This is a genomic window from Reyranella sp. (assembly GCF_004297405.1).
Taxonomy (GTDB): domain Bacteria; phylum Pseudomonadota; class Alphaproteobacteria; order Reyranellales; family Reyranellaceae; genus Reyranella.
On the sequence record NZ_SCVC01000030.1, the window covers coordinates 55046 to 164571 of the forward strand.

Below are 109526 nucleotides of genomic sequence, written 5' to 3' on the forward strand. Positions count from 1 at the left end.
CTGGCGGCATGCGTCCGCGCCGTGCTCGTCATGAAATGGCCGACGATGATGCGCTCGATCTGCTGCTCCATCTGCTGCCGTTCTTTTTCGATCGGCCACAGCTCGTTCGGCGTGACGCAGCCGCCGTTCGGATTCAACGCCATACACACTCTCCACGAACGCTACAGTTACCGTTCTCGCTCCAACCTCTCTCCGTCTCTCCTTCGTCTCTCCCTCGTCCTTAACCCTGAGCCTTGCGCAGCTCGTCGAGATAGTGATCGGCCATCCGTTCGGGCGTGAGCGTGCCCAGCACCGGCGGCAGGCCCGAATGGATGCTGTAGGGGTCGATCGGGTTGACGTGCGCGACAATGGTCGCGATGTGCAGCGCCTCCAGCTTCTTGATCGACGGGCCGTCGCGATCGACCTGACCGTCGACGAGGCCGGTCTCGGCCTGCTGGAACGCACGGATCGCGGCGTTGGTCAGCGGACCGACGATGCCGTCGACCGCCAGCGCCTCCATCCCGCGCAGGGCCCGCCACTCGTTCAGCAGGAACTGCACGTACCTGGCATCCCCCGGCTGGTTCTGCACCGCCTGCCCGACCGGCTTCGTCAGTCGCGTCATGGGGACCTCATGTCTCTTTGTCTCCCTTCCCCGGGACGATGCCGCCGCCCGCGGGCTGCTGCGCCGGCATGAACTTCAGGCCCACCAGGACGAGCCCCGCGATCAGGGCGGCAATGGCCAGCAGCACCTGATCCGTCAGCTCGACCTTCTTGTCCCCCACCCGCACTGTCCGGGTGAAGCAGATCTCGTAGAGGATCAGCCCGGGCTGGTCCTGGAACCACTTGAGTTCAGCTTTGTATTTACCGTCGACGAACGGCAGGCCGGCCACAAGCGTGAACGCACCGTGCGGGTCGTATTCGTGGCCCGGTGCGATGCGCAGGGAAAAATCCCGGACGAGCTGCATGAAGTCGTCGATCTTGCGACCGCCCTCGCGCCGGCCGTTCACCGACTTGGGCTTGATCTCGTAGAACTCGCTCGACGCGACGGGCTCGCGCTGGGTGACGATATCCGGCACGGCATACTTCCCGGCATCGAACCCGGCCTTCATCTTCGCGCGGTTGATGACGGTGCCGGGAGAGTTGTTGGACAGCCACTTGATGATCTTGTCCGGCCCGGTACCGTCGCCGGGATCGAGGAAGACGCTATGTGCGTTCTGCCGCGCCTTGCTCGTCATGAAATGGCCGACGATCAGGCGCTCGATGGCTCGTTCCGCCTGCTGCCGGTGCGCTTCGACCGACCACAGCTCGTTCGGCGTCAGGCAACCGCCGTTGGCATTGGTGTCCATGGCAGCTCCCCGGAAACGCGACAGTCGAACGCAACGGTCGGACGTGAGCAGGCAGGCACGGTATCGCCGTCGATCTGACGGCGGCGGAACGGCGGGGTCAACCTGCAGGAATGAAGGTCTCGGTTGCCGCTTTCGTTCAGCTCCCGACCCGGCCGAAGGTCATGAGAATGACGCTGGCGTCGGCCTCTCGCCCACCGATACTTGATCTCCACCACAGCGTGCATTCAACATTCGGCGGACGAGAGGTCCGATCGTGGCAGCCATCTTCATCAGCCATTCGAGCCGCGACAACGAGGCGGCCGGACAGATCAAGTCATGGCTCGACGCCGAAGGTTACGAGCAGGTCTTCCTCGATTTCGACAAGGAAACGGGTCTGGGCGCCGGCCGCGAATGGGAGCGGCAGCTCTACGAAGCGATCGACCGCTGCCATGCGGTGCTGCTGCTGGTGACGCCGGCATGGCTGGCGTCCAAATGGTGCTTTGTCGAGTTCACGCAGGCGCGTGCGCTGGGCAAGGTGATCTTTCCCATCGTGCTGACGGCGGATGATCGCAACCTGCTGGGCCCGCCGCTCAGCACCATCCAGGCGGAGCAATGGAACGATGCGGGGCGGGCTCATCTCGCGCATCGCCTCAAGGACGTGGCCGCCGAGATTGCCCGGGGGTATCGCTGGGACCCATCACGCGCGCCCTGGCCGGGCATCATGTCGTTCGCGGCCGAGGATGCGGCAGTGTTCTTCGGGCGCGACCCGGAGATCCGCGAAATCTGCGAACGGTTGGAGGCGCGGCGTGCGCAGGGCGGCGCGCGGCTGCTGCTCATCGTCGGCGCATCGGGCAGCGGCAAGTCGTCGGTCCTCAAGGCGGGCGTGTTGCGCTATCTCGCGAAGGATCGACGGCGCTTCGTGACGCTGCCGCCGTTCCGTCCGGGCCGCACGCCCATGGTGGCGTTCGCAAAGGTGCTGGCCGAGGCGCTGGGCAAGCCCGGCGAATACCGGGCGATACGCGCCGAGCTGGCCGGCGCCGATCCGGCGCTGGCCTTCGCTGAATTGACCGAAGCGCTGACGATCGGACCGGCGCGGGAAGCCACGATCCTCATCTCGATCGATCAGTTCGAGGAACTGTTCACCACGGCAAAGGCCACCGATCGGGCCGATTTCCTGCGCCTGCTGTCCGCCGTGACGGCGGTCGGGCCGGAGGCCGCGCTGCCCGTTCAGCTCGTGGCGACCGTGCGATCCGACCTGCTGGGCGAGATCCTGAAGTCCGATGGATTTGCGGCCGCGCACGACGTCTTCACGCTGGGCGGCCTTCCCGCCGATCGGGTGAAGAGCGTGATTGCGGGACCGGCGGAGGTTGCAGCCATTGGCCTGGAAGACGGGCTGGTCGAGCGCATCCTGGGCGATGTCGGGACCGCGCCCGAAGCGCTGCCGCTGCTGGCCTTCACCTTGCGCGAGCTGTACGAGCGCCACGGCCGCGACAGGAAATTGACCTTGCTGGAGTACGAGGAGCTCGGCGATCGCGAGCGGAACCTGAGGCCGCTGGAGAATGCGGTACGACGCACCGCGGAGGACACGCTGAAAGCGGCGGCGCCCGAGCCCGACGAAATGCTCGCCCTGCGCGAGGCCTTTGTCGGCCAGTTGGTGCGGGTCAACGACGAGGGAGTGCGGCTGCGCCGTCCCGCGCGCCAGAAGGACATTCCGGAACGGGCGCATAGGCTGGTGAAGCACCTCACCAATGCCCGCCTGCTGTCGAGCCGGTCCGAAGGCGACAGCAACGCCGTCGAGGTGGCTCACGAGGCGCTGTTCAAGGCATGGCCCCAACTGGCTTCCTGGCTGGACGAGGAGCAGGATTTTCTGATCGGCCGGCGCCAGATCGAGGACGCCGAGCGCCGGTGGGCCGGCACTCCCGACTCACTCAAGGACAAGGCCCTGCTTTCGGGCCTGCTGCTCGACAAAGCGCGCGAATGGAGCCTCGCCTACCCCGACCGACTCAAAAGCGTGCACGCGTTCGTCGCCGCATCGCTCCGTCAGGCGGAGCAGGAAGTGCTGCGCCTGAAAGATCTCTACCGACGCACCTTGCTGAACGAGACCCGGGCGCTGTCTGCCGTCGCCGACCTCGCCCTTACCGAGGATCGCCCCGCCGAAGCCGTGAAACTCGCGCTGGCGGCGTGGCCCCGAAACAGCTCCGACGAACGTCCGCAACTCGAGAAAGTGCTTCAGACCCTGTCGACTGCCATTAGCCGATACCGATGGGCACGCAGGATCGAGCGCTTCGACGACCCCGTCCGGGGCGCGCTGGTGTTGGCCAACGGCCGCGTGTTGTCGTGGTCCCAGAAGGATACGTTGCGGCTATGGGATGCGGCGACGCATGCGCCGGTTGGTCGGGCCATGTACCACGATGAGATTCGGGGCGCGCTGGAACTGACCAACGGCCGCCTGTTGTCATGGTCCTTCAACGATACGCTGCGCCAGTGGAATGCCGACACCGGGATGCAGATTGGTCCGACGATGCAACACGACGACAGGGTCGTCGGCGCGCTGGAGTTGGCCGACGGCCGGCTGTTGTCGTGGTCCGAAGACAAGACGCTCCGACTGTGGGATGCGGCCACGGGCAGACAGATCGGTCCCGCCATGTCCCACGACGACAAGGTCTGGGAGGCGCTGGTGCTGGCCGACGGCCGGCTGCTCTCATGGTCCGAAGACAAGACGCTCCGGCTGTGGGATGCGGGCACGGGCGCGCAGATCGGTCCTGCTCTGTGTCACGACGGCCCGGTCTCGGGTGTGCTGGTGCTGTCCGACGGCAGGCTGCTGTCGTGGTCCGAAGACAAGACTCTCCGACTGTGGGATGCGGCCACGGGAGCGCAGCTCGGCCCCGCCATGTCCCATGACGGCAAAGTTGGCGGCGCGCTGGAGCTGGCCGACGGGCGGCTGCTGTCGTGGTGTAGTGACGTGTGGAACTTCTTTGGCGGCGACGACAAGATCGTGCGGCTGTGGGATGCCAGAACATGCACGCAGATCGGTGCGGGGATGCGCCACGACAGTGCGGCCGAAGGCGTGGTGGTGATGGCCGGCAACCGGCTGCTGACATGGTCGGGCGACCGGACTCTGCGCCTGTGGGATCTGACGACACAGACGCAGATTGGCCCGATCATGCGCCACGACGACATTGTCAGAGGTGCGCTGGCCCTGCCCGACGGCCGGTTGTTGTCGTGGTCGCGTGACAGGACCTTGAGATTTTGGGATGCGAGTACGGGAGAGCAGGCTGGTCCTGTCCTGCGCCATGATCACGACGTCTGGGGCGCACTGGTCTTGCCCGATGGTCGTCTGCTGTCGTGGTCCGAAGACAAGACCGTGCGGTGGTGGGATGTGAGCGCGGGGGTGAAGTTTGGTCCCACCATGCGCCACGACGACAAGATCCGCGGGACGTTCGCATTGCCCGATGGCCGCCTGCTGTCGTGGTCCAATGACAAGACCTTGAGACTGTGGAACGCGGCGACGGGCGCGCAGATAGGTCCTGCAATGTGCCATGACGGCGCGGTCGACGACGTGCGGATGCTGGCCGACGGCCGTCTGCTGTCGTGGTCCAGGCAGGATCGGACCTTACGGCTCTGGGATGCGGCTACGGGCGCGCAAGTTGGCTCCGTCATGCATCACGACGCCATGGGGCAGGTGCTGGTACTGACCGACGGCCGCCTGCTTTCATCCTCCTGGGAGGAAGGTACGATGCGCCTGTGGAATCCCGACACGGGCGCGCAGGTCGGCCCCACCCTGCGCCACGACACCCGTCTGAGAGTGCTGGTCCTGGCCGACGGCCGCCTGCTTTCATTCTCCGCAGACGAGAGCACCCTGCGACTGTGGAACCCCGACACGGGCACGCAGGTCGGGCCCACGTTCCACCACCGTCACGTCTGGAACGCCCTCGAATTGTCCGGCGGCCGCCTGGTGTCGGGTTCCTCCGATGGAACCCTGTGCCTGTGGGATGTGTCGACCGGAGAGCAGATCGGTTCCACCATGAGCCACGACAATTGCGTGGATGGCATGCTCGAACTGGCCGACGGCCGGGTGCTGTCGTGGTCCAGAGACGACACACTGCGATTGTGGGACACCACGACAGGAGAACAGACCGGTCCCGCCATGAGTCATGACAGTTCCGTCGAGGGCGCGCTGATCCTGGCGGACGGTCGTCTGCTGTCGTGGTCCCAGGACAAGACCCTCAGGCTGTGGGACGCGGCCACAGGCGCGCAGATCGGTCCGGCCCTGCGCCACGACGCCTCGGTCTGGGGTGCGAAGGTGTTGGCCGGCGGCCGGCTGCTCTCGTGGTCCAATGACAATACGTTGAGGCTGTGGGATGCCGGCACGAACGCGCAGATTGGCCCCGCCCTGCGCCACGACGATGCGCCTGTAGGTGCGCTGGAGCTGGCGGATGGCCGCCTCCTCGTGCGGGTGGCGGATGATACGCTCGTGCAGTGGAAGGTCCTGCCTCCGGGGTCTCTGTTCGAAGTCGCCTATACGTTGCTTCCCGACCTCGATCTCGAAAGCGTCGCGGCGCGATATGGGCTGGGCTCGATCGAACAGATCTCGCGATCGCCCCAGGAGATCCCTTTGCCGGACTGGAACACGATCGAGCGGCTACCCCGGTGATCCTTCGTGGGTGAGGATCAGCCCCTTTGACGGCGATGGAATTCGCGCGAGACTGTTGCTTCCGAATAACTCGGAGAGAGCAATGCCCAAGCCAACCAGTCCGGGCGCATTGGAAGAGAGGCGCAAGCTGTTCGAGCTGCTTGATCGACTGGCGGCCGTGGACCGGCAGGCGGCCCCCAGGCACATGCCCCACGACGGCATCGCCTCTCAATGGCTCCGCGGCGATGCTGACACGCGGCGGAAGATCGAAGAAGAAGTCGACCGCTTGCCCAAGAAATCAAACTGACCCACTGCGATGAAGCGCATGGATCGGCTCGGGTCGCTGTTGAGCGGCCTTGCCATGGCGGTGCTGCTTGGGACTCTTCTCGGAATCCCGTTCTGGCTGCTCGGCCTGTTCCGCATCATCAGGATCAGCGGCTACTGGCGCACGATGAACCTCGTGCGACGCGGCCGCGTGCTGATCGTTGCAAACCATCCATCGCTCATCGAGACGTTTCTCATTCCGCTCGTGTTCTGGCCCTGGGCGATGTTCAGGCTCAGGATGTTTCCGTGGAGTCTTCCGGACAAGAATCTCTTCAAGGGATTCACGCCGGAGCATCATGAGCGGCTGCGCTGCATTCGGGTCGGCCGCGACGACACGCTGGAGTCGCGCAAACTGAACTGGTCCGCGATGAAAAGGGTGATGGAACTCTTCGAGAGAGAGCAGTGCTTCGTCGCACACCTCGAAGGCGGTCGAACCAGCAAGCAAGCCGAACACGTGTCGGTCGGGCCGAACAGGATGGGCAGGATCAAGAACGCCCAGGTCCTCAAGGCCGCCTGGAAAAAGGGCGCGTGGATACTGCCGCTGCACGTCGGGATGAAGGATGGCATGACGCGGGACCTGCCGGGATTCGGCCAGAGCCTGCGGCGCCTGCTCTTCAGTCCAAAATGCTGGCCGATCAGGCTCGAGTTTCGCCGCCCCTACAGGATCGTCGGACAAAGGTTCGACGAAGAAGCGGAGAAGAGACGTCTCGAGCTGGCGATCCTCACCCCCGCTCTGCCGGCATGACGACGCCTCAGACCCCGCCCGACGGATAGGCGTAGGGGTCCGGTGTTCCCGAGGCGAAGGCCGGCAGGACGGGCTGTTCGGGAAGGTGGACGACGGGTCCCTTGCCCAGCACCGACGCTTTGACCTGAGCCCCCAGGGCGGCGCGCGTCGTGCCGAAGCCCGCTTCGCGCACCAGGCAGGCATAGGCATCGGCGTTGTGCAGGCGCTGCTTCGAGCTGTTGGTGAGGTAGGCCGGTTCGTTGGCGTAGCCCAGATCGTCGAGCGTCCAGCCGCCGGCCATGTCGCCGATGAAATGCGCCAGCTCGTGCACCAGGATGTGCGAGCGAAAGTCGTCGTGCGACTGGTCGAACACGGGCGTCAGATAGATGCGGTCGAGATAGTCGGGCGAGACCTTGCCCGACAGATCGGCGCCCTGGATCTTGTCGTTCATCTTGTGCCGCTGCCAGGCGCCGCCGAGATAGGTATAGCCGGGATGGCCGGCGACCTTCGCGGGCGTGCGCCACAGCGAGACGAAGATTTCCGGCGCGGGCGCGATGCCGGGGATCGGCTTGCCGACGCGATTGACCAGGGTGATGCACATGCGCCGGATCATCGTCTCGACCCGCTGGGCCCCTGCCCGCGCCGCGGCGGCGTCCTTCTCGTGCAGCTTGAAGTGTTTGGCGATCAGCAGGAAGGCCAGGCGGTCCTCGTCCTCGCGCGCGACCTTGGGCGCGGGCAGCCGCTGGGCGTGGGCATTCGCGCGGGTCGCGATGCGCACGGCGCTGAGTGCGGCGCGATAGGCGGCGGGCAGCCAGACGGTCCTCACCATCCCGAGGCGGATGCCGGCCTGCATGATCGCCTGTTTATCTTCGAAGGTGAAATAAGGAGCGGCGGGTGGCTTTGGTGGCTTCGGCGCACCGACGGGTGTGGGACCGGCGGTGGCCATAACAGGCACTGCGGCCGCCAGCGACGAGCCCACCGCGCGGTTGAGCGCATGCAGCGTCCCCTTGTCGGGCTCGATCTTGCTGTCGCGCCAGGGAACCCAATGCTCCTGGAAGCGCAGGATGGCGTTCTGGGTCTTGGGTCCGGCGATGCCGTCTTCGGCGAGCGCTTCACCCGGCCCGCCCATCGCCGCGAGGACAGAATTCAGCGAGGACTGGATGGCAACGACGTCGTCGGTGCGGTTGGTGCCGTTGTAGCCCACGGATCCGTCGAGGATCACCGCCCCCGGCAAGCGGCATGGCATGCGGGACGGCCCGAGCCGCCCCCTCAGAACGCGCAATTGCATGGTCCTCTCCACTGACAGGCTGACGGGAGCGATGCGCTGCAGACCTACTGAGAATGCCAAGCCGATGCGCGCCGGACAACGGCGCGCCAACGGGCGCCGGTGGAGCGAATCGAGGGCGTACAACCGCCGGGATGTGGAAGAGAGGCGCGGAAGAGAGGTGCGCAAGGGGGAGAGGTCGGCAACGTCGTCGCGACGTTTCCCAAACGCCGCGACGACGCCCCCACCGGCGTTGTCTGTTCCTTCTAAGAGAACCCCACACACAACGCCGTTCCCAAGGCCGCGGAGCATGCCGATTGTGAAAGCAACCTGCAATTCGCGTCGCGTTGCGCCGCGAAAATTCACGAGATCGTCAAAGACTCGCGTCAGGTTGCGTACACACAGGCAGTGTGTCTTTAGGTCGACGCGTCAGCTCAAAGCGCGCCGGCCTCGACCGTCCTCGCCGCGATGCCTCACTTGAGCATCAGATAGAGCACCCCCCACACCAGAACGACGAAGATCGCGCCGACGACCAGCGGAAACAACGTTTCCGACGCATCGTCGGGCCGCGCCGGCCTTGGCGGCCTGCGTATCCCAAAATGCATTGAAGCCTCCCACACGCCCTTCCAACGTTTCAGCGTGGGAGAGGATGCGTTTCGTCGTGGAGATTCAGTCCAGCGCCTTCTTCTCGTAGACGTCGCGGATGCGCGTACCGTCCCAGACGTAGCTCAGGTGACGTTCCTGGCGGCAGTTCGACAGCACGCGCGGACGGAACACCGCCACGCATTCGCCGTCCTTGCCGTCCTTGCCACCCTTGTGGCGAACGCTTGCATAAACGATGCCATCGGAGCCGGCGGCACGCAGCGTGCGGCCAAGACGCTGGGACGCCGTGTAGTCCTCCGGGTGATAGAGCAGCGGCGCCGACGCCTGCTGTTTCCGCACATCGTGCAGGCGGCCGTCGAGGTCGGTCAGGTAGACGCGCATGTCGAGATGGATCGGCGCTTCGTTGGTGTCGCGCAGGAAGCGCTCGCGGTGATAGCGCGTCTCGGCGATCGCCGTGTCGAGCGAACGCGCGGCGTAGAAGGCGCCGTAGGTGCCGTCGCTGAAGCGGCTGCCCGCGGGATTGGGATGCGTGAACGCCGCCATGATAGCGCTGGCACCCGGCCCCGACACACGCTCTGCAACGGGAACCAGGCTGATGTCCCCCGCTTCGTCGCGCAGCCGCGGGTTGGTCAGCGACTCGATCTCGATGACGGCTTCCCAATCCGCCGGCTCCGCCACCCGCTCGAAGAGATTGATCGGCGGAAAGCGGCTCGGGATGATCCGCCACGACGGCGTCCAGACGATGCGTCGAAGCGGCGGTGCCTCGGCGGGCGTCACGCCCAGCCGCCGCGCTGCGCGTCGAGATACTGGCGCACGGTGTAGAGGTCGGCGACCTGGCCCGACAGCATGCGATCGAGCGCCGACCGGCCGCCAAACAGCGGGTTGGCGTTGGGCCGCCGGATCCAGCCATCGGCCGCCTGGTCGCTGGGCAGCAGGATCTGCAACGCCTTGTAGATGCCCAGCACGTAGGAGATGCGCTCCAGCGTGTCCCTGGGCAGGCTGACCTCCGGCTTCTTCTGCCAGTTGAAGAAGGTCGAGCGCGTCGTGAGGCCGAGCAAGGTCATCTGCTCCTCGACCGACAGCTCCCACAGCCCGGCGATACGAAAGAACGTCCGCAACGCCACCGGCGACAGCTTTCGCCGGTCGGGCTTGGGGGCGATGGTCGGGGTGACAATGGCCATGGAAGAAAGATAGTCCATTTTTGGACTGTTTCAAGTGTTTGATACGTATTTGCACCTCACAGGAATTGTCATGATGGCGAGCATGGTCGCCAGCGACTCCTTTGCCGAATTCCTGCGCGAGCAGCTTGCGCCGCTGGGCCGCGTCACGATGCGGCGCATGTTCGGCAAGACCGGCCTGTTCTGCGGCGGCGTGATGTTCGGGATGGTGACGGAGAACATGCTCTACTTCCGCGTCGACGCGGAGAACGAAGCGGCGTTCGAGGAAGCCCGCTCCTCGCCGCCGCTCAACTACGAGAAGGGGGGCAGCACCATCGACCTCTCCTTCTGGCGTGTGCCGGAGCGGCTGTTCGACGAACCCGACGAACTCCTCACGTGGGCCCGCGCCGCGCTGGCCGCCGCCCACAGGGTCGCAGCGAAGCGCAAGCCGAAGCCTCCTCCTGCGCGAAAAAGGCCTGTCGCGCGATGAAGGCCGCCGGGGGCGCGCCACTCCAGTGGCGCGATTCATAACCGCGCCACTGGAGTGGCGCGCCCCCAGCGCCAGTTGCCAGCGTGCCAGCAACGGGACAAGCTTGGTGCGAGGGCGTGAGTGTCAAACGGGTATCAGCTTCTGACGAGGGAGTTGGCCATGCGTTTGTGGCACTGGATCCTGGGACTCTTCCGCGGACGGACGACCGAGCCGACCGCTGCCGATCTTGATGCGCAGCGCCGCGCGCATCTCGATGCAAGGGCTGCCGATGCCGCCCGCACCGCCGACGCACGGCTGCCGCCGCACAACACGACCCTGCCCTACTAGACGCGCGCCGCAGCAGGGCCGATCGCCGACAGGCTAGCCTTTCATCTCGGCCGGCATTGCCGCCATGTCGACCGATACCGCTTCGAACACATGACCATCGGGATCTTCGAAGGTCCGGTTGTAGAGCCAGCCCATGTCCATGCGTTCGCGGATATCTGCCTTGCCGCCGGCAGCCGCCGCTGCCTCGGCGATGGCGTCGACTTCCTCCCGGCTATCGCGCGACAAGGCAAGCAGCACCTCGCTCGTCTTATGGGCGTCGGCGATCTTCTTCGGCGTGAACGTCGCGAAATAGTCGTTGGACAACAAGTGGAACGTGATGGTGTCGGACCACACCATGCTCGACGCCTGATGGTCGCTGAACTGCTCGTTCTTCTCGCACCCGATCGCCTCGTAGAAGCGCGTCGCGACGGCCAGGTCCTTCACCGGCAGATTTACATAGATCGTCTTCGGCATTGTCGTTCTCCGTTGGATATCTGGTTTGGATATCTGGCTTGTCTGGCTTGGGTTTCCCTTCCACCGCTCAGAAGACCGGCGAAAGTGGCTCGAGGCCGAAGGCGGCGCGGCCCGCATCCTCCATGGCGGAACGCTGCAGCGTGATCTGGGCAATGGCGGCACGGACATCGCGCAGGGCACGCCCGAAGGGTTGCGATTCGAACAGGGCGTGCCCCCCGGCAGCGCGGCAGCACAGGTCGACCGCCTCGGCGCTCGCTTCGGCCGCCTGCACGCAGGCGCGCCGCGCGCGCTCGCGCTGCGCCGGCTCGATCTCGCGCCCGGCCAGGATGCTGCACCAGATCGCTTCTATCGCGTCGTCCAGGTAAAGCTTGGCCGACTCGACGAGCGCCTCGGCCTTGGCCACGGCATAGTGCGCGTACGCTTGCTGCCGAAGCGGATTGCCGCCGGAAGCCCCGCCCTTTGCCCGGCCCTTCACCACCGCAAGCTGCTTCAGGCCCTCGGTTGCGCCGTGACCGATGCCGAGCGCGACGCTCGCGACGGCCGAGCCGAAGAACGCGCCGGGAAGCCGGAAGACCGGTGCGGGGTGCTTCGGTTTGTCGAGGAATACCCGGAAGGTCATGTCGGACGGCACGAAGAGATCGTCGACCTCGTACTCGGTGCTGCCGGTCCCCCGCAGGCCGTTCGCATGCCAGGTGTCGAGCACGTGGAACGCCTCGCGCGGAGCGAGCGCTTGACGTATCTCGGGCGGCGTCTCGTCCGTCCCGTCCTGCGCAGCAACGCGGAAGCCGAAGACCATCCAGCGCGCCTGGGCTGCTCCGCTTGCCCAGCCCCAATGACCGCTGACCCGGTAACCTCCGTCGACGATTTCGCCGTGTCCGAAAGGCGCATAGGCGCCGGCGATGCAGGAAGACACATCGGCGACCATCGGACGGCTTCGCTCGACCGGGAGATAGCCGACATAGAGTCCACTGCCCGCGCCGATGGCAAGGTTCCAGGCGGTCGATCCGTCGACGCGGGCGACCTTCTCGACGAGATCGAGATAGTCGAGCGGGTCGACGTCTCCGCCGCCGAGGTCGCGCGGCAGGATCAGACGGTAGACGTCGTGGCGCTGAAAGGCTTCTGCGAGCGCCGGCGGCAGTTGCCGCAGCCGGTCTCCCTCGACCTTGTGCCGTGCGGCGAGACCCGCAATGTCGGCAACTATCGCCGCCGGAGCCGACCTTGCCGCAGCCGCTTCGCTTCCGATCGCGCGGTCCATCCTCGATTGTGCTCTCACGGTCGTCCTCGAACAGGTTCGCAGGCGGTCGTTCTGCCGAAATGAAGACATGCGCGCGGCTCCCATTTGGGAGCCATGCGCGAGGCGTCAGTGCACAGGGTTCACGAACGCGCTCAGAAGGAGTTGGACAAGATTGGCTTGACGATGGGTTTCGGTCTTGGCGAGAGCACGTTTCAAATGTTCGCGCACCGTCCCGAGACCGATCCCGAGTTTGCCTGCGATTTGCGCGGGACTGCGCCCTTGCGCCAACAACGTGGCGACCTGCACTTCGCGCGGCGCCAGGCGATAGGTTTCGGCCAGAGCGCGCGTATTGATGTCGGGCGGACGGCCGGGCTCGATCAGGAACACGGCGACCTGGTTTGCGGCCCCTCCTGCCCCGTCGAACCTTGCGTCACTCAACGGCATCACGAAGGCGGTCAGCGGCGGGCGCAGAGAGGGGCGCGAAAGGGGCAACGTGGTCTGCATCGCCGATGTTGCGGACCGGACGATCGTGCCGGTCGTGTCGCTCTGGGTCAGCTTCGTGGTGATGGTTGCCGCGGCGGCGATGATGCGCCGAAGTGCCCGGGTCTCTGCCGGCAAGGCGGCAGCAACTCCGCGCGCGCCGAGACGGAATCCATCGGCCTCGGCAGCAATCGCCTCGGCGCGCGCATTGGCGAACTGCGGACGTGCAGATGCGTCGGTCAGGACGATGCCGATATCGAGACGATCCAGCATCGCGTAGGCGCCGCGCGTGCGCGACTCGCCTTCGTCGAACTGGTGGCGCACACGCAGGGCCGTGACGAGATGCGGCACCAACACCTGCAGCGTCTTGATGCTTTCGGAGTCGAAATCGTCGCTGCCCAGCCGCCGACCGACCGCGATGAAGCCACGATGGGTCGTCGCATAGTCCAGTGCTGCCGTCGCGCTATGGAACGTGCCTGTCGGGCGAACGGTCTCGTTGTAGAAATCGCTGCGCGCAAAGGCCGTATCGGACATCACGGCCGAGCTTCGCCGAGCGATGCCCGGCCCAGGCGTATCCATCCACGGCGCCAGCATGCCGGCCTCGCATGCCGGTGCGAACGCGGCATGGATTTCCGGTGCATGACCGCAGCCGGAGGCGGACTTGACGCGCCCGGTGCGCAAGTCCTGCTCGAGGAAAAGCGTACTGTCGCCGCCAACCATCGAGACCACTGCGGGCAACGACTTCTTCCACGCGTCCGGCTCGAGAACCGCGTCGTAGAGCTTGCGGATGGCCTCGAGAATGAAGTCGCCCCTGTCCATATGCTCACGCCTTCCTTGATGTTCGGGCCTTGATGTTCAGGCCTTGCAGTGAGGCAGTAGACCGATCTACATATTATGTAGACCAGTTCTCATAGTCGGTCAATTCTGATAGAAAGCCCTCATGGCGAACGTGACGAAAGACCGGATGTTGCAGGCCGCGACGAGGCTCCTGCAGACGCGCGGCTACTACGGGACGGGACTGAATGACGTCCTCGCCGAAAGCGGCGCTCCCCGCGGTTCACTCTATTTCCACTTTCCCGGCGGCAAGGGGCAGCTTGCCCTGGAAGCCACACGAGCCGCGGTCGATGAAGTCACGCTGGCGACCGCCGCAACCATCGCCGAGGCCGAAACGCCGGGCGCCGCGCTCAGAACCATTGCCGACCGTATCGCCGAACTCATGAGAACCACGGACTACGAGCGGAGCTGTCCGATCTCGCCGCTCGTCCATGATGGAGCAAACGACCTGCCGGCCCTTCTCGATCTGTGCCGCGAGGCGTTCGACACCTGGATGGGCCTTATGGCGGAGATGCTTCAAAAATCGGGCCTGCCGCCTCACCGCGCCAGGACACTTTCGTTGCTGGCCCAGACGGTGTTCCAGGGTGGCGCCATCGTCTCGAGGAGCCACCATGATGAGCGGATGCTTCTCGATGCGATCGACGAGGTCGCTCGGCTGATCGACCGGGAAGTCGCCAGCGCTTCGCGCTAGCCGCGGCCATCTCGACAGGACAATCGAGACTCTGGCAAAACCGGACGGAGCCGATTCAGCAGACAGGAGCGAAGGTGGCTTGGCGACCATCCTCTTCTTCTGCTGTGGCGCTGCTCGTTGCCGCCGCCGCCGCTTCCGTGACGCTTGCCGGTGAAGCGAGCGCCCAGAGTGCCAAGCAGGAGCGCCCGATTCCCGCCACGCCGGCGGAGAGCATCACGGCCATCGAGAGCGCCTTCACCCTGCCGAAGCCGCCGCCCCTCACCCTGTTTCCGCACTTCCGCGAGCAGATGAAGGACCAGCCTGACTTCCTGCGCGACTCGAAGTTCGACATCAATTTCCGCAGCTACTATCGCGACGAGGCGACCCGCGGACCGGCCGCCTCGCCCATCAAGGAAGCCTGGGCGGCGGGCGGCTCCGTCTCGTTCGAGACCGGCCGGCTGTTCGACGTGCTGTCGCTGGGCGCCGTGCTCTACACCTCGCTGCCGATCTACGCGCCGGCGGATCGCGGCAACACCGGGCTGCTGCTCGACAACCAGCAGGGCTATGCCGCGCTCGGCCAGCTCTACGCCCGCGCGCGCCTGTTCGAGAACCACTACGCCACCGTCGGCCGCTACTACTACGACACGCCGTTCATCGGGCCGCACGACAACCGCATGTCGCCCAACACCTTCTACGGCTACACGCTGACCGGCACGTTCGGCGACCCCGACAGCGGTCGGCCGGCCTTCCACTATGGCGGCGGCTGGATCGGCGCGATCAAGCCGCAGGACGCCATCGACTTCCAGGGCATGGCGCGCGCGGCCGGCGCCAACGCCGACTACGGCACGGCGGTGCTGGGCGGCCGGCTGACCTGGGGCAAGGCCTCGATCGGCGCCATCGAGTACTACACGCAGGACACCATCAACATCTTCTATAGCGAGGCCAAGTACGGGCTGAGCCCGGCGCCGGATGTCCACCTCCTCGGCGCCGTGCAGTTCGCGGCTCAGAACAGCGTCGGCCAGAACCTGCTGAATGGCGGCACCTATTTCGCCACCAACCAGCTCGGCGCCAAGGTCGAGCTGGGTTACGACACGGCGATCCTCACGCTGGGCTACTCCGCCGTGAATCCGGGCTTCGCCATCCAGACGCCGTGGAGCGCAAACCCGTTTTACACCGATGCGCAGATCCAGGACTTCCAGCGCGCCGGCGAACAGGCCGTGATGGTCGGCGCATCGTACGTCTTCAAGCATCTCGGCCTGCCCGGTGTGGCGGCGTCGGTCTTCTACTTCAACGGCTGGACCGCCGCCCCCGCCGCCGGCGCGCCGCTGGTCGAGACCGAATGGGACTTCACCCTCGAATGGCGGCCGGAGTGGAAGCCGCTGAACGGCCTCTGGTTCCGCGCCCGCTACGGCACCAACTCGGTCTGGCAAGGCGGCAACCTCAACACGACCGAGGAAGTGCGGCTGATCCTGAACTACAAGGTCAAGCTCTACTGAGAGCCACCCGCGTCATGGCCAGCCCTCGTCACGGCCAAACAGGGACGCCGTCCAGGCCTGCGGTTTCCGGCAGGCCGCAGATCAGGTTCGCATTCTGCACCGCCTGGCCCGCGGCTCCCTTGCCGAGATTGTCGACCACGCCCATCGCGATCACCAGGTTGCGCTCCGGATCGGCCGCATAGCTGACAAAGGCGAGGTTCGAGCCGGTCGCCCATTTGGTCTGCGGCGGCCTGTCGGTCACGCGGATGAAGGCCCGCCCGGCGTAGAAGCGCCGGGCCGCGTCCAGGCACTGCTCCGTGGTGGCGCGGCCGCGGCAATAGATGGTCGCGAGAACGCCGCGGGTCATCGGCACCAGGTGCGGCGTGAACACCAGCCCGGCCGCGCTGCCGCCGCTCAGCCGCTCGATCGTCTTCGCCATCTCGGGCATGTGGGTGTGCTTGAGCAGACCGTAGGGCACCAGGTTCTCGTTGCTCTCGGCGTAGCCGAACTTGCTGTCGGCGCCGCCGCGGCCGGCACCGGAGATGCCGGTCTTGGCATCGATCACGATGTTGCCGGGCTCGATCAGCCTGTCAGCCAGCAGCGGCGCCAGCGCGGTCAGCACCGAAGCGGGGAAGCAGCCGGGGTTGGCAACGCGAGTCTGGCGCTCGATCTCTGCCGGCCAGACATCGGCCAGGCCATAGGCCCAGCCCTCGACGTAGCGGTGGTCGCCGCCGATATCGACGATCTTCACGTCCCGAGGCACGCGCGCCAGCGCCTCGGCCGAAGCGCCGGTGGGCAGCGACGCGAACAGCACGTCGAGCTTCGGCAGGGTCGCAGGGTCCCACTTCTCGATCACCAGGTCGGCCAGCCTGGCCGGCACACCCGGGAAGCGGTCCACCAGACGGCTGCCGGCGCTGCCTTCGCCTGCGGCGTAGACCAGCTCGAAGGAAGGGTGGCTCGCGACCAGGCGCATCGCCTCGCCGCCGCCAAAACCGCTGATGCCGACAATGCCGACGCGAATGCTCATGATGGTGTCCTTCCGTGGATGAGGTGGGGTTTGGGCAAAAGAAAACCCCCGAAGCCGAGGGCTGCGGGGGTTCAGGAACGCGGGCCGGAGCCGCTCCGGCGGGTGGGACCTACGGTGAGGCCATCACCACACGGACGGACGCCGAACGACGCGCAGCCTGAAGAGCCGCCGCTTGGGTGCAGCGGCGTCGGCGTCGGTCGCAAAGGGTCCGGTTCCTGAGCATGTGCTTCGACACTGTCGCTGCCCTCATTGATCGTCAAGGGCGAATGTTTGCTAGTCTCGCGTCCATGGCACTGATCTTCAGAACGGCTTCGAGCGAGGGCGCAGGTTTCTTGGGGGAAGACTTGGGATGAACACACCGAAGTCGAGAAAGCCGAGGCGCTACATTGCACCGGGGTTAAACGCCGATCCTGCAGACGAGGAGGGAAACTACGAACCGTCCATCCTTCAGCCATTCCTGGCCGAAGTCATGGGCAACATACTCACGCTGTGGCCTCACATCGAAGGGCACATGATCATAATCTTCAGCGAACTGATCGGCGCCGAGGATGTTGGAAACGCCCGCCTCATGTTTCGGAGCATCATCAACCAAAAAGCTCGTATCAGCGTCATGAAGGCGATGCTGGAGAAATCTCCCGACCACATCGAAACGAGCGACTGGTACGATCGCATCATCGATGAGTTTGCCGCGCTTAACCGGATCCGAAACATCTATGCCCATGGCCTGTGGTACACGCATAAGCAGACGCAGCGCCTCTACCTTGACGAGGAGACGGACAACTACGAGTCCCGCGGCCCGAGACGCGAGGTAAAGGTGGCAGAACTGCAAGCGCTGGCCGAAAGAATGTCAGCATTCGTCGATGCGCTAGAGGCACATTTCACGGAGAAGGGCTACCCGTCCGTGTCAGAGCCATCCTCTCAAATACAGCCTCAGCAATCATCCGCAGACGGCCCCGAGGAGCGCAATCCGGAAGACTCTCCTCCAGAACGCGGCCCCCCTCCTCGATCATCTCGAGACTGACTTCAATTTCCGACCTGTCATGCTTGCCGTGCCGGTTGCACTGGCGGGTGTTTTGTTTGCTAGTCTCGCGTCCATGGCACTGATCTTCAGAACGGCGATGCTTTCGGAGGGCAAAGAGGTCGCGCGCATCATAGGCGACGCCTTCACGCCCTATGTCCGCGCTTTGGGGCGCGAGTGGCCTGCCGAAGGAACGCCCGAGTATGCCGAGAGGTGGAAGCACTTCGTGGCGGAAATCGAGCGCGGCGACGTCTACGTTGCAGTGGAGGGTGATCCGGAGGGCGAGCGCATCGTCGGTGCCGCGCGGACGAAGCCGCAGGAGGAAGACCTCTACATCGACCAGATCGCCGTCGATCCGGCGCAGCAGGGCACCGGCGTCGGGAGCTGGATGCTGCAGCGCATCGACGAGCTGGCGCGAGCGCGCGGCCTGGGCGGCCTGTCGCTCATCACCGCCGAGATGGCCGTGGCCAACATTCGCCTCTACGAACGGCACGGCTTCGAGATCGTGCGCCGCGGCCTGGTCGACCACGGGCTCGACCCGCATCCCCGGGTCTACATGGTGAAGTCGTTTCGGGTCGTGGCGTCTAGCGCGGAGTAACCTCCGCGTTGGCGAGAAGCGCCCTCACCTCCGCCGCCGTCAGGTCCGCGGGATCGCATCCCTCGTAAGGCAGCTCGATGGGATGGAACCGTGTCCCGGGCAGCGCGCGTAAAAGCTTGTCGCGGGCGCGGGCACCGGCGGCGTCGCGGTCGAACATCGGCAGGATGGTCCGCACGCCGCGCAGCCGCGCGATCTTCGCCGGCCCGAGCGACGCGGTGAGCGGGCAGACGACGTTGCGCCAGACCTCGTAGACGCGCGCGAGATCGAACACCGATTCGACCACGACCAGCGGCCGTTCGGGATCGGCCCACGACTCGCCCAGCCAGACCTCGGGGCTGCAGCGACCGTCGAGCGTGTACATGAGATAGCGCAGGGTGACGTGATCGTGGATCGTGCGGCCGTGCAGCCCGCGCAGGCGGCCGTGATGGTCGCGCACGGGAAAGCAGAGGCGCTGGCGCAGCGGATCGAAGCGCAGGTCGAGCGCGCGCGCCACCTCATAGGGAACGCGGCGCGCGGCGAGATAGGGATGCACTTCGCCGTCTGCATGAGCGGGCTCGAACTCCGCGAGCCAGGACTCGGGGAACACGAAATCCTCGCGCTGCCCCCACGTTCGTTCGTCGAGCGAAGGTGTATGGCCGGCCGCCGGGCTCCCTGTTGCCAGCAATGCCAGCGCCGCCTTGAAGTCCGGACGCCGCCCGCTCGCCCTCTGCCGCTCGAGATGCCGCATCTCATAGAGAAGATCGAACGCCGTCCCATGCCACTGACAACTGAAGCAGTTGCAAAGACCGTCCTGAAGCTTGAGCCCAAAACTCCCCCGCCCCGACCCGTCGCGATGTCGCCAAGGTCCCAACGGACACGCCCCCGTCACCCATCCCGCCCGACGCGTCTGCGGCATCGCGAGCCCGAGACAGCGCAGGAAGCTCGTTGCCGTGTCGAGATTCATGGTGGGCTTCACTTGTTCTGTCGTCCTGAGCGCAGCGAAGGACCTCATCGCCGCCAGCCACGCACACGGCAAACGCCATGAGATCCTTCGCTACGCTCAGGATGACAAGGACGTGCGCGCCGCTAGGAAGACGCTCCCGTCACACCCGCTTGTGCAGCGTGATCGCCCGCGTCTCGCTGCGTGAGATGTCGAGCACCTGCTCCTTCTGATCGCCGGTCAGATGACGGTCGATGTCGGCGAGGTTCACCCGAGCGATGCGCAGGAACGTCTCGCTGCCGAGCAGCGCCGCCAGCCGCGGCATGTCCTTGACCGCGCGCACCGTCCGCCCCTCCGCCTCGACCTCGACGAAGAAGTGCCGGCCGTTCTTCACCGCGAGATCGTCGGCCACCAGCTTGTCGCGCACGACGCCGAGCCGGCTCTCGAAGTCGCGGATCAGCCGGCGCGCGCTCTCGACATGCTCCTGCAGGAGCCCAAGCGCATCGATTTCCTTGGCGAGGGTATCAGTCGTCCGGGGCACCGTGATCCTCCTTGATCGTGTGCGATGTGACGATGCCCAACGCTACGCAACGCGGAGGAGATGGCAAATTAATTCGCCAATGAGATGCTTTGAACTGCGTTTAGCGTTGTACAGACGATGCCCTCTCCTTCCGACGCCTAGGCAGCCGGTAACTCAGGACGAGAGAACTTCCGTCTCCAATTCATGCCCTTTCCATTGCCTTCCGACTGGACTCTGCGTGTGGAATCGAAGGCATACTCAACGCGGCATACAGTGCATGAGATGGTTGGTGCTTGGAAAACATTTGTCAGAAATACCGATCCAGCGATAGGTGCCAGTCAATCTCGTGAGCTGCTTGGGGCCACCTCAGTTGCACCTAGTCATCTTTGGAGTGATTTCGGCGTCTAATGATGATCAATCAGGGAGGATATGAATGGCTAACGTCATGGGAGGCATAAGCGCCTTTACTGGACTGATTGGAATGGCGCGAGGTCTGAAGGACATCAATGACGCAGTCGTCCGTAACGAAGCAATTTACGAACTGACGGGGAAGCTTCTTGACGCCCAACAGGAGTACGCGGAGCAGATTGAGAAAGTAAGGGCGTTAGAAGCAAAATTGGCCAGCTACGAAAACTGGGAAAGTGAAAAAGAGCGTTACGAGCTGACGGAAGATGAGTACTCGAAAGTCATAACATATAGCCTTAAGGAAGGAGCGCAGCCGTCAGAGCCCTCGCATTCCATATGTCCAGACTGCTACCAGCAACGGAAGAAGTCGATAATCCAACCTGAGCGCCGAGTTGGAGGAACCGAGACACTTGTGTGTCGTGTCTGCGGGTGGGAAGCCTTCAAGTCTGGCTTTGCCACAAGCAGAAACGCGAACTCGCGAAGGTGATCAGAACGCAACAAGGGGCTCAAGGGTTGCTCTGCGAGGTGATACGCGAAGCGGTACTATTCGAGATTCTTGGTGCCGGGCAATCGTCATCAACCTGACTGTTGCCAATGTCTTTCACAGCTAGCGACGGCTCATACCTAGAATGCTTGGCCTCGCTATCGAAGGGCGCGGGTGTGCCAGACTCCTCGCCGACCATGAGGGCGGCTTGCAATACTATGGTCCAAGACTCATGCTCTTCAAGCAAGCGGGAGTGGTGGGGCCAGGAAATGTTCAACATAAAAACCTCGCGGGATTTCTACAAGAAACTGCTCGAAGATTTCGCCGATCTTCAAGACAACCCGACGTCGGCGCGTATTGCAATCAACTGCTCCATCACCGCTTATCACATGCATGAATGGATATGGGGCGATTGGCTTAAGAGCGACCATGGGACGTGGAGGATTCTTGGTATCCGCGACAAGGTGACTTTTATTAACTGGCTAGACAGCAGCGCACCCTACTTTCAACTCATGCAGGACATCTGCAACGGGAGTAAGCATTTCGACCGCAGGACCAGTCAACAGACGAAAGTCGCGGGCGCCTTCGATAGCGCCGCCTTCGATAGATCAGCGTTCGATACTCAGCGTCTCGAGATCGAAGTACAACAAGATGATCTCAAGGCTTGGATTGCAGCGGAGATCGTGATCGAGAGCGTTGTCCAATTCTGGAGAGACTTCCTCCTGAAGCATAGTCCGTTCAAGGACAACATGCCGACTGCCCGAGTGCATTTCACCGACTTCAAGTCTTAGATATACCTTCGCAAAGTATGGCAGGTGGGTGCCTCGCCAAACGAAGCTCGGAAGCGCCAAGCTTGTACGCCTGTTCGCTCTCCGTCGTTTCCGTAGATTCAATTCACTCCACCTCCAGCTCCTCCACCCGCTCCGTCACCTCCGAAAAGTCCGTCGTCCAGTCGAAGTTCCAGTTCACGGTGAACGAGCCGGTCTCGCCGTTGCGGCCCTTCAGGATCGAGACCTCGCGCTGCTTGATCGTCTCGGCGCTCTCGGGCTGCATCAGGCCCAGCGCCAGCGAGGAGAGCTGCAGGATCGCATCGGAGTAGCCGATATCGTCGCCGGTCTGCGGCTGCTTCTTCTGGTTGCCCGTCGAACTCTTAGGCGGCCGCGCGAACTGCCATGAGCACGCGGTCGGCGCGAGATCGCAGATATGCTGCTTGATCAACGACGCGTTCTCCGCCACGCGCTTGAAGCGGTCGCGCTCGGTGGGATGCGTGAGCAGATAGGCGCCGTCGATCACCACGAAGTCGGGCTTGAGCTGGCGGCAGAGCGCATGCAGGTCCGCGACCGACGCGGTGAGGTTGCCGTCTACGACATGGAACGGCACCGGGCTTTGCGCGCTCTCGACCAGCATGTGCTTCATCTGCTGATACTGCTTCGTCGTGAGCGCGGCATCGCGGATGCCCTTGAACGGCAGCTTCGCGTGGATGGCGAGCAGGCGCTGCACGATGGTGAGCGGCTTGATCTCCATCGAGACGAACAGCGGCACCTTGCCTTGCGCGGCCCAGGCATGCAGCGCCATCCACAGCATGAACCAGGTCTTGCCCGCCGCGGGACGCCCCGCCAGCCCGATCATGTCGCCGGTGCCGAGGCCGCCGGTCATCGCATCTAAGGTCGGCCAGCCGAGCTGCAGGCCCATCGTGCCGGCGTCCATCATCTTGGCCTTGAACGCCTGCATGATCAGGTCCTGCGCGCGGCGATAATCCAGCACCAGCGCGCCGCTGTTCTGCACCGACAGCGCCATCACCGCGTTGCCGAGACGGCTCAGCGCTTCGCGCGGGTTGGCGTTGCCGTTGCCGTTGATACCGGCGAGGTATTTGTGATGGACCTCGGCCAGCAGTGCCAGCAGGCTCTGCTGCAGATGGTTGTCGCGCGCGCGGTCGAGATAGAAGGCGGCGGGCTGCGTTTGCGCGGCGAGATCGAAGCCGGTGTCGGCCTTGACCAGCGCGAAGTCCGGCAGGGTGCCGTAGGTCTTCACGTGGCGGTCGAAGTAATTCCACAGCCGCTCCTCCTCGCCCGCGAAGAGATGCGCGACCGGCCCGTGCTTCAGAAGCGTCTCGACCGTGCCCTCGGCGATGACGGCCGCGAGATAGCGCTGCGCGGAGGAGAGCATCAGATGGCGACCTCGAGATAGTGGTTGCGCAGCAGGTCCGCGACGAAGCCGCCATATTCTCGGCCCGCGTCGGCGAGGCTCGGTGCGTGCAGCACGGTCTGCAGGCCCGACGCGCTCCAGCGCGATGTCAGCAGTGCTGTCATCTGCGCCACCCGCCAGGCCGGCGCCTCGCGCACCGTGGCGCGGTCGGGCACGAAGTCGGGAATCAGCAGACAGGTCGCGGCGATCGGCGCACCGTCAGCGACGGCTTCGAGTGCCTCGAGCAGCGGCACGACCCGCGCCCGCACGAAGTTGCGCGACAGACACCCCGCCAGCGCGCCGATGCGCTGCAACGGATCGAGCGCCGGCGCCTCGCCCGTCAGCAGCAGGCCGCAGCGTCCTTCGCCACGGTGATGATGGAACCGCGCCAGCCAATCACGTTCGGAAGCCGTGAGCGCCGGCAGTTTCTGCCACAGCAGATGCACCGGAATCCCCGCATCCCGCGCGATGCTCTCGCGGTTTGCGATCAACGCCGCATGCCGCTCCGGATCGAGCACGCCATGCGGCTTGAACCAGGGTTCGCCGCTCACGCCGCGATCCCTTCGAGCGCCAGCATCTCGCGGTAGGTCATGACGCGCCGGTCGGCGCACACTTCCCATCCTCCCCCGTCAACGGGGGAGGTGCCCGCGTCTGCGCGGGCGGAGGGGTCATCAGCGGCGTTTGACCCCTCCGACAGCGTCAGACGCTGCCACCTCCCCATTTGAATGGGGAGGCGAAGATGCTGAGAGTGCTCCCCCATCAGGCCTCGCGCCGCCTCGATGTGTTTCACGAGAAACCCGAGCTGCGGCACGTCGGGCGACTTGAACGCGCCGTGATGCTTTTCGGCGGCGCGCACGATCGCGGGCCAGTGCGCCAGGGCGAAGCGCACCACACGCTCCGCCTCGCCCACGCGCAGGGTGCGGACGAGGTGGCGGAACTGACCGCGCATCTTCTTCGTGATCGGCGCCGACGGCCGCGCTTCCCGCCACAGCGCTTCGAGGGCCGGGACCTTGATTTGGGTTGGCGTTGGGGCGGGTGCCGCGGCGGCCGGCGGGCCGCTCGCAATCTTAGTTACTTCAATAGGTTTCTGATTCGAGTTTCTTATGAGTTGGGCACTTTTGCCCAAACCGGTCTGGGCACTTTTGCCCTTACCGGTCTGGGCGATCGCCACGCGCGTGTCGTCCGACAGGCGCACGAACAGCACCTTCAGCCCGCGGAAGCGATGCTGCTCGCGCACGACCTGGCCGGCGGCGGCGGCCTTCTCGAGCAGGTACTTGAACTGCGTGTAGGAGACGGCGAGTTCGTCCGCCCACTGATTGTAGGTAAGCGCGACCCATTTGACGCCGCCGCGCACGATGCGCGTGAAGTTCGTCCAGTGATGCAGCCGGTACAGGAACCGGCCGACGCGATCGCCGCCCGCGACCTCGATGCAGCGGTTGAGTGTGATCATTTGTTCCTCGTCTGCTGGCGCCGCACATGGTCGCGCAAAAGCTGGTTCACGTGCAGCAGCAGCGCCGGCACAGCGCCGTTGTTCAGGAGGTTGGCGTCGACCTCGAAGCTCGCCTGTTCGGGATCGGGAGTGACGGCCTCGTCCTCGCGCACGATCCGCCAGACCAGCCCACCCATGGTGCGCACCATGTCGACCTCGTCGAAGCGGCTGCAATCCTCGGCAACGACAGGCCCCGCCTGCAGCATCGGCTCGACCGCGCCGCGCCAGCACTGCACCCAGAGGTCGGGTCCGATCGCCTCACGGCCCCAGCCCTGGGACAGCGACTGCAGTGCATGCCGCGGCGTCCGCCCCGCCAGCTCGCGCACCGGCCGTGTCTTGAGATCGCCCTCGAGGCAGCGTTTCACATAGTCCGGCGGCTGGCCTTGCGCGGCGATCAGCGCCCCCAGCATTGTCTTCAACGGATCGCCGAAGCGCAGGCGGCGGAAGCCGTGGCGCAGCACGAGATGATCCGCCACTGTCGATTTGCCGGATCCCGCGGATCCGGTCAGAGCCAGCACCAGCACGCCACCCTCCTTGGTGATTGCGTTGCGTTGCGTCGTGTTGTGTTGTGTCGTGCTTCCTCGACTAGCTACGCTTGCGGGCGGCAGCAAGTTTTTCACCTGGAATGACCGGGAGTTTCGATGATCGACGTCGCCTACGCCCAACGCATGGCGCGCTACAATCGCTGGCAGAACGAAAACCTCTACGGCGCGGCCGGCCGGCTCTCCGAAGAGGAACGACGGCGCGAACGCGGCGCCTTCTTCGGCTCGATCCACGCGACCTTCGCCCACCTCGTCTGGGCCGACACCCTCTGGATCAGCCGCTTCGAGCAGATGCCGGCGCCGCCCGCCGCGCTGGCCGACGGCCTCTCGGCCTATCCCACCTGGGACGCGCTACGGGCAGAGCGCGTCGCCTGCGACGCCGAGATCGTGCGCTGGGCCGATGCGCTCGGGCCCGGCTGGCTCGACGGCGACCTCGCCTATTTTTCCAGGAGCGTGCATCGGGAGGTCAGCGGGTTGCGCTGGATCTTCGTCACGCATTTCTTCAACCACCAGACCCATCATCGCGGGCAATGTCACTGTCTTCTCACGCAATGCGGGCTGGAACTGCAGGACACCGACCTGCCGATGATGCCAGAGTAGCCGATCAGGTCGACAGTAGAGTTCGCAGCGCGCGCACAACCCGAATACGAACCCGGGAGGTCCCATGGTCGTCTTCAGCGTCCTCTATCCCAGCAGTGACGGCGCGCGCTTCGACGCCGCCTACTACGACAACAGCCACATCCCGCTGGTCAAATCGGCCTTCGCGTCGACGGGCCTCAAGACGGTGCAGGTGATGCGCGGCGTCTCCGCTGGCGGCGGTGGACCGGCCCCCTACATCCTGATGGCCCATCTCACCTTCGAGAGCGCCGACGCCCTGAAGGCCAGCCTCACCGGCCCGCGCGCGCCCGAAGTGTTCGCCGATATCGCCAAGTTCACGGACGTCCAGCCGGTGACGCAGGTCAGCCAGCCGGTGGCGTGAAGCCGGGCGCGTAGCCCAAGGGTGCTCGTGCAATCGATTGCACGAGCCTGCGCCTCAATTCCCCAGATGCCCGAACCGGCTGCCGGGCGTGAGCCACGTCACGAAGGAGTTGCCGTCGACGGCCCAGCCGCCGAGGCCGCCACTGCCGCCCGCGCCGCCGTTGCTCGCCGCGGCGCCGGAGCTGCCGGTCTGCGCCCAGTCGCCGCCCGCGCCACCGCTGCCGCCCTGGATCCACACGACGCTGCCCTCTTCGCCGCCGATGGCATGCGCAACGCCCGCGCCGCCCGAGCCCGCGGCCGCGAAGGAGCCGCTGTTGCCCGGCACGCCCGGGATGTAGCCCGCATTGTTGATGCCGCCGCCGCCCGCGCCGCCGCCGCGACCGCCGCCGCCGCCCGATCCGCCGATGAAGGTGTTGGTGCCCCAGTCGATATAGTCGGCGCCGACGCCGCCACCACCGCCGCCGCCTGCGATCACGCCGTTGTTGACGACGTTCAGCGTGTTGCGCACGTACATCGCAAGCCCGCCGGTCTCGCCATTGCTGCCGGCTACCCCGTTGCCGCCCTGGCCGCCGCGGCCGCCGATGGTCCTGCCGCCATTGACCGTGAGTTTGATCACCGATCCCGCGGGCAAGCCGTGGCAGTAGAAGGCCGCGACGCCGGTCGAGGTCGAATAGAGGTTGGCATTGACGGTGACGTTGCCCACCACCGGATCGGCGCCGTTCCAGCCCAGCGACGTGGCCAACGTTGCCATGCTCGGGCTCGCCGTGTCGGTGCTGTAGGTGTGATTGAACCGGAAGGACTTGAAGTAGACCTTCTTCCACCCTCCGCCGTCATGGACCCAGATGCCCTTCACCGGCTTCCACGCGCCCGCGTCCTTGATGTGGATGTTCGTCGCCTGCTTCCAGGCGCCGCCATCCTTCAGCCAGGTCAGCTCGTTCGCCATGGCTACACCTGGTACCAGATGTCGCCGTTGTTTCCGCTCGACGGGGTGGAGGTCGAGACGGTGCGCGTGCCCTTGCCGTTGAGGCCGGGGGCGATCTTCGCATCGGTCACACTTCCATCCGCTAGCTTAGCCGTCGTCACAGCAAGATCCTGGAGCTTTGAAGTGGTGATGTTCCCATCCCAAATCTCACCCACGCCCACCGCATTCAGCGTCGCGAGACTTCCCAAGCCTAGGTTAGAGCGAACGCCCGCCGCCGTCGTTGCGCCGGTACCGCCGAAGGCGATGCCGAGCGCGGCGATGCCCGTGATGGTGCCGCCGGTGATCCACACCGCATTGAAGTTCTGCGTCGCCATCGAGCCGAGGCCAAGATTGCTGCGCGCCCCGGCGGCATCGGTCGCCTGCGTGCCGCCCCAGGCGATGGGCACGACATTCGCCGTCGCCACCACGCCGAGGCCGAGATTGGTGCGGGCGCCGGCCGCCGTGGTGGCGCTGGTGCCGCCGCCGGCGATCGAGATCGCCTGCGTATAGAACACGCCGTCCCACAGCTTCTCGAACAGGTAAGTCGAGGTATTGAACCGCATCGCGCCGTTCGGCAGGTTCGACGGCATACTGCCCGTGCCCAGCATCGTGATCGCCGCATTGTCGCGATCTTTGATCATCTGCATCACGTCGGTGTAGAGCGACGTGTTCACCGGATTGTTCCAGTCAGCCATTTCGGTCTCCTTATATTCACCTCCCCCGTCAGCGGGGAAGGTGCCGCGTCGTACGCGGCGGAGGGGTCATGTTGTGCACCGCCCTGACCCCTCCGCCCTCGTAAGACGAGGGCACCTCCCCATCTGAATGGGGAGGTGAGTTATCAGTATCCCCTCGCCGTCCAGCTCACCTGGCCGGTCAGGCGATTTCCCGCCGCGTCGAACAGCAGCACCTTGAAGCTCGTCGGATAGGGCGTGCCGGCGAAGTCGTAGATCGCGTAGCGCGCCGCGGTGCCGACGGGCGTCACCTGGATGGAGCTCACCGAGGCGAACGGCGTGTTGAAGGTCACCGTCGTACCTCCGGCGTCGCCCGCCACGGCCAGCGCCATTCCGGCATCCGTCTTTGTCTTGGAGGCGAGCTTCACCGACACCGCGTTGATCGCGCACACAGCACCGGCGCTGGTGAGGTTGAGCGTCACCCTCAGGTAGCGGAAGTTCGACACATATTGCTGCGCGCCGGTGCCGACCATCGTCCAGGCGACGCCGTCGAGGCTGCTCTCGAGCGTGATCGATAACGCCACCGCGCCGGAGAAGTCGGTCTTGTTCGGCGCGATCGTGACCAGTGTGCCCTGTACGATCGAGTCGTAGTCGAAGACCTCGACATAGCTTGCCGTGCTGGGCCCCGGATCGAGCCAGTCGAGATAGCCGGCGGCGATCTGGTCCGAGGGCTGGTCCCAGCCCTGGTCGGTGAAGTGCGTCGCCCAGGTCTCGCCCGTGTCGGCCGGTCCATAGAGCACGCCGGCCTGCACCGTCATGTTGGTGAGCACGCCGTCGAACGGCCCCGGCACGGCGTTCTGAATGCCCGTGCCCGCTCCCGAGTAGTACCAACCCGAACCGCCGAAATCGAACGGCAGCAGGTTCGTCAGAGAGCCCACTTGAACGATCTCGGCATCGGCCAGGAGAAGGCTCGCCCCGACGGCACCGCTGTCCCCTATCGGGTTCACATAGACCACGATGTCGGGAACCGCCCCCGAGGGGAACGTCGCCTGCACCTTGTAGAGCTGCCAGCTCGACGTCGGCGTGAAGTCGAAGGTCGCATATTCGGTGTTGGCGCCGTCGCGCAGATGCAGACGCACCGGGCCGGGCTCGGTCCAGGCCTTGGCCCAGATCTGGAAGCGAAACGTCTTGCCGGCGGTTACGGGACACAAGGCCGTCGTGCCGGCATACATGTCGCCGGCCGTGATGCGTGAGTAGACATGCCCGGTGCGGCCCGCGCCGAGGTCGGCGAAGTCCTCCGTGCGCAGCAGATAATCGGGCGGCTGGCTGACCACCGCCGTCACCGACATGGGTACGCCTTCGTTGCCGCCGCTGTCGACCGCCGCGACCCAATAGGTGTAGGTGCCCGACGCGCTTTCGAACACCGACGTGAAGGTGCCGGACTTGTCGCCAATCAGGGTTCCGCTGGCCCAGGTCGCGCCCTTCTTCACCACATACCGGTCAATGGGTAGCGCGGACGTCGCCTGTCCCCAGCGCAGCAGCACGTTGTTGTCGATCACCTGCGCGGTGAGGTTGGTGACGGAGGTCGCGGCCGATACGTTCAAGTCTGCTGAAGCGGGCGTGCTGTAGTTGCCCGCCTTGTCTTTGGCCGCGACCCAGAACCGGCGGCTACCTCCCCAGCGAACGGGCGCGGTGAACGTCGTGCCTTTTACGAAGGTCACGAAGGTGGCGGAACTCCAATCCGCACCGGTACGGACTTCGTATTCCTCGACTTGGAACCCATGGGCAGCAACACCGCCGGTCCAAGTGAGTTTGTAGAGATCAGCATCGAGCGCCACCTGGACTGTCGGTGTGGGAGGGGCAGCGACCACAACGTTGATGCCACTCGGCGTGGGGCTATAAATGCCCTGCGGCTTGGTAACCGCGGCGACCCAGTAGGTGTGCGTCCCGGCAGCGACGCCCTTCTCCGTGTAGCGAAGTTCGCGCGGAGTGCCGACTCTGGTAGAAGTGCCCCAGCTCGCGCCACGACGCACTTCGTAGTAGTCGACGTTGAGGTCTTCCACGGCGTCCCATTTGATCGCTACACCGTCGGGATCGAAGACGGGCTGCAGCCCCGTCACGTCGCTGGGCGGCACCGCTGTGGTGAGCGTGACTGGCTTGGCCTCCATCCACGCGCTGGTCTTGCCGTTCAGCGCCTTGGCGCGCACCCGGAAAACATAGACGCCTTCCTGGCTGTCCTGATACTCGATGCTGGTCATCGAGGTCGTGCCGATGGTCTGGTAGTCGAGGTCCTGCGGCCCCTTGACCTGCACCTCGTAGGCATAGACGCGGCCGTCGTCAGACTTCTCCCACGAGAGAAGCACGGCAGCGCGCACCGCCGAACCCACCTGATAGAGCCGCATCTTCGAGGTCGGGCCGGTCGGCGGCACGATCGGTCCGGTCGGCGTCACGTTGTAAGGCGGCGGCGAAACGACGATGCCCTTCTCGACACGATCGAACTTGGCGGGGTCGTGGAACACGCCCATCGCCTCGAAGGTTGCCGGTCCCACTTCGATGTTGGAGACCAGCAGGAACTGCCGCGCCTGCAGCGACGTGGACGTGATGACCCATACCGCGCCAGCCAACGGCTCCTCGTGCAGCGGCGTCGACCAGGTGAAGGTCGCGGTCTCGCCCGCCACGTTGGTCAAGGTGCGCTTCTGCAACGTGCCGTCGGGCATGGTGATGTGCAGCGTGTAGCTGAAGGCCGCCAGCACCGCGTAGGGTTGGTCGACCGTGACGCTGGTGTGCGTCGCAGAGATGATGCGGCCGCCGAAGATCTGCTGCGCATAGTTCTCGTCGGCGATGGAGACGATGTCGCCGGGGAACTTGTCGGCCAGCTCCAGCCCCGACCGGAAATGCACCGTCTCGGTCGCGGTGCGTTCGGTGTCGAGCACCCACTTGCCGGTGCGGATCGCCTGGCCGCGGCTGGTGCAGCCATAGGCCACGATGTCGATCTGGCGCACGCCGTAGAGCGACACGCCCTCGGGATCGTCGACCCATTCGACGGCGGGGCGATAGGCGTCGGCCGGATCGTTCCACACGACCTTGGCCGTGGTGTGCCGCGCCTTGAGCGAGGTGCCCTCGTACTTGAACTCGCCGCCCAGCACGTTCGCGTTCGTGAACAACGCCACCGGAGCCTTGGGCATGTCGGCCGTCGCGCGCACCGCGCCGGAGGACCAGAACGGCATGCCGCGGAAGATCGACGCCATGGTGTTGATGACGGCGTAGGCTTCCTGCCGACTGTTCAACAGCATGTTGCAGGTGTAGCGCGGCTCTTTCCCGCCAGCGCCGTCGTCGACGCCGACATAGGTGCCGGTCTCGTCGACCGCGTCGCAATACTGGCCGATGGTGTAGAGGTCCCACTTCCACGGATTCACCGCGGCGAGATCGAGGCCGAGCCCGTAGCGCGTATTGGTCAGCAGGTCATAGAAGCACCAGGCGGGATTGTCGGACCAGGCGGTGGTGAAGGTGCCGTTCCAGTCGCCTGTGTACTTGCGGGTGATCGGATCGTAGTTCGACGGGATCTTGATCAGCAGGCCCTTCACGTCATAGGAGCGCGCCGGCGCCTTGCCCGAGAACTGCGCCGTGTCGATCTGCACGCCGCAATAGGCGGTGTTGGGATGGGCCAGCTTGCCGTCGACCACTTCGGTGACGGAGGTGAGGTACAATGCATCTTGAATGTAGTTGGCAGTGTGGTCCTCGTTCTCTCGGAAGAACGTGATCAGCCACGGCGCGCCGCCAGCAGGCAGGGCCACGCGGTAGTCACGTTGATAGGTCGAGGTGCACTTGCCGTGGAAGCCGACATAGTGCGTCTCCACAGGCGTACCGCCGTGGGCAGTAACAAAAATGCGGAAATTGGACGTGTAGTTGTTCACGTCGCCGGTAACATTGTTCTGAATGTAGAGTGCGGGCGTCGTGATCTTGACGATGGCGGCGTTGGCCATCGGATTGTTGATGGTATGGGTGGCACCGGGGGTCAATCCGTTACCCTTCTTGATTTCGATGCCGTTACCACCACCCACCGCCACCGTGCTGCGGCTGGAGGGGAAGCCCGCCATGTACTTCTGCGTGCCGAAGGGAAATCCGTAGCGCGTGTCCCAGGCGACGCCTGTAAAGTTGAATGACCCGTCTGCATTTTTGAGCGGCGTATCGTCGAAGAAAATCGACTGGTCTTCGTTGACCAGCCCTTCGATAGGACCTTCGCACCACAGGTCGAGAAAGCGAGCGATGGACCGCGACTGCAGCGAGTTCGGCGCCTCGACCGGCGACCGCCCCACCGGCTCCTGCCCGCCGCCCTTGCCGCCTCCACTGCCGCCGCGCCCAAAGACGGTGTGGCTCTCGCTGATCGAACTCACAACTCGCCTCCTTCTACACCTCTCTTCGCCTCCTCCCCATTCAAATGGGGAGGTGCCCTCGTCTCACGAGGGCGGAGGGGTCAGATGCCTCACCACATGACCCCTCCGCCGCGTATGACGCGGCACCTCCCCATTTGAATGGGAAGGTGGCGTTTTGCCTTAAGCCTGATCAGCAGACAGCCTAGCCGCGGCGGGCGTTGAGTTATGCGGAGGCGGACATGGTGGCTCGGGAGTGGACCACTTTATTCGACCGTGTCTCAGTCGAGCGGTGGTAAAATCACCTAAGGCGATGGTTTAGGTGATGAAATATGAGTGACGATGCCAGTTCCGGAGCACCGAAGGATAAGACAGCTCAAACACCAAAATCTTATGAGCGGGTTACCTTTCCAGACGGAAGGCAACTTGTTCAGGTTTATGACCTGAGGCTTTCGATTCCAAAAGATACAGGCAAGCACTATCACGCAAAAATTACCTTCCGCGATGGACAGTCCGACGTGAAAGGCATTCTGCACAATCCCAAACGCCACCTGGCGAACGATGGATCGGGCTACATTGACTGTGTGTATATCCTAGTCGACCAAGGGAATATTCCCACAGTCACCCTCGACGCAATACAAAGCGTAAAAGTCCTCGAAGAGCTTTCTCAAGCAGAGTACGAGGCCGCTGTTAGCGAAATCAAGAAAATGACCAACCGGAAATAGCAGGATGACGATCCCACCCTGCCCAAAGACGGTGCACCGCTCTTCGCCTCCTCCCCATTCAGATGGGGAGGTGCCCTCGTCTTGCGAGGGCGGAGGGGTCGGACGCTTCACGGCATGACCCCTCCGCCGCGTATGACGCGGCACCTCCCCATTTGAATGGGGAGGTGGTGTTGTGCCAATGGCCCCAAACAGAACACAGGCGCGTGAAGAGGTGCCACCCAGAACAACCTTGAATCGTCATTCCGCCTTCACGAGAATCCCCGAAGCCGCAACCTTGGGACAGGTCCGGTCTCGATGAACCGCCAAGTCAAAGGGAAAGCGCAGACGACCAAGCTGGCGGAGCGAGCCTGCCAGGTTGGCGGCGCTGTCTGTGCCGCCAGCATCGCCTGTGCGCAAGCCCAGCTCCCCGACTGGACCTGGTTGTTCGTGGTGACGGCCGCTCTCGGCGCAGCGGCCTTCTGCAGTGGCGGACTGTTCCTGATCCTCGATGGCCTGCACGCCATTTCTAAGTCCAGCAAGAGAACGGAGATCATCAAACGCGGCTTCCTGCTCTCCCTCGTTGCGGTGCCGCTCGTCGCCATTGCTTTGGCCACGTTCTTTTGGTTTCCCCCGGCCGCCCGCCTGTTCAATCAGCCTGAGCGTCACGCGTCCGGCGAGACGGCGCCCTCGCCTCCTCCCTCGCCCCCGCCGTCACCCTCACCGGGCCAATCGACCGCAAGCAATCCTCCACCGGCGCCGCCCGCCGTCTCAATGCAGCCTGCAATTCCAGCGCAGCCTCCAATCGTGGCGCAGCCCGCGCCTCTTCCCGCCCCGACGGGGGGAACCTCAGCCGCGCCAACGACGACGCCTCCCGCGACGCCCCCCACGCCACCGCCGCGCGTTCAGGAGACCCCGATCGTCGAAGAGACCGAATTCGTCTCGCTCTATGGCAACACCCCGCGCACTCTGTGCGGGCAGCCCCGACTGAGCGCGCGACCGAGTTCAGTGGCCAAGCCGTCGCCGACCGGCTGGATCCTCTACAGCACCGACTATCTCTCCGGGTTTCAGGAGCAGCCGCTCGTCTATGGCGAGCCCATCCGGTTCGGCAACTGCACGCTGATCCTGGAGAGGATCGAACCGGAGCTGCCCAGGTTCGACTTCAAGGTCATCAACAGGGAATAGGAAATCGCCTTACAAGGGGAGACGGCAGATGGTGATCCGAACCTTCATCGGCATGCTCGTGGGCCTGGTCTCCGCCGCCGCGAATACGGCGCTTGCTTGCGAAAAGCTCGTCGACATCCCCGCGCCCCGGATCGAGGAACTGATGGACGTGATGAAGGACGCCAAGAGCAGCGAACTGAAACAGCTCCTCGCTTTCGAGGAACTGGCCTGCTCGAACCGGCCCGCTGTCCGCAAGTTCGCCGTCGATGCGGGTCTTGCCTCCAAGAGCAAGTCCCTGCGCAGCCAGTCGCTCGCCGCACGGCTGATGCAGCGCGATCAGATCCGGCTCGATCTCCTCGAAGAGGTCAAAGGCGACACCACGATGGAAAACTGGGTCCGCAGCAACGGCCGGAGCCTGGCCTATAAACTCTACGCCAAGGATGCGTCGCAGAACTGCATCTCCATCTCGGCGAGCTACAAGTGCCCCGGCACGGACATGATCGTGATCGACGGATTGAACGTCAGGATCATCGATCCGCGCCACTACCTGACCGGCACCTTCGCCCTCCAGCCGGACAATTCACTGCGCGGCACGATCCTGATCACCCGCGCCAGCCGGCCCGTCGCAGCAAAGATCGAACTCGAGAAGTGAACCGAGACAGCTCACAGCTCCCCTCCCGAGAAGGCCTGACGGGCCGTGGTGCCGGGGGCGCCGGCCTGGGTCGTGCTCTCGATCTGGTCGGTGGACACGCTCGCGGCCACCAGGGTCGAGCCGATGCGCATGCGGCCGTAGAGAATCGGGATCGGCCCGCCCTGCTCCGAGGTGTTGACCGCGCCGCCATAGATGAAGCTCGTCCGCGCCTCGGGCCGCTCGAAGTTGGTGTAGGCCGCCTGCGAGGCCTGCGGCGTCGGCGAGATAAGCTGCGACACACCGGACAGCGCCATCATCAGACCGACCGAGGCGATGTTGCCGTAGGTGATCGAGCCCAGGATCGCGCCGGCGCCGATTGCGGCGCTCATGCCGCCAGCACCCGCGGTCGCCGTCAAGGTGGCCGCCGGGACGCCATACATCGCCGCATCCAGCGCGATCATGGGAGCCAGGGAGGCGCCCGCCGTGAAGAACGCACCCGCGATCATCACCACGCCCAGCACGATCTTGCCGACCGTCTTGCCGGTGCTGCCGCCGCCTGCGCCCATCGCTGCGGGCATGATGTGGATGTCGTGCCGGCCAAGCGTCATCGGCAGTTCGGCAAGGTCGAGGTCGATGCCGCCGCGCCGCGTCGCGCCTTTGACGAAGGAATAGGCCGGCCCGCGGAAGAAATACTCCTTGAAGCCCGGCCGGATCGCTGACAGCGCCCAGATCGCTTCGGGCAACGTGTCGACCTCGAGCCGGTGGCGATAGCCGAAGCGGCGGCCCAGCACGCCGTAGAGATAGACCTGCCGCATCATTGGCCCGCCCCGTGTGCAATCGATTGCACGGCAGACGAAGTGGCGGTCGGCCGCATCCGCATCGTCCTGGCGTGATACTTCTGCTTCCACGGCCCCAGCACGTCCTTGCGCGAGAGGCGGTTGGTGAGGTGGTGCAACACCAGCCCATTGCCGACATAGATGCCGGTATGGTTCACCGTCGGCGCACCGACCTGGAACAGCAGCACGTCGCCGAACTGCAGCGGCTCGCCGTCGCTGAATTCGTCGAAGTCGAAGCGATGGAGATTGTCCTCGATCACGCGCTGGCCGTGGTTCCACCATTCGGGGTCGCGCGGCGTCAGCGGCAGGGCGAGTCCCCGCTCCTGCCGGTACCAGTCGCGCACCAGGGCGTAGCAATCGGCGATCCCGTGGCGGAACGGCCGCTGCTCGTAGGGCGCGACCGGCAGCATGTCGCCCCAGAAGAAGAGTTTTGGCCGGTGCACAGGGTCGAGCACGGCGATGCCCCACGGCACATCATCCGCCGCCGCCTGGGCCATGTCGGCTTTCGACGGACCGTCGAGCCCGTGCGGGTGGGAATGGACGATGGCGCGCAGCTCGCCCGACGACCGCGCTTCTGCCATGAAGCCGGCGTCGATCTCGAACGCGGTCGTGCGGTCCGCGGCGATGTTGGCGCAGGGGACGTAGCGCTCGCCGCCGTCTTTGCCCAGGATGACGCCGCACACTTCCTCAGGCGCGCCGTCGCGCGCGTGGTCGACGATGGCGTCGCGCAGCGCAGGAGAGATGTCGAGCATCAGCGAGTCCTCGATACGGCGGGAAAGCCCGAGAACGGCAGCTCGCTGTCGGCGCCATAGCGGGCCTTGCAGCCCGAGAGCTTGTGGCTGCAGACATCGAGATGGGCCGCATCGGTCGGCGCATCCTTGGCGGTGAACTTCGCAGTACCTGCATAGGGGCAGGTGCCGGGCACGAACTGGCCCGTGGTGGCGTCCCACTTGCGATAGGTCTCGGTGCAGGCGTCGCGGATGATCTGGCGGCGCGGCAGCATCACGCCCTGCTGGTCGAGCGCCGCCGAGAGATCGAACTCGATCATGCCCTTGGTCTGCGAGACCTTGCGATCGACGTGATAGATGTCGGGGATGTAGTGCGTGTCGGGATCGGCGTTGGGCTGGCCGTCGAGATATTTCTTCAGCGTCTTCCAGCGCGTGACCTTCGCGCCGAGCAGGTCGTTGTATTGCACGACGGCCGCCTGCAGGAGACCGAGCGCGTTGCCGACGGTGAGCTTGGGCCGGGGCAGCTGGCCGCGGCCCGCCCACTCGAAGCCCTCGGCCACGATGGGATGCGGCGCATAGGTGTTGCCCTTCCACATCGGCGCCGCGCCATCGACCAGGCCGGAGCACAGATACCAGATCTCCGTCCCGCCGATCGGCGCGGTGTCGATGTCGAACAGCACGACGATGTCGCCGGGCGTGAGCGACTGGCTGTCGGCCGCGAGCCGCGTGACGGCGAACAGCTCGTCGCCATGCGGCAGCACGCCGTGCGGCGCGGTGGATGACATGGGATGCCTCTCGGCAGGAGCGTTACGCGGCCGACCAGGGCAGCGGCAGCGGAACGATGGGTGGCGCGATGCGGTCCCCGATCATTTTGCCGAGCGCGCCCTTAAGGGTCGTGATGCGCTCGGTCCCGAGCTTGGTTTGCACCCACCCAATGACGGTTTCTTCGGTGAGTTCCTCGAACGGAGTGAATACCACGCTCTCCACGAGATCGACCTTCTCGGAGCCATAGACCGAGTCCTGCACGTCACCATCGGTACCGAACAACCGCCAGTGCACCGTCGATACGACGTTCTCGTATTCACCAACTTCCGGTCGGCATTCGATCTGCTCGACTTTCCACGTATAGGTAACAGACATGCGATGCGACCCTCCTTGGTCGGTTGTGTCTAGGCGTTCGCGATTGTCGTGACGGTGCCTGAACTGCCTCTCCACTTCAAAGCACCTCCGACAACAAAAAGATACCCCCCTGCGCCGGGGTTGACCCCAGGATCGCTCGTATTGGCCAGATACATCTGGCCAGAGTTCTCAACCTTAAACCAAAGCTGATTGGCTAGGTTCGTGATCGCGACGCCAATCCCTTGGATCGCTACGCCACCGGAGACACCTGAACCTGTGGTGAGTTCCACAATCGGGTTTGAGCCGTTCTTCCGAATACGAAGGCCGCCGTATGCCCAGGGCACGGAACTGAGATCTATAATGAAAGCTGATCCCGCTGCGGCGTCCAGACTACCATTCGCGACACGAACACCACCTGAACTGGCCTGGCTGTAAATAACGTCCAGCTTGTACGGTCCGGGCGCACCGCCGATGCCCAGGTTGCCTCCAACTAGGCGCATGAACTCCACTCCGGTATTGTTCCGCCAGAGATGCTGGTCGAAATCAGAATATCGGGTCACGACGCCACTACCTATTTCCTGATAGTGCGTCCCTGCATAGCTTACGATATGCCGAACATAACGCCCCCCCGCGCTCAGGCGGAGCTGTGCATGGGAAGTTGGATCAGTCGAGTCATTGTGGATCAGCGACATCAGAGTACCAGCGGAACTCGCCTGCACTGAAAATTGCCCTCGGTCGACAGCGTAAGAGCCACCGACTATCACTGCCCCGCCATAGGGCTGCAACAGCATCACCCCCTTTACATTATCTTTGTCGGCGACCTCCATCAGCATCGCGTTCGTATTAATCTGGGCGATCAACAGTCGCGTATGGTCCGTAAGACCTACGTTGTTGAAGGCCCCAAACAGCGCGATCTGATTGTACCCAGTGCCTACTGCCGATGAAAACACGTCCAACGAAGCACCCGGGGCCCGGCCGATGCCAAGTCCGACTGCAGTCAGTTGCATGCGCATAGCGCCACCAGTCGACCGCCACTGATGCGTGTCGAAATCGCTGTACCTGGTCGGGACATTCTGCCCGACCTCGAAATAGTATTGGCCGTTGTAGTCGACTATTTGGCTGACGATCCTGCCGCCAACATTCAACCTCACGCTGACCTGCTGGCCGGTAGTACCGTAATTGACAGCTCTAATGTGCGCGTAGCTGGGACTACCGATCACATCGAGTATGCAATTGTCCCCTGGCACGCCGCCAATACCAACTTCTTTGCCATACGGATTGAGAAGTAACTTCCATGGATTGGCGTCGCTATTCGTATGGTACGATTGGATGAAAGGATACTGATTGATCCCATCGCTAAATACACCCAGTCGCATGTAGCGGCTGGCACTGGCATTCCCGAACCTGGCGATTTTTTCGGTAGCACTGACTGTGGTGCCCAACACGTCAAGACGGGTGGAGGGATTTACACCGACGCCGAGCCCCAAGTTGTTGAGCTGCGCAGCCGCTGTTGACCCAATGCCCGTGTACCAGCTGTGATTGCCACCCGACCGATAGTCGACCGAGCCACTGGAAATGCCGATGCCACCGATCCAACCGTTGCCGTCATCGTAAAAACGGAACGTGCTGACGGTGCCGGGCACGGCATCGATGATGTTGGGCGCCAGCCTCAACGTCCGCGCCGTGAAGTCCAGCTTCCCCGCCACCGGATAGAGCATCAGCACGTCCTTCGTGCCCTCGGTGAAGTGCACGATCGCGCCGGTCGAGGACTCCTTGAACTCGAGCCGCGTCAACACCGGCTCGCCGCCGACGCCGGCGATCTTCCACGAGGAGTGCTCCCACTGGTTGGCGCTGCGGTTGACGACGATGGCGTCGCAGGTGTCGCCGTTGGTCATCACCGCGTCGAAGGTACGGAAGTTGAGCAAGGTCGACCGCGCCAGCACCTTCGCGCCGTTGCCCGTGCTGGTGGTGGTGTCCTTGACGCGAAGCTTGACGACGTGAGCCATTGCCTGCCCCTCCTTGGGCTGGATCTGCGGAATCCGGGATCACCCTCACCGGCTAAAGGTCGAACACCTGCTCGAAGGTCGCCTGCACGTTGCCGGTGGTGCCGCTGGTCTTCTCGCGCGACCAGCTCTCGCATTTGACCTGGAGCGGCGCCTCGCCCGGCGGCGTCCACAGGAACGGCAGGTAGCCCTTCTGCGCCTTCAGGAACGTGTTGATCGCCAGGCACTCGCTCCACTTGATGCCCTGCCACGCCACCGTCCACTTCTCGGCGATGGTGTTCAGCCCGTCGCCCACCCTCTGCTCGTAGCCGTTGCCGTAACCATTCTTCAGCACGCGCGGCGCATAGCTCACCGGCGTGCCGAAGGTGCAGTCGATAGCGGGAAACTGAACCGTCGTCGTCATTGCATCACTCCCGCGCTGAACGAGCCGCTGGGGTTGAGCAGCCCGCCCGGCCGCATCTGGTCCTGCAGGTTCTTGTTCACCATGGCGGTGACGATGGCGCCGAGCTCGCGCGCCTGCTCCATCATGTTGCCGCCGCGGCCGCCAGAAGCTTGACCGTCAGCGGGCGCTGCCATGTTGACGCTGATATTGGTCTGCACCGTCATCGCCCCGCGCCCGCCGCCGCCGCGCAGCTCGACCGGAATGCGCCCCGACGGCACCGGCACATAAGCTTCCGGCACCGATCCCTCGCCGAACATCGCGAGCTGCGGCGAGGTTGCGATGCCGCCACCCGAGTATTTGCGCAATGGCACCGGCCCCCGACTGGTCATGATGCCGCCGTCAGCGAACGGCAATAGCTTGGCCATCCAGGTGATCGCCTGGCTGAGCATGCTGCCCGTCGACGCGCCCGGCCCCTTGCTGCCGCCATCGAACATCCAGTCGACGACACCGTTCACCATCTTGTCGAAGATCGTGTTGGTGAGCTTCTCGATGATCTTGTCGAGCGCCGTGCGCGCCGCCTTACCGAAGGCCTCCCAGAATGTCGCGCCTTCCTTCAAGCCAGTGCGAACATCGTGCAGGAAGCTCTTGATGGCTTCCTTCGCGCCGGAAACAGTCTCCTTGATCCGTGCCGTGTGGGCTTCTGCCGCGATCCGTTCGTCCACTTCCTTATCAAGCCTATCGAGACCCGTCGCGTCGAGAACCACATTCTGGTTCTTCGCCTTCGCAATGTATTCTTCTCTATACTTGGCTCGCGTCGCATTCTCTGGCGTCATGAAGATCTGCGCGCGCGCGTTCTCCTGAGATGTACTGGTTTCCTTGCGTATGCTCCCCAAGAAGCCTTCGACCTTCGTTTGGGCTTCCGTCATGCCCTTGGCGAAGTCACCTACCGCCTTTGTAAGACCCGCCTGGTAGGCAATCGCCTCGTTTTCAGAGTCGTTGAGTTGTTCCCGCCCCTTCCAGACCCTGGTCGTCGCTTCCGCATTCTGGCCGAGCACCTTGGTCTCGCCCCGCTTCAACTCGTTGTACTTCTCCAGATGAGGGAAGAGGTTGTTGAGTATCGTATTGGTTTGCGTCGTCGTTCCAGCCAGACTCCCAGTACCCGCTGGAATGATGGTCGGTTCGATCGAAGGCTTTTCACCTGGTGTCGAGCGCTTCCCGAGCAAGGCTCCTACGTCACCAATGGGATCGCTGGCCCATATCTCCGCCTTCCTGGCAGCCCGGGCGTCATCATTCTCTTTCAGAATCTTGGCATACTGATTGTTGAGTTCGGCAATCCCATTACCCCGGGCGACCTCCTTCCAATTGACGAGCCCCGTGTTGTTTGCCGCCCTGATGAGCCAATTTATTCCATCCGCCGCCGCGAACAGGAGATCGTTGATGGCCTTAATGGCGATGTTGACGCCGCCATAGACCGCCGCGCCGATCATGTTGCCGAAGTTGTTCCAGAGGAACTTGATCTCCTCCCAGGCCGCCCGGAAGACGTTGATCAGAAGGTTGCCGGCTATCTTGGTGACATCGACGACGTCGATGCCAATCGCCTTCTCAATTTCGTCCCGAAAGTAGTAGACGGCCGTTACCGCACCTACCAGGGCTGTGGCAAGGAGCACGATCGGGTTCGCCATGAGCGCAACGCCAATGGCTTTCAAAGCCGCGACAGCGGCCGTGCCAATCGTCGCGAATCCGCTGGCGATACTGGCCATGATCGCCGGACCGAAGGCCGCCAGCAGTGTTGGCGCTACGACGGCCAGCACCGACAAAACGCCGTCCATGTTCTCCAGCAGGAAGGTCAACCCCTGGACAAGCAAGGTGACTCCGTCGACGGCAAGCGCCGTGGCACCGAACAATGCCGCGCCCAGCGTCGCGACGAAGTTCAGGAAGGCGGGATTGTCGATCGCCTTGCTCAGTTCTTCGAGCGACTTGCGCACCCAGTCGAGGCCGCTGCTCGACTTGAGAGCGGTGTCCAACTGTTCCTGGATCTTCTTGTACTCGTCCGTTTTGGCGATGATCTCCTGAAAGGCATACGTCGCCACGCCCTTCACGGCGGCCCAGGCAAGCTCCCACGCCTTGGTAGCGTCGCGGCTGGTCACCAGCGACGAGTTCAACGTCGCCAGCCCGGCAGCAGCGCTAAGCGTGACTTGATTGAAGGACGACGCGCTGGTGGTCGTGGACTGCAGGGCCGTCCCGAACATCGCCGCGCCCTGGACACCGCCATTCAGGGCAGAGCCTACGGCAGCGAAACCCGAGCTGACCTTCTGGCTTGTCTGATTGAAGGTCGACGCACTCGTGGCGGTGAGCTGCAGGGCGGCGCCAAACGCCTTCACGTTTGTGGTCCCTGCGGTCAGCGCCGCGAAGCCCGCCCCGACGCTCCTGCTGATGTTGCCGAAAGCCGTGACAGTCGCGCTGACCGTCTTAAGAGCGGTATTGAGCGACGAGACCTTCTGCGCCGCATCATTGGCCGATGCGCCGAGGTCGCGGAATGCCGCCATCGCCTGCTGGAGCACCGCCGACGCCTCGTCCCGCATGCGAACGACGACTAACAGTTCCTGGTCAGCCACGGCCCCACCCCTCCTTGGGTTCCGCGCCACGGCGGCGCGTCGTCAGCTCTTCTTCTCCATCTGCTCCACGCGGCACTCGTTCACGGTGCCGTGGATCAGGCGCATGATCGCGAGGTACTTCACCGCCTGGCTCATCACCCCGCCCTCGTCGGCCAGCACGCCCTCGGCATACATGCCGTAGAGCGACATCAGCTCGCCGAACAGCGCCGGATCGTCCTTCACCGGCCGGCGCGGGCAGGCCCAGCTCTCCGCACCGTCCACCTCCATCGGGACCAGGGACCGGTCGGTCCACGATCCGTCGGGCCGTTGCTTGGCGTCGCAACCCCACTCCTTCTGCTGCCGCACCGTGCAGGTCGCACAGTTGCGTTCCGGCAGCAGGTAGAGCGCGATCACGCCGCGTCGGATTTTCCCGCGTCGTCGGCGCTCACCGTGTTGATGGTCTTGATCTCGCGCGCCAGCCAGCCGGTCAGTTCGGCGTCGATCAGCGCCAGGCAGTCGTCGGCCACCACCTGGTACTTCTTGCCCATCACGACCTTCTCTGCCGTCGCGAAGGCGACGTCGTTGCCGCGCGCATCGGCGAACTTCTCCCAGCCCTTCAGGCCGAAGCGGACATATTCGAGGTTGGCTTCGTTCAGCTTCACCTGCGCCACGGCGCGGCCATTGTCCTCGCCGTCGGTGAAGGTGAGGCTGCGGTCGTTGACATAGGCCGCGACGAAGGCGTCGATCGCGCCGATGGTGAACTTGGTGGCGTCGGGCGTGCCGTAGGCCTCGTCCAGTTTGGACTCGATGGTCTTCACGGCGGACAGAGTGAGTGCCTTGATGGCCATTCTGCTTCTCCTCCTCGAGATGCTGTTGGCAGGGTGATCCCTGCCGGCAGCCTAAGGAGCAGAGACGAGTGGACTACAGCCGGTCGCAAGCTTGGGTCGTCGCTGCGTCCAAGGCTCGGGACAGGTCAGGGGCGGATTGCTTGTCGGCGATCAGCGGCGTGACCTTCGCCGGTGCATGACGCCGTGCAACCGATTGCGCCGCTTCGCGCGTCAGCTTGGCGCCGAGAAGCTCGCCGTTCTCTTTCTGGATGATGAAGACTTTGACTTCGTACATCGGCCTCCAGTCCCGCATCCTGCCGCACGCCGGCTGACGCGGGGGACCGCACACGCGGGCGTTGAGGCACCGCGCCACCATGGTTATCGGCCGGCGTCTTCTAGCGAGGAACCAACGGCGGCGACAGCGGCGACGTGGCAGTGGCGTCGAGACCATCGGCGTATGCCAGAGCTTCGTCGATCGTGTCGAACAGGCGCTCCCCTACGACCATCTTACCCAAGGCATCGTTCTTCTCGATCTTGTATTTCTTGACGAGGAAGATCCTGTAGGCGTCGCTCGTCAGGTCCCGGCTGCCGGGTCGCGCGCCCATCGCAGCGGGGGACATATTGACAGCCATCGCCGCCCTCTGGTTGGCCGCATCGGTGTCAGCCAGCACGTAGCCCTGCCCAATCAGCTTCTGCATGTGATAGGCGTTGAACTGGAAGGCCCAGACCACCCCGGCGACCGCCATTAAGAATATGCCCAGCATGGGTAGCACAATGCTGATCACCACCACGACGCCGAGGTACACCAGGAAGATCAGATACTCTCCCCGGAACAAGGCCGGGAACGGACCGAAAAACAGAGTGGTCCAGGAAAAGCCGGCATAGCCGGTCTTCTCGAGCCCCGTATCCTTGTGTCTTAGTTTTACTGGCGTCGCCATTTCATTCCCCACCCAAAAGGTGGGGATCCTAGTTTCACACTACCTGTGCGTGCAAGTGGATCGCTCAAAGAAAAGGCCGTGCAATCGATTGCGCCGCCCCGCGCATCAGCTTGGCGCCGAGCAGCTCGCCGTTCGCTTTCTGTGATACGAACGGCACGCTGTACCTGTGGCAAGATGCGGCCACATTGTCTCGGCTACCGGCCGAGGTCGTTGATCGAGAACGTGTCGCTTCCCGCGGGAGATAGGCCGCGGCAGACATCGGCGACCGAGTCGACGGACCTTCGCAGATTGGTCCACCCGACCGGGGTAACCTCCGTTGCCGCCATGGGTGCGACGCTGCCATCCTTACCGACCACGTACAGATCGAGGACCACCCGCACGTTGGGGCCCTCTTGGGAGACGGTATAGAGGGCGCGGTTGCCGTTCTTGTCGGCGATAATCTGCCCGGATACATCCGACGCGGCGATCTGGAATTGGCTGCGAACCAGATTTTGCGTCATCCGCCGCTGCATACATTCGATGTTCACGCCATGGCTTACGGTGTCGAGCTTGGCGGCGGGTGCGCCGGGAGCGGCGACCGAAGCAGGACGGGCTGCGCAGGCCGCCATCAACAAGCCCAACGCGACGCCGGTAGCAATACGTACGATCATCTGCCTTCCATTTCGTTGAGATCGCATGAGTCTATAAAACGACCGGCATTGCAGCCGCATTCGGCGCTTTGCGCATCCCGGGTAACGCGCTTACCGTGCGCGGCCGGCGCCACGGCATTCGCCCTTCACGGTATCGGCTTGGAGGAGACAACATGGTCCATACGCGACGCCGCCACACGCTCGGGATAATTGCCGCGCTCTTTGCCTCCGGTGCCGCGTCCAGCGTGCTTCCCGCCGCCGCGCAGACCACGGGCCAGGCCACTTCCTTCCCGTCGCGGCCGATCCGGCTGATCGTGCCGCATGCGCCGGGCGGCAACTCCGACACGTTCGGCCGCATCCTGGCGCAGAAGCTCGGCGACCGGATCGGCCAGCAGGTCGTGGTGGAGAACCGGCCGGGCGCCGGCGGCACCTTGGGCAGCGCGATGGTCTCCAAGTCGCCGCCCGACGGCTACACGCTGGTGGTGGCCGACAACGGCACGCATGCCATCGCGCCCACGCTCTACGGCGCGAAGCTCTCCTACGACGTCTTCAAGGACTTCACGCCGATCACCTTGGCGGCCACCTTTCCGACCGTGATCATGATCCACCCGTCGGTGCTCGCACAGAACGTCAAGGAGTTCGTGGCGCTGGCCAAGAGCCAGCCGGGCAAGCTCACCTATTCGTCGGCCGGCACGGGCAACGGCTCGCACCTCACCGTCGAGCTGTTCCGCGCGGCCGCGGGTGGCCTCGACATGGTGCACGTTCCCTACAAGGGCGGCGCGCCGGCGGTGCAGGCATTGCTGGCCGGCGAGGTGCAACTGTCGTCGGTCAGCGTCAACACCGCGCTGCCGCATATCCAGGCCGGCAAGGTGCGGGCGCTGGGCATGGCCTCGATGAAGCGCTCGCCGGCGCTGCCCGACGTGCCGACCTTCGCCGAGAACGGCATCCCGTTCGAAGCCGACAGCTGGCTCGCCATCATGGGCCCGCCCGGCATTCCGGCCGACGTCGCGACGAAGCTCAACCAGGAGATCGCCGCCACCCTGAGCCAGCCCGAGACGCAGGAACGCCTGGCCAAGATCGGCCTGGTCGTGGTGGCTTCACCGCAAAGCGGCCTCACCGACGTGCTGAAACGCGATGTCGCCAAATGGGGCAAGGCCGTGAAGGATTCCGGCGCCGTCGCCGACTAGCTTGTCTTGAGCTGGGCGCGCGCCGCTCCAGCGGCGCGATCATGCTCATGAATCGCGCCAGCGGGATGACTTCACCCCTCAGCCTCACCCTGAGGGTGATCGGGAATCGGAGCGTGCGGGCACGCCGACATGCTGTAACGCCACGGCGGCAAGGATGGCGAGCATCGCGACGCCAACCGCACTTGCGACGGACGCCAGGTTGAAGCCTGCGATGAACGCCGCCTGTGCCTGCTCGACCAGGTCCGCTGGAAGCCTCGACGCGATCGAGGAGACCGCCCACAGACTGTCGTTCACGGCCTCGCGTGTTTCCCGGCTGAGGTTTTCCGGCAAGCTGGCGACCATCAGGTGGCGATAGACAGCGGCAGAGAGGCTTCCAAGGACGGCGATACCGAGCGATACGCCGAGATCCTGCACCGTCTCCGACATCGCTGAGGCCGATCCCGCCTTTTCGGCCGGCGCGGAGCCAACAACGAGATCGGTACCGAGCGCGGCGATGGTGCCGAGGCCGAGATAGGCCAGCGAGAAGCCGGCAACGACCGTGACAAGGCCATCGGTGCCGCTGCCGAGTTGGCTGAGCATGACATAGCCGGCCGCAGACAGGCCGAGGGCCAGGGCAACGACGAAACCGGGCCGGATGCGCCTGGCGACGAGCGGCGCACCGACGCCGGCAACCACCATCCCCAGCGCAGGTGGCCCCATCCACAGGCCGGCGACAATGGGAGAGAAGCCGACAACCAGTTGCAGATATTGCGTGACCAGAAGCATGGTCCCGCCAACGGCGATCAATCCGAAGAGCAGCACGATCAGCGCGACGGAAAAGGCCCTGTTCCCGAACAGGCTCACGTCAAGGAGCGGATCGGAAAGTCTCCTCTGCCGTCGGACGAACAACGCGCCGAACACAAGGCCCACGACAATTGCGCCGATGGCGCCCGGAGCGAAGCCATCCTTGGCGATCTGCTTGACGCCGTAGACGGCGGGCAGCATCGCCGCGAGCGACAGGGCGACGCTGGAAAGATCGAGCCGTCCTGCGTTCGGCGCGCGGTATTCGGGCAGCAGAATCGGTGCGAGCAGAAGCAGCAGGACGACGACGGGTGCAGCGATCAGGAAGGCCGCGCCCCACCAGAAGTGCTCCAGCAGCGCGCCTCCGACAACGGGGCCCAGGGCCATGCCGAGCGCAAACATTGTCGTCCATATGCCGAATCCGAGCGCGCGCTGGCGCGGATCGGCAAACAGATTGCTTATGAGCGCGAGGGTCGATGGCATCAGCGTTGCCGCCGAGATCCCGAGCGCCGCCCGTGCCGCGATGAGCGTCACGGCACTGGTCGAGAAGGCCGCGATCACCGAGGCAATCGCGAAAGCGGTCGCGCCGATCATCAGCAGCTTGCGACGGCCGATGCGATCGCCGAGCGTGCCCATGGTGATGAGAAAGCCCGCGATCATGAATCCGTAGGCGTCCATGATCCAGAGCGCCTGCGTGCTCGTCGGCTGCAGGTCTGCCGCCAGTGCCGGCAGTGCCAGGTGCAGCAAGGTGAGGTCCAGGCCGAGAAGGATCGTCGGCAGAGCTAGCAACGCCAGACCCGCCCATTCGCGTGCGCCGGCTCGGGGGAAAGACAGGGCTGTTTCGGTTGCTACGTAGGTTTGGCCGAGCTCGGCTTCGCAATGGGATGTCATGCTGCCTCCTTGTCAGAGGCCCACAAGCACGACAGGATTAAACTGTTACAAGATTGCAAATTATCCTGTTACTGGAAGCAATACCCTGCCCTCTCGAACCCTCGCGCGCACGCGAAGCGACCTCTCCGATTTCCTGGTGCGCCAGAGAGCGAAGCTCTCGCCCGCCACCGTAGGCCTGCCAACCAATGGCGGCCGTCGCACGCCGGGGCTGCGACGCGAGGAAGTCGCCCAGCTCGCAGGCGTCGGTCTCACCTGGTACACCTGGTTCGAGCAGGGTCGCGACATTCAGGTCTCGGAGAGCTTTCTGCTCAAGATCTCGAAAGCCCTGAAACTGGACGACTCCGACTGCAGCCGTCTGTTCCTGCTGGCGCACCGTCGCCCCCCGCCACCCGAAGCCTATCAGTGGCCCACCGTCACCCCGTTCATCCAGCAGTTGCTGGACGATCTCGTCACGCGTCCGGCCTATGTGCTCAACCTGCGGTGGGATGTGATCGCCTGGAATGCGGCGGCCGACTGCCTGTTCGACTTCTCGAGCCGCGACCTGTCAGATCGCAACCTCATGCGCTTGGTTTTCGCGGATCCCGGGATGCGTCCCCGTCTGCCGCGATGGCAGGAGGAAGCGCCGAGACTGCTCGCACAGTTTCGCAGCGATCTGGCGTCCGCACCCGACGACCCCGCCATGCTCACCTTGATCGACGAGTTGAAAAGATTGTCCCCGGACTTTCGCCGCTGGATCGAGCAGCCGAGCATGGACAGCTACAGCCGAGGCATCGGAGTCGTGCTCGATGACCGGGGCACGCGCCTGAACTTCGCCCATGAGATGCTGCTCGTCGACGAGCACCGGCATCTGAGGATGATCGTCTACTTCCAAAAGTGACGGCAAGGACGCGCGACCACAGTCGCGCGTCCCTCCCTGCACCGTCCTCAACACGCGTAGAACATGATCTCGTCGTCGCCGTTCAGGCGGTTGAACTGCAATGCGGCGTCGAGGGCCTGCAGGCCGTTGCGGTCCTTGTAGGTGAGGCCGGTGTACTGGACGCACGGCGCGTGGATGTACCAGCTATTGCCGGGTGTCGTGCCGACCCGCATGCCGAAGGGCATCAGGCGGGCGTTGGCGAGCTTGGTCCAGAAGTCCTGGCTGGCGACCAGCGTCGCTTCGGGGTCGATGCCGCCGGAGCTGCCGCGATCGGTGATGCGGAGCCCGGTGTAGCCGTTGGCGGCATTGATCGAAGTGCGCGGGTCGATCTTGTTGGCGATGTCGTAGCTGAACGTGTCGACCACGCACGGGTTGTTGAGCGGGCCGGCGATGCCGAAGCCGTCGACATGCAGGCGGCCCAGCTCGACCTGCTGCGGTAAGGTCGACTCGAAGACCGGACTCACTGGAAAGGCCGCGTCCGTCGGCGTGCTGTAGATGCCGGTGAACTCGAACTCCACCGTCGCGCGCCCGCCGGCCTGTGCGTTCACCTTGAAGGTGCCGTAGCAGCCCGTCGCCTCGTGCAGCACGCCGTCCTTGTAGAGGCGCAGTGCGATGCTCTCCTGCTGGTTCTCGACGGACGTCGGCTGATACTTGATGCCGGCCGGGAAGACCGTGACGATCCACTTCTGGCCCGCGATCAGCGCGCCGCTCCAGGTCGGCGTCACTGTGGCGCCGGAGAGGCCGCCGGTCGTCAGGGTGGCCGCCGTGCCCGAGATCATGTCGACGCCCGCCTGCGCCGCCGTGCCGTCATCGGCGGTGATCGTCATCTCGGCCGTGCCCGAGAGGCCGCCGGTCGTGACGTCGATCAGCAAGGTCTTGGGCTCGGTGATGCCCGAGAGGCTGCCGCCGGTCGTCCAGGCGACAGTGGGAGCGCCGCCGACATTGCCGATCGGCAGGAACGCGCCCCACCAGGCCGACGCCTTGTTCTCGGCGACCAGCGAGCAGGCGCGCAGCAGACGGCCCAGCCGGCTTTCGGAGCCGACCGTGCCGCTGCCGCGCAGCTCGTGCGTGAAGGAGAGCTTGGAGATCTTGCGACCGATCATGTCGGGCGTCGGCGAGAGGTCGGCGCGATAGAGTGGCCGGTCGATGTTCTGGAGATCGAGCTTGTAGTCGGCGTTCTCGATCAGGATCGGGCTGGTCGAGTCGTTGAACGCTGGCAGCGTGCCATAGGCCGGCTCGATGCCGGCGTAGAGCATGGTCTTGCGGGTGAGAATGCTCATGGAAGCCCCTCCTTGGGCCAAAGGGAATCGTTGGGTGGTTAGACAGCAACCGTGGACGCGACGCCGCCGGTGGCGTCGCCCAGCGCGTTGAGCTTGGTGGCGAGTTCCTTCACGGCGTTGGCGATCTTCTGCATCACCGCGCCGGCATCGGCCGCCTTGACGATGGCATTGGCCGCCGTCGTATCCGCGCCCGACGCCGCCGTGCCGGTGCCTTCGGGAATGTCGGCGAAGGCGAGGCTATAGGCGGGCTTGCCGCCGGAGAGATCGACGATCTCCGCCGCCCCACAGGCGACGGCGAGCTTGTTCGTGTGCAGCACGAGCTGGGCCAGCGCGTTCCTGAGCCGCGCCAGCACGAGGTTGGCGCCGGTGGCCGAGGCCATCGCGGTGCCGACGCCGGTGTAGGAGACGTCGATGGCGGCGATGGTGCCGTCGGCCGTGGTGCCGACGATGTTGTCGACCAGCACTCCCCCCAGCGCCGGGACCCGCGCGTTCAGGAGATTGATCTGCGCGATCAGCTCCTTCAGCGCGTCGGTGGCGTTGGCGAAGCCCGCTTCAAGCTCGGCCTTCTGCGCGGCGTCGCTGCTGCCGAGCGCGGCCGGCGTGAAGCTGCCGATGGCCTCGATCGTGCCGTTGGCGGTCTGGCCGCCGGAATTGTCGACAAGATCGGTCACGGTCGACGCGGCGATGCGGGCCAGCGACTGCGCCAAGCCGCGCATCGCGGGCGTCAGCCCGTTGCCGTCGACGCGAAAGATCTGGCTGCCCGCCGCATACTGCGCCCGGGAAATCCTGACGGTCATTGGAGCACCTCATTGTGCGGGATGCGGATGCATCCCTCCATGCCCGCCCTGAACTGACACCGCCCTCCTCGCCCCGGTATCGCCTCCTGTCAGCGTGGTTCGGCGCTGCGCCAATGACGAATACTACTTATACGTGTTTTACAACAGCGTATGCTCGTCTATAGTTTGCGCAAAGGGTCGTTCAACACCCTGGTTTGGAGGAATAGTGATGTCGAGGCTCTTTCCGAAACTGATGCTGGTTGTGGGCATCGGCATGATCGGGTTGGCCTGCCTAGGCGACTACAGTCCCGCAGATGCTCGATCGCGGGATGGCTATACCACGGTGACGGTGACGAACCGCGGCCAGAACGGATATCCCGACCACGTCGTTAGGCAGCGGGTCCGCTGCTGGAGCCAGTACTACGACGGCTACCGTCAACGAACCGCACGGTGCTGACACGGGCTTTGCTTTGGCCGTAGGGACCCGTACAAAGCGCTCCGGTCAAACATCGAGAGAACTCAAGAATGCCGTCCGTCATTGCCGCGATCCTGGAGTCGCGGACGTTTCTCGTGCTTGCAAGGGTGGAACTCACCTTCGTCTTCTGGTCATCGGGTCTTGCCAAGCTGTTCGGGTTCGACGGCGCCACCCTCGAAATGGAAAAGTTCCACCTGCAACCAAGCTGGCTGTTCGCTGTCGCGACCGTGATCGTGCTGCTCGGCGGCTCGCTGGCGATCATCCTGAACCGTGGCGTCTGGCTCGGCACCGGCGCACTCGCCGTCTTCACGCTCCTCACCATCCCCATCGCCCATGCGTTCTGGAACAAGACCGGCGATGACGCCTTCCAGCACATGGTGATCTCCTTCGAGCATGTGTCGATGGTCGGCGGGCTGGCGCTGGCGGCGATCCTCTCGAAGAGGATGCGCACCAAGTCCTAGCGCGCTTTCGTCCGGGGTGAGCTATGGGGTGGCATGTCCACCCCAGCTCCCCTCACCGTCGGCGAGGTCGCCCAGCGCAGCGGGATCGCCGTCTCGACGGTGCATTTCTACGAGAAGAAGAAGCTCATCGCCGGCTGGCGCACGGCCGGCAACCAGCGGCGCTATCACCGCGCCGTGCTGCGCCGCATCGCCATCATCCGCATCGCCCAGCGTGCGGGCATTCCGCTCTCGGTGATCCACGACGCGCTCGCCGACCTCCCGCACGACCACGCGCCGACCGTGCGCGACTGGCGGCGCTTCACCAACGCCTGGAAAGGCATACTCGAGGAACGCATCACCGGCCTGATGCAGTTGCGCGACCAGATCGCGAGCTGCATCGGCTGCGGCTGCCTGTCGCTGAAAGAATGTCCGCTACGGAATCCCGACGACGCGCTGGGCAGGCAGGGTCCGGGGCCGCGACGTTTGGTGCCAGCGCCCAAGGCTTTACCTCGACCATGGTTGAGGTCCTACAAGGCACACCGCAACACCAAGCGGGGGTAAAGAGTGCCAAGCGTATTTGCAGCGATCCTGGAGTCACGCGCCTTCCTCTTTCTGGCGCGGGTGCTGCTCACCTTCGTCTTCTGGACCGCAGGCCTCGGCAAGCTGATCGGGTTTGATGCAAATGCCACCGAGATGGAGACGTTCGGCCTCTACCCGGGCTGGCTGGTGAATGCCGCGGTGCTCACCTTGCAACTCGGCGGCTCGGCGATGATCATCCTGAACCGCGGCACCTGGCTCGCCGCCGGCGCGCTCGCGGTCTTCACCGTCCTCACCATCCCGATCGCCCATCCCTTCTGGGCCAGGACCGGCGCCGAAGCCTTCCGCGACCTGACCGTCGCACTGGAGCACGTGTCGCTGATCGGCGGGCTGGCGCTGGCGGCGATACTCGGGGCACGCCTTCGGTGATGCCCTTCCTCCCCCGTCAACGGGGGAGGTGCCTCGTCATACGAGGCGGAGGGGTCATGACCCCTCCGTCGCCGCAGACGGCGCCACCTCCCCATCTGAATGGGGAGGAAAAGCCCAGCGTTAGACGATCCGCCGCGGATCCTTGATCGAGTGGCGGTATTTCATCGTGTAGAGGATCACGCCCGCGACATGGCGCTGGTTCTCGTCCTCGACATCGGAATCGTTGCTGGTCTCCACGAGGTCGATCACCAGACCGCCCAGGGTCGGGTCCTCGGCCAGGCGGCGCTGGACGGCGCCAAAGTAGGCGTTCATCTCGCTGCTGGGCTGTGCACTCGATTGCACGACCAGCTTGATCTCCAGCGCCACCGTCAGGCTGCACTCGCGCACCATGTGGAGGTCGCGCTTGGTCTCGCGGCCGTCGAAGATGCCGAGCGAGCGCTGCTTGCGATAGGCCCAGTCCCGGAGCGGCGCCCGCACCACCAGATCCCAGGCGAAGCCATAGTCGCCTACGGGCTGCGTGCGGATCACCTGCTCGAGCGCCGCCAGCGCGCGTTCGCGCACGGTCAGTTGGTTGGGAACGAACTCAGCCACCGCTCATCTCCTTCAGGATCGCTTTGAGGGCGCGTTCGAGGAAGTAGTCTCCCTCGCTCTCCAGCGTGCGCAGCATCTCCAGCCGTGTCCGTCCCCGCCGCGCCTGCAGCACGAACGGAATCCGCGTGCGACCCGGCCGCCGCGCCGTCACGAGCACGCGCCCCTTGATCTCGCCCAGGCTGCTGCCCGTGACCTCGACGCTGGCGCCCGAGCCTGCCGTCACCGCTTTGAGATGGGAGTCGAGTTCGCGCCGCAGCGCGCCCGGCACTCTTTGCCAACCGTCGGTGAGCGCCTTGGCCGCCGCCTCGAAGCCCGCCGCCGCGTCCGTGTAATGCCGGCCGCGGAACGAGACTTCGATGCCCATCAGAGGATGACGCCGGCGCGCGGCGTCTCGGCCCACGGCATGTAGCGCGTGTGGCGGCCGAGGATGCGCACCAACTGGCCTTCCAGCAGACGCGCGTCGGCGGTCGACCGGTTCTGCACGAACATGGGATGCGCGCTCAACGCCACACGGGCATGGAGTCGCGCCGCAAGCGCCAACCACCCCGGCACGGCGTCGAAATGCTGGCCATCGGTCGCGGTGAAGCCCGCGGTGTAGGACACGCGGAACCACCAGGGCCGGAAGCCGCGCAACTCGTCGTCGCCCGCGATCGACACGACGCCCTTCTCGGGATCGACGGTCGCGCGGGCCGTGAGGTCGATCTCGCTCGTGCCAAACTCCGCCGGCAGCCGCGCGGCTTTCACCGTCGGTGTCCCGGTGAGGAAGCCCCGCGAGAGGCCGAGCCGCACGAGATGGCCGGCGGGATACTGGCTCATCTCCACGGCGAAATCGTCGCGTGCCGTCACCCGCTCCAACGTGGTGCGGAGACGGCTCGCGATATCGTCGGTCGCGGCATCGAGCGCGGCCAGGATGGCGTTGTCGCTATCCTGACCGGCCTCGACGCCCAGCGCTTCCTGTACGGAAAGCAGGCTGGCGAGCTTCATGATGTGCTCCGACGGTCAGACCGTCCCGATGTTCGTGTACTTCACGATGGCGTCGGTCTCCTCGACCTGCACGGCGACGCGGGCGGTGAGGACGACGATGTAGACGCGCTCGCTGATGTTCTTGTCGAACTCCAGGCTGATCTGGCGCTGGATGCCGAAGATCAGGTTCAGCGGATTGGTGAACAGGCCCAGCGTCTCGGGCATGAGCTGCACCGACTTCATCGGCACGCCATAGGGCGAGAGCAGCCCGCTGGTCTGGACCTGCAGGTCGCCCAGCACGCCGACCCTGTTGGCCAGCGTATCGCGATACTCGGTCTCCTGGTTCACCGACACGAAGTGGCGCATCGCCGCCTTGTTGCGGAGATACTGGACCGGCATGTCGGTCATGCCCTTCTTGAACATCTCCTTGGCGATGGCGGCGTTGGCCCAGTTCACGACATGGCCCGAGCCCGCGAGCTTCAGCCAGCCGTCGAACATCGAGAGATAGGCCTGGTCGTCGGCGTCGCCCGGATTGGTGTAGGCCGTGTCGCCCAGCAGGCACAGCTCCTCGAGATCGAGGGCCGCACGCTCGGCAATGAGCGTCACCAGTGTCTCCTGCAGGCCGCTCGACCACGGGCTGTTCGACGGCTCGTTGCCGGCCGCGACCGCGCGCTCGATATTGTCCTCCAGCACGTCGTAGGGCAGCCGGATCTCGGCCATCACCTCCTGCGTGGAGAGCATGATGTGCTCGGTGCCGGGCTTGGCGCGCTGCGCTGGCGTCAGCGCCACGCCGGACTGCGCCTTGCGCAGGATGCGGTTGGCGAAGCCGATCTTGTTGATCTTGCGCTGCGGGGCCGCCATCTCGACGACGCGCGCCTCCTTGATCAAGGTCGGCTCCTTGATGAGCTTGCGGATGAAGGCCGCGCCCTGCTCGGGCATCAGCAGGCCGCCATTGGCCGCGAGGTCGGCGAGCGCGAGGTCGGCTTTCTGCAGCAGGATCTGGTTGCTGGACATAGTTATGACGCCCCTCCTTGGGCAGTTGTCGAGTACGGGAGTCGAAAGCAGGTCAGGGCTTGATCAGGCCCGTATCGAGCAGCCGGGGAATCCCCGCGCCCGCCCCTTTGGCGAGACGCACCGGCTGATCGCGATTGGCCTCGCCCAGCACGACACTGGAGACGACCGCATCGGTCTTCTGCACCTTGGCGACGAGCTGGCCGACGGTTTCGGCCAGGGCGCGCTGTCCTTCCTCCAGGCGCGCGAGTGCCGCCAGGACGGGATCCTTCGACTCCTTGGGCGGCGCTTCAGGCTTTGGTGCAGAGGACGGCGCGGGTTTCGCCTCCTCGTCGCTCTTGCGGAAGAGCTTCACGAAATCGAGCATGCGGCTTGTGTCTTCCTTGGTGAGACGGAACGGGATGCGGTTGGCACCGCGCTTGACCAGCGAGACGAAGCGCACGTCGACGTCGCTGAGTTCGTTGACCTTCACGTCACGACGCATGGAGGAACCCTTCGACATAGGAGAAACGATGGCTGTGGTCCGCACTCTCGTCGGTCAGCGTGCCGCGCGTGATTGTGTGGCGATGGCCCTGCACGGTGTCGGTCTCGCCGCCGAGGAAATTGCCATCGCTGTCGAAGCGCACGGTGAACTGATGGGCGTGGTTCTCGATTCGATCAGTGAGGCCCGACAGCTCTTCGGGAATCTCGACCTCGACGGTCACCTCCTCGCGAAAGCCCGCGCCATCGAGGGAAAAGCCATTCAGCTCACCCTTCTTGATGGCGATCCATAGCGCCGGGTCGGGTACCTTCACACCGATCACCCACGCGCCCGGGATGAACGTCGGGTCGCCCTCGCGCGCGATGAAGGTCTCGACGATATAGGAGCCGTTGGGATGGAGATCGTGGTTGGTGTCGATCTTCGCCAGCCGGCCCTTCTCCATGAAGAGATAGGCAGCCTTGGCGATCTCCTCCGCCGACATGCGATCGCCCTGCGCATCCGTGACGTTCGGGGCAAAGACTTCCCCGAAGACGATCTGCTGCTCGGCGTCCTGCTTCTTGATCGCGATTTCGATGGGAGACATGCGAGCGACGTTAGCCGCCGCAAGCCGGGCGGCTATGGCCGCGCCCGGCCCTGGTTCTGTTTACGAGCCGTGTGCTCTCTTCTGTCGTCCTGAGCGTAAGCGAAGGACCTCATCACCGCTTGCAACCGACATGAGATCCTTCGCTGCGCTCAGGATGACAAGAGAGAGGTAACTAGACCGAAGCGTTCAACCGCTGCCGCCGAACCGCGGCGCGGGCTTCGAGAGCTGCCGCGTCCGCCCCGTCGTCCTCGGTCGCGAAGCCGTCGAAGATCGGAGCCAGCGCCTCGATCTCATTGGCCGAGAAATCGAGGTCGAGATCCTTCACCTCGATCTTCTTGAAGGGGAACGGCACCGTCTCCTCGTGCACGCGCGTCATCGCCTCGATATAGGCGCCGAAGCCCGGCAGGTGCGGCAGCACGCGATATTCCTCCGGCTTGTCGGGCACCGGCTCACCATGGCGCACGATCAGCTCGTTCTTCACGGTGGCGTAGAGGCGAAACTCCTCGTCGAGATACTTCACGATCTTCGACAGGCGATAGCTCACGGCGCCGGGCAACGGCTTGTCACGCAGGCGGGCGATGGCCTCGTGCGCGGCGACGATCTGGATGACGGTCAGACTGGTCAATCAACCCTCCTTGGTTGTGTGGAGGGTGAATAGCACCGGCCGGCGCGAAGGCAATTATTTGTTCTGCAGCGCGTTGGTCATCGCCTCGCTGCGACGGTTGTTGCTCGAGGTCGAGCCGAAATAGTAGCTCAGCACCTGCGTGGTGTTGGCCGCGAGATAACCCACCACCGACGAGATCAGCGCGATCGACGCGGGCTCGTCGGCCGGCAGCTTCTTGTTGAAGACGTAGTAGACCCCGGCCATGAACATGCCGAGCACGACGGCCGCCAGGACGTTGATGCCAATGTGCGCCCACGGACTCGGCCGCGCGCGCGTATCCGGCCGCAACGCCGCGAAGGTGAAACCCAGCGCGCGCTGCTGCTCGACGATGGCGCTCTCGACCAGCCGCAGCCTGCGCATCAGCTCCGGCGTCTGCTCCTTCAGGATCATCTCGACGATCTCGTCCGGCCGCGCATCGTCGCGCTCCAGCAGGACCTTCCCCGCCACCCCCGCCGCCAGCCCCTTCAACGGCCCTTCCAGCGCACAGGCAAAGGTCGGCGCCACGACCGCAACGATCGGCTTCCAGTCCATGGCGCGAACTTAGGACTCGGCGCGGCGATGCTCAGCGGCACGGCGCGACGGCGGCGCGCTCACGATCAGAGGGCGGCGCCGGTTGTGTTTCTGATATGCCAAAATACTGATGTCCCCGCCTTCGTGGGAGCGGTACGGAGTCATCGTCAATCCGCCGACGAGAATTCAACGGGGGAGGCAGCGATGGTGCAGGACTCACACCGGAGTCATGAGAGCGACCTTCTGCGCATTGGCGACGATCTGCTACCGGACATCGACGAAGAACTCGACCGCGAGCTTCGCAAAGGCGTCACCAAGCGCGTGATGATCCTGCGCGGTACCGAGGGGCCCGCCGCCGGCCGCAAGCCCTATGCCCAGACCAAGGCCCGCATCACCTTCTCCAACGAACGCGACCTGCGCCAGTGCGTGCGGCTGCTGCGCTGGTCGGACGAAAGGCTGCGGCTGCGGCCCGAACTGCTCGTGCTGTGGGAGTGGAGCTCGTCGTTCCGCGAAGGCATGACGATCTCCTTCGGCGTGAACTGGTACGACAAGGCGTTCTTCGAGACGCGCAAGGACGTCTTCAAGAATCCCGAGCATCGCGGCTACTACGCCATGTTCGGTGCCTCCGCCGACGATTTCGAACTCGAGCACGTCGTCCTCGGGAAGTAGCGCGCTTCCCCTGTCACTTCCCCTTCAAACACGTCTCGTCGAACACGTCATTATGCGCGTTCGTCTGGTTGAAGAACGGGCGCCAGGTGCGGCGGCTTTCGGGAGAGCGCTTGGCGTCGTCGACCTGCGCGTCGGTCATCTCCAGCCGCGAGAAGCGCGCGCAGGGATCAGGGCTCAGCACCATCACGGGCGCGGGGGCGCATGCGCTCGAAAGCAGTGTCGTCGTCGTCGCCAGCAGCGCGACGCGCCGCCTGGTTGCGCAGCCTGATGCCTTCATGGGTCTTCTCCGCCGCCTTCTCCATCGCCCGGGTAGAGACGTCGTTGCGGCCGGCGGATTTGCCTTCGGCATAGGTCCACCACAGCGCCGCCACGACGATCGCCAGCGCCAATGCGACGGCGGCGAGCTTCAGTCCCAGCAGCGCGCTCATGCCGGGATCGGCGTGCAGTGAAAGGCCAGCGCGTAGAGCAGCAGGTGCAGCCAGGTCTTCACCCGGCAGAGCCGGCTCACGATTCGGCTCGTGCAATCGATTGCACGGGACGTAACTGCACAGGTGTATCCGAACACCGGAATTGCAGCTCGAGCTCGGCCGCCTTGTTGAGCTGATCGACGACGCTCTCGGGATCGATACCCGGCAGGCCCGCCGCCAGCGACAGCGCCGCGATCTGCTGCGTCACATCCTTGATGGCGATGGGGTTGGAGCGGAACACGTAGCCCGCACCGCCCAGTTCCGGCAGCAGCTTGCGCGTGACGATCTCGTCGAACAGCCGCCGCTCGGGCCCGAACACCTGGCTCTCCGCCGCGAGATAGCTCGCATAGGCCGTCGCGAAGTTGAAGTCGGCCGACTTGCCGAGGAACAGCGGTGAGAAGCGAAACGCCCGCAGCACCCGCTCCGCGCATTTGTCGTCGTAGCGCTCGAACATCGAATCGCCCGCGCGCTCATGGCCGAAGCGCTCGACCGTGACCTTCACCGTGCCCGGCTTGTCGAGCATGCCGTCGGTCGCGGGGACTTCGAGGATGGCGGCGCGCGATTTCTGGCCCGGCGCGAACTGACGCTCCAGCGCCTGCCGCGCCTCGCCCGCCACGATGCCGCCCTGCACGATGATCAGCGCCGGCGGCAGGCCGCCCGACTGCAGATAAGTGAGGTTGTTCTCCTCCGCCGCGCGCGAGCCGACGACCGAGGGAATCTGCCCCTCCCAGCGCGGCACGCCATAGGGGCTGTTGGGGTCCTGCCCCACCTGGAAGTAAAGCAGCTCGGTGGCGCGCGCCGGCACCGACACGGGCCGGTCGGCGCTCTCCCACTGGCCGGTGTGCTTGTCGAGCTGGCGCGAGGCGCCGAACTCCTTGAAGAATAGGAGCTGCCCGGCCATGAGCTGCACGAAGCGCCGCTCGCGCACCATCACGTTGACGGACATCTCCGCGCCGCCCCGCGACACAGTCTTGGCGACCGGCGCCGGCGCATCGAGCTTGCAGAGGCGGATGGTGCGGGCCGGCGTGTTGCGCAGGAACACGACCTCACCCGCGGCATTGCGCATGATCTCCAGCGCGCCGTAGCCCACCCGCTCCATGTCGCGTTCGAGGTCGCGGCGCATGGTGATGAAGCTCGTGCCGGGGAACGGCTCGCGGAAGAACGCTTCGAGCTTCTGCGCGACCGGATCGTCCTGCTCGTCGGGCTCGTCGGCGCGCTTGGTCTCGCGCTCGATGCGATGCCCGGTGCCCGCGACATTGACCACCATGGCGTCGATGCAGGCGCCCAGGACGTTGTTCTCCTGCGTCAATCGCTCCAGCGATCGCGGATCGTAGGGCGGCCGCAGCACATGGCCCGCCGCCCCGTCGGTGCCGGCCATATAGAAGGCGTTGAACTCGTCCTCGACCTGCAGCGCATTCGACGCCATCGCAGGCGCAGCGGCGGGAGCAAGCGAGGTGACACGCATCTCGGGCTGTTTGATCTTCATGCCGCGAGCCTATGGACCGCCCGCGCGCCCTCGCCATCACCACCCGCCTCGCCGGCTCGTTCCTGCGCCATGCCGGGGGCGCGCGAGTCCACTCGCGCGATTCATGATCATGACCGCGCCACTGGAGTGGCGCGCCCCCAGCGTCACCCCTTCATCTTCACCATCGAGCCCATGTCGGGGCCGTATTCGTGGTCGAAGGTTAAGCGGAGTTGCGGGCGCCAGCCGCACATCGTCTCGATCGGCAGGTTGCCGGCGACCTCTACGATGCGGCGACCGATCTCCTCGGCGCGGTCCTCGGGGCAGTAGCCCAGCACGGCGTCGTGGATCATGGCGCAGGGTCGGGCGTCGGGAATTTGCCGGTCGATCTCGCTCAAGGCCCAGCAGGTGAGATCGGACAGCGTCGACTGCACCGGCGCGTTGATCGCCTGGCGCTCGGCGCGGCTTGCGACCTGGCGGTCAGACGAGCGGATCCACGGCAGATGCCGCACCCGACCGAAGGGATTGGCGACAGCGCCGTCGCGTCGCGCCCGCTTGCGCGCCGTCTCGTGCCAGTCGAGCAGGCCGGGATAGGTCGCGAAGAAGCGGTCGATCATCCCCTGCGCCTGCGTCTCGCTGAGCACCATCTTGAAGGTCTGCCAGGCGTAGCGCACGAAGCCCTTGGCCTGCATGCCGTAGAGCAGGCCAAAGTTCGCGGCCTTGGCCTTGAAGCGGCCCAGCTCGAAGCGCTCCATCTTCTCGCGGTCCTGAACGTCGGCGGCCAGCGCCATGAAGGCGTCGGTCGGCATGTCCATCATCGAGGCGCCGGTGACGGCGTGGAGATCGAGCCCGGCGCGATAGGCGGCCAGCATGTTGGCCTCGTCGGCAAGGCAGGCCGCGATCTTGAGTTCGCCTTGCGCGGCGTCGGTCGACCAGATCGCCATGCCGGGCGGCGCGACGAAACAGCGGCGGAGTTTCTTGGCCCACGTCCCGCGCTTCGGCACGGTCTGTATGGCCGGATCGCGCGCCGAGGTGCGGCCGGTGACGGTGCCGCTGTCGGCCGTGTCGCCATCATCCGCGCGGCCGGCAAAGAGCATGTAGCTCGGGTGAAAGCGGCCGTCGGCGTGCAGGTGCTTCAGGAAGCCCTTCACGTAGGCCGACAGCATCTTGGCCGCCGCACTGCGCGCTTCGAGCACCTCGACCATCGCCGCCGCCTCGGGCACGTCGTGGAACATGGCGAGATGGGCCTTGGCGGTCGAGGGCTCACCCTGGCGAGGCGTCACCATGCGCGGCTTCAGGTGCAGGCCGGCGGTGCCGAAGAAGAAGTCGCGCAGCATTGCAGGCCGGACGGAGAGGTTATCGGCGTACTTCATGCGCAGCCGGCCCGGTAGCAGCGCCAGCACCTGGCGGTCGAGATCGGCCAGCGCGCCGCCGCGCCCGTCCTCGCCTTCGAGCTCGACCCGCAGCGCCTCGAAACGCTCGCGCGAGGCCAGCACGCCGTGTCGTTCGAGGCGGCCGAAGGCGAGCGACGCGGGATGCAGCAGGCTCACGTAGAAGTGCGCCAGTGCCGGCGATGCCAGCAGTTCGTGACGAATGGCGGCGGCCGACTGGAAGACGGCATCGACGGCGCGGCCCAGTCGGTACAATAACGGATCGTGAGAAGTGCCCTCCTCGATCTCCGTGTAGAGGCGCGTGTAGGTGGCGAGGCTGTTGGAGCGGTTCTCGTCGAGCAGCGAGCCCGTGAGCAGAGGATCGAAGGCGAAGTTGGTGCAGTCGATGCCCAGCCGCGCCGCGAGCCAACCCATGTCGGCCTTGAAGTTGGCGCCGCGCAGCCTGATCCGCGGCGAGGTCAGCAAGGTGCGCAGGCTCTCGACGACAGGGTCCGGCAGCTCGTGAGCGAGATCGAGACAGTCCGCCGCGCCTGCTGCCATGCTGAAGCCGATCGCGAGGACAGTGCCGCCGTCACCAGCGCAATCGGCGGCGACCTCGACCGGCCGGCCTGTGTCCGCGAACGTGCAATCGATTGCACGGATGAGGTCGTCGAAATCCTCGACCCAACGATAATCGCCCGTCATCCCCCCGACGAGTAGCCACACCCGGCGTCCACCGCCAGAGCCTCTCCTCCCCATTCAAATGGGGAGGTGCCCCGGAGGGGCGGAGGGGTCAGAGCATCGAGAGATACATGACCCCTCCGCCCGCGCAGACACGGGCACCTCCCCCGATGACGGGGGAGGCTGAATCGTGGCGCTCATCAAAGCCGGTCGAACAGCCAGGCGAGGCCGGCGTCCATCATCGCGACCTGGGGCGCGACGGCGGTGAGGCGGAAGCGGCCGAGCGGCAGCGGCGCTTCGCGGCGCACGACGCCGAAGCGGCGCGCATGCAGGGCAGCAAACCGGCGGGGCAACGCGGTGATCAGGTCGGTTTCGGCCACGACCGCCAGCGCGAACATGAAGTTGGGCACGGTGAGCGCGATCCGCCGCGCGCGGCCCTGTTCGGCCAGCACACGATCGACGAAGCCATAGGGATCGCCGGTGAGCGAGACCACGAGATGCCGCATCGCGCAGTAGCGATCCAGGGTCGGCGCGCGGGCGAACGGATGGCCGGCGCGCATCGCCAGCACGAAATCCTCCTCGAACAGCACGCGCCCGTGGAAGCGCGGCGGAAACTGGTCCGTCGGCACGATCGCGATATCCATCGCGCGCGCTTCGAGCTCGGCCAGCGCGCCCCGCCAGGCGCGATCGGGCGACGTCTCGCCCTGCGTCGGCAGGAGCTGGCGCACGCCGATGTCGATGCCGGGCGCTTCCTTGCCGAGCCGAGCGAGCAGCGGCGGCAGGAACACCGCCGACACGCCATCGGGCGCGCCGACCGTGAAGCGGCGCGTCGAGGTCGCGGGCTCGAACGGCGCGGCGGTCGCCACGACGCTCCGCACCCGCGCGAGAATGTCGGCGATCGGCGCGGCCAGCTCCAGCGCGCGCGCCGTCGGCACGACGCCCTTGGGCGTCTTGAGGAACAGCGGATCGTTGAGCAGCCGCCGCAGCCGGCCGAGCCCGTGGCTGACCGCCGACGAGGAGAGGTTCAGCCGCTCCGCCGCGCGCCCGACATGTCCCTCCTCGCGCACGATCTCGAACAGGACCAGCAGGTTGAGGTCGGCGCGGGACAGGTCTGCGCCGGAGTGGTCAATTCTGCTCAGCATATTGGTGAAATCATATCACTTCATTCAGGAGGCATACAGGTGCCATCTCCCGGTCGTGACAATTCACCAACCCTGGAGTCCCGCATGTCCGCCCTGCACCCGTCGGGTTTCGCCGCCGCCGCGGCCGAGGCCTTCATCGACATGGAGGTGGGCGACCTCATCGAGCGATCCCTGGAGTCGAACGCCGCCCTGATGCGCGGCGACATTCAGCGCTATCTCGCCACGGTCGCCCTCACCGACGACTTCACCCTGATGTCGCCGTTCGGCGGCGCGCCGACGCATGGCGCGGAGATCACGCCGGAGCGGATGGCGGCGATGGGGCGGTTCTTCCGCAACGGCACCCTGGAGCAAGAGGTGGTGCAGTCCTACGGCTCGGCCGACATGGTGGTGCTGGCGATCATCGAACGCGCCCGCGTCGAGGTCGGCGGCCTGCCGGCGCAGGACTGGTCGCTGCGCGTCACCCTGGTCTATCGCCGCGACGGCCACCGCACTGGGGGCGACTGGCGGCTCGCCCATCGCCACGCCGACCCGCTCGTCACGGGCATCAGCCTCGAGCAGGCCGCCGCGTTGGCGCGATGATCATCGCCTCTCCTCCCCATTTGAATGGGGAGGAGAAAGACTGCCCTTCGCCGTCACTCACTCAGGCACCGTGCCACGACAGGCCCAGGCGACGGCCGCCATGGAACGTGGACCGTCGGGACGGTTGGCGAGGTAGGCGCGGCGCACGTGCTCTCTCAGAATGTCGCGCTTCTCAGGGGGCAGCTTGACGACATACTGGCCATGGGGTCCTTCGCCGCTGGCAAAGGGCGTCCAGTAGTCCTCGAAGGATTGGAACTCCATGTGGGTCAGCAAGCTCGTCTGCTCGACATCGCGCAAGCCGAGATCCCGCCACAGCGTCTCCATCTCGCCGGGCCCGTTGAGAGGACGGAAGAGTGGCCGCTCCAGCGCGGGATCGAGGACACCCGCGATGTCCCAGAGGATTCGCGCGAAGGGTTGGCCGCCATAAGCGTCCCACACCGCGGCGGCGATCGTGCCGCCGGGGCGGACGACGCGGCACATTTCCTCGACTGCCTTGCGCGCGTCGGGAATGAAGTGCAGAACCAGCAACGAGAAGGCCCGGTCGAACGACGCATCCGGGTATGGCAGGGCACGCGCGTCGCCCACGTCGAAAGCAAAACGCGGATCGGTGTTCCGCGCGCGAGCGGCTGCGACATAGGACTCGGTCAGATCGATCCCGGTGGCCGATGCGACGTTGGCGAAGTCTGGCAGCGCGAAGATCAGACTGCCGGTGCCGCACCCCATGTCGAGCACGCGATCGCCGTCGCTGAGACCACCGAACCTGATCAGCGAAGGCGCCAGCCGGCGGCTCCAGCGACCCATGAGCTGTTCGTAACGGTCTGCGTCCTGGAAACCGCTTGCAGCGGGCATGACAGGTTCATTCACCGTTCGCCCCCTAACGCTTCATGCGTCATCGCCCGGCATCGCCTTTCCGGATCAATCTTGCGTCAGCCGGACGGACACGGCCGTCTTTCTGCTTGCCACCCTGGAGAATTCGACGGATGACTAGGCAGGAGAAAGGCAGAAGCGGTTTCGTGGCTGCCCGACTTAGGTGTCCAATTTCGGACAGTAGAGGGTTGCAGTAAAGCGTAAGCGTCACGTTAGACACCGATGAGCAGATGCCTCTCTGGACTTACTTCCATGTGGCCTGCATTGCCTACTCTCGACTTCACTAAAGGATACACGTCATGGCTTCAGGCACAGTTAAGTGGTTCAACGCGACCAAGGGTTTCGGTTTCATTCAGCCGGACAACGGCGGCAAGGATGTCTTCGTCCATATCAGCGCCGTCGAGCGCGCGGGACTGAACGGCCTCAATGAAGGCCAGAAGATCACCTACGAAGTCGCCAGCGAGCGCGGCAAGGAAGCCGCCGTCAACCTCAAGGCCTGATCTCGTTGAACACAGGAAGGACGATTCACTCGTCCTTCCTCGATTGAGACCGCATCGACCTGGGCATCATTTCGACCAGGCGGCGGCTCCTCATTGCCTCACCTCCCCATTCCGATGGGGAGGTGTCAGGGCGAGGCACCCCCTCAACTCGCACATCCTGAGCTCGACCTGAAGTCGATGCGCCGAGGCAATCGGAGCGGTCGACCAGGAAACTTTCGCATGATAGTTTCCTAGTCAACTAAGGAACTGCCATGCCTTCGCCTTTGCCCGTCTCGGACCTCACTGCACATCTCGGCTTCTGGCTGCGCACCGTGTCCAACCACGTCTCGCATGCCTTTGCCAGCAGGCTTGCCGTCATGGGAGTGACCGTTGCCGAATGGGTGATGCTGCGCGCGTTGTACGGCAAGGATCCGATTCCGCCGAGTCGCGTCGCCGACGAAATGGGCATGACGCGCGGCGCGATCACGAAGTTGGCCGATCGGTTGATCGACAAATCGCTGATCGTCCGCAAGGCCGACAGCGATGATGGCCGCGCTCAGACGCTCGCGCTGACGCCGCGGGGAAGCAGTTTGGTCCCGAAGCTGGCCGCGCTGGCCGATCAGAACGACGCAGAATTCTTCGGCGCCCTGAGCAGAGCCGAACGGGACACGCTGGAAGGGCTCCTGAAGCGGTTGGTCGAGCATGGTGGGATGGCGGCCCTGCCGATCGACTGAACCCGATCAACTGAACTCAACGCAACTCACGCAGAGGATAAAGCCGCATGGACGATCACAAGAAAGCTGTCGCCAAGACCTGCCTCGACGGCGCGGAAAACAACACGATGACCTTTCCCCAGATCGTCACGACGTTGATGCAGACGGGCTTCGAAGGTTACGCGATCGACTTCCGGCGCGCGCTCGCGACCTTCTACATGCCAGATGGCGACCTCGTCGACGTGCCGACGCACAGGATCGACGATCCCGTCGCCCCGTCCTTTGATGCGGGGCGCATCCAGGCTGCCATCAGGGAAGCGCAGCAACTGGTGCCCGGCTATACCTATCTGGGCTTCTGCAAGAAGGCCGCCTCGGCCGGCTGTGCGGGTTACATCGTGTCGTTTTCCGGCCGTCGAGCGCTATACATTGGCCGGACCGCCGAGACTCACGTGGAGCAATTTCCGGACTAGGGCGGCCACGCTTGCCGCCGACGTGGCGACTCCTCATTGCCTCTCCTCCCCATTCAAATGGGGAGGAAGTGACCGCAATCAGATTGCGAATGATTATCAATATTGCTAAGGGGAGCCAAGGCTGCCGCCGCTACGCCGAGACCAGTCACGACGGGCAGCTTGCAGGACGACGACTCCAGATTGAGGCTCTATCTCGCGCACCGGGCGGCGCTCGTGGAGTATGCGACGCCGATCGTCGGTGATCGCATGCGCGCCGAGGACGTGGTGCAGGAAGCCTATATGCGATTCGCGCCGCGCCCGGATGATGTGCGGGTCGAGCAGCCGGCGGCCTATCTCTATCGCATCGTCCGCAACCTCGCCTATGACCTGCGCCGCCGCCTGTCGGCCGACAAGCGTCGTGACGAGGCCCATCTCGTCCTCTCCGAGACGCTGCCGCCCGCGGTGTCGCCGGAAGAAGAAGCCTTGCAGCGTGACGAGCTGCGCCGCGCCGAGGCCGCCCTCGCCGAGCTGCCCGACAATGTCCGGCGGGCCTTCGAGATGAACCGCATCGGCGGCTACACCTTGCAGGAGACCGCCGACCATCTTGGCGTGCCGCTGTCGACGGCGGCGCGCTGGGCGCAGACCGCGCTCATGCATGTCGCCCGCCGCCTGCAACGGCCGTCCTCCACGCAGACCCCGAACCGGTGAGCGGCGCGATGACGAATCTCCGGAAAATTTTCGCCGCTCCTTCGTCTTCCGTGTATGGCGGGAGCGCTCCGATGTCCGGCGACGACGACATGATTCCCGATCGCGTGCTGGAAGCCGCCTCCGCCTGGGCGTTCCGTCTGCAGGACGCACCCGACGATGCCGGGCTGCGGGCCGAGCTGGCAGACTGGCTGGCCGAAAGCGACGTCCATGCGGAAGCGTGGGCGCTGACGCAACGGGCCTGGCAGGTAACGGGACAGGCGCGCGCGGCCTTTGCGCATGAATGGCCCACTGCGTCATCGACGCGATCTGTCGTTTCTCGACCCACCGTTTCTCACGGGCAATCCAACGTAACGCCCCTGCGCCGCCGCCGCTTCGGCGTGCGGGTGACCGCGCTCGCCATCGCGGCCTGTCTGTTGCTGGTCTTTGCGCTCCCCGTCCTGAGGGTGCAGTTGAACGCCAGCCATGCGACGTCGGTCGCGGAGATGCGCGAGGTCTCGCTCGAGGACGGCTCGCGCGTCACCCTCGCCGCCAGCAGCGCCATCTCCGTCTCCTTCGCCGCGGGCGCGCGCGAGGTGACCCTGCTCGAAGGCGCCGCCTACTTCGAGGTCGCGCCCGACCGCGCGCGGCCCTTCACGGTTCGCGCGGGCCCTGTCAGCACCACCGTCACCGGCACGGCGTTCGATGTCGCGATGACCGACCGCACCGTCTCCGTCGCCGTGGCGAGCGGGTCGGTGAGAGTCGCACGTACCGACAATCTCTCGTCGTCGCTGGCCGATCTCGGCGCCCAGCAAGGCGTCGTCGTCGATCGCAGCAGTGGAACCGTCGTCGAGACGGCGCTGCAGCCCGGTACCGTCGCGGCGTGGCGCAAGGGCCGGCTCATCGTCGAGAATGCGCTGCTGACCGATGTCGTGGCGGCCCTCGACCGCTCGCATGCCGGCTCCATCGTCGTCGCCAGCGAGTCGCTGCGCGGAAAACGCGTGACCGGCGTCTACGATCTTGCCGATCCGGCCGGCGCGCTGCGCGTTCTGTCCGCGCCCTATGGCGGCGTCGTGCGCGCGTTCACGCCCTATCTGCTGGTGCTGTCCGTCGACTGACGCGCCTTCGAAAAATTTAGTGAGAAGTTCGGCGCGCCGCTTCGTCTCTGGTCGGTAAGCGAATGGTGATCATTCGCAGGAAGCCGCTCGGGGGAGTAGCGTATGGTATCGAGTCGCCGGAAGTCGCGTTGGCCTGTCTCGTTGATGGTGCTGACGACGAGTACCTGTCTGGGCACAGGTCTTGCCGGTGTTGCGGTGGCTCAGGAGACGGGAACGCCCTCGCCGCCCGTGCTTGCGCAGGCGCAGGAGTCGATGGTCTTCGACATTCCCGCGCAACCGCTCGCTGGCGCCGTGACGACGTTCGGCCGCCAGTCCGGCTATCAGGTCTCCGTCGATCAGGCGACGCTCGCCAATCTGCGCTCCGCCGCGGTGTCCGGCCGCATGACGCCGGAAGACGCGCTGCGCCAGATGCTGGCGGGCACGGGCGTCACCTGGCGCTTCGCCGGTGGCCGCAGCATCTATCTCACCAAGCTGCCCGATGGTCAGCGGGACGGCCAGCAAAGCGGCGCGCTGCAGCTCGATCCGGTGCAGGTGCAGGGCTATCCGGTGCCGCAGCAGGCGATGATCGACAACCTGCCGCCAGCTTACGCCGGCGGACAGGTTGCGACCGGCGGACAGTTGGGCCTGCTCGGCAATCGCGACGTGATGGACACGCCGTTCAACCAGAGCAACTACACGTCGAAGAAGGCGCAGGAGCAGCAGGCCAAGACCGTGCAGGACGTGCTGATCGACGATCCGTCGGTCCGCACCATTCGCGCCGACACCAGCCCCGGCACCGACGGCATGCGCATCCGCGGCTTTCCCGTCGATAATTCCGCCGTCGCCTATGGCGGGCTGTACGGCGTGCTGCCGACCTACAGCATCATGGCCGAGGTGGCGGAGCGCGTGGAAGTGCTCAAGGGGCCGAGCGCCATGCTGAACGGCATGGCGCCGACCAGCGAGATCGGCGGCACCATCAACATCGTGCCCAAGCGCGCGCCCGACCAGGGGCTGACGCAGTTCACGGCGAACTATGTTTCCGGCGCGCAGTTCGGCGGCCATGTCGACGTCGCGCGGCGCTTCGGCCCCGACAAGCAGTTCGGCGTGCGCGCCAACGGCGTCTACCGGAACGGCCAGACCGACGTGCGCTGGAACACCGACGAACGCGCGCTCGCTTTGCTCGGCCTCGATTTCCGCGGCGAGCGGGTGCGTTTCTCGACCGACTTCGGCTACCAGCACCGCTATATCGGCGGCGTCGCGGGCTATATCTGGCTGACCGCCGGCACGCCGCTGCCGTGGGCGCCCAACGTCAGGAGCAATCCCGCGGGCCAGCCCTGGGCCTATTCGCGGAACAAGGATCTGTTCGGCACCTTCCGCGGCGAGCTCGACATCACCGACAACATCACCGCCTACGTGTCGCTCGGCGCACATGACCAGCGCGTCGAAGGCCTGATCCAGTCGTCGGCGAACCTGATCCGCGGCGCCAATGGCGGCGCCAACGGCCAGATGAACAACAGCAGCGACTACGGCATCTACCGCACGGCCGAAGCGGGCCTGCGAGCCACCGCCCGCACCGGCCCGATCGACCACCAGCTCTCCTTCACCGCCACGACCTACAATGCCGAGTTCGGCTCGGCCTTCGTCGTCGGCACGCCGTTCGCCACCAACATCTACAATCCCACCATCATCGCGCGCCCCAACATCGCCACGCCGGCGGCCAACAAGACCTCGACGTCGGACATGACGAGCATTGGTTTTGCCGACACGCTGTCCGCCGCCGACAAGCGCATCCAGTTGACCGTCGGCGGCCGCCTGCAGCGCGTCGCCGCCGCCAACTTCGATCCGATCACCGGCCTGCAGGACTCGACCTACGACCAGAGCGCGTTCAGCCCCTCTGTCGCGCTGGTGTTCAAGCCCTGGCAGAACGTCTCGATCTACGGCAACTGGATCCAGGGCCTGCAGCAAGGCGTCATCGTCGGGCCGCAGTACCAGAATTCCGGCCAGATCTTCGCGCCCTACAAGTCGACGCAGTTCGAGGTTGGCGTGAAGGCCGACTGGGGCGGCAAGTTCACCACGACAGTGAGCGCCTTCCAGATCGCGCGGCCCAGCACCATCGCGGTGCCCGGCGCCACCCTGCCGACCCTGACGCTCGACGGCGAGCAGGTGAACCAGGGGCTGGAGTTCAACGTCTTCGGCGAGCCGATCGAGGGCGTGCGCCTGCTCGGCGGCATGATGTTCCTCAATCCCGTGCTCACCAAGACGCAGGGCGGCGCGACCGATGGCTGGATCGCGCCCTTCTCACCCACCTTCCAGTTCAATCTCGCGGGCGAATGGGACCTGCCCTGGGTGCCGGGCCTGACGGTGAACGGCCGCGCCATCTACACCGGCGCGCAATATGTCGACACGACCTGGCCGCGCCGCATGCTGCCGGACTGGACGCGCTTCGACCTCGGCGTCCGCTACGCCTTCGAGAATCCCGGCGCCAAGGGCAAGCTTCTGGTCGCGCGCTTCAACGTCGAGAACGTGGCTGACGCCAACTATTGGGCCAGCGGCAACAACGCCTTCACCCTCTCCCTCGGCGCCCCGCGCACCTTCCGCCTCTCCCTGACCGCGGATTTCTGAGCGGCACCGCGCTGTTTGCAATAGTCGACGGATCCCGGCATAGTGCGATTGAGAACCGTTCGCATTTACTCAGGATCCGCCGTGGCGCCACACGAAACGGCTCTCTCCGTCTACATCAAACACCGGGCCGACCTTCTGAACTATGCGAGCCGAATCGTGCGCGATCGCGCGAGCGCCGAAGATGTCGTCCAGGAGGTGTGGCTGAAATTCTCTGCCAGATGGGAACAAGGCGAAGAGATCCACCAGCCGCTGAGCTACCTCTACATGATTGTCCGCAACCTGGCGCTGAACTGGGTCAAGCGGACGGCCCTGCAGGACAAGGTCATCGATCGAGGGTCGTCGGCCGAGAGCGTGCCGCACGACGTCCCCTCGCCCGAGCGGATCCTCTACTTCAGGGACGAGATGCGCGTGATGGCCGATGCGATTGCCGAACTGCCGGAGCGCACGCGGATCGCGTTCCAGATGTACAAGCTCGAAGGGCGCCCCCTCCACGAGATCGCCGCCCGGCTAGACATCTCGGTTCCCCGGGCGCACCAGCTCGTGAAGGAAGCGGGCCTGCATGCAGCCCGACGCCTCCTGGGCGATGAGCGTGCGTCGGATAAAGCGTTCGGCAAACCTTAAAGAACCAATACTCCCTCGCTCTAAGAATCGAGGGGCGAACAACTTCGATCCTGCCTCAGCTTCCGCAGGGACAACAGGACAAGCCTTGAAACGATCCGACGACCCAGAGGACTCTCCAAGATCGCAGGCCATGGACTGGCTGCTGCGGCTCGAGGCGAATCCGGACGACAAGGCGTTGCGTGCGGAACTCGATGCATGGCTCGGCCATCGCGAGGCGAATGCCGAAGCGTTCGGCGACATGAAGCGTGTCTGGTCGAGCCTCGATGCACTGGCGGATCGTCCCGACGACGGCCTGGGGGCCGCCTTGCCGCGTGCCGGGCAGGCCGTCCACCGCATCGCGCCTTTCCCTGACCGTCGGGCCCGCGGCAGCAGGCTGCGGCGTTCGGGGACGATCCTCGCCGCGGCGATCGCCGCCTGCATCGCCATCGTCTTCTTCCCCGCTCTCCAGATGCGGCTCGCGGCCGACCTCACCACGGGAGTCGCCGAGGTCCGGACCATGACCCTGGAGGACGGCAGCGTCGCCCTCCTCGATGCGCGCAGTGCGGTGGCCATCGACTACACGCCGACCCGGCGCGAGATCGTATTGCTGGCAGGTAACGCTTTCTTCGATGTGGTCTCGTCGGCCGATCGGCCGTTCGTCGTGCGGGCGGCCGACGTGACGGTGACGGTCACAGGCACCGGCTTCGCGGTGCAGACGACCCCCGATCAGGTTTCCGTATCGGTACAATCCGGAACGGTTCGCGTTGCCACGCGCCAGGGAGAGACGTCACCTGTCGTTCTCACGCGCGGCCAGCGGCTCACGATCGACCGGCACTCCCGACGCGAAACGAGAAGCGAGGTTGCCCCGGACGAGGTGGCCTCGTGGCGTGCGGGCCGGCTGGTCGTTCACGACGCCCGCCTGGGCAGCGTCGTCGAAGAGATCGGCCGCTACTACGGAGGCATGATCGTCTTCAGGGATCGCGCCCTGGAGGACCAGTTGGTGACGGGCGTCTTCGATCTGCGGCGCCCCGTGGAGGCGCTTGCCGCGGCGATCGATACACAGGGCGGCAAGATCCACACGATCACGCCGTACGTCCTGTTCATCTCGGCCAAGTGACGCGGCGATCTCCGCTTTCGCGCGCCACCAACTTTTTTCGGAACCTTCCTTAATCGGCCGGCCGGCCGCTTGTCGTTTCAATAGATGCGGATGCTTCGTCCGCGTCGGCATCTCCGTGAACCCGTCGGCACGGATCGACGGGGGATTTGTCGTGGCGAGCAGCGTTGAGCGTGCGGGAGCAGGCAGGGTCTTTCTTTTCACGGTACTCGTCGGAAGTGCCGCCGCACTGACCGCCACGGGACCGCACGATGCGGCGGCACAGGCACCGTCGATCGGCCAGGCCGTGCAGCAGGCCCAAGTCGGCGGCATGTCGATCGGTTTCAATATTCCCGCGCAACCCTTGGCGCAGGCCCTGACCCTGTTCGGTCGCCAGTCCGGCCTGCAGATCGCGGTGAACGCCGCCGCCATCGCAGGCAAGTCGACGGGCGGCGTGACGGGCGTGATGAGCGCCGAAAGCGCTCTGCAGCAGCTCCTGGCCGGCAGCGGCGTCACCTATCGCTTCACCTCTCCAACTTCCGTGACCGTTGCAGCGCCTGGGCCCGATGCGTCCGGCGCGCTGCAGCTCGACCCGGTGCAGGTGCAGGGCGCCTTTCCGGTGCCGCCGCAGGCGATGATCGACAACCTGCCGCCGCCCTATGCCGGCGGACAGGTGGCAACCGGCGGCCAGCTTGGCCTGCTCGGCAATCGGAGTGTGATGGACACGCCCTTCAATCAGACGAACTACACCGCCAAGAAAGCGCAGGATCAGCAGGCGAAGACCGTCAAGGATCTACTGATCGACGATCCATCGGTACGAAGCATGCGATCCGACAATACTGTCGGTGGCGACCAGGTATCGATCCGAGGATTTCCGGTGGATTCCGTCGGATTCTCCTACGGCGGTCTTTACGGAATCCTGCCGAGCAGTTCGCCCATGGTGGAGCTCGCGGAACGGGTCGAAGTGTTGAAAGGACCGAGCGCGATGCTGAATGGCATGCCCCCGAACGGATATATCGGTGGCACCATCAACATCGTGCCCAAACGGGCGCCGGATGAGCCCCTCACCCAAGCCACAGCCAACTACATCTCCGCCGGCCAGGTTGGCGGACATATCGATTTCGCCCGCCGTTTCGGCGCGGACAACGAAATAGGCGTTCGCTTCAATGGAGTGTTCAGAGCGGGTCAAACCGAGTTGCAATACAATTCCGATCAACGAGCTTTGGCCGTCCTGGGATTGGACTTCCGGGGCGAAGGTGTGCGTCTCTCGGCCGATCTGGGCTATCAGAATCAATATGTCGTTGGAACGGTGCCTTACCTGGATCTGGCGGCTGGCGTGCCGCTTCCCTGGGCGCCAAATGCTCGCAACAATCCAACGGCGCAGCCGTGGGGCTACAACCAGCGCAAAGACCTTTTCGGTGTCGCCAGGGCAGAAGTGGACTTGGCTGAGAACGTAACGGCGTATGCCGCACTCGGAGCGCACGACAATCGCTATTTGGCTCTGTTTTCCAACTCCACGACCATCACCAGTGTCGACGGAACTGCGACGGCCGGACCGCCTTTAAATCTCAGTAATTATACGACCTACTTCACTGCCGATGCTGGCGTACGAGCACTCGTTCGTACCGGTCCGATCGACCATCAACTTGCTCTTACCGCCACGACGTATTCGCAGACGGGGGGGCTTGGCTTCGCCTTCGACGCGCCATTCGCGACCAACATTTACGCTCCGACACAGATTGCCCGGCCCAACATTGCGACACCCTCATCGAACAAGACTTCGAACCAAACGCTATCGAGCATCGGATTTGCCGACACTCTCTCCGCTGCCGACAAACGGATACAGCTGACGGTGGGAGTTCGATTGCAGCAGGTTCAGGCGACAAACTTCAACATCACTAGCGGCGCGGCGACCTCTTTTTATGATCAGAGCGCGTTGAGCCCATCGGTCGCCCTCGTGTTCAAGCCCTGGCAGAACGTGTCGATCTACGGCAACTTCATCCAGGGTCTGCAACAAGGCGCAATCGCCGATGCGACTTACGCAAATGTGGGAGAGGTATTTCCGCCATTCAAGTCAACGCAGTTCGAAGCTGGGGTAAAGGTCGACTGGGGGAAGTTCACGACTACCGCAAGCGTCTTTCAGATTTCGCAGCCAAGCTTGATTGCAGTTCCGGGTCCGCTGCTTCCCACGCTCACGATGGCCGGCGAGCAGCGTAACCAAGGCCTTGAGCTTAATTTCTTCGGCGAGCCGACTGAGGGCGTGCGGTTGCTCGGCGGCCTGATGTTGCTTAGTCCCGTTCTTGCCAAGACCCCTGGCGGGACAACCGACGGGTGGATTGCTCCGTTTTCACCGACTGTACAAATGAATATCGCCGGCGAGTGGGACCTGCCATTCGTTCCGGGCCTAACTGTGAACGGTCGCGTGGTCTACACGGGTTCGCAGTACATCGACACGACTTGGCCGCGACGCAGTTTGCCGGAGTGGACGCGATTCGATTTGGGGCTGCGCTATGCCTTCGAGAATCCGGGGGCGAAGGGCAAGTCGCTGGTGGCACGCCTCAACGTCGAGAATGTTCTCGACGCCAATTACTGGGCAGGTGGCAGTCCCTCCGCGCTGTACCTCGGATTACCCCGCACCTTCCGCCTCTCCCTGACAGCGGATTTCTAGGGCTCGTTGCCTCCCCTCCCCATTCAAAGGGGGAGGAGAAAGAAGGAGCCGCGCCGGGCTTTGGCCATTACAGTCGAGCCATGACGATTGGGAGGATGCCCATGCGTCTCTGGTTGGCGGTCCTTGCTGCGCTGGTTGCAGGGTTCCCCCTCTTCGCGCCGATCGCCGCGCCGAGTACCGCGCAGGCGCGCGATCCGCAGGCGAAACCCTGGCCGACCGAGTCCTGGTCGGTGTCGACGCCCGAAGAGCAAGGCATGGACTCGGCGCGCCTGGCCCGGCTGGTCGAAACGATCGGCACCTACAGGCAGGACAGTTTCCTGATCGTCCGGAACGGGCGGATCGTCGCCGACGCCTACTACGCGCCCTTCGCGCCGGGCATCAGCCACGATCAGCGGTCGATCACCAAGAGCGTCGTCGGCACCTTGACGGCGATCCAGCTCCACAAGGGCATGCTCGACAGCGTCGACCAGCGGGTGATGGATCTGTTCTCCGACAGGAAGATCGAGAATGTCGACGACTGGAAGAAGGCGATGACGATCCAGAGCCTTCTCGACATGACGTCCGGCATGGACTGGAGGGAGAAGCACTACACGCCGGACGAAACGCTGATGCAGATGTTCCGCAGTCCCAACCGCACCGCCTTCGTGCTCGACCGGCCGATGGCGCGCGAGCCCGGCACCACGTTCAACTACGGCGGCGGCAACCCCTACCTGCTCTCCGCGCTGATCAACCAGAAGTCCGGCAAGAGCGCGCAGGACTTCGCGATGAAGGAGCTGTTCGGACCACTCGGTATCAAAAGCGCGAGATGGGGCAACAACGATGTGAACGGCGTCACGGACGGTCAGTCCGGTCTTTTCCTCTCGCCGCACGACATGGCGCGGTTCGGCTACCTCTATCTGCGCAACGGCCAGTGGGAGGGAAAGCAGATCATCCCGTCGGCGTGGGTCGAGCGCGCGAAGGAAGGAAAGGTCGTCACGCCGGGGGGCTTTCACTACGCGAATCTGTGGTGGTCGCTCCCCGGGAGAGGCGCCTTCATGGCGCGCGGCCGTCATTCCCAGCTCATCGTCGTCATTCCGAGGCTCGATGTCGTGGCGGTGATGACCGGCGTGATGCTGGATGGCGAATACTATCCTATCGCCTCGCTGATCGACGACATAACCAGCGCGGTCAAATCCGACGAGCCGCTGTCGGCCAATCCCGCAGGCTTGGCGCTGCTGACCGGTGCGATCCATCAGGCGACAGTCGCGAAGCCCGGCCCCGCCGCTGGTGTGGCTCCCGGTTCGTCCGACCTGGCGAAGACGGTTTCGGGCAAGGTCTATCGCCTGGCCGACAATGTGCTGCGCATGAAGAGCATCCGGCTCAATTTCTTCGACCAGCCGGACCCGACATGGGAGGTCATGCTGCACGCCGACCCGCCGACCGACCGCCTCGCCGGCGTGTTCGGCACCGACGGCTTCTATCGCACGAACCCTCCCGCTCCGTCCGGAACAAGCGTCATCCGCGGACGCTGGCTCGACGACCGCACCTTCGAGATGGACAGCCGCACCCTGGGCCGCGGCGAGACCCAGACCTGGACGCTGACGTTCGATGACGGCACGGGGGGCGACAAGCCCGGCGACACGGTGAAGATCAAGTTCGAGAACACCGATGGCGCCAAGATCGAGATTGGCGGCGCCGCGAGCGACTAGAGCCGTGCCTGCGGCCCACCCTCGAAGGGTGGGAACGAGCACCGCGCCTACTCGCTGTGAGAGAGCTGTCGCAATGGTGTGCCGATGCGTAGTATCCCACCCGACATAACGGGGTGCTGCGCAGATGACGGCCACGACTTCCGAACAAACCCAGCGGAGCGGAACAGGCGCTTTTCTCGGCGGCATGGGGATCGGAACGCTTGGCGGCCTGATCGGGCTGGGCGGCGCCGAGTTTCGACTCCCGCTTCTCATCGGCATGTTCCGGTTTGGGCCGTTGGAAGCGGTCATCGTGAACAAGGCGATGAGTCTCATCGTCGTGGCCTCGGCGCTGCCGTTCCGTACCAGCACCACATCGGTCGGAACCATTGCCGATCACTGGACGATCATCGTCAACCTGCTCGCCGGCAGCCTGCTGGGCGCCTGGGTCGGCGCATCGTGGGCAACCACGCTCCGATCCGAAACGCTCTACAGGGTGATTGCCATCCTGCTGGTCGCCATCGCCGTGGTGCTGCTGGTCGGCCATAGCGCAGAAGGCGGCCGAGCGGTGTTTACGGGGCCGGTCCAGATGGTCGCCGGGGTGGTCGCAGGCTTCGCCATAGGCGTGGTTGCTTCGTTGCTCGGTGTTGCTGGCGGCGAGCTGCTGATACCGACCCTGATCCTATTGTTCGGCGTGGACGTGAAACTCGCCGGCAGCCTGTCGCTGGCGGTCAGCCTCCCCACCATGCTGGTCGGCTTCGCGCGTTACAGTCGCGACAGCACCTTTGCGGTGCTGCTGCGGAATAGAGCGTTCGTCATCATCATGGCGGCCGGGTCCATCGTCGGCAGCTTCATCGGGGCCATGCTCTTGGGGATCGTGCCGGGCTACATCCTGCTGCCCGCTTTGGCGGTGATCCTGCTGATCTCCGCCGTGAAGGTCTGGAAGCATAAGTAAAGCAATCGAGCGGTTGGATCGCTCGGGCCTGAATTCTACTCGGCCGGAACGGTCGAGCGCGCGGCGCGCACGGAGCGCAGCTCGCCTGCGGCCTGCCGCAGCACGATCCACGATCCCTGAAGCGCAAGGCCCGCCATGATCGCCGCAACAACGGCGTCCGGCCATCCTGCGCCGGTTCCAAAGACACCAGCCGCCGCGAGCAGGACCGCAAGATTGCCGATGACATCGTTACGCGTGCAGATCCACGCCGAACGCATGTTGGCGTCGCCCGTGCGATAGGCCCAGAGAAGCGCGAACGAAGCGCCGTTGGCGATGAGCGCCGTCAGTCCGACAGCACCCATGGTGACGGCCTGCGGCAGCGTTCCATGCCAGACATGCCAGGCGGTGATGCCCAATACCCACAACCCGAAAACGCCCATCGTCGCACCCTTGGCGAGCGCCGCCGAGGCGCGATAGCGAAGCGCCATCCCTACGACGAAGAGGGATATCCCGTAGTTCGCCGCATCGCCGAGAAAGTCGAGTGCATCGGCCTGCAGGGAGGCTGAACCAGCCATCACGCCCGCGCCGATCTCGACGGCAAACATCACGGCATTGATGGCGAGGACAGCCCAAAGGACGCGGCGATAGGCCGGTCCGCCATCGTCAGGTTCACAATGCTGGCAACAGTTCGCGCTCATCGGCATCGCTCCTTGCCGGTGAGCATACCGCAAGGGAGTAGAGGCCGCGAGCGCCCCTCGTTTGAGAACGCCCCTTGGTCCACCTCAGATCGCCGCGCGCAGCAGGTGCCTCAATGCTGACGGTGATGCCGATGCTGCACCGGATTTGGCGACGCGGCGAAAGCCTGCCACCCTCCCGGGAGTGTCGGCCGAACCGGGTGAGCGTGCATGTCGGGCCAGATCATCATCACCGCCTTTGAACGGTCGCCCGATGGCGGCCAGGGGCTGGCGCGCGACACGCGGGTCCGCTGGGCGCTCGAAGAAGCGGGCCAGCCTTACGAGGTTCGTCTCGTGTCGTTCAAGGCGATGAAGGAGCCCGCGCATCTCGCCCTTCATCCCTTCGGCCAGATCCCGACCTATGAGGAAGGCAGCCTCGCTTTGTTCGAGACGGGAGCGATCGTCTTCCATATTGCGGAGCGCCATGCCGGTCTGTTGCCGGACGATGCCAGTGCGCGGGCGCGCGCGATCACCTGGATGTTTGCTGCGGTCAACACGGTGGAGCCGCCGATCCTCGAACTCGCGAATGCCAGGCTTCTGGAGGGCAACAAGCCCTGGAGCAAGGAGCGCCTGCCTCTGGTCGAGGGTCGCGTGCGCGACCGGTTGAAGCAACTTTCCGCGCACCTCGGCACGGCCGACTGGCTCGATGGGGCGTTCAGCGCGGCCGACCTGATGATGGTGTCCGTGCTGCTCCGGCTGCGATCATCGGGCCTTCTCGACGAGCACCAGACCCTTGCCGCCTACGTCGCCCGCGGCGAAGCCCGGCCCGCCTACAAGCGCGCCTTCGCCGATCAACTGGCCGTGAACAAGCCACCGGCCGGCTAGGCATAGGCACTACCTGCCCGGCGCGCCATAAATCGTCTAGGCTCGCCCCATGCCTCCAGCCGACACGTCTCCGGTTGATGCAATCCAACCGCCGCAACCCACACGCTGGGGGCTGGCGACCAAGCTGTTCGCCATCCTGATCCTGCTCGGCGCGATTGCCGTACTGGTCACCGGTGTGCTGGGCTACATGCGCGCCCGCGATGCCCTGCAGGAGTCGATCTACAACCAGCTCACGGCGACCCGCAAAGGCAAGGTGCGCCAGGTCGAGACCTACTTCCGCACCATCCGCAACGAGCTGAGCCAGCTTGCCACCTCGAAGATGGTGGTCGATGCCGCTCGGGATTTCCGCTCGAGCTTCGACGAGCTCGACCGAGCCGACGCCCCCGTCGAACTGCGCCGCAAGGTCGAGGACTGGTACGGTGCCGAGTTCCTGCCCGAGATGCGCCGTGTCCTCGGCAAGGAACCGAACATCAACGACTACCTGCCGGTCGGTCCCGCCGCCACCTATCTCCAGTATCACTACATCGTTGCCAATCCCTATCCGGCCATCCGGCGCAGGCTGCTGGACGATGCCGGCGACGGCAGCGTCTACAGCCGCCACCACGCGCTCTTTCACCCGCTGCTGCGCGGCGCGGCCACGTCGTTCGGCTTCTTCGACTTCCTGCTGGCCGATCCCAAGTCCGGCCGGATCGTCTATTCGGTCGAGAAGGAAGTGGATTTCGGCGCGGACCTGCGCGCCGGCATCTACCGGCGGTCCAACCTCGCTGCCGCCGTTGCCCGCTGCGGCGCCGTTCCCGACAGGTCGGCCATCTGCTTCGAGGACTTCGCTTCCTATGCGCCCTCCGGCGGCGCACCCATCGCCTTCATGGCGGCGCCGATCATCGACCAGAGCGTGGTCATCGGCGTGGCGATCGCCCAATTGTCGATCGACGCGATCGACGCTGTCGTGACCGGCGAGCGACGCTGGCGGCAGGACGGGTTCGGCCTCACCGGCGAGGCCTACCTCGTCGGGTCGGACTTTCTCGCGCGCTCCGGCACGCGAGGCTTCTACGAGAATCGCGAACGCTACTTCGCCGAGCTGAAGCAGGCCGGCGAAACCGACGAGGATATCGACGCCATCCGCCGCTACGACACGCCGGTGATGCATCAGCACGTCGCGACCGACGCCGTCCGGGCCGCCCTCGCCGGCATCGAGGGTGTGGGCGAGGTGCTCGGCTATCGCGGCACCCCGACGCTCGCCTCCTGGGGACCGCTGGCCATTCCCGGCTTCAAGTGGGCGCTGGTCGCCAAGATCGACGTGGCCGAGGCGTTCGCGCCCATCTACCGGCTGCAGCGCGACCTGATGATCGTGGGCGCGATCGCGCTGCTGGTCGTGATCGTGACCGGCGCCTGGCTGTCGCGGTCGCTGCTCGGGCCGTTGCACGAACTCACCGAGGGCGTGGCGCGCTTCGCCGCCGGCGACTACAGCGCCCGGGTGGCGGTGCGCACGCGCGACGAGATCGGCCGGCTGTGCGCGGCCTTCAACGGCATGGTCGACGAGCTGCGCGGCAAGAACGTCGTCATCGAGAACAAGAACCGCGAGAACGAGGAGCTGCTGCTGAACGTCCTGCCGGCGCCGATCGCCAACCGCCTGCGCGGCGGCGAACAGCGCATCGCCGACGGTTTCGCCGAGGTCACGGTGGTCTTCGCCGACCTGGTGGGCTTCACCGAAATGTCGTCACACATGCCGCCGGGCGACGTCGTCAGCCTGCTGAACGGCCTGTTCACCCGCTTCGACGAGGCCGCCCAGGAACTCGGCATCGAGAAGATCAAGACGGTGGGCGATGCCTACATGGCGGTCTGCGGCATGCCGGTGCAGGTGCCCGACCATGCCGCGCGCATGGTGCGCATGGCGATCCGCATGGTCCATATCACCCGCGAGCATGCGATGGAGTACAAGGTCTCGATGAAGCTGCGTGTCGGCATCAACAGCGGGCCGGTGGTGGCCGGCGTCATCGGCAAGAGCAAGTACATCTACGACCTGTGGGGCGACACGGTGAACCTGGCGAGCCGCATGGAATCGGGCGGCCTGCCCGACATGATCCAGGTCACGCGTCCGGTCTACGAGAAGCTCAAGGACGAGTTCGTCTTCGAACCGCGCGGCATGATCGAGGTCAAGGGCAAGGGCAGCGTCGAAGCGTGGCTGCTGAAGCTGTAGAAGCTGAGCCCACTACCGTGCATTCAATGGAGACCAAGCGATGAAGCCGTCGAAACTGCCGATGACGGGAAGCTGCCGCTGTGGCCAGGTGAAATTCGAGATCAGCGCGCCGCCGCTGATGACAGCGGCGTGCCATTGCACGGGCTGCCAGCGCATGAGCAGCAGCGCCTTCTCGCTGACGGCCATGGTTCCGGCTGACGCCTTTGCCGTGGTCCAGGGCGAGCTGGTGATCGGCGGCCTGCGCGGGCCGCAACTGCACCATCACTTCTGCCCGAGCTGCATGAGCTGGATGTTCACGCGCATCGAGGGCATCGACGCCTTCCTCAATGTCCGCCCCACCCTCCTCGACGATCCGGGCTGGTTCTCGCCGTTCATCGAAACGATGACGAAGGAGAAACTTCCCTGGGCGGAAACGCCGGCGCGGCATCGCTTCGAGGGCTTCCCCGCGATGGAAGACCTGCCGCGCCTGATCGCCGAGTTCGCGGCGGCCGGCTGAGTCCCGGCTCAACCGCCGAGCTGGCGGGTCACGTCCTCCGTCGACACCACGTCGGCGAAGGTGAGCATCATCGCGTTGAGGGTGCTGTTGTGCTCGTAGTCGGTATGCGTCGCCGTGCCGTCCGACACGAACAGCACCTTGTAGTTCATCATCATGGCGTCGCGCGCCGTCGACTCGCAGCAGATGTTGGTGGCGCAGCCCGTGATGATCACGGTGTCGATGCCCTTCGCCTGCAGCCTGGCGTGCAGGTCAGAGGAGCCCTCGACGAAGGTGCCGAACCGGAACTTGTTGATGTGCATGTCGCCGGGTTCGACCTGGATGTCGGGGTGCAGCGCATGACCCGGCTTGCCCACCATGAAGGTCGCGTACATCCCTTCCCGCTTGTCGGGCGTCCAGAAGGCGTCGAACCAGTTGGACCAGCTCTTCTTGCTCTCCTCGCTGATCGAGTTCTGGATGAAGACGTTGAGGGCGCCGGCCTTGCGGCAGGCGGCGCTGATGCGATTGATGTTGGGAATCACTTCGACCGCGGGTGCGATCTCCGCCGGCGCGCCGGGCGTCATGAACCCGGTCTGCATGTCGATCACGAGATGCGCGGTCCGCTTCGGGTCGATGGTCTCGAACAGCCGCAGGCGGCCGCGCCTCTGTAGCGCAATCTTCACGATATCGTCGTCGAGCTTCACCTTGTGCACGGCCGCTACTCCCGATGTCCTGTCCCGATCTTCTGCGAGCGGCGGCACGTTCGCGTGGGCCGAGGTTGGGTGCAAGCCCGACGTGCACCTGGACCTGCGCTCGTGTCTTCGACTTCCGCAAAGCAGGTTGTGAGACGGTGCCTATGACAAGAGCATGAAGCTGGCGCGGTACTGCGCGGGCGAGATGCCCATACGTTCGGTGAAGACGAGTCGCATGCGGTCGGCGGTGCCGAAACCGCAGTCGTAGGCCACGGCTTTCAGCGGCCGGTCGGTTCCTTCGAGCAGGCGCCGCGCGGCGTCGATGCGGGCGCGCTCGACGAATTCGTGCGGCGTGATACCGGTCTGCAGCAGGAACTGCCGGCCGAAGTTGCGCGTGCTCATGCCGGCCGCCTTCGCCAACGTCGTCAAAGTGTGGCGGGTGCCGACATCGGCCATCACCGCGGCCTGCGCCCGCGCGATCGGCGAGCCGTCGTCGGCCGGCGCGGTCAGATAAGGACTGAACTGCGACTGGCCGCCCTGGCGCTGTGCCACCACCACCAGGCGCTTGGCGACGGCGATGGAGACCTGCGGGCCGTGCCGCTCGCCGACCAGCGACAGGCCGAGATCGATGCCGGCAGTAACGCCCGCCGAGGTCACCAATCGCCCTTCACGAATGTAGATGCGGTCGTGCAGCACCTCGGCGGCGGGAAAGCGCGCGGCGAGCTGCGCGGCGTTCTGCCAGTGCGTCGTCACCTTGTGGCCGTCGAGCAGGCCGGCATGGCCGAGCGCAAAGGCCCCGGTGCAGATCGAGCCGTACAGCTCGGCGCGATCGGGCGCGGTGCGCAGCCAGCGCGTGAGGGCCGCATCGGGCTCGGCGGTCGGCAGTCCGGGCCCGCCAGCCACGAGCAGGATATCGAACCGGCCCCCTATGTTGGCAGAGTCCGCCTCGGCAAAGCTCAGGTCGGCGGCGATCTTCATGCCGTTCGAGGCGCGCAGCGGTTCGCGTGTCGCGCCGATCAGGGTCGTTTCGTAGCGGTTGCCGGCCGCGATGAAGGCGTTGGCCTCGGCGAAGACGTCGACCGGGCCCGCCACGTCGAGGGCCTGAACGCCCTCATGAATCACGATCGCCACGCGCTGTATCGCCATGCTGGCGTCACTCTAGACGAGGCTGGCGCGATTTGAAGGGTGGTTGGCGCGTTCCGGCGGAGCAGCGTCGTTGAGGGCCATCGCTGCACTCCCCAAAACAGGAGCAGCGAACATTGCCCATAGAGGAGCCCTGAAAATGTCCGAGATCATCGCCGGTATCCGTGTCCCCGACAGCGCCATGGCCAAGGCCGCGACCCAGCTCGTGCGCGATACCGAAGACGACCTGCTCTACAACCACAGCCGTCGCGTCTTCTTCTGGGGCGCGCTGACCGGCGAGCGGCGCGGGCTGAAATACGACTCCGAGCTGCTCTACATGGGCGCCATGTTCCACGACATGGGCCTCACCGAACACTATTCGAGCCCCGACCTGCGCTTCGAGGTCGACGGCGCCAACGCGGCGCGCGACTTCCTGAAGAGCTACGGCGTGCCCGAGCGCGACATCGAGGATGTGTGGACGGCGATTGCGCTGCACACGACGCCCGGCGTGCCGGAGCATATGCGCCCGACCATCGCGCTGGTGACGGCCGGCGTCGAGATGGACGTGCTCGGCATCGCCTACGACGACTTCTCGCACGAACACCGCCACGATGTCTGCGCCTGCCATCCGCGCGAGGCGAACTTCAAGGAAGGCATCATCGATCACTTCGCCCAGGGCATCATCAAAAAGCCACTGACGACGTTCGGTAATGTCAAAGCGGATGTGCTCGCGCTGAAGGATCCGACCTATCGCCGCCTGAACTTCTGCAGCATCATCCTCGGGTCGACGTGGCCCGGATAGCGGCCCACCCACAGGCGACACAAGGAAGACGGCCATGACTTCCTCCCGACGTGACCGTAAGAGCAACGACCGCGCCCCTGCCCGCCCTTCGGCCAAGGACGCCGCTCCGGGCGAGCGCGAGAGCCGCGCCAAGCGCCTCGACCGTTCGCTCGAAGTCGCCCTGGAGGACAGCTTCCCCTGCAGCGATCCGCTCTCGTCGCTGCGCTTCGACTGAAAAGGGCGGTACTTCGATGAACACGGCGGATGAACTCAGGGACATCCTACAGCGCAAGGCCGCGGCTCTCCTGCAACGGTCTGCGCCGAAGCTGTTGGAACTGCTCGAGGAGAACTTCGTCTATGTGACGGCCTCGGGGCGCCGGCTTCGTCGCGACGACTATGTCGAGCACGGCACCGGCCCCCACGGGCTCCGCTTTCAAAGCCAGGAGATCGACGGGTTCGAGGTCGCGGATTTCGGCGACACCGCCATCGCGACGATGATCCTGCACGATCGCTTCGAGGCCGACGGCCACGCCGTCTCCGAGACCTATCGGTCGTTCTGCGTGTTTCGCCGGCACGGCACGGGGTGGCTGTGGGCGGGCGGACAGACCTGCGTGGCCGGCAAATAGCCTGTCAAGCGAGCAAGATTCACCCGTCGCACGAGGAAGACCACCATGACTTCCGCCTGCCGCGACCCTAAGTGCAAGGCAATGGCCTGCCTCGCCGAAATTGGGTAGAGCGCAGGTCCTTCCTATCCGAGTGCAAGAGGATCCCGCCCATGAGCGCTGAAAAGACCTACACGCCGCCGGCCGTCTGGCAATGGAACAAGGAGAATGGCGGGCGCTTCGCCAACATCAACCGGCCCATCGCGGGATCGACGCACGAGGCGGAACTGCCCGTGGGCAAGCATCCGCTGCAGCTCTATTCGCTGGGCACGCCGAACGGCCAGAAGGTCACGGTTATGCTGGAGGAGCTGCTGGCCGCCGGCCATAGCGGCGCGGAATACGACGCCTGGCTGATCGAGATCGGCAAGGGCCAGCAGTTCGGCAGCGGCTTCGTTGGCGCCAATCCCAACTCCAAGATTCCGGCGCTGGTCGACCGCAGCGGCAAGAAGCCCCGCCGCGTGTTCGAGTCGGGTTCGATCCTGCTCTATCTCGCGGAGAAGTTCGGCGCGTTCCTGCCCAAGGACATCGACAAGCGCACCGAAGCGCTCAACTGGCTGTTCTGGCAGATGGGCAGCGCGCCCTATCTCGGCGGCGGCTTCGGCCACTTCTACGCCTATGCGCCGTTCAAGAGCGAATACGCCATCGACCGCTTCGCGATGGAGACCAAGCGGCAGATGGACGTGCTCGACAAGCACCTCGCCGACAACGAGTTCTTCGCCGGCGACGAATACTCGATCGCCGACATGGCGATCTGGCCGTGGTACGGCGCGCTGGCCAAGGGCAAGATCTACAACGACGCCGGCACCTTCCTGCAGGTCCAGGAGTACAAGCACGTGAACCGCTGGACCGACGCGATCGCCGCGCGGCCGGCCGTGAAGCGTGGCCGTCTCGTCAACCGCCTCCAGGGCAACGACCCCGGCCAGCTCCGCGAACGCCACGACGCCAGCGACTTCGACAAGGCCGTGGCACCGAAGGCCGCGGACTAGTTAGGCTGGGGGCGCGCCACTCCAGTGGCGCGGTCATGAATCGCGCCACTGGAGTGGCGCGCCCCCGGCGATTCGTCAGCAACGCCTTCCCCTCGTCTTGGGGAGCGCTCCTCAGGATGAGGCTTTAGGAGCTGCCTCTCTTACGAGACCTGTTTCACGCCGGGTGGCTGCCATGTGCCCTCGCCCGCCGGCAGGATCGACGGTGGCGCAGACTTCGGCCAGTACAGGCGCATCACGAGATAGATCCTGTCGTTCGGCGCCGGAAGCCAGTTGGCTTCCTTGTCGGCGCCGGGGCTGTCCTTCTGAATGTACAGCGTCAGAGAGCCGTCCGCGTCCTTCTTCATCGCCGACAGCATCGGCGAGTTGATGAGGTAGCGATTGATCGGGTTCTTCACCAGGAGCTGGCTCTTGCCGTCGTACATCGTCACGGACCAGAACGCATTCACCGGCGGCAACTGGCCGGGAGCGAAGGTGATGGTGTACTTGTGCTTGCTGCCGTCGAGCGGCTCGCCGGTCGCGTCGGTCCGGGCATAGGGATACATGGCTTCAACGGCATCGTTGCCATAGAGGCCGCCCTTGGCAGCCCCGGCCCGCATCAACCAGTCGCCGTTGAAGAAGGCCTCGTCACCGAAGAACGCACCGACGCTCCAGCCGTTGATGCTCTTGTTTCCATTGGCCAGCCATTTGTCGACCTTGTCGTCACCCTGCTTCATGGCCCCCAGGATTGCCGCCTTGTGTTCGGGCGACAGATCCTTGAACGCGAAGGTCTTGCCGGGGCCGATGCCGATCTTCGCGAGTTTCGCGCGAACCGCCTTGTCCCTCGCCGTCTCGGGGACGAACTGCAGGGCCGCGTCGAGATACTGGAAGAAGTTGTTCTTGATCCCGGCCGTGGTGGCGGGAAGGAACTCGATCTTGGGCGCGGCAGCCGGGGCGGGTTGCTTGAGGAAAGCGGAAAGCGGCTGCGCCTTGTAGCCGGCCTGAACTTTCTCGACGTTCGGCATGTCGCCAGGGTTGAAGAGCTGGGTGCGGAAAGCCGCGAACGTGAACGGCGTCGTCGATCGGAAGACCTTCTTCAGTCCGGTCGACGCCGCGGGCGTTTCGCCCTTCCAGTCGGGGCCGACCACCAGATAGTCGCCCGGCTCGGTCCCCGTGGCGCGCGTGCCGATATAGCCGAAATTGTAGGTGTTGCCGTCGATCAACTGAACCGAGTAGTAGCGGTCCCTTGCGATCGCCGGCACCGAGATGACCATCGGCTCGGCGCGCAGGTCCAGCCAGAGGATCGAGTAAGGGGTGTCGCTGTTCGGCGTGATGATTGCCGTGTCCGCCGGGGTGGCGACATGGTGCATGTTGTTGATTTGGTTAAACGGCGCCTTGAACTGCCCCGAGTTCCTGTCGACGGCGAACTCCTGCATGACGGCATAGTTCATCACGAGCGGCAGGCCGTAGATGAAGCCTTCCTCGGCGATGTCCTTGGCCTCCTGCAGGCTGGGCCAGCCGGCCTTGTTCTGCGCAAGGGCCGGGATGGACTTCGCCGTCGTGGCGGCGAATGCGGCCATCGCCGCCGAACAAAGCAGGTCGCGTTTGGTAAGCATCTTAACAACTTCCTTTCAGGGCGCGGCTTGTGGTCGAGCGCGCGCAGACAACAAAAGAGAGGGCTCCCGCCCCGTCACCGAGGTTGCGTCACCGACGTTGTGTCACCGGCGTGGGGGTATCGAGGCGGGCGGGTTGCGTTTCTTGGCGCCGGTGACGATCAGGAGCTGGCGCGGCGCCTCGATCATCAGGCGACAGGCCTTGGTGGTCATGTGGTCGCCGATCTGCAGGAACACGCCTTCGTCCACCTTGGTCTTCTTCTGGTCGTCGACCTCGAAGGCGGCGCCGTCGCGTGCACGCGACACGCGGACATTCCCCTCCGACACGATTTCCCTCAGAAAATACTGGTCCTTGTCGACGTAGAAGTCTTCGCCTTGCTTCAAGGTGAGTACCAGAGCCATCGATCGCCCCTCCCTGGGCTCGTGTCGGGCGGGCAAAATACGCAGGCGGGTGCTGGCACCGCAATCGATTTCGGGGTGCAGGTGTTGCGAGTTCGTGACGCCGCCGGTGCGCCGCGATATCGTGCCGGAGGTCCTGGGGCGGCTTGGGGGTGATGTGTTGGCGCTCGTGCGCAACAATGTCCGTACGGCGGGCACCGGCCCCGCGGCGATGATGTTCGCCCATGGATTTGGCTGCGACCAGAACATGTGGCGGCACGTGGCGCCCGCCTTCGAGGTCAGGTTCCGCACGATCCTCTTCGACCATGTCGGCGCGGGCGGATCGGACCTGAAAGCCTACGATCCCGAGAAATACGCCACGCTCGCGGGCTATGCCGACGACGTGGTCGAGATCGGCCGCGAGCTCGGCCTCCGGGATGCGGTCTTCGTCGGCCATTCCGTCAGCGCGATGATCGGGCTGCTGGCGTCCCTGAAGGCGCCCGGCATGTTCCGCAGCCTCGTCATGGTCGGGCCGTCGCCCCGCTACATCGACGACGACGGCTATGTCGGCGGCTTCACCAAACAGCAGATCGGCGAGCTGCTGGATTTCCTCGGCGACAACCACATGGGCTGGTCGGCCGCGATGGCCCCCATGATCATGGGTAATCCCGACCGGCCGGAACTCGGCCAGGAGCTCACCAACAGCTTCTGCCGTACCGACCCCGACATCGCGAAGGAGTTTGCCCGGGTCACGTTCAACTCCGATAACCGGGCCGACCTCGGGAAGGTCACGCTCCCGACGCTCATCCTCCAGTGCAGCGAGGATATCATCGCCCCGACCGCGGTCGGCGAGTACATTCACAGGCAAATGCCGAACAGCCAACTCGTGATCCTGAAGGCGACGGGCCACTGCCCGAACCTCAGTGCCCCCGGCGAAGTCATCGCGGCGATGCGCGCCTTTGTCTGATCCCTTGTCCGATCCCGGCCCCATGGAAGAGGATCTGCAAGACCTCTACGAAAACGCGCCCTGCGGGTATCTCTCGCTGCGTGCCGACGGGCGGATCGTCAAGGCCAACCAGACGTTCTGCCGCTGGACGGGTTACGCGCCGGCCGAGCTGATCGGCAAGCGGCTGCACGACTTCCTCAACATCGCGGGCCGCATCTTCTACGAAACCCACTTCGCCCCTCTGCTGCGCATGCAGGGCTTCTTCAACGAGGTCGCGCTCGATCTCGTCAGGAAGGACGGCGGAACCTTTCCCGCGCTGATCAACGCGACGGAGCGAACCGATGCCGAAGGAAAGCCTCAATTCATCCGGCTGACGGTCTTCAACGCGACGGACCGGCGCCGCTATGAGCGCGAGCTGCTGAAGGCGCGCGACGAGCTGAAGACGCTGGCGGCGACGCTCGAGAAGCGCGTTGCCGAGGCCGCGGCGAAACAGTTGCGCAGCGACAGCGCACTCAGCACGCAGCGCGAGGATGCCGAGCTTCGCGAACAGTTCATCGCCGTGCTGGGGCACGACCTGCGCAATCCCCTGGCATCCATCTCCTCGGGGTTGCACCTGATCCAGAGGTCGAAGCTGGACGAGCAGGCCGAGGAGATCATCATCCTGATGCAGAAGAGCATCGTGCGGATGGCGGGCCTAGTCACCAATCTTCTCGACTTCGCGCGGGGCCGGCTGGGTGGCGGCATCACGCTGACGCTCTCCGCCCTGCCGCTCGAACCCGTGCTGCGGCAGGTAGTCGACGAACTGCAGAGCATTCATCCGGACAGGATCATCAAGACGGACTTCGCCTTGACCAAACCCATCACGGCCGATCCGATGCGGATCGGGCAGCTCTTCTCCAATCTGCTGGGCAACGCACTGACCTATGGCACCGAAGGCAAGCCCGTGACTGTGATCGCGAAGACGGAAGAACAGTTCGAGCTGGCCGTCTGCAACGCAGGAACACCGATCGAAGCGGCGGCGATGGAGCGGCTGTTCCAGCCCTTCTCGCGAGGCGAAGTGCGGCCGAGCCAGGAAGGTCTGGGGCTCGGCCTCTACATCGCGTCGGAAATCGCCAAGGCGCATGGCGGCACGATCGACGTCACCTCGACGCCCGAACTGACCTGCTTCACCCTGAGGATGCCGCTGCAGCGCTGAACCGTTCGGATCGGCGCGTTAGGTGTTGGACTTCACTTGCGGGATGGGTAGTGGGTCAGTTTGATTTGACCGGGCAGCTACCAGCAGTTTGACGATGGTGTTTTGCACACCCGCTGATGCGGAAGATCGTCCGGATGGAAACACTCTCGACCATCGTTGTAAGTGCTTGGTTGCGGGAAGCTTGTTCATTCCCGACTACCTGACCGGTTTGTTCAATTTTCTGCTTGCACCAGCTGGCCGCAAGCATATGCTTGCAAAATGATATGCAAGCAGGAGCCATCATGTCCGATGAGGAGAAAGACCAGAGCAAGGTTGTAGGGGCCTTGGCCCGGGCGCAGTCGCTTAGTCAACAGGAGCGAAGCGCGATTGCCCGCAAAGCTGCGTTGTCACGCCATCGCAAGGATATGCCGAAGGCGATCGCGGAAGGCATCTTGCGGATTGGCAATCTGGCAATTCCCTGCGCTGTGCTTGACGACGCCAAGAACACTCGCGTCCTCAGCCAGAACGGCTTTTTAAAGGCGATCGGACGACACCCGTTCGCATCTGGAGGCAGCGGATCAGCGATCGACGATACCGCGCCATTTTTTCGGGCAAAAAACCTAAAAGACTTTATTTCTAAGGATTTAGAGCGATCGTCGACTCCGATCCAATACTTGCCGAAAAACCCTACCTCCGGCGCTGCTGGCGTTGGCTACGGCTATCGAGCAACACTCTTGCCAGATGTTTGCTGGGTCTATCAGGACGCCATGACCGCGGGGCGTCTCTTAAAGAGTCAGATACATGTCGGCCAAGCTGCCAGAGCCTTTCTAAAGGCTCTCACGAATCACGCGATCGACGATCTTATCGATCAGGCGACGGGATTTGACGATGTTCGCAAATACAATGCGGTCATCAAGCTTCTCGAACAGCAGGTGTCCGACGAAAAATTGACGTATGCTAGAATGTTCAACACGGACTTCTATCGGATGCTTTACCGGCTAAACGGCTGGCCGTTCGATCCCGAAACTACCGCCCGACCAGCCGTGCTGGGGCACTGGATGAACAACTTCTACGATCGAATGACACCGGGCATCCGGAAAGCCTTACATCAAAGAGTTAAGCGCAACTCTCGCGGACGCCCGACGGAAAAATTAACTCAGTATCTAACAGACGATGAAGGAAAGAAGCGGCTTCGCGAGCTAACGGAGGGCATCATGGCGATTGGCCGCCTCTCGTCCGGCAAAGTCGACTTCTGGGAAAAGATGGACATCGCATATCCAAAGTTCGGCGCTGTCCCGCTCTTGCCGTTCGATGGGGGGCTGCCAAAACTCCGCCCGCCTCAGAACTCTATTTCCAGCGAATCTGAGTAGCTTTTCGAGCAATCTCTGCCCTACGCTCGCCATGAGTCGCGCCGCTTTTTCTTGCCGGAGCAACGGCGGCGGGGTTCTTCCCGTCGTCCGGCCGGGTGTCCTTCCTCCCGCGGCAATGTCGCCAATGAGCTTGGCAAGGGAGAGGGAATCGTGGGGGCGGTTCAGAGCTTGGTCACATCCATTGATCGACCTGCCCGGGCGCTAGTTTCCGCGCATCCAGTTCTGCTTCAGATAACCGACTGACAGCCTCTACAAGAACGTCCGAAGTGTCGATTTGGTCATACTTTCTGACAGCTTTCTCGGCTTCGATAGGGTCAGAACACGCAGCATGGAACAGCCGCTGAGATGTTCCCCCGCCGTTTACCTTCATCGTTACTCGAACGGTCCATCCACCAGACATACTTACCTCCCAAACCTCCTCCATTGTGGGCCGTCTCTGCGTTAGTTGAAAGCATGGTCAACGGCTAAGAAGTTCAACTGAGCCGCTACTCTGCAGCAAGCGACGTCGCCCTTCGAACATGGGTCAGTCCTTGTAGACCTCGACCGTCTGCATCATGCCCATCTCCTCGTGGTTCATCATGTGACAGTGCAGCATGAAGATGCCGGTGTAGTCGAGGAAGCGCGAGCGGAACACCGTGCTGCCGCCGGCGCGCGTCACCACCACCGTATCGCGCCAGGTGAGGTCATCCGGTCGCTTGCCGTCGATCTCCGTCACCTGGAACGGGTTGATGTGGATGTGGAACACATGGTCGTCGTGTTGGTGGATGTTACGGATCGTCCACTCCTCCACGGCGCCCAGCTTCACCCGCTGGTCGATGCGCGTAGGGTCGAAGGTCTTGCCGTCGATGAGCGTGGTGAATTCCTGCCAGTGCGCGCCGGGGTCGTTGCCCGGCGGATCGCCCGCGCCCGAGAAGACGAGCGTACGTCGGCCGGTGATCTCCTCGTCGCGGATCGTCTCGAACGGCGGCTTGGAGGGCAGCGCGGCCGGCAGCTTCATCGCCATCGGCTCGCCCGAGACGACGACCCGCGCCAGCGGGCCGCTGGGCGACGGATGACCCTGGTTGTACGGCATGGCGTTAAGCTCGTAGGTACCCGCGGCACCCGCCTGCACCAGCACGTCGGCGCGCTGGCCCGGCGCCATCAGGAGCTGCTTCTTCTCCTGCATCGACGTGAGCGGGATGCCGTCGTAGGCGATGACGTTCAGCCGGTGCCCGGCCAGCTCCATCAGGATGTTGTCCTGATACTGCGAGCCGACCACGCGCCAGCGCTGCACTTCGCCCGGCCGCATGTCGATAGTCGGGCGGCGCTGGCCGTTGATCGCGAGGAAGCGGGTCGCGTCCTCGGGAAAGAGCGTGCTGCCGAAATCCTCGATCATGCCGAAGGCGTCGAACACGACCTGCGACAGCAGCATGACCCTCTCGCGCGCCGCGGCGATCTCGGGCACTTCGGCGAAATCGCCCTCGACGACGATGGCGCCGACCATGCCGCTCGCCACCTGAACGTCGGCCGAGCCGTGATGATGCGGATGGTACCAGTAGGTGCCGCGCGTATGGTCCTTGGGCAGCGCGATCTCGACGTCGTAGGACTTGCCCGGCAGCATGGTGCGCATGACGTTGTCGGCAATGCCGCTCGGGCTGCAATGCGCGCCGTGGAAATGGAAGTTCGTGTTGTTGAACTGGTGCGGCCGCGTGATGTCCCTGGGCATCAAGTCGCGGTTGGGCGGCAGGTCGTTGTCCAGCCGGACCTTCAGCGTCTCGCCGGGCTTCATGCGCAGGGTCGGCGCCAGCCCGCCCTCGTAGCTGCGCAGATAGAGCCGCCGGGCGCCGATGTTGCGCCAGGTGTAGGCACAGCGAATGCTGGTGTTGAGCACGCCGTTCTGAGAACGACGAGCTTCCGGCTCGATCAGCGGCTGGTCGAGCGGCGGCGGGGCCGTGCTCGCGGCCACGCCGATTTCGGCCATATGGGCGTGGCCAGCATGGACGGCGGGCGATGCCGGCGCGACGGGCGCGGGAGCCCCCGGCGTTACGTGGCCGGCGTGACCCGCATGAGGGCCGCCCGGTTGTGCACCGCTGGTCTGCGCCAATGCCGTGCCGCCGCCGAGCGCGACGGTACCCAAAGCAAGGCCAGCCTGAAGCACGCCACGACGCGACGCCTGCGAACCCGGCGTGCGGCCGGTGCCGGTGATTTCCGATTTCTTGGTCATAGCCCCCAACTCTCCAGTCCCGCCCGTCCCGGTTGCACCGGTCGAACGAGACTGCCCACACCCCCGTACTGCCGAGAACATAGCGGCCCGGACGGAAAACGGCCAGCGTCGAGGCGCGGCCGCTCAGGGAAAGAGGCCTAAGGGGATAGGCTCAGCGAGACAGGCTTAGAGAGACAGACTCAGGAGCGCACCGGCCCCTGGTACTGCAGCGACACGCCCTGCATCTGCATCGTGGCGTTGCGGCCGGCTTCGAGATTGTTGTCGGTCGTGACGTCCTTCACGAAAAGGAACACCGCCACCACGAGGATGCCGCAGGCCAGCAACATCCCGAGTCCAGATCCACCGTTCATCGCCGTCCCTTTCGTTTGCTTCTTGTCGTTCTTCCTTAGCACAGGAATGGCCGGCGTGGCGCCCGATACCGGCAGCCAGCCCACCAGGCGCGCGGCCATCGTCTCGACGTCCGCCGCGTTCCAGTCGCCTTCGGGCAGCATTGCGATCGTGACGGCGAAGGCCCGCGCCGCGGTCTCCTGCGGCAGGCTCGCCAGCCGCGCGGCCTCGCGCCAGGGATCGTAGCCCAGCCGAGTCAGGGCGCTGAACACCGACAGCGGCACGCCCTCCTTCTCTTCGCCGACAGTCGCGAAGAGGAACGCGTTGTAGGGCGAATGGCCGAGTGTGTATTCCGGTCGCAAGGTCATAGGAGACCTCCCGCAAGCCCCGCCTAGAAGCCCATGCCGCCCATGCCACCGCCGCCCGGCATCGCGGACATGCCGTTGTCGGTCTTGGGCACGTCGACCACCATCGCTTCGGTGGTGATCAGCAGCCCCGCCACCGACACCGCGCCTTGCAGCGCCGCGCGCACGACCTTGGTGGGATCGATGACGCCCGCCTTGATCATGTTCACGTAATCGCCCTTCTGGGCGTCGAAGCCGTAGGCATGGTCCTTCTGGTCGAGCATGCGGCCCGCGACCACCGCGCCGTCGAAGCCGGCATTCGCCGCGATCTGACGCACCGGCGCCTGCAGCGCACGGCGCACGATGTCGATGCCGACCTGCTGGTCGTGGTTGCCGCCGCGCTTTCCTTCCAGCACGCGCGTGGCGTAGAGCAGCGCGGCACCGCCGCCGGCCACCACGCCCTCCTCGACCGCGGCCTTGGTCGCGTGCATGGCGTCCTCGACCCTGTCCTTCTTCTCCTTGACCTCGATCTCGGTGGCGCCGCCCACCTTGATGATGGCGACGCCGCCCGCGAGCTTGGCCAGCCGCTCCTGCAGCTTCTCGCGATCGTAGTCGGAGCTGGTCTCCTCGATCTGCGCCTTGATCTGGCCGACCCTGCTCTCGATGTCCTTCTTCTTGCCGGCGCCGTCGATGATCGTGGTGTTGTCCTTGTCGATGTGGATCTTCTTGGCGGTGCCCAGCATGTCGAGGGTCACGTTCTCGAGCTTGATGCCGAGATCCTCGCTGATCTCGCGGCCCGCGGTCAGGATCGCGATGTCTTCCAGCATGGCCTTGCGGCGATCGCCGAAGCCTGGCGCCTTCACGGCCGCGACCTTCAGCCCGCCGCGCAGCTTGTTCACCACCAGGGTGGCCAGCGCCTCGCCCTCGATCTCCTCCGCGATGATCAGGAGCGGCCGGGCCGTCTGGACCACCAGTTCGAGCAGCGGCAGCAGCGGCTGCAGGCCCGACAGCTTCTTTTCGTGGATCAGGATGTAGGGGTCGTCGAGTTCGACGATCATCTTCTCGGGGTTGGTGATGAAGTATGGCGAGAGATAGCCGCGGTCGAACTGCATGCCCTCGACGACCGACAGTTCGGTATCGAGGCTCTTGGCCTCCTCCACGGTGATCACGCCGCTGGTGCCGACCTTGTCCATCGCCTTGGCAATCATGGCGCCGATCGCCTTGTCGCCGTTGGCCGAGACGGTGCCGACCTGGGCGATCTCCTCGTTGGTCGAGACCTTGCGCGAGCGCGCCTTCAGCTCGTCGGCGACCAGGTCGGCCGCGAGATCGATGCCGCGCTTGAGGTCCATCGGGTTCATGCCCGCGGCCACCGACTTGGCGCCTTCGCGGACGATCGCCTGGGCCAGCACGGTCGCAGTCGTGGTGCCGTCGCCGGCCGAATCGGACGTGCGCGTCGCCACCTCGCGCAGGAGCTGGGCGCCCATGTTCTCGAACTTGTCGGAAAGCTCGATTTCCTTCGCGACGGTGACGCCGTCCTTGGTGATGCGCGGCGCGCCGAACGACCTGTCGAGCACGACGTTGCGGCCCTTCGGCCCGAGCGTCACCTTGACCGAATCGGCCAGGACATCGACGCCGCGGATCATGCGGGTGCGGGCATCGCCGCCGAAGCGTACTTCCTTCGCTGACATGGTCGTGTTCCTTATTGGACTGAAAGACGGGGAAGCAGGAGCCGGGAGGCTGGACGCCGGAAGCGACAGACAGGCCGATCCAGCCAGTGTTTACGCCGTCGACTTCCTGACGATGGCGGGGCCCGGTCTACCGATAGAGACTTGGTGTGCCGCGGGCAACTAACAAGCGATATCTGGGGGAATCGGGGGCTGGGAAGCGGGTTAGTAGGCCCCGAGACGCCCGAGGACAGGCGCGGCCCCCTTCTCGCCTCACCCTGAGGAGCGCCCATCGGCGCATTCACATGCGCCTTAAGCGGTGCGTCTCGAAGGGTCGGCCTCAGGCACGGTGCTCGTGCAATCGATTGCACGGCCAGGCGCCACCGGGCTTGCGAGTACGATCTTCAACGCCTAGCTATCCGCCGGTACCAGCTGCATCGGGCCGGAGATGTTGAAGCAATTCGGTCACGAGATCTGGACCTCGGAGGGAGCCGACGTCGTTGTCGCCGGCTTTCATTATCCCACGCGGATGGCGGTCATAAGATTGTCAGGCGGCCGCCTCTTCGTCTGGTCGCCGATACGGCTCACGGACAGTCTGCGGGCAGAGGTCGAGGCGCTCGGTACGGTGCAGCACATCGTTGCACCCAATTCGCTTCACCACCTGTTTCTTCCCGAATGGAAGCGCGCCTGCCCCGCCGCCAAGGTCCACGCTGCGCCGGGACTGCGCAAGAAGCGCAGGGACATTGCCTTCGATGCCGACCTGGGAAATACGCCGAGCGCGGAGTGGATCGGCGAGATCGACCAGGTCCTGATGCAGGGCAATCTCATCACGACAGAGGCGGTGTTCTTCCACGCCAGGAGCGGCACCGTGCTCTTTACGGACCTGCTCCAGCAGTTTCCCGCCACCTCGTTCTCCGGTTGGCGTGCCCTCGTGGCGAAGCTCGACCTCATGGTCGGCCCCGAGCCGGCGGTGCCGCGCAAGTTTCGCGTCGCCTTCATCGACCGCCGCGCCGCGCGCCACTCCCTCGAACGCATCTTCGCGTGGCCCGCCGAGACGGTGCTGATGGCGCACGGCACGCCCGTCGAAAAGAATGCCCGCGCTTTCCTGCGCCGTGCGTTTGCCTGGCTGGCTCGCTGACGCCGCCGATTGCACGGTCCTTAACGCCCGAAGACCTCGCGCAAAACGGCACGCTCTTCTTCCCAGGCGGCATGGGCCGCAGCCTCGTTGTATTCGCTGCGGTAGCCGTAGGTCGTTTCCGGCTTGTCGCGCAGGCGGGCGCTGGTGAACGCGTGATGCGCGCCGGGATAGACCACGAGCCGCAGCGGCGCACCCTCGCCGCTCCGCCCGGCCATCATGTCCCGGCAGGCTCGCGCCGGCGTCGCTTCGTCGAGGTCGCCGATCAGGATGACGGCGGGCACCGACACGGCGCCATAGGAGGCGACGCAATACGGAAAGTAGGCGATGGCGGCGCGGAACTTCCGGTCGAACTGCGTTTCGATGCCGCCCAGTTTGACCGCCCCGAGGGCCGTATCGGCGCCCTGCGAATATCCCGCAACGGCAATTCTGTCGGGGTCGATGAACGGAAGGCCGGCGAGATATATCAAGGCGCCATAGGCATCCATGATCCGGTCCGCCGGAACGCCGGATTCGGTGGCGCAGCGCTGCGTGACGCCGCGTGGGCCGAAGCTGTCGACGACCAGCAGCGCATAGCCGAGAGCGACATAGGCCGCGCCAGCAGCATCCGCGACCGCGCGAGATGGCGGGCCAGCACATCCATGCAACGAAACCACGGCAGGAAAGGGCCCCGTGCCGGCCGGTCGATAAAGCTCGCCGGTCAATTCGACGGCGGGTGACGCGGCGGCAAGCGGCTGCCCGCGCTCGCGCGCCAGCCGCTCCTGCAACGGCGTCGGCGGAGTCGTCGCGACGGGAAACCGGACCGTCTCTGCGGCTGCATCTGCCGCCGCGACGATGGCAAGGAGCAAGGCCATGCCGATGGCGGCGATGAAGGCCGATAGCGACGTGCTGGTGGCCCTTCTCATGCTCGCCTCTCCCGCCGCCAGCTTGCCCCCTTCGCCCCTTCGGGGCACCTCCCTATTTGAATGGGAAGGAGTCTTCACCTCCCGTCATTGGGGGAGGTGCCCGCGTCTGCGCGGGCGGAGGCCATGCCAATTGAACGGCGAGGCCGAAGATGTCGGAATCGCGCCGACCCGCCCGTCTTCCAGACAGACACACTAAGGAGAACGACGATGACGGTCACGATCACCGCCTTCGAAGCGTCGCCGGATCGCGGCCGCGGGCTGGCGCGGGACATGCGCGTGCGCTGGACGCTCGAAGAGGTGGGCCAGCCCTACGAGGTTCGTCTCGTCTCGTTCAGGACGATGAAGGAGCCGGCGCACCTAGCGCTGCAGCCCTTCGGCCAGATCCCGACCTACGAGGACGGCGACCTCGCGCTGTTCGAGTCCGGCGCCATCGTGCTCCAGATCGCGGAGCGCCATCCCGGCCTGCTGCCGGCCGATGCCAATGGCCGGGCGCGCGCCATCACCTGGATGTTCGCCGCCATGAGTACGGTGGAGCCGCCCATCGTCGAGCGCGAGATGGCCAGCTACGTGGAGCGCGACAAGGACTGGTTCGAGGCGCGCCGGCCGATCCTGGAGGAGCGCATCCGCACCCGGCTGGATCAGCTCTCGCGACGGCTGGGCGATGCCGACTGGCTCGACGGTGACTTCAGCGCCGGCGACCTGCTCATGGTGACGGTGCTGCGCCGGCTGGAAAGTTCGGGCCTGCTCGACGGCACGCCCAACCTCCCCGCCTACATCGCCCGCGGCCAAGGCCGCCCCGCCTACCAACGCGCCTTCGCGGCTCAGTTGGCAGTCTTTGAGGCGGCATCGAAGAGGTGACGAAGTCCGGTATGAAACTCGCCCAGCTAGCGTGCTCGCGCTATTAGGTGACGCCCGCCGCCTCGGACTTCGCCTGGACGCGGCAATGTTACTCGCGAGGCGCGTGCTCTCTCCTCCCCACCTTGAGAAGAGAGCGCAGCGACGGGGCAGCTTCAATCCAAATAGAAGACTGCTCGACTGCCCTATTGTTCATACAGCGTGGCGACGGGAAGAGCTGCAATCTCAAACAAAGTCTTTCGGTGTAACGCTCGCATTTAAGCTGGCATTGATATTCGCGTTAAGGTTGAACCGATTTAGCATCTTTGTGATCAGACCCTCACGGGGCCGAAACCTGATCAAGGTTCTTGTTGTCCGACCCATCTCGGTAATCTCAACCCCATGTTCACCATCTAGAACGTAGCCACGTTCACCGAGTTGATCGAGCAATTCAGGAAGCTGGGTGGTCGCAGGCACCAGTTCAGTGGAGCCTAGGGGATGTCCCATTGCTGGTGCGTCTCTCACAATATCCACGATCTGCGAAGGCGAATTGACACCTTTCTCCGCTAACCCCAAAGCGAGCTGATCGGGTGATGGAAAGAAATACTGGTAGATATTCAGCTCCTGCAGACGCCGTTGTGCATCGTCGATACGCTTGCCGCTGAAAAACAGCTCCCAATCATTCTCCTCAAATTCGTACAATGGCACCGCGCAAACGCCATGCTGTCGATCGACTTCAATCGTATCGAACCGCCGCAATGCTTCTAGAGAAACAGGTGTGCCTACTGTGTCCTTGAACGCGGTGATAATTCGGTTCCAGTCAAGAAATCTCGCCTGCTGAAGCACATCCGTAAGTTGAACCAACGCAGGAATCGGCGCATGCGCCAACGCCATCAATGGATTTCTCAAGTGGGTCTGTGTTGCGATCTCCAAGGCTTTTGTCTGGCTCTCCGAGTCCATCTGGTTGAAATCGGTCAAACGTTGCATGAGCGCAGAGATGTTGACAGTTGCCTCAGCGGATGGCGGAAAGAATCCTCTTACGATTGCTCCAAGATCGACGGTAACGGGGCGGCAGATTAAGACATTGACGTCCGGCATAGTCGCTTGCACATCGCCCTGCATGAGGGCAGCTATCCGCGCATTCTGCTCCGCTGAAAAGATAATCACGCGTTTATTCTTGTCGTCGACAGCGATGGCGAGCGCAGGATGTTCGAGACCGGTTGCTCCTTTGATGGTTTCGAGGTCGCGCAATTCGGCGCCGATGGCTCGGCTGAAGGTCGCCCAAAGACGTCGATTGTCAGTCTTGTTCAGCGGCGAGGTCTTGGGCATTGCGCTCATCTGCGGCCACCTCCAGTTTGTAGTTGTTGTTTTTGCGCTTGCTACATGCTCGGCCTAACAGACAGGCGGTGCGTCACCTTGCTTCCAGTGAAACTGAGTGACGCACCGTTCGGTCAGGCCCGCAGCAAAGCAAGAGCGTTACGGATCGCGGGAAGGCCACCATCAGTTCGATGCTGCGTATTGCAGACGGGATTCCAGCGGCCGATGAGATCCCGTTCTTCGGTCTCGCGCAGCCATTGGTTGGGCTGGCGATGCGCCATCACATGAGTTGCCCCGAAAGCAAGCGCTAGCGGCCACTTTTCATGATTAGTACACAGTCGCTGACGTAGATTGTCAGTGATACCGATATAGAGGGGCGCCCAAAAACCAGGACGCGCTTCTCGGACAAACATATAGTTTCCGGGCTCGGAATAGATAGGCCGGTTTGCAGCGTCGACAATAAACCAGTAAGAGTAGGTGAGGCTGGACCAGCCCGGCCAAACGATGTCTGCCATGTGGTTCTCCTATTGCATGGCGATGGACTGACGCCCGGCATGGCTAGATGCTGGGCGTCACTATTTTCCATCCACAATAAGTGGTGAGTCGAGTGCTATTTTTGTTCTCGGCGGTGGAAATGCGGCCCAAGATATCGAGGGCTCAGTTTCGAGCCTCTTCGACAGCGGTGGCATCGAAGAATAATACTATTTATCAGTGAGTTAGCTCTGGCCGCGCTTCTGACTTACCTCGAAGGTGAGCCGCTGCTGTTGTGATCGCGCGCCTGACGTGGCGCCCTAGCTATCCCCTATGCCGTCCCTGCCCCGCCGCTCGCGCCGTCTCTGACTTCACGTCCTTCTGGTCGATCTTTTGTGCAATCGATTGCAGGATGGCGGCCATGGATTCGCCGTGGCGGGCCCAGGTGTCGCGTCGATAGGTGAGGCCGTAGATCACGCCGGCCATGGCGTCGGCGCAGTCCTTGGAGAAGCCGGCGGGGTGGTCGATGCGGCCGGTCTTGGGATCGCGTTCGAGGCGGATCAGTTCGGTGCGCGCGTGTTCGTGGCGTGGGGCGGCGACCCGGCCATCGTAGAGCGCGGTCTTGGCGACGTCGTAGGCCGTGGAGTCGGCGTCCATGGATTGCGTGCCGGTGACGAAGCCCTGCTGGCGCAGGAGCTGGATGCTGTCGCGCGATTGATAGGTGTCGAAGCTGATCCACTTCAGGTTCATGCCGCTTTCGCGCAGGGCATAGAACAGGCGGCGTAGGCTCTCGAACTCGATCTCGCCGTTGCGTGGCGGCTTCACCTCTAGCACGAGGTCGAAGTTGATCTTCGGCAGGCGCTCGATCGTGCTGCCGGAGCGCGACACGTCGACGAAGCGCTCGACATAGCCGATGGCGACGCCCGCGCTGTCGCCGCTGACGGCAAGATCGACATGCGCCAGCCGCGGCTCCTGCGGCTGCGCGATGTGCTCGCGATGGATCGCGGGCCGCGTCGTCACGAAATCCGTACGCTCCAGCGACAGCACCGACGGCCGTGCGCCGAACGCGGCGGCCACCGCCTCGGTGTTGATGAGGTAGGGGTTCATCGCCAGGGTCGAGCAGCCCGCGATGTCGCGGATCGCCGACAGGAGATCGTGCTCGAATTCCGATTTGAACTCGTGCGGGATGCGGCGGATCAGGTGTGCGTCCTCGGGCGGTACGGACGCGCCCTCCTCTTCATTCAGGATGCGCGGCCGGCGCGTGGCGTCGCCGAGGAACAGGCTCCAGCGCGCCGCGCCATAGGTGCCGGCGGGTTTGATGTCGTAGACCGTCCTGTCATAGACGAAGATCGAGCTGCGGCCGCGCTGGTCGCGCTCGCGCCGCGCCTCCTCGATCTTGCGGTCGGTGAACTCGCCCGGATAGCGCTTGGACGAGACGAGATAGATCATGCCCGGCAGGCGCTGGTGTTTCAGGAAGCGCGATTTCCGCCGCCGCACGATGCCGTTGTACATCTCCAGCGCCTGGTCGAAGACGCCGCCATCGGCCGACTGCGCCGAGTCCTCGACGATGCGCATGAAATTTACCTCGTCCAACACCGCGTTCATCACGTTGGCGCCGATGGCGGCGTGGACGTTGCCGGTCAGCGAGCGCGCGACGATGCGGCGGGGAAAGACCATCTCGGCCTCGCGCGCGGCATCGAGCGGGAAGACTTCGCGGAAATAGGGCGAGGCCGCGATCATGTTGCGGAAGCGCGTGTAGTCGTTGTCCCGAGCGGTGCGGGCGTTCAGCGACTGGAACACGCTCAGGATCTCCGACGCGGGATCGAGGCCGTAGTCGCGGTGCGGGTCCTTCAGCACGGACAGCAGATAGTGCTGCCACGCCATGCCTAAAAGCGCCGCCGTGGTCTTGCCCGAGCCGATGCCGCCGGTCAGCACGCTCTCGACATAGGTGCCGTCGTTCATCTCGACGAGGGCTTCCATCACCGCCGGATAGACGATGCCGCGGCGGCCGAGATATTTGCGGCTCTCGACGAAGGTGCGGAGATCGACCGGCAGCAGGCGGTAGCGGTGCGCGTCAGGCATGAGGCCGGCGAAGTGCGTGGCGGCGGCGATCAGATAGGCGCCGCGTTCCTCGCGCGGCAGCACCGCCGCATGATCCAGCACCGTGCGGCCCGACACCGGCACCTTGGCGATGAGATCGTAGGCGGCGTCGATGTTTCGGCGCTCCTCCCCATTCAGATGGGGAGGTGTCAGCGTCTGCGCTGACGGAGGGGTCATGACCCCTCCGCCTCGTCAGACGAGGCACCTCCCCCGGTGACGGGGGAGGAGGATGAGTGCGCCACCCCCTCCAGCAGCCGGTCCTTGGAGAAGCGGGCGGCCTCCTCTTCGGTGAACTCGAACACCGCGCGGTTGCCCATCAGGTCCTGCACCATGCCGGTGACCCTCCGCGGCATGCGCTGGATGAGGCCGGTTTCGAGATAGAGCCGGGCCAGCCGCTCCAGCGCCTCGCCGTAAGCAGCGGCGAGTCGCGTCACCGCCGGCAGCGGCAGCGGCGCCTCCTTCTCGGCGGCCAGCCCGCGCCGGAAGCGGGCGCGATGTTCGAGGGCGAGGTCTTCCAGTTCCTCGATGAGGTCGAGCTTGCGGCGCACCGAGGTGACGCCGCGCTCCTTGGCGGCCATCAGCACCTCGCGCATCCGCTCGGGCAGGATGAAGGCCGTGCGATAGCGCTGGAACCATCTCTCGATCCGCAGGATCGCCGTGCCGGGAAACATCGGCGGATCGGTCGCCTGCACCTTTTGCGCGACCGCGCGCGGGCCGAGCCCCGCAAAGAGCAGACGATGGATCTCATCGACGTTCTCGGGCGTGGTGAGCGCCGTCCACTCCGGCGGCCTGCGAGATCCGGCCTTAGACATGCAACGCGGCCAGGAAGCGGCGGTGGTAGCCGGCGACCAGCTCGGCGCGGTCGCGGCCGTTGATGATCTGGCGCGCGCCCACGGGATCGTCCTTGGTGACGCCGAAGAAATCCTCCAGCGACAGGCCGGTGAAATCGCCGAAGCCCGACTCGGCGTCGAGCATGCCCTCGAACAGGATCGCGGTGGCGACGTCGAGCTGCAGCGCCGCGTCGGGCTTTGCCACGAGATCGAGCCCGAAGCGCGGCATGCCCAGGAGGTCGGTCATGCGCTGGTAGTTGCGCCGGCCGGTGAGCTGCACGAAGCCGCGGCCGCAGAAGCGCGCGCCGTCGCCGGGCTTGAGGTTGCCGAGATGACGCGCCGTGCCCGGCCGCTCGCCGGCGATGTCGTAGAGCCGGAAGAAATAGCGCTCGTCGCCCCATTCGCGGATCGGCTGCATCGAGCGCGCGACCTCGTGATAGACGGTGGCCAGCATGTAGGCGAGATGGCGCGGGTCGTGGTGCAGGCCGGGAGGCCGGCGCACCTCCCACTCGTCGAGGATCGCCTCGATGCCGTCGACCTGGCCCTGATAGAGCGTGCCGCCGAACAACGAGACGCGCACGGCGGCGAAGAACTTGTTGCGATCGATTTTCATCGACCGCAGCCTTTGCGACTTCACAATCGCGCGATACCGGCGACGGCCCCCATGGCGGCGGCGTGCAACCGCGGGTAACGTAAGGCTTCTGTAAGCATCCGTGCAGAAAATGCAGGGGCTTGAACGCAGCGCTTGGGGACGTGGGGGTATTCTTGGGACAAGAAGGGAAGCGGACCGGCGGCGATGAGAGGCCGCCGGCCGATAGCGTTTTGCCGAAAGCGAAGAAGCCCTACGCGCCGCCAGTGCTGATCGAATGGGGTTCCCTGCGCGACATCACCCAGTCGGTTGGGTGGTCGGGCCGCAGCGACGGCGGCAAGGGCAAGCAGCCGCGCCGCACGCGCTGACGGCACGCTGACGGGCGGCAGAGGCTCCAGTCAGCCGCCTCCAGTTCGCGGCCTCGTCATGCTACCAACGCGCATGGCCCGGGCCCAGCAGACCATCGCGCAAACCGTCGTCGACTTTCGCATCGTCATCGAGCAGCCGGTCATCGGCGTCGCCCACAGCCTTCAGTCGAAGGATGGAGAGCCGCTCGATCCGAAACAGTCGCGCGGCGGCGAACCGCTCGTCTTTGATTTCCCCGTCCGCATCGCCCCTGGTCCCAAATTCTCCGGCGATCAGGTTCGTCGCGAAGGTCCGGAACGTCGATTTGTCTATATTCGGATCGGCCAGTTGGCCGGCGATGCGTCCTCGCCGTGGTCCCGACGGATGAAGATCGACATCCACGACATCGGGAACGACCTGCTGAATCGAGCCGCAAAGAGCGGTGGCGTTATCGAAACACGGGTCGCCGGCACCGGCGCGGACGGCACGCCCACTTGCGCGACGGTGCGCGGCGGGCGGAGGGTCGTCGCGCGTTGAGCCCCTACACCGGCAGCGCCGAAGCCGGTTTCAGGATCTGGCTCGGCACTTCGGTCCTCACATTCTGCACGCCCTTGATGCGGCTGAGATGCTCCGACTGGAAACGGCGATAATCCTCGATGTCGGCCGCCACCACGCGAACCAGCGCATCGTACTCGCCCAGTATCAGGTGGCACTCGACGACCTGCGGCAGCTTTGCCACTTCCTTGGCGAAGTGGGCGATCGTGTCCTCGTCCTGGGTCTTGAGCCCGATGCGCGCGAACAGAGTCAGGCCCTTGCCGACCTTCGCCGGATTCACCACCGCGACGTAGCGGTCGATCACGCCCGCCTCCTCGAGCAGCCGCACACGGCGAAGGCACGGCGACGGCGAGAGGCCGACCTTCTTGGCCAGCTCGGTGTTCTGGATGCGCCCGTCCCGTTGCAGCACGCGCAGGATGCGGCGGTCGATCTCGTCCAGGGTCATTGGCATTCCCTTCCAGGAAAGGTCTAGCTTTGTGATTTAAATGCCAATTCTCCCGCAAAGACCGGCATGAACGCAATCAAAATGCTCGCGGTGTGGAATACCGTCCGGCGCATGACCATCGAACTGGAGACATCGCTCGGCGGCGCGCGGAGGGATGACTGGCGCTCGGAGTTCCGGCGCGGCGTCGCCGCCTGCATTCCCATCCTGCTGGGCGTCGTGCCCGGTGCGCTGGTGCTGGGCGCGCAGGCGGCGCAAAAGGGCCTCGCCCTCGGCGAGGTGCCGCTGATGACCGGGCTGAACTTCGCCGGCGGTTCGGAGTTTGCCGCGATCCAGCTCTGGACCTCGCCGCCGCACATCGCCCTGATCGGCTTCATCACCTTCCTGGTGAACAGCCGCCATCTCCTGATGGGCGCCGCACTCGCGCCCTATCTCCAGCACCTGCCCAAGCGCAAGGTGTTCCCCGCGCTGTTCCTGATGTGCGACGAGAGCTGGGCGCTCAGCCTCGCCGATGCGCGGCGGCGCGCGGCGCGAGGTAAAAGCGCGAGCGAAGATCCGGCGTTCAGCCTGCCCTACTTCATCGGCTGCGGCCTCTGCCTCTATCTCGCCTGGGTCGCCTTCACGACTCTGGGCGCCGTGCTGGGGCCGTTGCTGGGTGACGCCGAAGCCTATGGCTTCAACCTCGCCTTCCCGGCGATCTTTTTGGTGCTGTTGCGCGGCATGTGGACGGGCTTCCGCGCGGCGCGGCCGTGGCTGGTCGCCCTCGTCGTCGCCGCCCTCACCTATCTCTTCGTGCCCGGCGCCTGGTATGTCGCGGCCGGCGCACTGTCCGGCCTCGCCGCCGCCTGGGTGCTGGCGGGTGACGCCTCATCCTCGAACCGTCCATGATCGAGCCAACCGTCCTGCTCACCATCCTGCTGATGGCGGGCGTCACCTATCTCACGCGGATCGGCGGCTATCTCGTGCTGCGCAATCGCACGCTCAGTCCGCGTGCAATGGCGGTGGTCGAGGCCGCACCGGGCTGCGTGCTGATCTCCGTCATCGCCCCCAGCTTCGTCGCCGACAACCCGGCCGACCTCGCCGCGCTGCTGATCACGCTGCTCGCGGCCACGCGCCTCTCCATGCTGCCCACGGTGCTGATCGGCATCGCCTCCTCCGGCCTGCTGCGTTACCTGCTACAATCTGGGATATAGTCAGCACAGCAGAGTCGCGTTCCAGCGTTGCCGAGTTCACCCGCCAAGCAGACCTGAGGGGGAGACGCTCGATGAATTGGGACAGTGTGCAGTTGGACGCCAAGGCGAAGGGCCATCTGGTCTTCGCGATGGACCAGGCGCAGACCTCGGTCCTCACCCAGCCCGGCCCGTGGGGCAGCGCCTACGACGGTTACTGTATCGGCCTCGCCGCGTGCTGGATCGCCTATCGCTATCAGGGCCTGAACTTCCCTTTCACCGGCCAGGTTTGCGACAACCCACCCTGGCACGCGACGATGTCGCAGAACCTGTCCGACGCCATGAAGCGCGTCGAATGGACGGATGGCTGGAAGGCGGCCACCAGCGGCTTCGCCTGCACGGTCTCGACCGCCCTCGTCGCCTCGCGCGACCGCGGGCCCAGCGCCAACTTCTTCTGGTCGATCATGTCGAAAGCCTATGGCTGCTACGGCATCTCGCTGCGCGGCGCGAGCGGCGCCCACGCCATCGCGCTCTGCCACGACCGCCAGAACCGCTATCACCTGTTCGACGCCAACTACTTCCACATCTCGATGGCCAGCGAGAGCACCTTCAAGACCTACGTCACCGCCTATCTCGACAAGACGAAGTACAAGACGACCTACAATACCAAGACCGGCATCGTCGGCATCCGCCCGCCGCACAGTTGAGCGTCGTTGAGCGTCACCGCCCAGGTCTCAAAGTTGACACGACGTTCGGCTGTGCGATCGGGCGTAAACTTCCTGAATCAGCAAATCCGGCAACGGACAGCGGAGCGAACTCGCACAGGGGGCCGCAATGGCATCAATCAACGAGGTAGCCACCCAGTTCTTCGAAGCCTGCGAGGCCGGCAAGGGATGGGAGGCGTGCCAGGCCTTCTGCAAGCCGGACGCCACCTTCTCCTCGCAGGCCGAGCCGCTGGCCGATCTGCGGACGCTGCAGGAATACGCCACGTGGATGAAGGGGCTGATGGGGATGATGCCCGATGGCCGCTACGATCTGAAATCGTTCGCGACCGACAGCAAGCGCAACAACGTCACCGCCTATGCCGTGTTCTCCGGCACGCACACCGGCCAGGGCGGGCCGCCGCCGACCGGCAAGAAGACGAGCAGCGACTACGTCTACTCGATGGACTTCGACGGCGACAAAATCCGTCACATGACCAAGATCTGGAACGCCGGCTGGGCGATGAAGGAACTCGGCTGGGCGTAGGGTTCCGACGAGGGCGTGTTCTCGTAGACAGGCTCACCCCTGGGCCATGATCGCCATAACGCGCTTCATCAGAGCAGGATCGTCGCGATAGACGCTGCGCGGCTTCAACAGGCTCTGGACCTCGGCCGTCAACCGATGAACGGCCGGGTCTTCTGCAGCGAGCCGGGTCAGGGCCATGCTGAACGCGAGCCTCGTCTCGAAATCCGCCGGACGTTCTCCCCGCGTCTCGGGATGAACGAAGTCGAAGGTGGCCACCGACCATGGCGTCTCGATGAGCGCCGGCATCTCGGCGAAGAAGACATGCGCCAGCGTGGCGATGGGATCGCCCTTGTCTGTCGGCGTTTCGAGCAATCGCCTGAGGAGGCAAGCCTCCAGAGCGGCAACGCTCATGCCCTGGCCATAGACGGGATTGAAGCGGCAGATGGCGTCCGCGATCGGCAGAAGCCCGCGCGGAAATGTTTCGAGGCGCTCGAAATGACGCCGCACGCTCTCGGGAGCGCCGTAGCGCGCGACGCTGCCCAGACGCTTCGCGTGCTTGATCGCGTTGTACATTGTCGGTGTCCGCAGCCCGCGCATGAAGGCCAGATAGCCTTCGGTGTCGCCGGGCGGCTGATCGCCGTGACGGCCGCCGAGGCCCGCCATCCAGCGGTTGCCCTCGAGTGGAAACAGAAGACCGCCCCGTGCGCCCTGGGGGCCCGGGCCGCCGAAGGTCATGACGCCTTTCCAATCGGTCGGCGCATCGTCGGGAATGGCGAAGACACAGGTGGCGTAGCCGAAGTCGACGCCGATGGCGGTCTCCTCCGGCAGCGGCCGGCCGGTCGCTTTCAAAAGGGCAAGCGTGAGTGCGCCGCGCCCGGAAGCGTCGACGACGAGATCGGCCTCGAGCGTTTCCGTCGAGCCGGCGCCGTTCTCAAGACGCACACTCGTAACCGTCGCGCCCTCCGGCGTCGCCAGCAATTCCCGAACGCGGCAGCGCTGGCGGAGCGTGACGTTCGCGAGGCTTTCGACGCGCCGTCGCACCGCACGCTCGATGGCAGGCCGCGACAGAGCGTATGTGCGCCAGCCCAGATCGCGTTGCGGGAACGGATCGTAGCCCGGGCGCTCCATGCGAACATCGAGACCGGCGATCAACGATACAGCGCCGGCGCGCACGAGGTCCTGCTCGAAGCCGGGAAACAGTTCGCTCAGCGCGCGCTGGCCGCTGACCAGCAGTCCATGGGGATGCGGCCCCTGCGGAATCCCCGGCCGGTCCACGGGCTCCGCGGGCAGTACGTCCCGCTCCACCACGACCACCTGCTCGAAGTGCGGAGCGATCGCGCCTGCGGCCGCGAGCCCGCCCATGCCGGCGCCGACCACGACGGCCTGCCTGCCGATTGAAGAAGGCGCCATCGCTTCCTCCCCCGTTTGTAGCGAAGACCTTACGTGAGCCGCGATTGTGTGTAACGGTGGCTCAAGCGGTTCCGAAGACTTTTGGCGTGGAGATTTTGTGGCATGGCGAAGCTCGTCTTCGGAATGAACCTGTCGCTGGATGGCTATATCGACCACGAGCGCTTGGCGCCGCCGGATGCCCCGCTCTATCGTCACTGGATCGAGCATGTGCGCGATCTGGCGGGCAGCGTGTACGGACGCCGCATGTACGAAGCCATGCGCTACTGGGATGAGGACCGCCCCGAGTG

General features: G+C 64.9%; 119 protein-coding genes (2 of these 119 running past the window's edge). 53 read left to right on the forward strand and 66 right to left on the reverse strand.

Annotation, left to right across the window (positions count from 1 at the left end):
* The 3 genes from EPO50_RS17785 to EPO50_RS17795 form a co-directional block, all read right to left on the reverse strand.
* Positions 1-143, reverse strand: the 5' portion of a protein-coding gene (locus EPO50_RS17785) for a hypothetical protein (RefSeq protein WP_296346340.1). The gene continues 568 nt to the left of window position 1, outside the view; the window shows 143 of its 711 coding nt (coding positions 1-143); it begins with the start codon at positions 141-143; its stop codon lies beyond the left edge, outside the window.
* 77 nt (positions 144-220) lie between these two features.
* Positions 221-601 carry a peptidoglycan-binding protein gene (locus EPO50_RS17790; protein ID WP_296346341.1) on the reverse strand — a complete coding sequence of 127 codons (381 nt, stop codon included), beginning with the start codon at positions 599-601 and terminating at the stop codon, positions 221-223.
* 7 nt (positions 602-608) lie between these two features.
* A complete protein-coding gene (locus tag EPO50_RS17795) occupies positions 609-1325 on the reverse strand; it encodes a hypothetical protein (protein ID WP_296346342.1) in 717 nt (238 codons plus the stop codon).
* 253 nt (positions 1326-1578) lie between these two features.
* Between EPO50_RS17795 and EPO50_RS17800 the strand changes: the two genes are divergently transcribed.
* The 3 genes from EPO50_RS17800 to EPO50_RS17810 all read left to right on the forward strand — a co-directional run bounded on the left by EPO50_RS17800 (position 1579) and on the right by EPO50_RS17810 (position 7006).
* Complete coding sequence (locus EPO50_RS17800) at positions 1579-5958, forward strand: TIR domain-containing protein (RefSeq protein ID WP_296346343.1); 4380 nt, start codon at positions 1579-1581, stop codon at positions 5956-5958.
* 82 nt (positions 5959-6040) lie between these two features.
* A complete protein-coding gene (locus EPO50_RS17805) occupies positions 6041-6244 on the forward strand; it encodes a hypothetical protein (protein ID WP_296346344.1) in 204 nt (67 codons plus the stop codon).
* A 54-nt stretch (positions 6245-6298) separates the two neighbouring features.
* The gene (locus EPO50_RS17810) at positions 6299-7006 is read left to right on the forward strand and encodes a 1-acyl-sn-glycerol-3-phosphate acyltransferase (RefSeq protein ID WP_296346345.1); all 708 of its coding nucleotides are present in this window, start codon (positions 6299-6301) and stop codon (positions 7004-7006) included.
* 7 nt (positions 7007-7013) lie between these two features.
* On the opposite strand, the gene EPO50_RS17815 is transcribed toward EPO50_RS17810, so the two are convergent.
* The 4 genes from EPO50_RS17815 to EPO50_RS17830 form a co-directional block, all read right to left on the reverse strand.
* On the reverse strand, positions 7014-8273 hold the full coding sequence (locus EPO50_RS17815) for a hypothetical protein (protein WP_296346346.1): 1260 nt from the start codon (positions 8271-8273) through the stop codon (positions 7014-7016).
* A 449-nt stretch (positions 8274-8722) separates the two neighbouring features.
* On the reverse strand, positions 8723-8854 hold the full coding sequence (locus EPO50_RS17820; RefSeq protein WP_296346347.1) for a hypothetical protein: 132 nt from the start codon (positions 8852-8854) through the stop codon (positions 8723-8725).
* A 64-nt stretch (positions 8855-8918) separates the two neighbouring features.
* On the reverse strand, positions 8919-9629 hold the full coding sequence (locus EPO50_RS17825; RefSeq protein WP_296346348.1) for an RES family NAD+ phosphorylase: 711 nt from the start codon (positions 9627-9629) through the stop codon (positions 8919-8921).
* Entirely contained in the window at positions 9626-10033 is a 408-nt protein-coding gene (locus tag EPO50_RS17830) for an MbcA/ParS/Xre antitoxin family protein (RefSeq protein WP_296346349.1), read from the reverse strand. The genes EPO50_RS17825 and EPO50_RS17830 overlap by 4 nt, the downstream gene beginning before the upstream one ends.
* Before the next feature lie 70 nt (positions 10034-10103).
* Here EPO50_RS17830 and EPO50_RS17835 point away from each other — a divergent pair, with 70 nt between their 5' ends.
* Together EPO50_RS17835 and EPO50_RS17840 are read left to right on the forward strand one after the other, a co-directional pair.
* The gene (locus tag EPO50_RS17835; protein WP_296346350.1) at positions 10104-10499 is read left to right on the forward strand and encodes a TfoX/Sxy family protein; all 396 of its coding nucleotides are present in this window, start codon (positions 10104-10106) and stop codon (positions 10497-10499) included.
* 159 nt (positions 10500-10658) lie between these two features.
* Positions 10659-10826 carry a hypothetical protein gene (locus EPO50_RS17840; protein ID WP_296346351.1) on the forward strand — a complete coding sequence of 56 codons (168 nt, stop codon included), beginning with the start codon at positions 10659-10661 and terminating at the stop codon, positions 10824-10826.
* Positions 10827-10859: 33 nt separating this feature from the next.
* On the opposite strand, the gene EPO50_RS17845 is transcribed toward EPO50_RS17840, so the two are convergent.
* The 3 genes from EPO50_RS17845 to EPO50_RS17855 form a co-directional block, all read right to left on the reverse strand.
* Complete coding sequence (locus tag EPO50_RS17845) at positions 10860-11279, reverse strand: VOC family protein (RefSeq protein WP_296346352.1); 420 nt, start codon at positions 11277-11279, stop codon at positions 10860-10862.
* 67 nt (positions 11280-11346) lie between these two features.
* Entirely contained in the window at positions 11347-12534 is a 1188-nt protein-coding gene (locus EPO50_RS17850) for a hypothetical protein (protein ID WP_296346353.1), read from the reverse strand.
* A gap of 105 nt (positions 12535-12639) precedes the next feature.
* A complete protein-coding gene (locus EPO50_RS17855; RefSeq protein WP_296346354.1) occupies positions 12640-13812 on the reverse strand; it encodes a helix-turn-helix transcriptional regulator in 1173 nt (390 codons plus the stop codon).
* A gap of 121 nt (positions 13813-13933) precedes the next feature.
* Between EPO50_RS17855 and EPO50_RS17860 the strand changes: the two genes are divergently transcribed.
* Both EPO50_RS17860 and EPO50_RS17865 read left to right on the forward strand, forming a co-directional pair.
* On the forward strand, positions 13934-14518 hold the full coding sequence (locus EPO50_RS17860; protein WP_296346355.1) for a TetR/AcrR family transcriptional regulator: 585 nt from the start codon (positions 13934-13936) through the stop codon (positions 14516-14518).
* 74 nt (positions 14519-14592) lie between these two features.
* Positions 14593-15993 carry an OprD family outer membrane porin gene (locus EPO50_RS17865; protein WP_296346356.1) on the forward strand — a complete coding sequence of 467 codons (1401 nt, stop codon included), beginning with the start codon at positions 14593-14595 and terminating at the stop codon, positions 15991-15993.
* Positions 15994-16021: 28 nt separating this feature from the next.
* On the opposite strand, the gene argC is transcribed toward EPO50_RS17865, so the two are convergent.
* Positions 16022-16999, reverse strand: a complete 978-nt coding sequence (argC, locus tag EPO50_RS17870; protein ID WP_296346357.1) for an N-acetyl-gamma-glutamyl-phosphate reductase — start codon at positions 16997-16999, stop codon at positions 16022-16024.
* A gap of 349 nt (positions 17000-17348) precedes the next feature.
* Between argC and EPO50_RS17875 the strand changes: the two genes are divergently transcribed.
* Both EPO50_RS17875 and EPO50_RS17880 read left to right on the forward strand, forming a co-directional pair.
* Positions 17349-18020 (forward strand): hypothetical protein, encoded by a 672-nt coding sequence (locus EPO50_RS17875; RefSeq protein ID WP_296346358.1) that lies wholly within the window; start codon positions 17349-17351, stop codon positions 18018-18020.
* Between the two features lie 73 nt (positions 18021-18093).
* Entirely contained in the window at positions 18094-18615 is a 522-nt protein-coding gene (locus EPO50_RS17880; RefSeq protein ID WP_296346359.1) for a GNAT family N-acetyltransferase, read from the forward strand.
* Here EPO50_RS17880 and EPO50_RS17885 read toward each other — a convergent pair.
* Together EPO50_RS17885 and EPO50_RS17890 are read right to left on the reverse strand one after the other, a co-directional pair.
* Positions 18602-19342: a hypothetical protein gene (locus tag EPO50_RS17885; protein ID WP_296346360.1), complete on the reverse strand. Its 741-nt coding sequence runs from the start codon at positions 19340-19342 to the stop codon at positions 18602-18604. The two genes, EPO50_RS17880 and EPO50_RS17885, sit on opposite strands and share 14 nt — an antisense overlap.
* Positions 19343-19697: 355 nt before the next feature.
* Entirely contained in the window at positions 19698-20075 is a 378-nt protein-coding gene (locus EPO50_RS17890) for a hypothetical protein (protein WP_296346361.1), read from the reverse strand.
* A 412-nt stretch (positions 20076-20487) separates the two neighbouring features.
* Here EPO50_RS17890 and EPO50_RS17895 point away from each other — a divergent pair, with 412 nt between their 5' ends.
* Positions 20488-20946, forward strand: coding sequence for a hypothetical protein (locus EPO50_RS17895; RefSeq protein WP_296346362.1), 459 nt, complete (start codon positions 20488-20490; stop codon positions 20944-20946).
* Between the two features lie 19 nt (positions 20947-20965).
* On the opposite strand, the gene EPO50_RS31550 is transcribed toward EPO50_RS17895, so the two are convergent.
* On the reverse strand, positions 20966-21223 hold the full coding sequence (locus EPO50_RS31550; RefSeq protein WP_367268051.1) for a type II toxin-antitoxin system ParD family antitoxin: 258 nt from the start codon (positions 21221-21223) through the stop codon (positions 20966-20968).
* On the opposite strand from EPO50_RS31550, the gene EPO50_RS17900 reads away from it, so the two are divergent.
* On the forward strand, positions 21213-21734 hold the full coding sequence (locus EPO50_RS17900; RefSeq protein WP_296346363.1) for a hypothetical protein: 522 nt from the start codon (positions 21213-21215) through the stop codon (positions 21732-21734). The two genes, EPO50_RS31550 and EPO50_RS17900, sit on opposite strands and share 11 nt — an antisense overlap.
* Positions 21735-21837: 103 nt before the next feature.
* Here the strand turns inward: EPO50_RS17900 and EPO50_RS17905 are convergent, their stop codons facing one another.
* Genes EPO50_RS17905 through EPO50_RS17920 form a run of 4 tightly spaced genes read right to left on the reverse strand, consistent with a single transcriptional unit; the run spans position 21838 to position 25140 of the window.
* Entirely contained in the window at positions 21838-23109 is a 1272-nt protein-coding gene (locus EPO50_RS17905) for a DnaB-like helicase C-terminal domain-containing protein (RefSeq protein WP_296346364.1), read from the reverse strand.
* Positions 23109-23678: a hypothetical protein gene (locus EPO50_RS17910; RefSeq protein ID WP_296346365.1), complete on the reverse strand. Its 570-nt coding sequence runs from the start codon at positions 23676-23678 to the stop codon at positions 23109-23111. The genes EPO50_RS17905 and EPO50_RS17910 overlap by 1 nt, the downstream gene beginning before the upstream one ends.
* Complete coding sequence (locus tag EPO50_RS17915; protein WP_296346366.1) at positions 23675-24577, reverse strand: hypothetical protein; 903 nt, start codon at positions 24575-24577, stop codon at positions 23675-23677. The genes EPO50_RS17910 and EPO50_RS17915 overlap by 4 nt, the downstream gene beginning before the upstream one ends.
* Entirely contained in the window at positions 24574-25140 is a 567-nt protein-coding gene (locus tag EPO50_RS17920) for a hypothetical protein (RefSeq protein WP_296346367.1), read from the reverse strand. The genes EPO50_RS17915 and EPO50_RS17920 overlap by 4 nt, the downstream gene beginning before the upstream one ends.
* 117 nt (positions 25141-25257) lie before the next feature.
* Between EPO50_RS17920 and EPO50_RS17925 the strand changes: the two genes are divergently transcribed.
* Both EPO50_RS17925 and EPO50_RS17930 read left to right on the forward strand, forming a co-directional pair.
* Positions 25258-25758 carry a DinB family protein gene (locus EPO50_RS17925; RefSeq protein ID WP_296346368.1) on the forward strand — a complete coding sequence of 167 codons (501 nt, stop codon included), beginning with the start codon at positions 25258-25260 and terminating at the stop codon, positions 25756-25758.
* 64 nt (positions 25759-25822) lie between these two features.
* Positions 25823-26137 (forward strand): EthD family reductase, encoded by a 315-nt coding sequence (locus EPO50_RS17930; protein WP_296346369.1) that lies wholly within the window; start codon positions 25823-25825, stop codon positions 26135-26137.
* Between the two features lie 54 nt (positions 26138-26191).
* On the opposite strand, the gene EPO50_RS17935 is transcribed toward EPO50_RS17930, so the two are convergent.
* The 3 genes from EPO50_RS17935 to EPO50_RS17945 form a co-directional block, all read right to left on the reverse strand.
* A complete protein-coding gene (locus EPO50_RS17935) occupies positions 26192-27079 on the reverse strand; it encodes a hypothetical protein (RefSeq protein ID WP_296346370.1) in 888 nt (295 codons plus the stop codon).
* 2 nt (positions 27080-27081) lie between these two features.
* On the reverse strand, positions 27082-27792 hold the full coding sequence (locus EPO50_RS17940; RefSeq protein WP_296346371.1) for a hypothetical protein: 711 nt from the start codon (positions 27790-27792) through the stop codon (positions 27082-27084).
* Between the two features lie 143 nt (positions 27793-27935).
* Positions 27936-32162 carry a host specificity protein J gene (locus EPO50_RS17945; RefSeq protein WP_296346372.1) on the reverse strand — a complete coding sequence of 1409 codons (4227 nt, stop codon included), beginning with the start codon at positions 32160-32162 and terminating at the stop codon, positions 27936-27938.
* A gap of 308 nt (positions 32163-32470) precedes the next feature.
* On the opposite strand from EPO50_RS17945, the gene EPO50_RS17950 reads away from it, so the two are divergent.
* The 3 genes from EPO50_RS17950 to EPO50_RS17960 all read left to right on the forward strand — a co-directional run bounded on the left by EPO50_RS17950 (position 32471) and on the right by EPO50_RS17960 (position 34655).
* Positions 32471-32863 carry a hypothetical protein gene (locus EPO50_RS17950; protein WP_296346373.1) on the forward strand — a complete coding sequence of 131 codons (393 nt, stop codon included), beginning with the start codon at positions 32471-32473 and terminating at the stop codon, positions 32861-32863.
* 294 nt (positions 32864-33157) lie between these two features.
* Complete coding sequence (locus tag EPO50_RS17955; RefSeq protein ID WP_296346374.1) at positions 33158-34024, forward strand: hypothetical protein; 867 nt, start codon at positions 33158-33160, stop codon at positions 34022-34024.
* Between the two features lie 28 nt (positions 34025-34052).
* Positions 34053-34655 carry a hypothetical protein gene (locus EPO50_RS17960; protein ID WP_296346375.1) on the forward strand — a complete coding sequence of 201 codons (603 nt, stop codon included), beginning with the start codon at positions 34053-34055 and terminating at the stop codon, positions 34653-34655.
* Positions 34656-34666: 11 nt separating this feature from the next.
* Here the strand turns inward: EPO50_RS17960 and EPO50_RS17965 are convergent, their stop codons facing one another.
* The 12 genes from EPO50_RS17965 to EPO50_RS18020 all read right to left on the reverse strand — a co-directional run bounded on the left by EPO50_RS17965 (position 34667) and on the right by EPO50_RS18020 (position 44711).
* Positions 34667-35452 carry a hypothetical protein gene (locus EPO50_RS17965; RefSeq protein ID WP_296346376.1) on the reverse strand — a complete coding sequence of 262 codons (786 nt, stop codon included), beginning with the start codon at positions 35450-35452 and terminating at the stop codon, positions 34667-34669.
* A complete protein-coding gene (locus EPO50_RS17970; RefSeq protein WP_296346377.1) occupies positions 35449-36222 on the reverse strand; it encodes a C40 family peptidase in 774 nt (257 codons plus the stop codon). Before EPO50_RS17970 ends, EPO50_RS17965 begins: the two co-directional genes overlap by 4 nt.
* Entirely contained in the window at positions 36222-36983 is a 762-nt protein-coding gene (locus EPO50_RS17975) for a phage minor tail protein L (RefSeq protein WP_296346378.1), read from the reverse strand. The genes EPO50_RS17970 and EPO50_RS17975 overlap by 1 nt, the downstream gene beginning before the upstream one ends.
* Positions 36984-37005: 22 nt before the next feature.
* Positions 37006-37338 (reverse strand): hypothetical protein, encoded by a 333-nt coding sequence (locus tag EPO50_RS17980; protein WP_296346379.1) that lies wholly within the window; start codon positions 37336-37338, stop codon positions 37006-37008.
* Between the two features lie 29 nt (positions 37339-37367).
* On the reverse strand, positions 37368-39323 hold the full coding sequence (locus EPO50_RS17985; RefSeq protein ID WP_296346380.1) for a hypothetical protein: 1956 nt from the start codon (positions 39321-39323) through the stop codon (positions 37368-37370).
* 52 nt (positions 39324-39375) lie between these two features.
* Complete coding sequence (locus EPO50_RS17990; RefSeq protein ID WP_296346381.1) at positions 39376-39723, reverse strand: phage tail protein; 348 nt, start codon at positions 39721-39723, stop codon at positions 39376-39378.
* A complete protein-coding gene (locus EPO50_RS17995; RefSeq protein ID WP_296346382.1) occupies positions 39720-42317 on the reverse strand; it encodes a hypothetical protein in 2598 nt (865 codons plus the stop codon). Before EPO50_RS17995 ends, EPO50_RS17990 begins: the two co-directional genes overlap by 4 nt.
* Positions 42318-42359: 42 nt before the next feature.
* Positions 42360-42710: a hypothetical protein gene (locus tag EPO50_RS18000; RefSeq protein ID WP_296346383.1), complete on the reverse strand. Its 351-nt coding sequence runs from the start codon at positions 42708-42710 to the stop codon at positions 42360-42362.
* Complete coding sequence (locus EPO50_RS18005) at positions 42707-43144, reverse strand: hypothetical protein (protein WP_296346384.1); 438 nt, start codon at positions 43142-43144, stop codon at positions 42707-42709. Before EPO50_RS18005 ends, EPO50_RS18000 begins: the two co-directional genes overlap by 4 nt.
* Positions 43145-43217: 73 nt before the next feature.
* Positions 43218-43418, reverse strand: a complete 201-nt coding sequence (locus EPO50_RS18010) for a hypothetical protein (protein WP_296346385.1) — start codon at positions 43416-43418, stop codon at positions 43218-43220.
* A 100-nt stretch (positions 43419-43518) separates the two neighbouring features.
* Positions 43519-44061 (reverse strand): DUF2628 domain-containing protein, encoded by a 543-nt coding sequence (locus tag EPO50_RS18015; RefSeq protein ID WP_296346386.1) that lies wholly within the window; start codon positions 44059-44061, stop codon positions 43519-43521.
* Positions 44062-44255: 194 nt separating this feature from the next.
* A complete protein-coding gene (locus EPO50_RS18020) occupies positions 44256-44711 on the reverse strand; it encodes a hypothetical protein (protein ID WP_296346387.1) in 456 nt (151 codons plus the stop codon).
* Positions 44712-44863: 152 nt separating this feature from the next.
* Here EPO50_RS18020 and EPO50_RS18025 point away from each other — a divergent pair, with 152 nt between their 5' ends.
* Positions 44864-45877, forward strand: a complete 1014-nt coding sequence (locus tag EPO50_RS18025; RefSeq protein ID WP_296346388.1) for a tripartite tricarboxylate transporter substrate binding protein — start codon at positions 44864-44866, stop codon at positions 45875-45877.
* 84 nt (positions 45878-45961) lie between these two features.
* Here EPO50_RS18025 and EPO50_RS18030 read toward each other — a convergent pair whose 3' ends face one another.
* Positions 45962-47548 (reverse strand): MFS transporter, encoded by a 1587-nt coding sequence (locus tag EPO50_RS18030; RefSeq protein WP_296346389.1) that lies wholly within the window; start codon positions 47546-47548, stop codon positions 45962-45964.
* Between the two features lie 136 nt (positions 47549-47684).
* Here EPO50_RS18030 and EPO50_RS18035 point away from each other — a divergent pair, with 136 nt between their 5' ends.
* Positions 47685-48425, forward strand: coding sequence for a helix-turn-helix transcriptional regulator (locus EPO50_RS18035; protein ID WP_296346390.1), 741 nt, complete (start codon positions 47685-47687; stop codon positions 48423-48425).
* Positions 48426-48472: 47 nt separating this feature from the next.
* On the opposite strand, the gene EPO50_RS18040 is transcribed toward EPO50_RS18035, so the two are convergent.
* Complete coding sequence (locus EPO50_RS18040; RefSeq protein ID WP_296346391.1) at positions 48473-49744, reverse strand: hypothetical protein; 1272 nt, start codon at positions 49742-49744, stop codon at positions 48473-48475.
* A gap of 38 nt (positions 49745-49782) precedes the next feature.
* On the reverse strand, positions 49783-50541 hold the full coding sequence (locus tag EPO50_RS18045; RefSeq protein ID WP_296346392.1) for a hypothetical protein: 759 nt from the start codon (positions 50539-50541) through the stop codon (positions 49783-49785).
* Positions 50542-51045: 504 nt separating this feature from the next.
* On the opposite strand from EPO50_RS18045, the gene EPO50_RS18050 reads away from it, so the two are divergent.
* From EPO50_RS18050 to EPO50_RS18060, 3 genes are read left to right on the forward strand one after another with little or no spacing between them, the layout of a single operon-like run.
* A complete protein-coding gene (locus tag EPO50_RS18050) occupies positions 51046-51456 on the forward strand; it encodes a DoxX family protein (protein ID WP_296346393.1) in 411 nt (136 codons plus the stop codon).
* A 33-nt stretch (positions 51457-51489) separates the two neighbouring features.
* Entirely contained in the window at positions 51490-51996 is a 507-nt protein-coding gene (gene soxR / locus EPO50_RS18055) for a redox-sensitive transcriptional activator SoxR (protein ID WP_296346394.1), read from the forward strand.
* A gap of 3 nt (positions 51997-51999) precedes the next feature.
* Complete coding sequence (locus tag EPO50_RS18060; protein ID WP_296346395.1) at positions 52000-52401, forward strand: DoxX family protein; 402 nt, start codon at positions 52000-52002, stop codon at positions 52399-52401.
* Between the two features lie 120 nt (positions 52402-52521).
* Here the strand turns inward: EPO50_RS18060 and EPO50_RS18065 are convergent, their stop codons facing one another.
* From EPO50_RS18065 to EPO50_RS18100, 8 genes are all read right to left on the reverse strand, one after another.
* Positions 52522-52992 carry a hypothetical protein gene (locus EPO50_RS18065; RefSeq protein ID WP_296346396.1) on the reverse strand — a complete coding sequence of 157 codons (471 nt, stop codon included), beginning with the start codon at positions 52990-52992 and terminating at the stop codon, positions 52522-52524.
* Positions 52985-53356 carry a hypothetical protein gene (locus tag EPO50_RS18070; RefSeq protein WP_296346397.1) on the reverse strand — a complete coding sequence of 124 codons (372 nt, stop codon included), beginning with the start codon at positions 53354-53356 and terminating at the stop codon, positions 52985-52987. Before EPO50_RS18070 ends, EPO50_RS18065 begins: the two co-directional genes overlap by 8 nt.
* Positions 53356-53976 (reverse strand): hypothetical protein, encoded by a 621-nt coding sequence (locus tag EPO50_RS18075; protein WP_296346398.1) that lies wholly within the window; start codon positions 53974-53976, stop codon positions 53356-53358. Before EPO50_RS18075 ends, EPO50_RS18070 begins: the two co-directional genes overlap by 1 nt.
* A 15-nt stretch (positions 53977-53991) precedes the next feature.
* On the reverse strand, positions 53992-54969 hold the full coding sequence (locus tag EPO50_RS18080; protein ID WP_296346399.1) for a hypothetical protein: 978 nt from the start codon (positions 54967-54969) through the stop codon (positions 53992-53994).
* Between the two features lie 52 nt (positions 54970-55021).
* Positions 55022-55450 carry a hypothetical protein gene (locus EPO50_RS18085; protein ID WP_296346400.1) on the reverse strand — a complete coding sequence of 143 codons (429 nt, stop codon included), beginning with the start codon at positions 55448-55450 and terminating at the stop codon, positions 55022-55024.
* A complete protein-coding gene (locus EPO50_RS18090; RefSeq protein ID WP_296346401.1) occupies positions 55440-56030 on the reverse strand; it encodes an XkdF-like putative serine protease domain-containing protein in 591 nt (196 codons plus the stop codon). Before EPO50_RS18090 ends, EPO50_RS18085 begins: the two co-directional genes overlap by 11 nt.
* A gap of 172 nt (positions 56031-56202) precedes the next feature.
* Entirely contained in the window at positions 56203-56655 is a 453-nt protein-coding gene (locus EPO50_RS18095; RefSeq protein WP_296346402.1) for a hypothetical protein, read from the reverse strand.
* Between the two features lie 54 nt (positions 56656-56709).
* Complete coding sequence (locus EPO50_RS18100) at positions 56710-57225, reverse strand: hypothetical protein (protein ID WP_296346403.1); 516 nt, start codon at positions 57223-57225, stop codon at positions 56710-56712.
* A gap of 183 nt (positions 57226-57408) precedes the next feature.
* On the opposite strand from EPO50_RS18100, the gene EPO50_RS18105 reads away from it, so the two are divergent.
* Positions 57409-57873 carry a hypothetical protein gene (locus tag EPO50_RS18105; RefSeq protein WP_296346404.1) on the forward strand — a complete coding sequence of 155 codons (465 nt, stop codon included), beginning with the start codon at positions 57409-57411 and terminating at the stop codon, positions 57871-57873.
* Positions 57874-57886: 13 nt separating this feature from the next.
* On the opposite strand, the gene EPO50_RS18110 is transcribed toward EPO50_RS18105, so the two are convergent.
* The 5 genes from EPO50_RS18110 to EPO50_RS18130 all read right to left on the reverse strand — a co-directional run bounded on the left by EPO50_RS18110 (position 57887) and on the right by EPO50_RS18130 (position 62995).
* Positions 57887-58012 (reverse strand): hypothetical protein, encoded by a 126-nt coding sequence (locus tag EPO50_RS18110; protein WP_296346405.1) that lies wholly within the window; start codon positions 58010-58012, stop codon positions 57887-57889.
* Positions 58013-58040: 28 nt separating this feature from the next.
* Positions 58041-58301 carry a hypothetical protein gene (locus tag EPO50_RS18115; protein WP_296346406.1) on the reverse strand — a complete coding sequence of 87 codons (261 nt, stop codon included), beginning with the start codon at positions 58299-58301 and terminating at the stop codon, positions 58041-58043.
* A 76-nt stretch (positions 58302-58377) separates the two neighbouring features.
* On the reverse strand, positions 58378-59826 hold the full coding sequence (locus EPO50_RS18120; RefSeq protein WP_296346407.1) for a hypothetical protein: 1449 nt from the start codon (positions 59824-59826) through the stop codon (positions 58378-58380).
* Between the two features lie 143 nt (positions 59827-59969).
* Entirely contained in the window at positions 59970-61877 is a 1908-nt protein-coding gene (locus EPO50_RS18125) for a DNA polymerase (RefSeq protein ID WP_296346408.1), read from the reverse strand.
* A gap of 176 nt (positions 61878-62053) precedes the next feature.
* On the reverse strand, positions 62054-62995 hold the full coding sequence (locus EPO50_RS18130) for a LysR family transcriptional regulator (protein WP_296346409.1): 942 nt from the start codon (positions 62993-62995) through the stop codon (positions 62054-62056).
* A gap of 39 nt (positions 62996-63034) precedes the next feature.
* On the opposite strand from EPO50_RS18130, the gene EPO50_RS18135 reads away from it, so the two are divergent.
* Positions 63035-63574, forward strand: coding sequence for a DUF4440 domain-containing protein (locus EPO50_RS18135; protein WP_296346410.1), 540 nt, complete (start codon positions 63035-63037; stop codon positions 63572-63574).
* A gap of 57 nt (positions 63575-63631) precedes the next feature.
* Here EPO50_RS18135 and EPO50_RS18140 read toward each other — a convergent pair whose 3' ends face one another.
* The gene (locus tag EPO50_RS18140) at positions 63632-64423 is read right to left on the reverse strand and encodes a class I SAM-dependent methyltransferase (RefSeq protein WP_296346411.1); all 792 of its coding nucleotides are present in this window, start codon (positions 64421-64423) and stop codon (positions 63632-63634) included.
* Between the two features lie 317 nt (positions 64424-64740).
* Between EPO50_RS18140 and EPO50_RS18145 the strand changes: the two genes are divergently transcribed.
* From EPO50_RS18145 to EPO50_RS18195, 11 genes are all read left to right on the forward strand, one after another.
* Positions 64741-64941: a cold-shock protein gene (locus tag EPO50_RS18145; protein WP_296346412.1), complete on the forward strand. Its 201-nt coding sequence runs from the start codon at positions 64741-64743 to the stop codon at positions 64939-64941.
* A gap of 251 nt (positions 64942-65192) precedes the next feature.
* Complete coding sequence (locus tag EPO50_RS18150; RefSeq protein ID WP_296346413.1) at positions 65193-65654, forward strand: MarR family winged helix-turn-helix transcriptional regulator; 462 nt, start codon at positions 65193-65195, stop codon at positions 65652-65654.
* 47 nt (positions 65655-65701) lie between these two features.
* Positions 65702-66103, forward strand: a complete 402-nt coding sequence (locus tag EPO50_RS18155; RefSeq protein ID WP_296346414.1) for a DUF1398 family protein — start codon at positions 65702-65704, stop codon at positions 66101-66103.
* A 180-nt stretch (positions 66104-66283) separates the two neighbouring features.
* Positions 66284-66790, forward strand: coding sequence for a sigma-70 family RNA polymerase sigma factor (locus EPO50_RS18160; RefSeq protein WP_296346415.1), 507 nt, complete (start codon positions 66284-66286; stop codon positions 66788-66790).
* A 71-nt stretch (positions 66791-66861) separates the two neighbouring features.
* A complete protein-coding gene (locus EPO50_RS18165) occupies positions 66862-67884 on the forward strand; it encodes a FecR domain-containing protein (RefSeq protein WP_296346416.1) in 1023 nt (340 codons plus the stop codon).
* Between the two features lie 102 nt (positions 67885-67986).
* Complete coding sequence (locus tag EPO50_RS18170) at positions 67987-70485, forward strand: TonB-dependent receptor (protein WP_296346417.1); 2499 nt, start codon at positions 67987-67989, stop codon at positions 70483-70485.
* An 81-nt stretch (positions 70486-70566) separates the two neighbouring features.
* Positions 70567-71106 (forward strand): sigma-70 family RNA polymerase sigma factor, encoded by a 540-nt coding sequence (locus EPO50_RS18175; RefSeq protein WP_296346418.1) that lies wholly within the window; start codon positions 70567-70569, stop codon positions 71104-71106.
* Positions 71107-71236: 130 nt separating this feature from the next.
* The gene (locus tag EPO50_RS18180; RefSeq protein WP_296346419.1) at positions 71237-72202 is read left to right on the forward strand and encodes a FecR domain-containing protein; all 966 of its coding nucleotides are present in this window, start codon (positions 71237-71239) and stop codon (positions 72200-72202) included.
* 151 nt (positions 72203-72353) lie between these two features.
* Positions 72354-74846, forward strand: coding sequence for a TonB-dependent receptor (locus EPO50_RS18185; protein ID WP_296346420.1), 2493 nt, complete (start codon positions 72354-72356; stop codon positions 74844-74846).
* 101 nt (positions 74847-74947) lie between these two features.
* Positions 74948-76534 (forward strand): serine hydrolase, encoded by a 1587-nt coding sequence (locus tag EPO50_RS18190; RefSeq protein ID WP_296346421.1) that lies wholly within the window; start codon positions 74948-74950, stop codon positions 76532-76534.
* A gap of 124 nt (positions 76535-76658) precedes the next feature.
* The gene (locus EPO50_RS18195) at positions 76659-77465 is read left to right on the forward strand and encodes a sulfite exporter TauE/SafE family protein (RefSeq protein ID WP_296346422.1); all 807 of its coding nucleotides are present in this window, start codon (positions 76659-76661) and stop codon (positions 77463-77465) included.
* Between the two features lie 35 nt (positions 77466-77500).
* Here the strand turns inward: EPO50_RS18195 and EPO50_RS18200 are convergent, their stop codons facing one another.
* Positions 77501-78142, reverse strand: a complete 642-nt coding sequence (locus EPO50_RS18200; protein WP_296346423.1) for a cation transporter — start codon at positions 78140-78142, stop codon at positions 77501-77503.
* A gap of 207 nt (positions 78143-78349) precedes the next feature.
* Between EPO50_RS18200 and EPO50_RS18205 the strand changes: the two genes are divergently transcribed.
* From EPO50_RS18205 to EPO50_RS18215, 3 genes are all read left to right on the forward strand, one after another.
* Entirely contained in the window at positions 78350-79003 is a 654-nt protein-coding gene (locus EPO50_RS18205) for a glutathione S-transferase family protein (RefSeq protein ID WP_296346424.1), read from the forward strand.
* 112 nt (positions 79004-79115) lie between these two features.
* Complete coding sequence (locus EPO50_RS18210) at positions 79116-81200, forward strand: adenylate/guanylate cyclase domain-containing protein (RefSeq protein ID WP_296346647.1); 2085 nt, start codon at positions 79116-79118, stop codon at positions 81198-81200.
* 40 nt (positions 81201-81240) lie between these two features.
* Positions 81241-81696, forward strand: a complete 456-nt coding sequence (locus EPO50_RS18215) for a GFA family protein (RefSeq protein ID WP_296346425.1) — start codon at positions 81241-81243, stop codon at positions 81694-81696.
* Positions 81697-81704: 8 nt separating this feature from the next.
* On the opposite strand, the gene EPO50_RS18220 is transcribed toward EPO50_RS18215, so the two are convergent.
* On the reverse strand, positions 81705-82385 hold the full coding sequence (locus EPO50_RS18220; protein WP_296346426.1) for an isochorismatase family protein: 681 nt from the start codon (positions 82383-82385) through the stop codon (positions 81705-81707).
* Positions 82386-82526: 141 nt separating this feature from the next.
* Positions 82527-83510, reverse strand: a complete 984-nt coding sequence (locus EPO50_RS18225; protein ID WP_296346427.1) for a GlxA family transcriptional regulator — start codon at positions 83508-83510, stop codon at positions 82527-82529.
* Between the two features lie 136 nt (positions 83511-83646).
* Here EPO50_RS18225 and EPO50_RS18230 point away from each other — a divergent pair, with 136 nt between their 5' ends.
* The 4 genes from EPO50_RS18230 to yghU all read left to right on the forward strand — a co-directional run bounded on the left by EPO50_RS18230 (position 83647) and on the right by yghU (position 85915).
* The gene (locus EPO50_RS18230) at positions 83647-84288 is read left to right on the forward strand and encodes an HD domain-containing protein (RefSeq protein ID WP_296346428.1); all 642 of its coding nucleotides are present in this window, start codon (positions 83647-83649) and stop codon (positions 84286-84288) included.
* A gap of 34 nt (positions 84289-84322) precedes the next feature.
* Positions 84323-84502, forward strand: coding sequence for a hypothetical protein (locus tag EPO50_RS18235; protein WP_296346429.1), 180 nt, complete (start codon positions 84323-84325; stop codon positions 84500-84502).
* A gap of 16 nt (positions 84503-84518) precedes the next feature.
* Positions 84519-84893 (forward strand): nuclear transport factor 2 family protein, encoded by a 375-nt coding sequence (locus EPO50_RS18240; protein WP_296346430.1) that lies wholly within the window; start codon positions 84519-84521, stop codon positions 84891-84893.
* Positions 84894-85042: 149 nt separating this feature from the next.
* Complete coding sequence (yghU, locus tag EPO50_RS18245) at positions 85043-85915, forward strand: glutathione-dependent disulfide-bond oxidoreductase (RefSeq protein ID WP_296346431.1); 873 nt, start codon at positions 85043-85045, stop codon at positions 85913-85915.
* Between the two features lie 140 nt (positions 85916-86055).
* Here the strand turns inward: yghU and EPO50_RS18250 are convergent, their stop codons facing one another.
* Positions 86056-87507 carry a DUF1254 domain-containing protein gene (locus EPO50_RS18250; protein ID WP_296346432.1) on the reverse strand — a complete coding sequence of 484 codons (1452 nt, stop codon included), beginning with the start codon at positions 87505-87507 and terminating at the stop codon, positions 86056-86058.
* Positions 87508-87609: 102 nt separating this feature from the next.
* Entirely contained in the window at positions 87610-87906 is a 297-nt protein-coding gene (locus tag EPO50_RS18255; RefSeq protein ID WP_296346433.1) for a hypothetical protein, read from the reverse strand.
* A gap of 154 nt (positions 87907-88060) precedes the next feature.
* On the opposite strand from EPO50_RS18255, the gene EPO50_RS18260 reads away from it, so the two are divergent.
* The 3 genes from EPO50_RS18260 to EPO50_RS18270 all read left to right on the forward strand — a co-directional run bounded on the left by EPO50_RS18260 (position 88061) and on the right by EPO50_RS18270 (position 91372).
* A complete protein-coding gene (locus tag EPO50_RS18260) occupies positions 88061-88849 on the forward strand; it encodes an alpha/beta hydrolase (RefSeq protein ID WP_296346648.1) in 789 nt (262 codons plus the stop codon).
* A 22-nt stretch (positions 88850-88871) separates the two neighbouring features.
* A complete protein-coding gene (locus EPO50_RS18265) occupies positions 88872-90023 on the forward strand; it encodes a PAS domain-containing sensor histidine kinase (RefSeq protein ID WP_296346434.1) in 1152 nt (383 codons plus the stop codon).
* A gap of 281 nt (positions 90024-90304) precedes the next feature.
* Positions 90305-91372 (forward strand): P63C domain-containing protein, encoded by a 1068-nt coding sequence (locus EPO50_RS18270; RefSeq protein WP_296346435.1) that lies wholly within the window; start codon positions 90305-90307, stop codon positions 91370-91372.
* A gap of 523 nt (positions 91373-91895) precedes the next feature.
* On the opposite strand, the gene EPO50_RS18275 is transcribed toward EPO50_RS18270, so the two are convergent.
* The 3 genes from EPO50_RS18275 to groL all read right to left on the reverse strand — a co-directional run bounded on the left by EPO50_RS18275 (position 91896) and on the right by groL (position 95934).
* On the reverse strand, positions 91896-93575 hold the full coding sequence (locus tag EPO50_RS18275) for a multicopper oxidase family protein (protein WP_296346436.1): 1680 nt from the start codon (positions 93573-93575) through the stop codon (positions 91896-91898).
* A 179-nt stretch (positions 93576-93754) separates the two neighbouring features.
* Complete coding sequence (locus EPO50_RS18280) at positions 93755-94270, reverse strand: hypothetical protein (RefSeq protein WP_296346437.1); 516 nt, start codon at positions 94268-94270, stop codon at positions 93755-93757.
* Between the two features lie 23 nt (positions 94271-94293).
* A complete protein-coding gene (gene groL, locus EPO50_RS18285; protein WP_296346438.1) occupies positions 94294-95934 on the reverse strand; it encodes a chaperonin GroEL in 1641 nt (546 codons plus the stop codon).
* 424 nt (positions 95935-96358) lie between these two features.
* On the opposite strand from groL, the gene EPO50_RS18290 reads away from it, so the two are divergent.
* Positions 96359-97048 carry a DUF4336 domain-containing protein gene (locus tag EPO50_RS18290; protein ID WP_296346439.1) on the forward strand — a complete coding sequence of 230 codons (690 nt, stop codon included), beginning with the start codon at positions 96359-96361 and terminating at the stop codon, positions 97046-97048.
* A gap of 20 nt (positions 97049-97068) precedes the next feature.
* On the opposite strand, the gene EPO50_RS18295 is transcribed toward EPO50_RS18290, so the two are convergent.
* Positions 97069-97950, reverse strand: a complete 882-nt coding sequence (locus tag EPO50_RS18295) for a dienelactone hydrolase family protein (RefSeq protein WP_296346440.1) — start codon at positions 97948-97950, stop codon at positions 97069-97071.
* A 207-nt stretch (positions 97951-98157) separates the two neighbouring features.
* Here EPO50_RS18295 and EPO50_RS18300 point away from each other — a divergent pair, with 207 nt between their 5' ends.
* Positions 98158-98808, forward strand: a complete 651-nt coding sequence (locus EPO50_RS18300) for a glutathione S-transferase family protein (protein ID WP_296346441.1) — start codon at positions 98158-98160, stop codon at positions 98806-98808.
* Positions 98809-99030: 222 nt separating this feature from the next.
* Here the strand turns inward: EPO50_RS18300 and EPO50_RS18305 are convergent, their stop codons facing one another.
* The 5 genes from EPO50_RS18305 to EPO50_RS18325 form a co-directional block, all read right to left on the reverse strand.
* Positions 99031-100122 carry a hypothetical protein gene (locus tag EPO50_RS18305; RefSeq protein WP_296346442.1) on the reverse strand — a complete coding sequence of 364 codons (1092 nt, stop codon included), beginning with the start codon at positions 100120-100122 and terminating at the stop codon, positions 99031-99033.
* Positions 100123-100235: 113 nt separating this feature from the next.
* Positions 100236-100616: a hypothetical protein gene (locus EPO50_RS18310; RefSeq protein WP_296346443.1), complete on the reverse strand. Its 381-nt coding sequence runs from the start codon at positions 100614-100616 to the stop codon at positions 100236-100238.
* 280 nt (positions 100617-100896) lie between these two features.
* On the reverse strand, positions 100897-102849 hold the full coding sequence (locus EPO50_RS18315; RefSeq protein WP_296346444.1) for a hypothetical protein: 1953 nt from the start codon (positions 102847-102849) through the stop codon (positions 100897-100899).
* Positions 102846-103484: a hypothetical protein gene (locus tag EPO50_RS18320; protein ID WP_296346445.1), complete on the reverse strand. Its 639-nt coding sequence runs from the start codon at positions 103482-103484 to the stop codon at positions 102846-102848. Before EPO50_RS18320 ends, EPO50_RS18315 begins: the two co-directional genes overlap by 4 nt.
* The gene (locus tag EPO50_RS18325) at positions 103477-104115 is read right to left on the reverse strand and encodes a hypothetical protein (protein ID WP_296346446.1); all 639 of its coding nucleotides are present in this window, start codon (positions 104113-104115) and stop codon (positions 103477-103479) included. Before EPO50_RS18325 ends, EPO50_RS18320 begins: the two co-directional genes overlap by 8 nt.
* Positions 104116-104324: 209 nt before the next feature.
* On the opposite strand from EPO50_RS18325, the gene EPO50_RS18330 reads away from it, so the two are divergent.
* Positions 104325-104459 carry a lasso RiPP family leader peptide-containing protein gene (locus tag EPO50_RS18330; protein WP_296346447.1) on the forward strand — a complete coding sequence of 45 codons (135 nt, stop codon included), beginning with the start codon at positions 104325-104327 and terminating at the stop codon, positions 104457-104459.
* 73 nt (positions 104460-104532) lie between these two features.
* The gene (locus EPO50_RS18335) at positions 104533-104973 is read left to right on the forward strand and encodes a DUF5990 family protein (RefSeq protein ID WP_296346448.1); all 441 of its coding nucleotides are present in this window, start codon (positions 104533-104535) and stop codon (positions 104971-104973) included.
* Between the two features lie 4 nt (positions 104974-104977).
* Here the strand turns inward: EPO50_RS18335 and EPO50_RS18340 are convergent, their stop codons facing one another.
* Complete coding sequence (locus tag EPO50_RS18340; RefSeq protein WP_296346449.1) at positions 104978-105436, reverse strand: Lrp/AsnC family transcriptional regulator; 459 nt, start codon at positions 105434-105436, stop codon at positions 104978-104980.
* Between the two features lie 111 nt (positions 105437-105547).
* Here EPO50_RS18340 and EPO50_RS18345 point away from each other — a divergent pair, with 111 nt between their 5' ends.
* The 4 genes from EPO50_RS18345 to EPO50_RS18360 all read left to right on the forward strand — a co-directional run bounded on the left by EPO50_RS18345 (position 105548) and on the right by EPO50_RS18360 (position 107850).
* A complete protein-coding gene (locus tag EPO50_RS18345; RefSeq protein WP_296346649.1) occupies positions 105548-106321 on the forward strand; it encodes an AzlC family ABC transporter permease in 774 nt (257 codons plus the stop codon).
* Positions 106318-106626, forward strand: a complete 309-nt coding sequence (locus EPO50_RS18350) for an AzlD family protein (RefSeq protein WP_296346450.1) — start codon at positions 106318-106320, stop codon at positions 106624-106626. Before EPO50_RS18345 ends, EPO50_RS18350 begins: the two co-directional genes overlap by 4 nt.
* A 71-nt stretch (positions 106627-106697) precedes the next feature.
* Complete coding sequence (locus tag EPO50_RS18355) at positions 106698-107309, forward strand: YopT-type cysteine protease domain-containing protein (RefSeq protein ID WP_296346451.1); 612 nt, start codon at positions 106698-106700, stop codon at positions 107307-107309.
* 127 nt (positions 107310-107436) lie between these two features.
* Positions 107437-107850 (forward strand): nuclear transport factor 2 family protein, encoded by a 414-nt coding sequence (locus EPO50_RS18360; RefSeq protein ID WP_296346452.1) that lies wholly within the window; start codon positions 107437-107439, stop codon positions 107848-107850.
* A 33-nt stretch (positions 107851-107883) separates the two neighbouring features.
* Here EPO50_RS18360 and EPO50_RS18365 read toward each other — a convergent pair whose 3' ends face one another.
* A complete protein-coding gene (locus EPO50_RS18365; RefSeq protein ID WP_296346453.1) occupies positions 107884-109239 on the reverse strand; it encodes a squalene monooxygenase in 1356 nt (451 codons plus the stop codon).
* Between the two features lie 102 nt (positions 109240-109341).
* Here EPO50_RS18365 and EPO50_RS18370 point away from each other — a divergent pair, with 102 nt between their 5' ends.
* Positions 109342-109526 carry the 5' end (the start) of a dihydrofolate reductase family protein gene (locus EPO50_RS18370; protein ID WP_296346454.1) on the forward strand. Its footprint extends 343 nt past the window's final position, so the window shows 185 of its 528 coding nt (coding positions 1-185); the start codon lies at positions 109342-109344; the stop codon falls past the right edge of the window.

Bases quoted from the DNA above. Each gene is read 5' to 3' on its own strand.
- EPO50_RS18130 (WP_296346409.1), bottom strand. From the start codon at position 62,995: ATGCTGAGCAGAATTGACCACTCCGGCGCAGACCTGTCCCGCGCCGAC.
- EPO50_RS18365 (WP_296346453.1), bottom strand. From the start codon at position 109,239: ATGGCGCCTTCTTCAATCGGCAGGCAGGCCGTCGTGGTCGGCGCCGGC.
- EPO50_RS17935 (WP_296346370.1), bottom strand. From the start codon at position 27,079: ATGGCGAACGAGCTGACCTGGCTGAAGGATGGCGGCGCCTGGAAGCAG.
- EPO50_RS18140 (WP_296346411.1), bottom strand. From the start codon at position 64,423: ATGCCCGCTGCAAGCGGTTTCCAGGACGCAGACCGTTACGAACAGCTC.
- EPO50_RS18015 (WP_296346386.1), bottom strand. From the start codon at position 44,061: ATGGCGACGCCAGTAAAACTAAGACACAAGGATACGGGGCTCGAGAAG.
- EPO50_RS18165 (WP_296346416.1), top strand. From the start codon at position 66,862: ATGTCCGGCGACGACGACATGATTCCCGATCGCGTGCTGGAAGCCGCC.
- EPO50_RS18290 (WP_296346439.1), top strand. From the start codon at position 96,359: ATGTTGAAGCAATTCGGTCACGAGATCTGGACCTCGGAGGGAGCCGAC.
- EPO50_RS17875 (WP_296346358.1), top strand. From the start codon at position 17,349: ATGAACACACCGAAGTCGAGAAAGCCGAGGCGCTACATTGCACCGGGG.
- EPO50_RS17840 (WP_296346351.1), top strand. From the start codon at position 10,659: ATGCGTTTGTGGCACTGGATCCTGGGACTCTTCCGCGGACGGACGACC.
- EPO50_RS18325 (WP_296346446.1), bottom strand. From the start codon at position 104,115: ATGAAAATCGATCGCAACAAGTTCTTCGCCGCCGTGCGCGTCTCGTTG.
- EPO50_RS18025 (WP_296346388.1), top strand. From the start codon at position 44,864: ATGGTCCATACGCGACGCCGCCACACGCTCGGGATAATTGCCGCGCTC.
- EPO50_RS18200 (WP_296346423.1), bottom strand. From the start codon at position 78,142: ATGAGCGCGAACTGTTGCCAGCATTGTGAACCTGACGATGGCGGACCG.
- EPO50_RS17925 (WP_296346368.1), top strand. From the start codon at position 25,258: ATGATCGACGTCGCCTACGCCCAACGCATGGCGCGCTACAATCGCTGG.
- EPO50_RS18360 (WP_296346452.1), top strand. From the start codon at position 107,437: ATGGCATCAATCAACGAGGTAGCCACCCAGTTCTTCGAAGCCTGCGAG.
- groL (WP_296346438.1), bottom strand. From the start codon at position 95,934: ATGTCAGCGAAGGAAGTACGCTTCGGCGGCGATGCCCGCACCCGCATG.
- EPO50_RS17810 (WP_296346345.1), top strand. From the start codon at position 6,299: ATGGCGGTGCTGCTTGGGACTCTTCTCGGAATCCCGTTCTGGCTGCTC.
- EPO50_RS18190 (WP_296346421.1), top strand. From the start codon at position 74,948: ATGCGTCTCTGGTTGGCGGTCCTTGCTGCGCTGGTTGCAGGGTTCCCC.
- EPO50_RS17905 (WP_296346364.1), bottom strand. From the start codon at position 23,109: ATGCTCTCCTCCGCGCAGCGCTATCTCGCGGCCGTCATCGCCGAGGGC.
- EPO50_RS18090 (WP_296346401.1), bottom strand. From the start codon at position 56,030: ATGTCTCCCATCGAAATCGCGATCAAGAAGCAGGACGCCGAGCAGCAG.
- EPO50_RS17970 (WP_296346377.1), bottom strand. From the start codon at position 36,222: ATGCTCGACATCTCTCCTGCGCTGCGCGACGCCATCGTCGACCACGCG.
- EPO50_RS18335 (WP_296346448.1), top strand. From the start codon at position 104,533: ATGGCCCGGGCCCAGCAGACCATCGCGCAAACCGTCGTCGACTTTCGC.
- EPO50_RS17990 (WP_296346381.1), bottom strand. From the start codon at position 39,723: ATGACGACGACGGTTCAGTTTCCCGCTATCGACTGCACCTTCGGCACG.
- EPO50_RS18240 (WP_296346430.1), top strand. From the start codon at position 84,519: ATGAACACGGCGGATGAACTCAGGGACATCCTACAGCGCAAGGCCGCG.
- EPO50_RS18345 (WP_296346649.1), top strand. From the start codon at position 105,548: ATGACCATCGAACTGGAGACATCGCTCGGCGGCGCGCGGAGGGATGAC.
- EPO50_RS17880 (WP_296346359.1), top strand. From the start codon at position 18,094: ATGGCACTGATCTTCAGAACGGCGATGCTTTCGGAGGGCAAAGAGGTC.
- EPO50_RS18075 (WP_296346398.1), bottom strand. From the start codon at position 53,976: ATGAAGCTCGCCAGCCTGCTTTCCGTACAGGAAGCGCTGGGCGTCGAG.
- EPO50_RS17915 (WP_296346366.1), bottom strand. From the start codon at position 24,577: ATGATCACACTCAACCGCTGCATCGAGGTCGCGGGCGGCGATCGCGTC.
- EPO50_RS17860 (WP_296346355.1), top strand. From the start codon at position 13,934: ATGGCGAACGTGACGAAAGACCGGATGTTGCAGGCCGCGACGAGGCTC.
- argC (WP_296346357.1), bottom strand. From the start codon at position 16,999: ATGAGCATTCGCGTCGGCATTGTCGGCATCAGCGGTTTTGGCGGCGGC.
- EPO50_RS18010 (WP_296346385.1), bottom strand. From the start codon at position 43,418: ATGTACGAAGTCAAAGTCTTCATCATCCAGAAAGAGAACGGCGAGCTT.
- EPO50_RS18275 (WP_296346436.1), bottom strand. From the start codon at position 93,575: ATGACCAAGAAATCGGAAATCACCGGCACCGGCCGCACGCCGGGTTCG.
- EPO50_RS17830 (WP_296346349.1), bottom strand. From the start codon at position 10,033: ATGGCCATTGTCACCCCGACCATCGCCCCCAAGCCCGACCGGCGAAAG.
- EPO50_RS18340 (WP_296346449.1), bottom strand. From the start codon at position 105,436: ATGACCCTGGACGAGATCGACCGCCGCATCCTGCGCGTGCTGCAACGG.
- EPO50_RS18300 (WP_296346441.1), top strand. From the start codon at position 98,158: ATGACGGTCACGATCACCGCCTTCGAAGCGTCGCCGGATCGCGGCCGC.
- EPO50_RS18225 (WP_296346427.1), bottom strand. From the start codon at position 83,510: ATGGCGATACAGCGCGTGGCGATCGTGATTCATGAGGGCGTTCAGGCC.
- EPO50_RS18005 (WP_296346384.1), bottom strand. From the start codon at position 43,144: ATGGCCATCAAGGCACTCACTCTGTCCGCCGTGAAGACCATCGAGTCC.
- EPO50_RS18085 (WP_296346400.1), bottom strand. From the start codon at position 55,450: ATGCGTCGTGACGTGAAGGTCAACGAACTCAGCGACGTCGACGTGCGC.
- EPO50_RS17855 (WP_296346354.1), bottom strand. From the start codon at position 13,812: ATGGACAGGGGCGACTTCATTCTCGAGGCCATCCGCAAGCTCTACGAC.
- EPO50_RS31550 (WP_367268051.1), bottom strand. From the start codon at position 21,223: ATGTTGAACATTTCCTGGCCCCACCACTCCCGCTTGCTTGAAGAGCAT.
- EPO50_RS18250 (WP_296346432.1), bottom strand. From the start codon at position 87,507: ATGCTTACCAAACGCGACCTGCTTTGTTCGGCGGCGATGGCCGCATTC.
- EPO50_RS17850 (WP_296346353.1), bottom strand. From the start codon at position 12,534: ATGGACCGCGCGATCGGAAGCGAAGCGGCTGCGGCAAGGTCGGCTCCG.
- EPO50_RS18195 (WP_296346422.1), top strand. From the start codon at position 76,659: ATGACGGCCACGACTTCCGAACAAACCCAGCGGAGCGGAACAGGCGCT.
- EPO50_RS18125 (WP_296346408.1), bottom strand. From the start codon at position 61,877: ATGACGGGCGATTATCGTTGGGTCGAGGATTTCGACGACCTCATCCGT.
- EPO50_RS18070 (WP_296346397.1), bottom strand. From the start codon at position 53,356: ATGGGCATCGAAGTCTCGTTCCGCGGCCGGCATTACACGGACGCGGCG.
- EPO50_RS17885 (WP_296346360.1), bottom strand. From the start codon at position 19,342: ATGCGGCATCTCGAGCGGCAGAGGGCGAGCGGGCGGCGTCCGGACTTC.
- EPO50_RS17790 (WP_296346341.1), bottom strand. From the start codon at position 601: ATGACGCGACTGACGAAGCCGGTCGGGCAGGCGGTGCAGAACCAGCCG.
- EPO50_RS17835 (WP_296346350.1), top strand. From the start codon at position 10,104: ATGATGGCGAGCATGGTCGCCAGCGACTCCTTTGCCGAATTCCTGCGC.
- EPO50_RS18305 (WP_296346442.1), bottom strand. From the start codon at position 100,122: ATGAGCGCAATGCCCAAGACCTCGCCGCTGAACAAGACTGACAATCGA.
- EPO50_RS18145 (WP_296346412.1), top strand. From the start codon at position 64,741: ATGGCTTCAGGCACAGTTAAGTGGTTCAACGCGACCAAGGGTTTCGGT.
- EPO50_RS17980 (WP_296346379.1), bottom strand. From the start codon at position 37,338: ATGTCTGTTACCTATACGTGGAAAGTCGAGCAGATCGAATGCCGACCG.
- EPO50_RS18170 (WP_296346417.1), top strand. From the start codon at position 67,987: ATGGTATCGAGTCGCCGGAAGTCGCGTTGGCCTGTCTCGTTGATGGTG.
- EPO50_RS17820 (WP_296346347.1), bottom strand. From the start codon at position 8,854: ATGCATTTTGGGATACGCAGGCCGCCAAGGCCGGCGCGGCCCGACGAT.
- EPO50_RS17985 (WP_296346380.1), bottom strand. From the start codon at position 39,323: ATGGCTCACGTCGTCAAGCTTCGCGTCAAGGACACCACCACCAGCACG.
- EPO50_RS18030 (WP_296346389.1), bottom strand. From the start codon at position 47,548: ATGACATCCCATTGCGAAGCCGAGCTCGGCCAAACCTACGTAGCAACC.
- EPO50_RS17845 (WP_296346352.1), bottom strand. From the start codon at position 11,279: ATGCCGAAGACGATCTATGTAAATCTGCCGGTGAAGGACCTGGCCGTC.
- EPO50_RS18180 (WP_296346419.1), top strand. From the start codon at position 71,237: ATGGACTGGCTGCTGCGGCTCGAGGCGAATCCGGACGACAAGGCGTTG.
- EPO50_RS18040 (WP_296346391.1), bottom strand. From the start codon at position 49,744: ATGAGCATTCTCACCCGCAAGACCATGCTCTACGCCGGCATCGAGCCG.
- EPO50_RS17950 (WP_296346373.1), top strand. From the start codon at position 32,471: ATGAGTGACGATGCCAGTTCCGGAGCACCGAAGGATAAGACAGCTCAA.
- EPO50_RS18205 (WP_296346424.1), top strand. From the start codon at position 78,350: ATGTCGGGCCAGATCATCATCACCGCCTTTGAACGGTCGCCCGATGGC.
- EPO50_RS18295 (WP_296346440.1), bottom strand. From the start codon at position 97,950: ATGAGAAGGGCCACCAGCACGTCGCTATCGGCCTTCATCGCCGCCATC.
- EPO50_RS18355 (WP_296346451.1), top strand. From the start codon at position 106,698: ATGAATTGGGACAGTGTGCAGTTGGACGCCAAGGCGAAGGGCCATCTG.
- soxR (WP_296346394.1), top strand. From the start codon at position 51,490: ATGTCCACCCCAGCTCCCCTCACCGTCGGCGAGGTCGCCCAGCGCAGC.
- EPO50_RS18270 (WP_296346435.1), top strand. From the start codon at position 90,305: ATGTCCGATGAGGAGAAAGACCAGAGCAAGGTTGTAGGGGCCTTGGCC.
- EPO50_RS17805 (WP_296346344.1), top strand. From the start codon at position 6,041: ATGCCCAAGCCAACCAGTCCGGGCGCATTGGAAGAGAGGCGCAAGCTG.
- EPO50_RS18020 (WP_296346387.1), bottom strand. From the start codon at position 44,711: ATGATCGTACGTATTGCTACCGGCGTCGCGTTGGGCTTGTTGATGGCG.
- EPO50_RS17895 (WP_296346362.1), top strand. From the start codon at position 20,488: ATGGCTAACGTCATGGGAGGCATAAGCGCCTTTACTGGACTGATTGGA.
- EPO50_RS17930 (WP_296346369.1), top strand. From the start codon at position 25,823: ATGGTCGTCTTCAGCGTCCTCTATCCCAGCAGTGACGGCGCGCGCTTC.
- EPO50_RS18315 (WP_296346444.1), bottom strand. From the start codon at position 102,849: ATGACCCCTCCGTCAGCGCAGACGCTGACACCTCCCCATCTGAATGGG.
- EPO50_RS18255 (WP_296346433.1), bottom strand. From the start codon at position 87,906: ATGGCTCTGGTACTCACCTTGAAGCAAGGCGAAGACTTCTACGTCGAC.
- EPO50_RS18230 (WP_296346428.1), top strand. From the start codon at position 83,647: ATGTCCGAGATCATCGCCGGTATCCGTGTCCCCGACAGCGCCATGGCC.
- EPO50_RS18235 (WP_296346429.1), top strand. From the start codon at position 84,323: ATGACTTCCTCCCGACGTGACCGTAAGAGCAACGACCGCGCCCCTGCC.
- EPO50_RS18155 (WP_296346414.1), top strand. From the start codon at position 65,702: ATGGACGATCACAAGAAAGCTGTCGCCAAGACCTGCCTCGACGGCGCG.
- EPO50_RS18100 (WP_296346403.1), bottom strand. From the start codon at position 57,225: ATGGACTGGAAGCCGATCGTTGCGGTCGTGGCGCCGACCTTTGCCTGT.
- EPO50_RS17900 (WP_296346363.1), top strand. From the start codon at position 21,213: ATGTTCAACATAAAAACCTCGCGGGATTTCTACAAGAAACTGCTCGAA.
- EPO50_RS17965 (WP_296346376.1), bottom strand. From the start codon at position 35,452: ATGATGCGGCAGGTCTATCTCTACGGCGTGCTGGGCCGCCGCTTCGGC.
- EPO50_RS18215 (WP_296346425.1), top strand. From the start codon at position 81,241: ATGAAGCCGTCGAAACTGCCGATGACGGGAAGCTGCCGCTGTGGCCAG.
- EPO50_RS18105 (WP_296346404.1), top strand. From the start codon at position 57,409: ATGGTGCAGGACTCACACCGGAGTCATGAGAGCGACCTTCTGCGCATT.
- EPO50_RS18115 (WP_296346406.1), bottom strand. From the start codon at position 58,301: ATGAGCGCGCTGCTGGGACTGAAGCTCGCCGCCGTCGCATTGGCGCTG.
- EPO50_RS17975 (WP_296346378.1), bottom strand. From the start codon at position 36,983: ATGTCATCCACCGCGCCGCACGGCGTGCTGCCGCATGGCGACGAGCTG.
- yghU (WP_296346431.1), top strand. From the start codon at position 85,043: ATGAGCGCTGAAAAGACCTACACGCCGCCGGCCGTCTGGCAATGGAAC.
- EPO50_RS18045 (WP_296346392.1), bottom strand. From the start codon at position 50,541: ATGACCGTCAGGATTTCCCGGGCGCAGTATGCGGCGGGCAGCCAGATC.
- EPO50_RS18110 (WP_296346405.1), bottom strand. From the start codon at position 58,012: ATGACCGACGCGCAGGTCGACGACGCCAAGCGCTCTCCCGAAAGCCGC.
- EPO50_RS17795 (WP_296346342.1), bottom strand. From the start codon at position 1,325: ATGGACACCAATGCCAACGGCGGTTGCCTGACGCCGAACGAGCTGTGG.
- EPO50_RS18080 (WP_296346399.1), bottom strand. From the start codon at position 54,969: ATGTCCAGCAACCAGATCCTGCTGCAGAAAGCCGACCTCGCGCTCGCC.
- EPO50_RS18310 (WP_296346443.1), bottom strand. From the start codon at position 100,616: ATGGCAGACATCGTTTGGCCGGGCTGGTCCAGCCTCACCTACTCTTAC.
- EPO50_RS17940 (WP_296346371.1), bottom strand. From the start codon at position 27,792: ATGGCTGACTGGAACAATCCGGTGAACACGTCGCTCTACACCGACGTG.
- EPO50_RS18350 (WP_296346450.1), top strand. From the start codon at position 106,318: ATGATCGAGCCAACCGTCCTGCTCACCATCCTGCTGATGGCGGGCGTC.
- EPO50_RS18320 (WP_296346445.1), bottom strand. From the start codon at position 103,484: ATGTCTAAGGCCGGATCTCGCAGGCCGCCGGAGTGGACGGCGCTCACC.
- EPO50_RS18120 (WP_296346407.1), bottom strand. From the start codon at position 59,826: ATGAAGATCAAACAGCCCGAGATGCGTGTCACCTCGCTTGCTCCCGCC.
- EPO50_RS17815 (WP_296346346.1), bottom strand. From the start codon at position 8,273: ATGCAATTGCGCGTTCTGAGGGGGCGGCTCGGGCCGTCCCGCATGCCA.
- EPO50_RS17960 (WP_296346375.1), top strand. From the start codon at position 34,053: ATGGTGATCCGAACCTTCATCGGCATGCTCGTGGGCCTGGTCTCCGCC.
- EPO50_RS18150 (WP_296346413.1), top strand. From the start codon at position 65,193: ATGCCTTCGCCTTTGCCCGTCTCGGACCTCACTGCACATCTCGGCTTC.
- EPO50_RS18050 (WP_296346393.1), top strand. From the start codon at position 51,046: ATGCCGTCCGTCATTGCCGCGATCCTGGAGTCGCGGACGTTTCTCGTG.
- EPO50_RS17955 (WP_296346374.1), top strand. From the start codon at position 33,158: ATGAACCGCCAAGTCAAAGGGAAAGCGCAGACGACCAAGCTGGCGGAG.
- EPO50_RS18265 (WP_296346434.1), top strand. From the start codon at position 88,872: ATGGAAGAGGATCTGCAAGACCTCTACGAAAACGCGCCCTGCGGGTAT.
- EPO50_RS18280 (WP_296346437.1), bottom strand. From the start codon at position 94,270: ATGACCTTGCGACCGGAATACACACTCGGCCATTCGCCCTACAACGCG.